We start from the raw sequence: 115343 nt of genomic DNA, 5'->3' as shown, positions 1-115343 counted from the left end.
CGACACAGTCGTCCCACGGGCGACAATGGCCGGGTGACCAGCCGCGACGCCGTGCCCGATCTCGCCGCTCTCCGCCCCCGGCTCCCCTCCCCGCTGCAGGAACTCGCGGACGAGCGGTTCGCGCGGTGTGGTGTGCGGCTGCTGCTCAAGCGCGACGACCTGATCCACCCGGAACTGATCGGCAACAAGTGGCGCAAGCTCGCGCCGAACCTCGCAGCCGCGGCCGGCCGTACGGTCGTCACCTTCGGCGGCGCCTACTCCAACCACCTGCGCGCCACCGCCGCCGCGGGCCGCCTCCTCGGCCTGCCCACGGTCGGCGTGGTGCGGGGTCAGGAGCTGGCCGAGCGGCCCCTCAACGCGTCGCTGGCCCGGTGCGTGGCCGACGGTATGCGGCTGCATTTCGTGGACAGGTCGACGTATCGCCGCAAGGCCGAGCCGGAGACTCTGGCGGCCGTTCTGCGTGCGGCGGGTGCGCAGGGGGCGTTTGTCGTCCCGGAGGGCGGCAGCAATGTCCTCGCCGTACGGGGATGCCGTGCGCTCGGCGAGGAGGTGCGGGGCCGGGCCGATGTCGTTGCGGTTGCCTGTGGGACGGGCGGGACACTGGCGGGGCTGGCCGCCGGGATCGGCCCCGGTCAGCAGGCCCTGGGCATACCTGTCCTCAAGGGTGGCTTCCTGGCCGACGACGTACGGGCGCTGCAGGTGGATGCCTTCGGTGGGCCGCGGGGTGACTGGCGGCTGGACGAGCGGTTCCACTTCGGGGGCTACGGCCGTACCACTCCTGAGCTTCACGCCTTCGCCGAGGACTTCGAGGAGCGGCACGGGGTGGCCGTCGAGCGTCTCTATGTCGCCAAGTTGCTGTATGGGCTTGTCGCCCTGGCCGAGGAGGGCGCCCTTCCGCGCGGGGGCACGGTTGCGGCCGTCGTGACCGGGGCTCCTCTCGCGGACGGATGAGTGCGCGACGCGTGGTCGGCCGTCCCGTTTGCACGACGGTACGGCGACCTCACCCCGCCTCCCTGTAGGCCGCCGCCTCCTCCAGGTCCAGCCGTCGCAGCAGCGTCCGCAGCATCTCGTCGTCGATGTGGCGGGCGTCCCGCAGCTTCACGAACACCGCGCGCTCGACGCCGATCACCTCGCGGGACAGGCGCCGGTAGGTGTCGTCGACGGATTCGCCGGTGACGGGGTTGGCCTGGCCCAGGCGTTCCCAGACGGAGTTGCGGCGGCGCTCCAGGACGGCTCGCAGGCGGTCGGCGAGAGGGGCGGGGAGGGCGTTGCGTTCGTCGGAGAGGAGTTCCTCCAGGCGTCGATCGGCAGCGCGGGAGGCCTGTGCCTGGGCGTTCGCCTCGGCGAGGGTCTCGGCCTGCGGGTCACGACCGGGGAGTTTCAGCAGGCGGATCAGCGGCGGCAGCGTGACGCCCTGGACGACCAGTGTGCCGATGACCGTCGTGAAGGTCAGGAAGAGGATGAGGTTGCGCTCGGGGAACGCCTCGCCGCCGTGCACCGTGAGCGGGATCGAGAAGGCGATCGCCAGCGAGACGACCCCCCTCATCCCGGCCCAGGAGATGACGAACGGCCCCTTCCACGTCGGGTTGTCCTCCCGCTCACGGATCCGTGCCGACATCATCCGCGGCAGGAATGTCGCCGGATACACCCACACGAACCGCGACACGACGACCACGGCGAACACGGCGATCGCGTACCCGGCGGCGCGGCCGCCCTCGTACTCGCCGAGGCCCTTGAGGACCACCGGCAGTTGCAGTCCGATCAGCGCGAACACCGCCGACTCCAGCACGAACGTGACCATCCTCCACACCGCCTCCTCCTGGAGCCGGGTGGCGAAGTCGACCTCCCACGCGCGGTGTCCGAGGAACAGCGCGACGACCACGACCGCCAGCACACCGGAGGCGTGCACCTGCTCGGCGGCGGCGTAGGCGACGAACGGGATCAGCAGGGAGAGCGTGTTCTGCAGCAGCGCCTCCTTGAGGTGCGTGCGCAGCCAGTGGATCGGCACCATCAGGACCAGCCCCATGCCGATGCCGCCGACCGCCGCGAGCAGGAACTCGCCGATGCCGCCGGCCCAGGTGGCGCCCTCACCGACGGCGGCCGCGAGGGCGACCCGGTAGGCGGTGATGGCGGTGGCGTCGTTCACCAGGGACTCGCCCTGCAGGATCGTGGTGATCCGGGACGGCAGGCCCACCCGGCGCGCGACCGCCGTCGCCGCGACCGCGTCCGGCGGCGCCACCACCGCGCCCAGCACCAGCGCCGCGGTCAGCGGCAGGCCCGGGACGACCTGGTACGCGACCCAGCCGACGGCGAAGGTCGCGAAGAGGACGTAGCCGACGGACAACAACATCACAGGGCGCAGCTGAGCCCGCAGATCGAGATACGAGCTGTCCGTCGCCGCGCTGTGCAGCAGCGGAGGCAGCACCAGTGGCAGGACGATGTGCGGGTCGAGCGTGTACTCGGGCACGCCCGGTACGTACGAGACCGCGAGCCCGGCCGCGACCAGCAGCAGCGGCGCCGGCACGGGCGTCCGCCGCGCGGCCGCGGCCACGGCGGCACTCCCCGCCACCAGCAACAGAAGCGGCATCACGTCCATACGCCTCGCCCACCCATCCCCACTCGCCCGAGTCCGCGCCGCCCGGCCGGCGACCCGTTCATGGTCGTCGCCCGTCGTCGATCACCGCCCGCCGCGGCCCGCCCTCGATTTTCCGCGCGGCCCTGCGCGCGGCCGTCGTAACCTGGCAATCATGAAACAGTGCACGCACGCCGACGCGCTGCCGCACCCGGAGCCCGGTCCGCTCAGCGACACGTGTCCGGAGTGCCTGGCGGACGGAGCGCATCCGGTGCAGCTGCGGTTGTGCCTCACCTGCGGTCATGTCGGCTGCTGCGACTCCTCGCCCGGACGGCACGCCACGGAGCACCACAAGCAGTCCGGGCATCCGGTCATGCGGACGTTCGAGCCCGGCGAGCGCTGGCGCTGGTGCTTCGTCGACCACGTACTGGTGTGACGCGGACGTACGCTGGACGACTGGGGATCCGGACGGTTCGACCGTCTGACGCCTGGGTACGTCAAACCGGCGCGCGCTCTTCCCAATTGGGCCCGCAGACCCCCTAGCCACGGAGCGTATCCGTGTGTTTACTATGAGTGACAGCAAGGGGTTGGGGTCCTGGGGACAGGAAAGTTCAGAGCGCGATAGCGTCACCGCTGAACCACACATCGCGTTACCCCGGGGGGCGACCCTCGGCCCCGAGAAGCTTGTACCACCTTGGAGGTGAGGGTGTCCCAGATCGCAGGCGAGCCCGCGACCCAGGACTTCGTGGAAGTCCGGCTGCCGGCTGCGGGTGCCTACCTGTCGGTGCTGCGTACGGCGACTGCCGGCCTCGCCGCCCGTTTGGACTTCACCCTCGACGAGATCGAGGACCTGCGCATCGCGGTCGACGAGGCCTGCGCGATCCTGCTCCAGCAGGCCGTGCCCGGCTCGGTGCTCAGTTGTGTCTTCCGGCTCGTCGACGACTCACTCGAAGTCACCGTCTCGGCCCCGACCACGGACGGCCACGCCCCCTCCAGGGACACCTTCGCCTGGACCGTCCTGTCCGCCCTCGCGGGCAAGGTCTCCTCCGCCGTGGACGAGGACAAAACCGTTTCGATCAGCCTCTACAAACAGCGCGGCGCGGGACCCGGGCCGGCGTGAGGAACGGGGACGGGCCGGTGCGGGACGAAGAGCGCGGCACACGGGAGCTGCCGGAGAGCACTCCCCCCTGCTCGGGCGGAGCCGGGAGCCCGGGGGCGGGCCCGAGCGGTCCGAGCGGATCCCGACGCATGGCAGACGGCATCGACGGCATTCCCGAGCAGGCCCGGCCACACCCGGAGGACGACTCGGTGGAGACCGGCTTCCCGGGCGACGGCAGGGAGGGCGAAGGTGCCGTGCAGGGCGCGCTTCCGGGTGGGCGGACCGGGGTCTCCCCTGTCCGCGTGGGGGCGAGGGCTCGGGAGAGGGCGACGGGCGGGACGATGAGCGAGCACGAGCGAAACGCCGAGGACGAGGCGATGGGCGCGCACAGCGCGCAGGCCACGCAGCACGGACCTCAGGACCGCAGCGGGGCGCGCGCCATGTTCGTCGAGCTGCGCACCCTGAAGGAGGGCAGCGCCGAGTACGCGGAGCTGCGCAACCAGCTGGTCCGCATGCACCTGCCGCTCGTCGAACACCTCGCGCGCCGCTTCCGCAACCGCGGCGAGCCGCTCGACGACCTCACCCAGGTCGCCACCATCGGCCTGATCAAGTCGGTCGACCGCTTCGACCCGGACCGCGGCGTCGAGTTCTCGACGTACGCGACCCCGACGGTCGTCGGTGAGATCAAGCGGCACTTCCGGGACAAGGGCTGGGCGGTGCGGGTGCCCCGGCGCCTCCAGGAGCTGCGCCTCGCCCTGACGACGGCCACGGCCGAGCTGTCCCAGCAGCACGGCCGCTCCCCGACGGTCCACGAGCTCGCCGAGAAGCTCTCCATCTCGGAGGAGGAGGTCCTGGAGGGCCTGGAGTCCGCCAACGCGTACTCCACCCTGTCCCTGGACGTCCCCGACACGGACGACGAGTCCCCGGCGGTCGCGGACACCCTCGGCGCGGAGGACGAGGCGCTGGAGGGCGTCGAGTACCGGGAGTCGCTCAAGCCGCTGCTGGAAGACCTCCCACCGCGCGAGAAGCGGATCCTGCTGCTGAGGTTCTTCGGCAACATGACCCAGTCGCAGATCGCGCAGGAGGTCGGCATCTCCCAGATGCACGTCTCCCGGCTGCTGGCGCGCACGCTGGCACAGCTGCGGGAGAAGCTGCTGGTGGAGGAGTGACGGCGGCCTGAGAGCCGACGACTACTTCTGGTCCTGTGTGCTGCCGGGCCCCCGGATTCCGAGGGCCTGGGTCGTGGCCGGGTTGATCAGAAGCACGAGCGTGGCGATCGCGACCACGGCGATCGCGATCCCCGCCGGAATGGCCATGCTGTCGGCCTGCAACAGGCTGTAGGCCACCGGCAGAGCCATGATCTGCGTGATGACGGACGGCCCCCGGCTCCAGCTGCGCAGAGCGAACAACCCCCGCGCCGCGAGCAAGGGCAGCAGGGCGAGGGCCACGAGCGTCACTCCGAGCGTGACGGCCTGCTGCCGGTCGTCCGGCTCACCGGCAAGCCCCAGCACGAGCACCCAGAGCCCCCCGACAGCGAGCGCCAGACCTTCCAACGCGGTGAGCGCCGCCGCATACGTCAGCCGCCGCGGGCGCGGACCGGCGGTTTCGGGGGTGGTGGGGGTCTGCTCCTTGGTCACCCCTGAAGGGTAGCCCTCCACCCCACAGCCTCCCCCAGCCGAGGCCACCGCAACGGGGCCTCGCCTCGCGACCCCGGCTGGCGCAGTTCAGCCCGTCCGGCGTCTGAGGACGAGGCCCCTTCAGGGCCGAAGCGGGGGTCTGGGGGCGGCAGCCCCCAGCAGAGCCCGCACCGACGCCGGCGACCTCACCGCGGACGGCATCCACAAGAACGGCCCAACCGACGGAGTCGTCCCGTGTCGAGACTCACGCCTGATCTCTTACCTGATCCCCACCTCGACCTGTGCCCGGTACCCCCCAGTAGGTACGCTGCCAGTCATGCGTGCACTTCTCGTGGTCAACCCGGCAGCAACCACCACAAGCGCACGTACGCGCGATGTCCTGATCCACGCGCTCGCCAGCGAGATGAAACTCGAGGCCGTCACCACCGAGTACCGCGGCCACGCGCGCGACCTGGGCCGGCAGGCGGCGGAGAGCGAGGACGTCGACCTGGTGGTCGCCCTCGGCGGCGACGGCACGGTCAACGAGGTCGTCAACGGACTGTTGCACAACGGCCCCGACCCGGAGCACCTCCCCCGCCTCGCGGTGGTCCCCGGCGGCTCCACCAACGTCTTCGCCCGAGCCCTCAACCTGCCGAACGACGCCGTGGAGGCGACCGGCGCCCTGCTGGACGCGCTGCGCGAGGGCAGCGAACGTACGGTCGGCCTCGGCCTGACCTCGGGCACGCCCGGCACGGAGGACGAGGCGGTCCCCTCGCGCTGGTTCACCTTCAACGCGGGCCTCGGCTTCGACGCCGGCGTGGTCGGCAGGGTCGAGCAGCAGCGCGAGCAAGGCAGAAAGTCGACGCACGCCCTCTATGTACGTCAGGCGCTGCGCCAGTTCTTCGGCGAGGCGCACCGGCGCCACGGGACGATCACGCTGGAACGTCCCGACGCGGAGCCGGTGACCGACCTGGTGCTGTCCATAGTCTCGAACACCTCTCCGTGGACCTTCCTGGGCAATCACCCGATGTACGCGTCACCTAAAGCCTCGTTCGATAAAGGCCTCGACGTACTCGGTCTCAGCCGTATGACGACGGCCGCGGTTGCCCGGTATGGCACCCAGTTGCTCACTTCGTCCCCTGAGCGGGGCCCCCATGGCAAGCACGCGACCTCACTCCATGACCTGGACCAGTTCACCTTGCATTCGAAGGTCCCCCTCCCCCTTCAGATGGACGGCGACCACCTCGGACTGCGTACCAGCGTGACGTTCACAGGCGTACGCCGTGCACTGCGTGTGATTGTGTGAGCGGAAAGGGCTAAAGTCCTTTCACTCGAACGTTTAGGCCAGGATCCACCCCATGGAAGTACGGCTGTGACCTAGTCGACACCGAGGAATCAAAAAAAACTTTCCGGAAGGGGTTGTATCCGCCGCTGAGGTTTGCGAGTCTCTACGTGGCGATCGGGACGGCCCGCAACACCGGCCTCCACTGATCACCGGAACCCCTCTTCGACTCACAGGACCCACGCCAGGGAACTGGCGGTAGGCCCTTCACTTGTTGAGGGATTCGTGAAAGCGTTCACATTCACAAGCAACCCAGCAGTAATACAAGGAGAGGTAGCAGCCATGGACTGGCGTCACAACGCCGTTTGCCGCGAGGAAGACCCCGAGCTCTTCTTCCCCATCGGCAACACCGGTCCTGCGCTGCTGCAGATCGAGGAAGCCAAGGCCGTCTGCCGTCGCTGCCCCGTTATGGATCAGTGTCTGCAGTGGGCGCTCGAGTCCGGTCAGGACTCCGGCGTCTGGGGTGGTCTCAGCGAGGACGAGCGCCGCGCCATGAAGCGCCGCGCCGCCCGCAACCGGGCCCGTCAGGCCTCCGCCTGACAACACCCGCCCCGCAAACAGCCTGAGCTTGGCGGCGCGTACAGCGAGTACGCATCTCCCGCCCCCGAGCCGCAGCGCGCAGTACCCCCGATGCGCAGCAAATGCTGGCAACGAGCATGTTGGGCCCCAGCCCCCTGAACGGGCTGGGGCTCTTTGCTGTCCGGGGCCGGGCGCAATGCCCGACCGTCGGTCGTGTGCGGTGCACCACCTGGTCGCCGTGACACACCGCACAGGGTCCTCCGCATGCTTACTTGTGTGCCCGCACCGGGATGTCGAGGATCACCCGAGTCCCCCGCTCCGGCGCCGGCACCATGTCGAACGTGCCGCCCAACTCGCCCTCCACCAGGGTCCGTACGATCTGCAGGCCGAGGTTGCCGGCGGTGTGCGGGTCGAAGCCCTCGGGGAGGCCGACGCCGTCGTCCTGGACGGTGACCAGGAGGCGGGCCTGCTTCGTCGTACCTCCGCGGACCGCGGAGACCTCGACCGTACCGGTGTCGCCCTCGCGGAAGCCGTGCTCCAGGGCGTTCTGCAGTATCTCGGTCAGGACCATCGACAGCGGGGTGGCGACCTCGGCGTCCAGGATGCCGAAGCGGCCGGTGCGCCGACCGGTGACCTTGCCGGGTGAGATCTCGGCGACCATCGCCACGACCCGGTCGGCGATCTCGTCGAACTCCACCCGCTCGTCGAGGTTCTGGGAGAGCGTCTCGTGCACGATCGCGATCGAACCGACCCGGCGGACAGCCTCCTCCAGGGCCTCGCGGCCCCGGTCGGACTCGATGCGCCGGGCCTGGAGGCGGAGCAGGGCGGCCACCGTCTGGAGGTTGTTCTTCACCCGGTGGTGGATCTCCCGGATGGTCGCGTCCTTGGTGATCAACTCGCGCTCACGGCGGCGCAGTTCGGTGACGTCCCGGAGCAGGACGAGTGAACCGATGCGGGTGCCTTTGGGCTTGAGCGGGATCGCCCGGAACTGGATGACTCCGTCGCCGGACTCGATCTCGAACTCGCGGGGTGCCCAGCCGCTGGCGACCTTGGCGAGCGCCTCGTCCACCGGCCCGTGGGTCGGGGCGAGTTCGGCGGTGGTCTTGCCCAGGTGGTGGCCGACGAGGTCGGCGGCGAGACCGAGGCGGTGGTAGGCCGACAGCGCGTTCGGGGAGGCGTACTGCACGATGCCGTCGGCGTCCAGGCGGATCAGACCGTCGCCGACGCGCGGCGAGGCGTCCATGTCGACCTGCTGGTTGGCGAACGGGAACGCGCCGGCCGCGATCATCTGCGCCAGATCCGAGGCGCTTTGGAGGTACGTGAGTTCCAGACGGCTCGGGGTGCGGACGGTCAGCAGGTTGGTGTTGCGGGCGATGACACCCAGGACGCGCCCCTCCCGTCGTACGGGAATCGACTCGACGCGGACCGGCACCTCCTCCCGCCACTCGGGGTCGCCCTCCCGCACGATCCGGCCCTCGTCGAGCGCGGCGTCCAGCATCGGGCGGCGGCCGCGCGGGACGAGGTGGCCGACCATGTCGTCCTGGTAGGAGGTCGGCCCGGTGTTGGGCCGCATCTGCGCCACCGACACGTACCGGGTGCCGTCACTGGTGGGGACCCACAGGACGAGGTCGGCGAAGGAGAGGTCGGAGAGCAGCTGCCACTCCGAGACCAGCAGGTGGAGCCACTCGAGGTCGGAGTCGTCGAGGGCCGTGTGCTGGCGTACGAGTTCGTTCATGGAGGGCACGTGGCCGAGCGTACCTGGGGGTACGGACAGGACTCGAAACCAGCCACTGTGAAGGCGACCCGGCCCTGCGGACGGCCCTGCAAACGGCCCTGAGAACACCCGCGGGCCGCGGCGCCTGAGAGGGACCCTCAACCCTCCCGGCACCGCAGCCCGGAGCAATATCGGCCGTGGGGTGTGCGGTCCCGGTCGGCCGAGGGTGAGGAGCCGGGGCAGTCAGGGCAGAGAGCTCCGGTTCCTCGGTCCGCCTTCCTGTGCGGGGAAGACGGAAGTCGGTGCGTTCTTGTCCTACGCACTCCTTCGCATTGTGGACTAGACCACTCGGGTGTGTCCATGCGTTGGAGCCTGTTTGCTGTTGACGCTTCCTCGCGGGCCCCGGCCAGTCGGAGAACTAGTAGGACGCCCTGGTATCCACCACGCAGCCTAACCCGTGTGGGTTCATGTGCGGGGCCAGATGGCCATGGCAATTTCCGCGAGTGCCTCCAGTTCCTCCCGGCTCGCCCCGTCGCGCGCCTGTTGTGACATGCCGTGGATGACCGCGCCGGCGTGCCGGGCGAGGGTGGCGGCGTCGGTGCCCGGCGGGAGATCACCAGTTGCGACATCCGATTGGATACGGCTCTCGAAGGCGCTGATGGTGGCGTTGCGCCGGTCACGCAGGGACTCGGCGACCTCCGGGGTCGTGCAGTTGATGGCCGCGTGGGCGATGAGGCAGCCGTGCGGATGATCGGGGTCCGTATACATGGCGGCGGCCTCCCGCAGGGTCCGTTCGACCGCGGCGCGGGAGGTGGACTCCTCGGCGAGGGCCCGGTCGGCGAAGGACGCGTACCGGGCGGTGTAGACGCGGACGGCCTCTTCGAAGAGGGAGCGCTTGTCGCCGAAGGCGGCGTAGAGACTGGGGGCGCCGATGTCCATGACCTGGGTGAGGTCGGAGACCGACGTCGCCTCGTAGCCGTGCTCCCAGAAGGCGAGGATCGCCTTCTCCAGAGCGGACTCGCGGTCGAAGGAACGAGGGCGGCCGCGGGGCTTGGGCGTGCGCTTGATCTTCGCCTTCGTCTCGTCACTGCTCACCATGGGATGGATTTTATAGCGGCTGCTAGAGAATTGTCGGCGCCCTGCTGTACGGTCTTTCTGTAGCGACCACTAGGAAATTACGAAGGGGGCGTGGGCATGAGCGTGCTCACTGGCAGGACGGCACTGGTCACGGGAGCGAGCAGGGGAATCGGACGGGCCGTGGCCCAGCGGCTGGCTCGCGACGGGGCGCGGGTCGCCGTGCACTACGGCAGGAATGAGGCGGCGGCCAAGGAGACCGTGACCGCGATCGAGGCAGCGGGCGGCAGCGCCTTCGCGATCCGTACCGAGCTGGGGGTGCCGGGTGACGCGGAGGCCCTTTGGGAGGCTTTCGATCGGCATGCCGAGGGACTGGACATCCTGGTCAACAACGCGGGCATGGCGATCTTCGCGACCGTCGAGGACACGGACGAGGAGCTCTACGACCGGACGCACGCGGTCAACGCCCGGGCGCCGTTCTTCATCGTCAAGCACGGCCTGCGGCGACTGCGCGACCACGGCCGGATCATCAACGTCACGGCTGCCACGGACGCTGCCATCGCCGCGATTGCCGCCACGCACATGGCCAAGGGCGCGGTCACCACGCTGACCCGCTCGCTCGCCGCCGAGCTGGCGCCGCGCGGGATCACCGCCAACTCGGTCGGGCCCGGGTTCATCGACACCGATCTGACGAGCGCGGCACTGGCCGACCCCGGGATACGCGCGCACGCGGAGTCCGTCTCGGTCTTCAAGCGGGTCGGTACGGCCTCCGAGGTGGCCGACGTGGTGGCGTTCCTGGCGTCGCCCGACTCCCGCTGGGTCACCGGCCAGCACATCGATGCCACGGGAGGCTCACTGCTGAGCCTGCACTAGGAGCTGAGCCTTCACCAGCGGCTGTCCGCGGACGTGGCCCTGCTCCTCAGCGCGTCTCCGTCACCTTCGCCAACGCGCGCGGAGCATCGGGGTCCTGGCCCCGCGCGATGGTGACCTCGTAGGCCAGGAGCTGGAGCGGCAGGATCTCCAGGATCGGCTGGACCTCCTCGGCCACGTCCTCGGTGGGCAGGACGAAGCCGGCCGACGCCTGCTCCACCTGGTGGCGGGGGCCGATGACGACCAGGTCGGCACCGCGGCCGCGGAGTCGGTCGAGGACGGGCCGAAGGGCCTCGCCGCCCTTGCCGTCGGTGACGACCGCGATGACCGGGGAGACGTTGTCGACCATGGCGAGCGGGCCGTGCAGGAGATCGGCGCCGGAGTAGGCGAGCGCCGGGATGTAGCTGGTCTCCATCAGCTTCAGCGCGGCTTCCTTGGCCGTGGGGTAGCCGTAGCCCCGGGAGGTGATCACCATGCGCTCGGCGAAGCGGTAACGGGCGGCGAGGGTGCGGACCTCGTCCTGCCGGGCGAGCAGGCGCGCGGCCAGGTCCGGGAGCACCTTGGCGGGGGCGCCGTCGCCGCCGCGCAGACCTTCGACGAAGAGGTAGAGGGCGAGAAGGGAGGCCGTATAGGTCTTGGTCGCGGGGAGGGCCCGCTCCGGCCCGGCCATGATGTCGAGGTGGTACTCGGAGACGCCGGCCAGCGGTGAGTCGGGGTTGTTGGTCACCGCGAGCGTGATCGCGCCGGCCTCGCGGGCGGCCCGGGTCGAGGCGACCAGGTCCGGGGAGCCGCCGGACTGGCTGACGGTGATGACGAGGACGTCGGTGAGATCGGGGCGGGCGCCATAAGCGGTGGTGGTCGACATCGACGACAGGCCGCAGGGCAGGCCGAGGCGGATCTCCAGGAGGTACTTGGCGTAGAGGGCTGCGTTGTCGGAGGTGCCGCGGGCAGTGAGCAGGACGAAGCGCGGGTTGCGGGCGGCGATCTCCTGGGCGACCGTGCGGATGGCAGGGGCGGCCTCGGACAGGATCCGGCGCAGCACGGCGGGCTGCTCGGCCAACTCACGGGCCATGATGCGGCCGGCGACGTCGATGTGGGGGGCGTGCGGGTCGGGAGGGTACGGGGTCGTGGCGGTCATGGGGCCCTTCCTGCGATTGCGCTCGGCGTGGCGGGCGGGGCGCCCGTCGCTGCGGACAGTCTTCATTCCACTTCCCCATGGGGAGTGGCGCCTGTCCGACGGTCTGCCGACATGTCTGCGGGGCTTGCGTTCACATGGGCTCGGAGCCCTGCTCAGTGTGCGCCCGAGGTGCTAGATTGGTCTAAACCACATGCCCCCTTCAGGGTGCCCATCGAGTCCCTCTTCAGATCGGCAGGCCCAGCGTGGAAGTTGTCATCGTTCCGGACGCCAAGGCGGGTGGCGAGCTGATAGCCGAGGCCATGGCCCAGCTGCTCGGGCGCAAGCCCGACGCCCTGCTCGGTGTGGCCACCGGGTCGACGCCGCTGCCCATCTACGCGGCGCTCGCGGCGAAGGTGCGTTCCGGTGCCGCGGACACCTCGCGCGCGCGGATCGCGCAGCTCGACGAGTACGTGGGGCTGCCCGCCGAGCATCCGGAGTCGTACCGGTCGGTGCTGCGGCGCGAGGTGCTGGAGCCGCTCGGGATCGGGATGGACGCGTTCATGGGGCCCGACGGGGCGGCCGAGGACGTGCAGGGCGCGTGCGAGGCGTATGACGCGGCGCTGGCCGCGGCCGGGGGCGTCGATCTGCAGTTGCTCGGGATCGGGACGGACGGGCACATCGGGTTCAATGAGCCGTGTTCGTCGCTGGCGTCGCGGACGCGGATCAAGACGCTGACGGAGCAGACGCGGGTCGACAATGCGCGCTTCTTCGACGGGGACATCGAGCAGGTGCCGCACCACGTGATCACGCAGGGGATCGGCACGATTCTCGAGGCGCGGCATCTGGTGTTGCTGGCCACGGGTGAGGGCAAGGCGGATGCGGTCGCGGCGACTGTGGAGGGGCCGGTGGCTGCGGTGTGTCCGGCCTCGGCGTTGCAGTTGCATCCGCATGCGACGGTTGTGGTGGACGAGGGGGCGGCGTCGAAGCTGAAGCTTGCCGACTATTTCCGGCATACGTATGCCAACAAGCCGGATTGGCAGGGGATTTGAGAAGCGGGTTTCGTCTGCCTGGTTCGAATTGTTGCGGGCTGCGGGCCGTAGGTGGCTGGTCGCGCAGTTCCCCGCGCCCCTAGGGACGCTGAAGGCGCCGGTCCTCTGAAAAGAGACCGGCGCCTTTCTCGTCCTGACGGCTACTCCCCCGCGATGACCTCCGCCGCCGCCCGGCCGCACACGCGTGCCGCGCCATGCGTGGCGATGTGGAGGGCGCCTCGGGGAGGTGCCTGGGGGACGCCCATCTCGACCACGACGGTGTCGGGGCGGGCCGCCAGCAGGGTGTCGAGGGCCGTCGCCATCCAGGGGTGCCGGTGTTCGTCGCGGACCACCGCCACGACCCGCCGGTCCCCCGCCGCGCCCAGCGCTTCGGAACCCGCGTCCTGCCCCGCGAAGCTGCCCGTCTCGGTGCCGGGGAGGAGTCGGGTCAGTTCCGCGGCCACGCCCCAGGGCGTCTCGTCGCCCACGGCGATGTTCGCGACCGGGGTGAAGGCGGCGACGTAGGGCGCCTCGGTGAGGGGGGTGAAGTCCGCGGCGCCGGTCGTCCTCAGCGCGCGGCGGGCGGCCACGAGGCCCACGTCCGTGCGCCCCTCGCCCTCGGTCGCCGGGGCCGCGGTCGCCGTCCAGCGGGCCAGTTCGCGGACGCGTTCCGCTGCCTCCGCCAGGCGCTCCTCGGGGAGTTCGCCGGAGCGGACGGCGGCGATCAGAGCGTCCCGCAGGCGGCGTACCGTTTCGTCGTCCGCCAGGCCGCCGCCGACGCAGATCGCGTCCGCGCCGGCCGCGATGGCGAGGACGCTGCCGCGTTCGATGCCGTACGTCGCCGCGATGGCCTGCATTTCCATGCCGTCGGTGACGATCAGTCCGGAGTAGCCGAGGTCACCGCGGAGGAGCTCCGTCAGGACCGGGCGGGACAGGGTCGCCGGGTGGTCGGGGTCCAGGGCCGGGACCACGATGTGCGCGCTCATCATCGCCCGCGTGCCGGCGGCGATCGCGGCGCGGAACGGGGAGAGTTCACGGTCCGACAGCACGTCCAGGGCCGCGTCGATGCGGGGGAGCGCGTGGTGGGAGTCGACCGCCGTGTCGCCGTGGCCCGGGAAGTGCTTCGTGCAGGCCGCCACGCCCGCCGACTGCAGACCGGTGACGTAGGCCGCGGTGTGGCGGGCGACCAGGGCGGTGTCGGGGCCGAAGGAGCGTACGCCGATCACCGGGTTCGCGGGGTTGGAGTTCACGTCCGCCGACGGGGCCCAGTTGAGGTTCACCCCGCAGGCCGCGAGACGGCGGCCGAGCTCGAACGCCACCTCCCGCGTCAGCTCCACGTCGTCCACCGCGCCCAGGGCGTGGTTGCCGGGGAAGCTGGAGCCGGTCCTCACCTCCAGCCTCGTCACATCACCCCCCTCCTCGTCGATCGCGACCAGCACGTCGTCCCGCTCGGCCCGCAACTGGGCCGTCAGCGCGGCCAGTTGTTCCGGTGAGGCGATGTTGCGGCCGAACAGGCCGACGGAGGCGAGGCCTTCGCCCAGGCGGCGCAGCAGCCAGTCGGGGGCGGTGGTGCCGGTGAAGCCGGGCTGGAGGACGGTCAGGGCATCGCGCGTCAGAGTGTCGGTGCCGCTGGCGATTGTCGTCATCGGGTGGCGTTATCCCTTCACGGCGCCGGCCGTCAGGCCGTTGACAGCCCTGCGCTGCAGGAAGACGAAGAGGATGAGGATCGGGACGGCGAAGAGCGAGGACGCCGCCATCGTCGCGCCCCAGTCGTTGCCGAAGGCGGTCTGGAAGCTGGACAGCCACAGTGGCAGGGTCTGTGCCTCCGCCTCCTTGTTCAGCACCAGGACCAGGGGGAATTCATTCCATGCGGTGATGAATCCGAACAGGGAGGTGGACATCAGGCCCGGTGCCAGCAGCGGCAGGATGACCTTGCGGAAGGCCTGGGCGCGGGTGCAGCCGTCGACCATCGCGGCCTCTTCCAGTTCCCGGGGCACGGCGGCGACGAAGCCGCGCAGGGTCAGGATGGTGAAGGGCAGGATCATCATCATGTAGAAGACCGTCAGCGGCACGAGGCTGTTCAGCATCGACGCGTCCCGCACGATCATGTACATCGCGATGATCATCACCTCCCAGGGCGCCATCTGGGCCAGCATGAAGCCGACGACGAAGCCGCGCCGCCCCCTGAACCGCATCCGGGCCAGGGCGAAGGAGCCCGCGAGCGCGATGACCAGGGCCAGAGCGACCGCGCACAGCGTGACGATCAGTGAGTTGGTGACGTACGTCCAGAAGTGGTCGACGCCGGTCGCCTTCTTGAAGTGCTCGAAGGTGATGTCGGTCGGGAACCAGACCGGGTCCTCCGAGATGATGTCGCCGGTCGGTTTGAAGGCCGTGGCGAACATCCAGTACACGGGGAAGACGAAGCCGATGAACAGGGCGACGGCCGTGACGTTGGGCCACAGACGGCCGAAGGCGGAGCGCTTCACCGCTTAGACCTCCTCTTCCTCTTGCTTGAGCACGATCCTCAGGTAGTAGGCCGTCAGGCCGAGCAGGATCAGAATCGTCAGGACGGCGATCGCGGCACCCATGCCGTAGTGCTGGTTGCCGACGCCCTCGATGTAGGCGTAGACGGGCAGGATCTCGGTGAGCCGGTCGGGGCCGCCGCCGTTGATGGTGAAGACCTGCACGAACGCCTTGAAGACCCAGATGATCTCCAGGAAGGTCGTGGCGTAGAGGAAAGGGCGCAGGAAGGGGAGCGTGACCGTGGTGAAGCTCTTCCACGCCCCCGCGCCGTCCAGTGCCGCGGCCTCGTAGAGCTCGCCCGGGATGGTGGTCGTGGCCGCGTACAGGTTGATCGCGACGAACGGGATCGACTGCCAGACGATCAGCACCGTGACCACGAAGAAGGTCGACATCTGGCTGCTGGTCCAGCTGTAGTCGGCCATGGAGTGCCAACCGAGCTTGTCCAGTACCCAGTTGACGACACCGAAGCGCTGCGCGAACAGCCACTGGTAGACGGTGGTCGCGGCGACCACGGGCATCGCCCAGGCCAGCACGAGCCCGATCATCAGCGTGACCCGCATCCGCTGCCCGAGGCGGGCCAGCAGCAGGCCGACCAGGGCGCCCAGGATCATGATCAGGACGACGTTGACCGTCGTGAACAGGATCGAGCGCAGGGTGACGCGCCAGAAGTCCTCGCCGGTGAGGACCTCCTGGTAGTTGTCGATGCCGTTCCACTCGGTGACGTGCTGGATCAGCTGCGCCATGTTGAGGTTCTGGAACGACAGCAGGACGTCCTTCAGCAGCGGCCAGCCGAGCAGCAGCACGGTGGCCGCGCAGGCCGGCAGCAGCAGGAGGTACGGGGTGAGCGCGCCGAGGCGTGACGCGGCCCGGGGCCCCGGTCCGGCGGCCCCGCTCCGATCCCTTTTGGCTACGTCCACCGGGCCGGAGGGCGGCCGTTCGGTCTGCACGGTCATGCTCGCGATCTCTCTTCTCGACCTACGTACGTGGACCCGCGTACGGTCGCCGGGGCGGGGGGCGTCGTGCGCATCCCCCGCCCCGGCGCGCACACCGGCGCCGTTGCTGCCGCTGGTCCTACTGCTGCTGCGCCAGACGCTTGTTGAACTCGCCCTCGACCTGCTTGGCGGCCTCGGCCGGCGACTTACCGTTCAGCACGGCCGTCATGTACGTCTTGACCGGGTTGGGCGCGTTCTCCACGGCCGCCCACTCCGGGATCAGCGGCGTGGTGCCACCGCCCGCGACGGCCGGTGCGGCGGCCTCGGCGACGGCGTTGCCCTTGAGGTTGGCCTGCAGCGCATCCTTGTTCGGGATGACGCCGTTGATCTTGGCGAGCTCGCCCTCGTACTTGTCGGACAGGGCGATCTTCAGGAACTCCTTGGCCAGCTCCTGCTTCTTGCTGCCCGCGGCGACCGCGAGGTTGGAGCCGCCGAGGAAGACGCCCTCGGGCTTGTCGGCCGTGGCACCCGGGATGGTGAAGTAGCCGATCTCCTTCTCGATCTTCGGGTTGGCCTTGATGGCGATGCCGGCCTCCCAGCCCATGCCGATGAAGGCGCCGACGTTGCCCTTGCCGAAGACCTCGCCCTGCTGCGGAGTGGCCTCGTCCTTGTCCTTGGGCGCCTTGGACAGCGCCTGGAACTTCTTGTACGTCTCCATGGCGGCGGCGACCTTCGGGTCGTCGAGGTTGGAGACGTACTTGTCGCCGTCCTTCTTCACCAGCTCGGCGCCCTCACCGATGGTCAGGCCGACGAAGTGGTACCAGTTCTGGCCGGGCAGGTAGATCGGCTCGGCGTCGGTCTTCTCGCCGATCTGCTTGAGGTCGGCGTAGAACTCGTCGCGGGTCTTGGGGGTGTCCTTGATGCCCGCCTCGGCCCAGATCTTCTTGTTGTAGAGGACGACGCGGTTGGCGAAGTACCACGGCACCGCGTACTGCTTGCTGTCGTAGACCGCGGACTTGTTCAGGGACTCGGTCCAGTCGGCGCCGATCGCGGTCTTGACGTCGGCGAGGTCGGCGAGGCCGCCGGTCTTGGCGTAGGCCGGGGTCTGGGTGTTGCCGATCTCGAAGACGTCCGGCGGGTTCTCCTCCGACAGGGCGGTGGTCAGCTTCTGCTGGATGCCGTTCCACTGCTGGACCTCGAACTTGACCTTGGCCTTGGTCTTCTTCTCGAAGGCCGCCTGGACGTCCTTCTGCCACTGGTCCGGGGAGGAGCCGTCCATCACCCACACCGTGAGCGTCTCGCCCGCGTAGCCGTCGGCGCCCGCCTTGTCGCCGCCGTCACCGTTGTCGCCCCCGCACGCCGCCAGGGAGATCATCATGCCCGCGACACCGATCGCGGTTATCAGCTTGCGCTTCACGCCACCCTCCTCAGGGATGCCCACACCTCCCGCCCATGGGCCGGGACCTGGACCAATGGTGTAGACCAGTACCGGGAGCTTGGACCAGACCAAAAGCGCTGTCAAGGGTGTCGGAAACGCCTCTGACCAGCCGTTATGCGACCTACATATGAAGGAACCTTTAAGTAAGAAGCCAGCGAAAAGAGCGGCGCCGGAGTACTCTCGTCCGCTAGACCACTTGGCTCTATGGACTAGACCAAAAGAGGTGGCGACGGTATACAGAAGGGATCACGATGTGACCCGCATCCGGAGCCGGGAAGGCAGAGCATGAGCACCGACGTCAGCAGTGCGGAGAACGAGAACGGTGCCACCGTCCGTACCGCGCGCGTGCCCAAGTACTACCGCCTGAAGAAGCACCTGCTCGACATGACCGAGACACAGGCGCCGGGCACCCCGGTCCCGCCCGAGCGGACCCTGGCGGCGGAGTTCGACACCTCGCGCACAACCGTGCGCCAGGCCCTGCAGGAGCTGGTCGTCGAGGGGCGCCTGGAGCGCATCCAGGGCAAGGGCACGTTCGTCGCCAAGCCGAAGGTCTCGCAGGCTCTGCAACTCACCTCGTACACCGAGGACATGCGCGCCCAGGGCCTGGAACCGACCTCACAGCTGCTGGACATCGGCTACATCACCGCCGACGACCGCCTCGCCGAGCTGCTCGACATCACGGCGGGCGGCCGGGTGCTGCGCATCGAGCGGCTGCGCATGGCGAACGGCGAGCCGATGGCCATCGAGACGACCCATCTGTCCGCCAAGCGCTTCCCCGCCCTGCGCCGGTCCCTGGTCAAGTACACCTCCCTCTACACCGCCCTCGCCGAGGTCTACGACGTCCATCTCGCCGAGGCCGAGGAGACCATCGAGACCTCCCTGGCCACCCCGCGCGAGGCCGGCCTGCTCGGCACGGACGTGGGCCTGCCGATGCTGATGCTGTCCCGGCACTCGCTGGACCGGGAGGGGCAGCCGGTGGAGTGGGTGCGGTCCGTGTACCGCGGGGACCGCTACAAGTTCGTGGCGCGGCTGAAGCGGCCTGTGGAATAGGCCACTTGCGGTAGTGCACGCGGTGTAGCGCATCCCCCTTTCCTGTTCTACGGTCCTCCCGTCGCCGCACGGACGGGAGGACTCCCCGATGCGTACCGCGAACGCCCGCACCATCACCGTCTGGACCCTGGTCGCGCTCGTCGGTGCCGCCGGATGGACCGTACTGGCGCTCTCGCGGGGCGAGGACGTCTCGGCAGCATGGATGATCGCTGCCGCCCTCGGCTCGTACGCGATCGCCTACCGCTTCTACGCCAAGTTCATCGCGTACAAGGTCCTGAAAGTCGACAGGACCAGGGCCACCCCGGCCGAACGCCTCAACAACGGCATCGACTTCCACCCCACCGACCGCCGCGTCCTGCTCGGCCACCACTTCGCGGCGATCGCCGGCGCCGGCCCGCTCGTCGGCCCGGTGCTGGCCGCACAGATGGGCTATCTGCCGGGCACGATCTGGATCATCGCGGGCGTCGTCTTCGCGGGCGCGGTCCAGGACATGGTGGTGCTGTTCCTCTCCACCCGCCGGGACGGACGGTCGCTGGGGCAGATGGCACGCGAGGAGATCGGCCCGTTCGGCGGCGCGGCCGCCCTGGTCGCCGCCTTCGCCATCATGATCATCCTGCTCGGCGTGCTGGCCTTGGTCGTCGTCAACGCCCTCGCGCAGTCCCCGTGGGGCACCTTCTCCATCGCGATGACGATCCCGATCGCCCTGTTGATGGGCTTCTACCTGCGGGTGCTGCGCCCCGGCCGGGTCACCGAGGTCTCCGTCATCGGCGTCGCACTGCTGCTGTCCGCCCTGGTCGCGGGCCGCTGGGTCGCCGAGTCGTCATGGGCCGGCACCTTCACCCTCGCGCCCTCGACGCTGGTCGTCTGGCTGGTGGCGTACGGCTTCGTCGCCTCGATCCTGCCGGTGTGGACGCTGCTGGCGCCGCGCGACTACCTGTCGACCTTCATGAAGATCGGCACGATCGTGCTGCTCGCCCTCGGTGTCGTCATCGCCCTGCCGACGCTGAAGATGGACGCGGTCACGGACTTCGCCTCGCGCGGCAACGGCCCGGTCTTCGCGGGGTCCCTGTTCCCCTTCGTCTTCATCACCATCGCCTGCGGCGCCCTGTCCGGTTTCCACTCGCTGATCTCGTCCGGTACGACGCCGAAGATGATCCAGAAGGAGACGCAGGTCCGGATGATCGGCTACGGCTCCATGCTGATGGAGTCGTCGGTCGCCGTGATGGCCCTGGTCGCGGCGAGCATCATCGACCCGGGTCTGTACTTCGCGATGAACGCGCCCGCCGGGGTCATCGGCGACACCGTGCAGCACGCCTCCCAGGCCGTGGGGAGCTGGGGGTACCAGATCTCCCCCGAGGCGCTCGCCCGGGCGGCGGAGAACGTCGAGGAGGCGACCCTGCTCTCACGTACCGGCGGCGCGCCCACCCTCGCCATCGGGGTCTCGGAGATCTTCTCCCAGGTCACCGGCGGCGGTCTGCGCGCCTTCTGGTACCACTTCGCGATCATGTTCGAGGCGCTGTTCATCCTGACCGCGCTGGACGCGGGCACGCGCGTGGGCCGTTTCATGCTCCAGGACATGCTGGGCAACGTCCACCGGCCGTTCAGGAACGTCAGCTGGAAGCCCGGCCTGGTCGTCACCAGCGCGCTCGTGTGCGGCCTGTGGGGGTACTTCCTGTGGGTCGGCGTCCATGAGCCCCTCGGCGGCATCAACCAGCTGTTCCCGATCTTCGGCATCTCCAACCAGTTGCTGGCCGCGGTCGCCCTCGCCGTCTGTACGACCCTGCTGGTGAAGTCCGGCCGCCTCAAGTGGGCCTGGATCACCGGGATTCCGCTCGCCTGGGACGCCACGGTGACGCTCACCGCCAGCTGGCAGAAGGTGTTCTCCAGCGACCCGAAGGTCGGCTTCTTCAAGCAGCGTCAGGTGTTCCAGGACGCCATCGACCGCGGCGAGGTGCTGCCGCCCGCCAAGACCATGGACGACATGCACACCGTGGTCACCAACTCCACGGTGGACGGCGTCCTCTCGGCGGTCCTCGCGCTCCTGATCGTCGTCGTGATCGCCGACGCTCTGCGCGTGTGCGTCAGGCACGTGCGCCGCCCGGCACTGTCCACGCTGAGCGAGGCGCCGTACGTCGAGTCGAAGATCACCGCTCCGGCCGGGCTGTTCCCGACGAAGGCGGAGAAGGAGGAGGAGCGCCGTGCGGTCGCTTCGACGGGTGCTTAGCGGCGTGCGCTGGTACGTGCGCGAGCTGACCGACGAGTCGGCTTACGACCGCTATGTCGCGCATGTACGGCGGGAGCACCCGGACGCGCGGGTGCCCTCCCGGCGCGACTTCGAGCGGATGCGCACCGACCGTCAGGAGGCGGACCCGCGCCAGGGGTTCCGCTGCTGCTGAGCACCCCTGTCCTCTCTGTCGTACACACCAACCCTCCACATCCGATATGCGGACGGGGTCTTCCGCTGTCGATGCACCGTCACCTACATTGCCTGCGCGTTTCTACAGGTGATCAGTGAGGGGACGGAGCCGTCAGATGTCAGATGCCCCAGAGGTGAACAGAGGGGTGGTGACACCCGCCCGGGTCGTCATCGCGCTCTGCCTCGTCGCGCCCTTCGTGGCGATGCTGTGGGTCGGTTCGTACGCCAAGACGGATCCGGAGTTCGCCGGGATCCCGTTCTTCTACTGGTACCAGATGCTGTGGGTCCTGCTCTCCACACTGCTGACGATGATCGCGTACAAGCTGTGGCAGCGTGACCAGCGCGCCCGTGCCTCGCAGAAGGGCGGTGCGTCGGAATGAAGAACGACGTGAACGGCGTGGCGCTCGGCGTCTTCGTCGTCTTCTTCCTGGCCGTCACGGTCATGGGCTTCCTGGCCGCGCGCTGGCGCAAGGCCGAGAACGAGCACAGCCTCGACGAATGGGGCCTGGGCGGCCGGTCGTTCGGCACCTGGATCACCTGGTTCCTGCTCGGCGGCGACCTGTACACGGCGTACACCTTCGTGGCCGTCCCGGCGGCGATCTACGCGGCGGGCGCGGCCGGCTTCTTCGCCGTGCCGTACACCATCCTGGTCTATCCCCTGATCTTCACGTTCCTGCCGCGTCTGTGGTCGGTGTCCCACAAGCACGGGTACGTCACCACCTCGGACTTCGTGCGCGGCCGCTTCGGCTCGAAGGGCCTGTCGCTGGCCGTGGCCGTCACCGGCCTCCTGGCGACCATGCCGTACATCGCGCTCCAGCTGGTCGGTATCCAGGCGGTGCTGGACGTGATGGGCGTCGGCGGCGGCGAGAACACCAACTGGTTCGTGAAGGACCTGCCGCTCCTCATCGCCTTCGGTGTGCTGGCGGCGTACACCTACTCCTCGGGTCTGCGCGCCCCCGCTCTGATCGCCTTCGTCAAGGACACGCTGATCTACGTCGTCATCGCGGTGGCGATCATCTACATCCCGATCAAGCTGGGCGGGTTCGACGAGATCTTCACCGCGGCGAGCGAGAAGTACACGAAGGCCGGTGCGGGCGGCCTGGTCCCGCCGGAGGCGGGCCAGTGGACGTATGCCACGCTGGCGCTGGGCTCCGCGCTCGCGCTGTTCATGTACCCGCACTCGATCACCGCGACGCTCTCCTCCAGGAGCCGTGAGGTGATCCGCCGCAACACCACGATCCTGCCGCTGTACTCGCTGATGCTGGGTCTGCTCGCCCTGCTGGGCTTCATGGCGATCGCAGCCGGAGTCGAGGTCACCAACCCGCAGTTGGCGATCCCGCAGCTCTTCGAGGACATGTTCCCCAGCTGGTTCGCGGGCGTGGCCTTCGCGGCGATCGGCATCGGCGCGCTCGTTCCCGCGGCGATCATGTCCATCGCGGCGGCGAACCTCTTCACTCGCAACATCTACAAGGACTTCATCAAGCCGGACGCGACGCCGCAGCAGGAGACGAAGATCTCCAAGCTGGTGTCCCTGCTGGTGAAGGTGGGCGCCCTGATCTTCGTCCTGACGATGGACAAGACGGTCGCCATCAACTTCCAGCTGCTCGGCGGCATCTGGATCCTGCAGACCTTCCCGGCCCTGGTCGGCGGCCTGTTCACCCGCTGGTTCCACCGCTGGGCCCTGCTGGCCGGCTGGGCGGTCGGCATGCTCTACGGCACGATCGCCGCGTACGGCGTCGCCTCCCCGACGCAGGAGCACTTCGGCGGCTCGGCGAAGGAGATCCCGGGCATCGGCGAGATCGGCTACATCGGCCTGACCGCGTTCGTGCTGAACGTGGCGGTGGCCGTGGTCCTGACCTTCGTCCTGAAGGCGGTGAAGGCCCCCGACGGCGTCGACGAGACGAAGCCGGAGGACTACACGGCGGACGCGGGAGACCCGGGCGTGCAGGTGGAACTGCCGCCGGCGACGGCGGGATCGTCCCACTGAGTGCCTGACACCGACGGGCCGCCGGAGACATCCGGCGGCCCGTTTTCTCGAACCCACCAAACACCGGGACGGCCCTAGTTCCTGGTCCGTCTGGCCATCGCGGCCCAGAAGTCGTCCAGTTCGCGGACGCGCATACTCACCCAGTGCGGCGTCTTCCTCCGCACTCCCCTGGGCAGCCAGCGCCGCATGCGCCCCGGCAGCAGCGCCTGCTGCTGCCGGCAGAACGGCTCCCGGATCTCCCCCCGCGGCACACAGCCCCGGGGCGGATACGGGCAGAGCTGGAACGTGCAGTCGGGCAGACACGTGGTGCCCGGCGCGGGCGGGTCCGCGGTGCCGGCCCGCAGGTCCGGCCGCAGCGGCCTGCGGTCGCTGCGGATGCACGGCGGGAGCGGCATCCCGGGCTGCTCCACGCGGGCCATCCGCTCCTCGACCTCGTCCGGGTGCCCGTCCCGGTCGATGAGGTTCAGCATCACCAGCATGTCGGCGACGAGCCGCTGGGCGCGCGCGTCCAGAGTGCTCCAGCCGACCGAGGGCGGAATCCACAGGCTGTGCTTGCGGTACCCCTCCGGGTTGCCGGTGCGCGCGCCGATGTTGTCGGCGGCGCCCTTCTCGTCGATCCACAGGAAGCGCTCGGGCTGCCCGGTCTCCAGCGCGAGCGCCACCAGGTCGCCCGCCTCGGCGACGAACGGATGCAACAGGCGTCGGGGCGAGTCGCCGTTCGCAGCGGGATGGCCGTGCGCTCTGTTCGCCGTACCGGCCATCGAAAGCCAGCGCTCCACGGTCTGTACGGCGGTCGCCCCGCCCACCGCCAGGCCGGGCTCGCTCCCGCCGTTGTGGTCGCCGTCCTTGCCCGCCGCCGGTTCCGCACCCCGCTCATGGCTGCTCACACTGTCCGGGAGCTCCCACAGGCACAGCGCCTGAAGCAGGATGATCTGCGAATACCAGCACCGGGACTGCTGCAGCACCGTCTCAGCCTGGCGGATCAGGTCGGCGCGGCCGCCCGGGTAGGCGTGCGGATGCCGTTTGCGCCGGTTGGCCGCGTACTTGAAGCCCTGGGCCAGTGCGGCTTCCAGCGCGAGCGGCAGGTCGGGGACACCGCCGGTGGCTTTCGGGTCGAGGTGGCGCAGCCACTTGGTGAGGCGTTCGCGGGCCTCCTCTCGATGGGCCTCGTCGACCGAACCCAGCAGCATGGGGACCAGCCAGGCGCGCATCACGAACTCCCGGAACAGATCGACCCGTTTCTGCCGGTAGTCCCGGTTGAGTTCCCGCCGGACCCGCTGCAGCCGGGCGATGCGCTCGGACCTGGACCGTGAGGGAGCGGCGGCCCTTGCCACGCCCATGCGCTCGGCCCATTGCTCGTACTCCTGCCGCTTCCAGGTCTTCAGCTCGCCGAGCCTGTCGTTGTACTCGTTCACGGGGTCGCTGTTCAGCCCGACCCGGGCACGGATGAGGGCGAACGCCGGGTTGCCGCCCGTGCCGAACTCCTGGGCCGCGGCCAGGCGTATGGAGTAGGAGGGTTCCTGCACGCCGATCTCGAAGAGCTGCTCGTAGAGCGGGGTGGTGTCCATCCGGTCGGAGACGGTCCGCAGGGCGGCTCCGAGTTGCCTGAGCAGCCTCAGTTTCGCGTCGTCGAGGGTGCGCTGGTCCCCCTTGAACCCGGCCCAGCCCTCGCGCACCCTGCCCACGATGCCGCTGAGCAGTCTCGGATCGTCCTCCGCGCTCTCGATCTCCACGGCGGCCGCGTACAGATCCAGTGCCTTCGGGTCGTCCGTGCGGCGGTCCGCGGCCCGGCGGAGACGGTGGGCCAGGGTGTGTCCCCCCACGGGTGACTGGCGGACCAGCTCCTCGATCTCCTTCTTCACCTCGACACGGACACCGCCCCCTCGGGCCCTGAGCTTCGCCGCCCGGCGGCGGGACAACAGCACCAGGGCGATGAGCAGTTCGCGACTGGGTCCGGGCGGCTGCAGCGCCTGCTCGACGAGCTCTCCGGCGCCCCGCTCGCCCAGCTCGTTCAGTACGCGGTAGCCGAAGTAGGCCTGGATGATGCTGTGCGGGAAACGGACCTTGCGCTCGAACGCCTCCACCAGGGCGAGCTTGTCCGCGTTGCTCGCGAAGCGGGCGAGGACGGCACGGCACTGGTCCATGTTCCCCTCGCGCAGCCGCCTCCTCTCCTCCTCGCCGAGCCGCTCGCACAGCACGTCCCAGATCTGCTGCCGGTGCCACTCGGAGAAGACGTTCCCGCGTCTGCCGTACCGGTCGAAGCCGCGCCGGCTGGTCCACAGGTGCTCGGCCAGGGCCTGTGCGCGCCGAACCGGGCCGGGGTGGACGTCCGAGTCCAGCAGCTCCCCGAAGCCGACCTCCAGCTTGTCCTGGAGCAGTCCGACGCACGCCAGGGCGGAGACCGCTTCGAGGGTGTCGCGGCGCTGCTGCGGGGTCAGCGCGATGTCCTCGCGCAGCCGCCCCTGGCACAGCGCCTCGTCCCATGTCTCCAGCAGCCACAGCCGCAGCGTGCCGCGGTCCCGGCTGCGGGTGTTCATGTGCTGGGGGTCGTTGTCCGGCCGGTCGTGCTCCAGGGCTCCGTGGCGGTGCAGTTCCCGGGCGATCTGCAGATAGACGGGTGACTCGGTCACCTCCGCCGTCTCCACGATCCAGTCCACGCGTCGCTCGTCCGTCTCGGGGAGGTGCGCCTGGACGAAGCGCAGGGCATCCTCCTCGCTGAGCGGCTCCAGCTCCACGATCGCGGCGGACGTGCTCTCCAGGGGGCTGTGCGGCCGGGAGGCGATGACGAGGGGCAGCTTCTCCTCGTGGGCACGCTCGATGGCCCGCCGGATGATATTGTCCCGGTTCTGCTGGTGGTCGTCGTCGAGGAGCGCCTCTTCCAGTCCGTCGGCGATGACGACCGGCTTGTCGTCGGCGAGCAGCTGCTGCCAGACCCGCTCGGTCTTGCCGCGCGCGAGGATGCCGCGGGGTGCCTCGTCGGCGAAGCGCCGTCTGGCCATGCGTTCGAAGTTCAGGTCGGTGCCGTCGCTCGCGTCACGCAGCCGGATCGGCACGGGTACGGCGTTCTGCCGGGCCAGCAGTTCGGTGAGCCGTACCAGGACCGCGGTCTTGCCGACGCCGACGCCGCCGACCAGCAGATAGGGCCGGCGTGTGTCGCGTTCCCGCAGCCGTTCGGCGATGACCTGGGCGATCTCCTCGCGGCCCACGATCTCGGCGGTGTCCGGCCCGGCGGTGGGGACCAGTCGGTGGGGGTCGACCCGCGCCTTCGCGAGGTAGCGCCGCTTGGTCCACCGGTACCACCAGAACAGGAAGAGCGCGGCGGCGATCGACGCGGTGAGCACCGGGCCGACGAAGCGCATGACCGTCTCGAAGCCCCCCTGGTTCTCTTTCCGCCACTGCTCGAAGCCTGTCGTGTTCTGCGAGATCAGGATGTACAGGCCCTCCCCGACCCAGGCGAGCAGCGCGAGTGTGGCCACCAGCCAGACGGCCCGGGTGACATTGGTGTAGGAGATCCCCCGGCGCCACTTCTTGGGCCGGGTGGTGCCGCGGCGGGCCTCCAGACGGATCGTCAGCGTGTGCCAGTAACCCACGAACCCGCGCCCGGCCCAGCTGCCCGCCCGCCTCGGAGCCAGTGTCGCCATCGGCGCGTTGCGCGGCCGTTCCTTGCCGGGCGGGCGACGGACGAGCCTCGTCATCATGCGTCTCCTTCCGAGGAGGACTCTCGAAACGGAAGGGACCGCGGGCGCCGACACCTACCTCCATGGAAGCACTCGCAGCACGCCCCGCAACCCGGTCGAAAACCCCAGGCCCACAGCCGTCCCCGTCCGGCAGACTCGACGTCATGGACATCGTGATACGGCAGGTGGACAGCGCCGAGTACGAGGACCTCGGTGAGATCACCGCGCAGGCCTACCTCCAGGACGGTCTGCTCGACTTCGGTCACAGCGACGAGTACCTCGGCGAGCTCAGGGACGTGGCCAAGCGTGCGGCCGCCGCCGAGGTGCTGGTCGCCGTGCGGAACGGCCGCGTCGTCGGCGGCGTCACCCTCGTCCCGACCGGCGGCCCCCTGGCCGACATAGCGGGTCCCGGCGAGGCGGAGATCCGCATGCTGGCGGTCTCGCGGGAGGCCCGCGGCCAGGGCGCCGGCGAGGCCCTCGTACGGGCCTGTATCGACCGCGCACGGGCCACGGCGGGCTGCGTACGGATCGTCCTGTCGACCCAGCGCACCATGCACGGCGCGCACCGCATCTACGAACGTCTGGGCTTCGTCCGCACACCCGATCGGGACTGGAATCCGATCCCGCAGCTCTCCGACATCACTCTGCTCACCTATGAGTTGACGCTCTGAAACCACCCCGACACAACATCTGGGGGTGGCGTGGCGGGTGAGCACAAGATGTATGCTCTTGCTCGCTGTCGCCGCAGGGGAATCCGGTGCGAATCCGGAACTGTCCCGCAACGGTGTACTTGTGCATGTCTGTTCCCAGAAACGCCGTGCACAGGAGTCAGTCCGAGGACCTGCCGACAGTGCACCCGGCCGTCCGGCCGGCGTGCCCTGACGTCCGGGCTTCGTGGAGTGGGCCGGTGGACGCGACGCCGCGTGCGCTCGTGTGCTGCCCCCTGCCCTCCTGCGCGAGGCCCCGTGCCGAGCGAGGGAGAGCCCCCACGTGACCATCGCGCCAGCAGACCCGGCCTCAGCCGTCCCGACCGACGAGGACGCTCCGGGAACCGCGCTGCTGCGGATCCTGACCGAGCTGACCGCCGACCTCCCCGACGCCGACCCCGGCCGGGTCGCCGCCGCCGCGCTGCGCGGCCGGTCCGCCCGGGCGGACGAGACGGAGCTGCGCGAGCTGGCCACCGAGGCGGCGGCCGGCCTGATCTCCGAGGACCCCGCCTACTCGCGGCTGGCCGCGCGGCTGCTGACCGTCAGCATCGCCGCGGAGGCCGCCTCGCAGGGTGTCACGTCGTTCACGGAGTCCGTGGCGGTCGGGCACCGCGAGGGCCTCATCGCCGACCGGACCGCCGAGTTCGCGCGGATCCACGCCGCCCGCCTCGACGCGCTCGTCGACCCGGCCGCCGACGACCGCTTCGGCTACTTCGGTCTGCGCACCCTGCACAGCCGCTACCTCCTGCGGCACCCCCTCACCCGCAAGGTCATCGAGACGCCCCAGCACTTCATGCTGCGCGTCGCCGCCGGGCTGGCCGAGGACGACACGACCAGGTCGGTGGACGAAGTCGCCGCGCTCTACGGGCTCATGAGCCGCCTCGACTACCTCCCCTCCTCCCCCACCCTCTTCAACTCCGGCACCCGGCACCCCCAGATGTCGTCCTGCTACCTCCTCGACTCCCCGCTGGACGAGCTGGACTCCATCTACGACCGCTACCACCAGGTCGCCCGCCTCTCGAAGCACGCCGGCGGCATCGGGCTGTCGTACTCCCGTATCCGCAGCCGGGGTTCGCTGATCCGCGGCACCAACGGCCACTCCAACGGCATCGTCCCGTTCCTGAAGACCCTCGACGCCTCCGTCGCCGCCGTGAACCAGGGCGGCCGGCGCAAGGGTGCCGCCGCGGTCTACCTGGAGACCTGGCACTCCGACATCGAGGAGTTCCTGGAGCTGCGCGACAACACCGGCGAGGACGCCCGCCGTACGCACAACCTGAACCTCGCGCACTGGATCCCGGACGAGTTCATGCGACGGGTGGGCGCCGACGAGCAGTGGAGCCTGTTCTCCCCCGCCGACGTGCCCGAGCTGGTCGACCTGTGGGGCGAGGAGTTCGACGCGGCGTACCGGAAGGCGGAGGCGGCGGGGCTCGCGAAGAAGACCATCCCCGCCCGTGACCTGTACGGCCGCATGATGCGTACCCTCGCGCAGACCGGCAACGGGTGGATGACCTTCAAGGACGCCGCCAACCGCACCGCCAACCAGACGGCGCTGCCCGGGCACGTCGTCCACTCCTCGAACCTGTGCACCGAGATCCTGGAGGTCACGGACGACGGGGAGACGGCGGTCTGCAACCTGGGGTCCGTGAACCTCGGCGCGTTTGTGGACACGGCGACCGGTGACATCGACTGGGAGCGCCTCGACGCCACCGTCCGCACCGCCGTCACGTTCCTCGACCGTGTCGTCGACATCAACTTCTACCCGACCGAGCAGGCGGGCCGCTCCAACGCCAAGTGGCGCCCGGTGGGCCTCGGCGCGATGGGCCTGCAGGACGTCTTCTTCAAGCTGCGCCTGCCCTTCGACTCGGCCGAGGCGAAGCAGCTGTCCACCCGTATCGCCGAGCGCATCATGCTCGCCGCGTACGAGGCCTCCGCCGATCTCGCCGAGCGCAGCGGACCCCTTCCGGCCTGGGCGAAGACGCGTACGGCCCGTGGGGTCCTGCACCCCGACCACTACGACGCCGAGCTCACCTGGCCGGAGCGCTGGGCGGCCCTGCGCAGCCGTATCGCCACGACCGGCATGCGCAACAGCCTCCTCCTCGCCATCGCCCCGACCGCCACCATCGCGTCCATCGCCGGTGTCTACGAGTGCATCGAGCCACAGGTCTCCAACCTGTTCAAGCGCGAGACGCTGTCCGGCGAGTTCCTCCAGGTCAACTCCTACCTGGTAAAGGACCTCAAGGAACTCGGTGTCTGGGACGCCCGCACCCGTGAGGCGCTGCGCGATTCCAACGGTTCGGTGCAGGACTTCGCGTGGATCCCGGCGGACGTACGGGCCCTGTACCGCACGGCCTGGGAGATCCCGCAGCGCGGCCTCATCGACATGGCCGCCGCCCGCACCCCGTTCCTCGACCAGTCCCAGTCCCTGAACCTCTTCCTGGAGACGCCGACCATCGGCAAGCTCTCCTCGATGTACGCGTACGCCTGGAAGTCGGGCCTGAAGACGACGTACTACCTGCGCTCGCGCCCGGCGACCCGCATCGCCCGCGCCGCCCAGGCCGCCATCCCCGTACAGCAGCCGGCCCCCGAAGAGGCCGTCGCCTGCTCCCTGGAAAACCCCGAGTCCTGCGAGGCCTGCCAGTAATGTCCACCCGTAACACGAACCTTCTCGACCCGGGCTTCGAGCTGACCCTGCGGCCCATGCGCTACCCGGACTTCTACGAGCGCTACCGGGACGCCATCAAGAACACCTGGACGGTGGAGGAGGTGGACCTCCACTCGGACGTCGCCGACCTCGCGAAGCTGACGCCGGAGGAGCAGCACCTCATCGGCCGCCTGGTCGCCTTCTTCGCGACCGGTGACTCGATCGTCGCGAACAACCTGGTGCTGACCCTGTACAAGCACATCAACTCCCCGGAGGCGCGCCTGTACCTGTCGCGCCAGCTCTTCGAGGAGGCCGTGCACGTCCAGTTCTATCTGACGCTGCTGGACACCTATCTCCCCGACCCGGAGGACAGGGCGGCCGCCTTCGCCGCGGTGGAGAACATCCCGTCCATCCGCGAAAAGGCGCAGTTCTGCTTCAAGTGGATGGACTCGGTCGAGAAGCTCGACCGGCTGGAGTCCCAGGCCGACCGCCGCCGCTTCCTGCTGAACCTCATCTGCTTCGCCGCGTGCATCGAGGGCCTGTTCTTCTACGGCGCCTTCGCGTACGTCTACTGGTTCCGCAGCCGGGGCCTGCTGCACGGTCTGGCGACCGGCACCAACTGGGTGTTCCGCGACGAGACGATGCACATGTCGTTCGCGTTCGACGTGGTCGACACCGTCCGCAAGGAGGAGCCGGAGCTCTTCGACGACCAGCTCCAGCAGCAGGTCACCGACATGCTGAAGGAGGCCGTCGAGGCCGAGCTGCAGTTCGCGCGCGACCTGTGCGGTGACGGCCTCCCCGGCATGAACACCGACTCCATGCGGCAGTACCTGGAGTGTGTCGCCGACCAGCGCCTGACGCGCCTCGGCTTCGCCCCGGTGTACGGCTCCGAGAACCCCTTCTCCTTCATGGAGCTGCAGGGCGTTCAGGAGCTCACCAACTTCTTCGAGCGGCGTCCGTCGGCTTACCAGGTCGCCGTGGAGGGCACGGTCGACCTGGACGAGGACTTCTAGCCCGCGGCTACTTCAACGCCACCGCGTCCCCGGCCGACACGACCCTCGCGGTCGTCGTCGTGCCGGGGAAGTACCAGCGCCAGCTGCCGGCCGAGGTGACGGTCACCTTGGTGCTGAGCTTGCCGGCGTCGCCCGTCTTCACGGTCCTGACGGTGCTGTAGTGGGTGTTCGCGCCGGCCGGCCGGAACTGGAGCTTGACCTCCTGTCCCGTGAACCCGTGGTACTTCAGGTCCTCCCAGTTCGACCGGGACAGCTTGCCGGCGACGGTGAGCGTCGCGCCCTTGGCGACCGGCTCCGGGGTCGCGTCCGTCGTCAGCTTCGAGGCGCGCTTCATCTTGAACTCCGCGATGCGGTCGGAGATCCAGTAGTCGCCGTCGTTGGCCTTGACGGTGGCGTTGACCTGCCAGGTGCCGGCGACCTTGTTGGAGTCGATGTCGTCGCTGCCGGCGATCCACGCGGGGTCGATCTTCATCGTGGCCGTGCACACCGAGGTCGTGGAGCTCGTCCTCTGACACGTGGTGTCGATCCAGTCGCCGAACCCGTAGCCGTTGCTGCTGTTGAAGGTGCTCACCCGCGTGAGCCCCTTCACCCCCGAGTCGTCCTTGATGGTGATGGCGATCGGGTACTCGACGACCTTCGTCGTGCCCACGATGACGTTCTTGCCGTGGTTGACGACCGTCTTGGTGACGCGGATGTCGCCCTCGCCCTCGGCATGGGCGGCGGTGGCCGTGAGCAGGGTCAGGGCTGCCGCCCCGCCTGCCACGGCCCACAGTCTGTGTCTCATGATCCTCCCCTGTTGGTGCAGGAGAGGTTACGCCGCCCGCGCGAAGCGCTGCTGCCGGGTGCGGCGCTCCTGCGCCTCCCTGATCTGGCGGTCGATGCGGCGGTCGCGCACGATCCCGATCACCGACGGGAGGACGAGGAGGACGAACATGCCGAGAACGGTGAGCATCGAGATCAGTCCTTCTGTCTGTTCCGTAGTCATGACACCACTGTCGCGCCGGATACTCCTTACGAACAGTGGCAGGACTGCCGTAGACCCTCGATTTACTGCCACTCGCGAGGCACACTGGCAGCATGCTGAAGAACGTCGCCTGCGTCCTCGTCGATGGTGTGCACCCCTTCGAACTCGGCGTCGTCTGCGAGGTGTTCGGCCTCGACCGGAGCGACGAGGGCCTGCCCCTGTACGACTTCGCCGTGGTGTCGGCGGAGGGGCGGGCACTGAGCACCCACGTCCCCGGCTTCACGGTGTCGACCCCCTACGGGCTCGAACGCCTGGAGGAGGCCGACCTGATCGCCGTGCCGGCCTCGGACACGAACGTCACCCGTGACTATCCGCCGGACCTGCTCGACGCCCTGCGCCGGGCCGTCGACCGAGGCGCCCGGGTGCTCAGTGTCTGCTCCGGTGTCTTCGTGCTGGGCGCGGCCGGACTGCTCGACGGGCGCCGCTGCGCCGCCCACTGGCGCCACGCCGACCTGCTCGCCCGGCGTTTTCCGCGGGCGGTCGTCGAGCCGGACGTGCTGTACGTCGACGCCGACCCGGTGATCACCTCCGCCGGCACCGCGGCCGGCATCGACGCCTGCCTGCACATCGTGCGCAAGGAGCAGGGTCCCGAGGTCGCCAACCGGATCGCCCGGAGGATGGTGGTGCCGCCGCACCGGGACGGCGGGCAGGCCCAGTACATCGAGCGCCCGCTGCCCCGCGCCCAGTGCGACACCGTCGGCGAGGTGCTGGCGTGGATGGAGCGGCACCTCGACGAGGAGGTCACCGTCGAGCAGCTCGCCGAGCGTGCGCACATGTCGCCGCGCACCTTCGCCCGCCGCTTCCAGCAGGAGACCGGCACGACTCCCTACCGCTGGATCCTGCGCCAACGGGTGCTGCTGGCCCAGCAGTTGCTGGAGGCGACGGACGAGACGGTGGATGCGATCGCCGGCCGGACGGGGTTCGGCACGGCGGCCGCACTGCGCCATCAGTTCGTACGGTCGCTGGGAACGACCCCGAACGCCTACCGCAGGACGTTCCAGGGACCGACCGCCGCGTGAGCCGTGACGGCCGGCGCCAGGTCGTGCCCTAGTCCCTCGGCACCGGCTCCCTCGGCACCGGCCGCAGCAGCAGGTCGTGCGGGTGGAGCGTGATGCCCACTCGGGTCGCGTCGTTCGAACCGGGCACCTGCTCGAAGCGGTACCTGGTGGCCAGCGCCGCCGTGATCAGCGTCAGCATCGCCATGGAGAAGTGATCGCTCGGGCACTTGCGGTTGCCGACGCCGAACGGGCTCATGGCGTATTTAGGTACGTCCTTGGCGCGTTCCGGGAGCCAGCGGTCGGGGTCGAAGTCGAGGTTGCGCGCGTACGACTTCGGGTCGCGCTGGACGGCGTAGGGGCTGTAGACGATGTCGGCCCCGGCTGGAATGCAATAGCCACCGAGTGACGTGTCGGCCACCGCCCGTCGCGTCAGAATCCAGATCGCGGGGCGCAAACGCATCGCCTCCACGATGACATTGTTGGTGTGCCGGAGCCCGCGGACGTCCTCGAATGCCACGGGCCGGCCACCGGTGACGGATTCGACCTCCGCGCATATCCTGTCGGCGTGTTCCGGGTGTTCCGCGAGCACATGGAGCAGCCACAAGATCGTGGAGGCCACGGTTTCGATGCCGGCGGTGAATATCGCGACGACCTGGTCGTGGATCTCCTGCTCCCCGATGGGGTCGCCATTCTCGTCCCGCGCCTCCAGCAATACCGTCAGCAAATCGTCCGGCCTTTGACCAGATGCCCGGCGTTCGGCGATGACCTCGTCGACCAGGCGATGAAAATCGGCCAAAGCGCGGTTGAATGTGCGGTTGGCTGGGAGCGGCAGGTTGTAAAGCGGCCCGAGCGGGATCACCATCCGCCGGTACATGCGGCGGAAGAGGGTTTCGAGCGCGGTGCACAGCCGCTCGGCCCGCTTGTCCATGTACGCACCCCGCAGCAGACAGCGGGCGGTCATGCGCACGGCGATCCGGAAGGACTCGGCGCTGCAGTCGACGGTCTCGCCGTGCATCCAGCGCTCGGTCAGCGCATGTGCCTCCTCCTCCATGATCGGCCCGTACCCGGGGATCGCGTCGAGCCGGAAGGCGGGCTGGATGGTACGCCGCTGACGCCGGTGCCGCGGGCCGTTCGCCGTGGCCACGCCCTCCTTGCCGAGCAGGCCTTCCAGGGACTCCCACAGCGGCCCGGCGATCTCGAAGTCGGTGCTCAGCGCCAGCGCGCCGGTCAGGTCCGGCGTGGTCACGGCGTACACCGTCTTCGGCCCGAGCTTGATCCGTACGACGTCGCCGTGGTCCCTGAGCGTGGCCATGAAGGCCAGCGGATCACGGACCAGCTTCCAGCCGTGGCCGAGAAGCGGAACTCCCCCGCCCGCGAGGGGCGGCTCACGCAGCTCCGAGGCCGCACCGGACCGGGACTCGGGCTTCACAGACTCGACGGTCATTTCTCACCTGCCGCTTCGTTGTGGACGTACGGGGGCGTCGACCGGTCGTCCCAGCTGTCGACCATGTACCGGCCGGACTCGTGGTGGAACCAGTAGACCGAGCTGAACCAGTTGCGCATATTGCCGACACAGGTCCGCACGGCGACGGAGAGTTCCTTTCCGCGCAGTGTGCCGTCGGCCAGGGAGTCGGCGAATTCCAAGGCGGCCCGCTCGGCCACGAGGAAACCGGAAATGCAGGACTCGACCCGCCGCCTGACTTCTGTCACCGCCTCCTCCAGAGTCAGCCCCTCGTGCGTGATGAGGCTGATTCCGAGATTGTGGACCTCGTCACCCGCGATTTCCTTGGGCAGCGAACAGAGGTCGTTGTACCAGGCGGCGAATTCCTGGCTCAGTAACGCCGCCCGACGGTATGCCGGGTGTTTCCGTACACGCTCCGGGAGTTCCAACTCCGCACTCGGCTCCAGCAAGTCGTTCCAGATGCGGTGCGCGAAGGTGAGCCGGCGCAGCGCGAGGTATTCCTCGACGGTGGGAATGCGCCCTTCGATACGGTTGCGGAATTCCCGGTCGTACGCCTCGATGACCGCGTGGAAGTGGCGGGCGAACCGGGTGTTCCAGGTGCGGGGCAGGAACGAGTACAGCCGCACCACGCTGTCCGCGAACCCCGCGACCAGCGGGTCCCCGTGGCGCAGCTGCTCCCGCGGGGAGTCGACGGCCGCGTGCAGACGGAACCTCAGCCGCCGCCAGGCGGCCGGGCGGTAGTGGACGATGTCGCGGTCGTGCCGGTCGTCCCAGACGAAGAACCACGCGCTGAAGTCCCCGATCGTCTGGAGCACGTCGTCGGGGGCGCCGAGGTAATACCCCGCCATCAGGTCCGTGTAGCACAGACCGTCGGCATATTCTTCGACCTTGTCGGCCGGCATCAGCCGCTTTTCCAGCAGCCAGGTGCGGGTCTTCTCCTGGAGCCGGGGCCAATACGGATGGAGTTGCCTGGGAAACGCTGCTTCGATCACCGGGAGAGAGAGCGATGGTGGTACCGGGACCGCCGTCGGTGTCGATGCGGTGCCGCGTGAGAAAGCATGCACGAACAAACCCCTCTCAGCCGCCAGTTGTGCAGTTGCGCACGCCCCTCCCTGCCGCTGTGCCGGGTGTGCGCCGTCGCATATCCCCGCGCTTCCATTCAGCACCACAACTGACCGATCCGGGAACGGATTTGCTTCATTCACTACCCCGCCGTGCCGAGATTCTCCCCCTATGTGACTGAATTTGGATCACCGCCTGCGTGGATGCGATCGAACGTGCGACGGACATGCGAACGGCGCCCGGTCAGGACGTGGATCCTGACCGGGCGCCGTGCGGGAGGGGCGTGTGGGGCTTCGAGCGGCCCCTCAGTCGTTCGCGACCACGGGGTACCGGGGCTCGTTCTCGGCCATCTGCCGCAGCGCGTCCTTGCGCTCCCGCTTGGACAGACGGTCGATGTAGAGGTAGCCGTACAGATGGTCCGTCTCGTGCTGCAAACACCGGGCGAAGTACCCGGTGCCGCGCACCTTGATCGGGTTGCCCTTCTCGTCCTGCCCGGTCACCTCGGCGTAGTCCGGGCGCGCGAGCGGCGCGTACGCCGTCGGCACGGACAGGCAGCCCTCGTTGCTGTCGTCCAGGCGGCGCTTGTCGGCGGGCAGGTCGACGAGCTTCGGGTTGCAGACCACGCCGACGTGCCGCACGCCCTGGTCGTCCTGGCAGTCGTAGACGAAGACCTTCAGGTCGACGCCGATCTGGTTGGCGGCCAGGCCCACGCCCTCGGCGGTGCGCTGCGAGGCGAACATGTCCGCCACCAGCTGGTCCAGCTCGGCGCCGAACTCCGTGACGTCCCTGCACTCCTTGTGCAGCACCGGGTTCCCCACGACGGTGATCGGCCGCGAGGTGCCGCGCTCACGCCAGGCGTTCTCGCGCTCCTCCGTGTCCTCGGTGTCGACGACGAACCCCTCGTCGTCCACGGGGAGCACGCCCGCGTGCTGCTGCTCGGTGTCCTGCTGGGCCATGACCGACGTATGCCTTCCTGCACAAACAAATGAACCAAAGGGGGATGTGATGCTGATACAGGGTACGGCGAATCCTCAGCAGACCTCTTCGAGATCCCGCCAGTCCCTGGAGTCCGGGCTGTCCGCGACCCAGCCGTCCAGCAGGCCCCGGACCAGGGAGGCGGGCGCGGCGACGCCACACTCCCGCTCGGGCACCCACAGCTGCCCGTCGGTCCGATGCCCGAGCGGCCCGGGATGACCCGGCTCGCTGTGATCGTGCGGGTCGAGATGCTCCCCGTCGCCCTCGTCCGACGGCATCCGCGACTCGGAGCACATCCGGCACAGCAGCCGCACCGACGACGACCAGTCCTCCGCGGCGAACCCGGCGTCGGCGGCGAGCTGCTCCAGGGCGTCCCGGTCGGCCTCGGTGGCGGCCTCCAGGAGGACCACCCAGGTCGGCACCGGAGAGGGCGCCCACAGCTCGATCTCGTCGAAGACGGGGTAGGCGTGCCCGGACGACGTGGTCCGCTCCCCGTGGGGAACCCCGTCGTGCAGCACGACCTCGCCCCAGCGCCGCCCCGAGGACGGCAGCGGAATCGACAGCACCTCGATGCGGGCGGGGTCGAGGCGGCGCCCCCACACGACCTCGGCCTCCCCTTCGGGGGACAGCCGTACGGCCGCGCTGCCCAGGTCCATGCCGACGGGCTCACCGGACGCGGTCGCCCCGCCGGGGACCCGCAGCCCGTACGCCTGCCAGGCCCGCCGGGCCAGCGGCCAGTCCTGCAGGGCGGTGGCCGCGATGCCGACGTTCCACCAGTCGGGCGCCCCGGTCTCCCGGTCGAGCAGCGCCACGGCACGCAGCCCGGCCGCCCGCGCCTGCTCCCAGTCGTGCCGGAACTTGTGCAGCAGGGCGAGGTTGAACCAGGACTCCGACAGCCAGGGCTCCAGATCGGCGGCCCGCGTCAGCAGCGCGCCCGCGTCCTCGTACCGGCCGTCGCCGATGAGCGTGAACGCCCGGTCGGTGGCCTGCCGCCAGGAGGCGGAGGGCCGGTGCCGTCCCTTGCCGAAGATCCTCACGATTCCCGCCTGCCAGTTCCGTGGAGTGGGCTGGCTAGTGCTCGCCCCCGGACACCCTCTCATTCGCATCCAACCACGTACGGCTGGAAGGGCGCTCATTACCCATGGGTTACCCAGCCACAGGGGGTGTCAGACAGTCTCTGGACAGCACCCGTGCGAGCGATCCCACCACCTCCGGCGCATAGTCCCCGGCGGTCCCGAGCCGCAGCTCCTCCAGCGCCTTCAGCGGCCCCCCGGGCCCGGCATCGCGCGCCTTCTCCTCGTAGGCGTTCACGGCCCGCACGATCCGGGCCGCGACCGGCTGCTCCGGGCAGGGGTCGGCCAGCCGCTCCACGACCGTAGCGACCTGCGGGTTCACCCCGGTCTGCCGTACGACGGCGCCGCCGAGGAGAGCGATCCGCCGCTGCTCCTCGACGGGCAGCGCGGAGGTGGCCCCGGCCGGCACCGGGTCGACCAGGCTGAGCTGCCCGATGTCGTGCATGAGCGCCGCGTACTCCAGCACGGTGAGCTCCGCCTCGGTCAGGCCCAGGTCCCGCCCGACCTCCCGGCTGAGCGCGGCCACCCGCCGGGCGTGTCCGGCCGGCGTGTACCCGGCGATCTCGGTGGCCCGGGCGAGGGAGGCGATGGTCTGCCGGTAGGTGGCACGCACCCCGGCGTACCGGCGGAAGGACATCTGGGTGAGCAGCAGGGGGAGCGAGAAGACGGGCAGCGCCCACAGCCCGGCCACGGCCACCGCGAGCGCCATCACCGCGCCGGTCGCGCAGACGGCCGAGCCGATCCCGAGCGTGGCCCGCAGCTCGTCCCGCAGCAGCGGCCCGAACGGCCACCGGGTGCGGGAGTGCGCCAGCGCGGCGGCGAGCAGGGCGTCGCACAGGGCGGTGAGGACGAGGATCGCGACCAGGAGCAGGGCGTAGGCGGTGCCCCAGCCCTGGAAGGTGCCCTCGTTGTACAGCGGTTGGAAGCAGACCGCGGCGAAGCCGGCGGTGAGCACACGCCGGGCGAGGTGGTCGCAGACGGGGCGGCCGCGGGCGATGTGCGGCACATTGCCGAGGAGCGAGGCGGCGAGGACGACGCCGACGACCTGCGTGACGCCGTGATGGGTGGGCTGTCCGCCGCTCTCCCCCAGCAGGGCGTACGACAGCGCGGCGGCGGCGCCGAGCGGTGCGGCCTCCCGGCCCTCGGCTCCGGTCATGGGGGTCCCCCCGCTCGAGCGGAGCCGAGAGTGGGGGAGGGTGAGCTCGCCCAGGGTGACCAGGGCTCCGAAGGCGACGGCCGTGCCGCGTTCGTCCAGGCCGCTGCCCAGGGTGTCGGTCAGGCTGACGGCGGCGAGGAGGGCGGCACAGGCGTGGACGAGGGTGCGCAGGAGGGGCGGTCTCGGGGCGCTCATCGGTGCGCTCCCCCCGGGACCCGGGCGACCGGCGGGCGGGGAGCGGGCGTACGGGCCTCGTCGGCGGTCACGGCGGGATGCCATCCGTGCTGGTCCACGGCCCGGGCGAGGGCCGTGACCATCCGGGGGTCGAACTGGGAGCCCGCGCATCGCTCCAGCTCGCGCAGGGCGACGGCCACGGGCCGGGCCCGCGAATAGGACCGGGTCGACGTCATCGCGTCGAACGCGTCCGCGACGGCCACCACGCGCGCGGGCTCCGGGATCTGGCTGCCCCTCAGCCCGTAGGGGTAGCCGCTCCCGTCCAGCCGCTCATGGTGGTGCAGGACGGCGGCCCGGGCCTCGCCGAGGAAGGAGATCCCGCGGACCATCTCGTGCCCGTACTCGGGGTGCAGCTCGATGACCCGCCGCTCCTCGGGCGTGAGCGGCCCGTCCTTGCGCAGCAGCCGGGTGGGCACCCCGAGCTTTCCCACGTCGTGCAGGATCCCGGCGAACCGCACCACCTCGACGCGCTCGTCGTCCATGCCCAGCTCACGCGCGATCATCATCGAGGCCTGCCCGACCCGCTCGCTGTGGCCGCGGGTGTAGCCGTCCTTGATGTCGACGGCCTGGACGAGCGCCCGGATCGTCGCCTGGTGCGCCGCGCGTTCCCGGTGGTACTGGGCGAACACCCACCACGACACGCACATGGGCAGCAGCACGAGCAGCGCGGCGACCGGGCCGTACGGGCTGCGCCACAGTACGGCCATCATCAGCCCGGCCAGCCCGTGCACGGTGATGGGGGCCAGGGAGCGCAGGAAGAGGCCCCGCCAGGCGCGCCGCGCCGGAACCCGGTCGGCGAGCGCCCGCATTCCGCCGTCCAGCGCGGTCAGGATCAGACAGAACGTCAGCACGGCGGCACCGGCGGGCGCGAGCGCGTACGGGAAGTCGGCCGCGGCGACGGCGTCCCACCCGCCGAGCGCCCGGTGCACCCGAGCGGCCGCCCACACAGCGACCGCGAGCCTGACCGTCCGCCACACCCGCCGCAGCCGGCGCTGCCTTCCGGCGACCGGGGCGAACAGCGCTCCCGGCGCCGCGGCCAGCGCGGCGGCCGACGGTGACAGCAGGAAGGCTCCGGCGAGGAGCACGGGATAGAAGGAGCCGAAGAACCGCTCGCCGCCGATGCAGAGGACGGCGAGCAGGGCCACGGCCCACCAGGGCGTGCTCGTCCACGTCAGTCCGTGCAGACAGGACAGGGCGCCGAGGACGACGCAGACGACGTAGCCCCGGGCCTTTGCCGGTGTCGTCTCCATACGCCCCTCCCCGGCCACATGCTTCAGGCACGCTTCAGGCACGGGAGCCTAGGGCGGCCAGGGGGAGGTATGCGGTCTCAAGACCGGCGGATTAGCACGTTCGAGTGACGACCGTGCGTTCAGGATTCCTGTGGCGTCGTCGTGATGTCGTGCTCGGGCACGGCCTGCCCGGAGCGGATCAGATCGAGCCGCCCCAGCACCTTGGAGCGCAGGTCGGTCGGCACGTCGTCATGTCCGCAGCACCGCTTGACCAGCTTCTTCACGGCCTGCTCGAGCCCGTACTTCTCCAGGCACGGCGAGCACTCCTCGAAGTGCTGCTCGAACTTGGTGCAGTCGGCGTCAGGCATCTCACGATCGAGGAACTCATACAGATGGTCGAGTACCTCACTGCAGTCCGTCTCGTGCGGCTCTCCGCAGCTCATGAGCCCGAACCTTTCACTTCGTTCGACTCTCCGGCGCCGGCCGGGACCAGCCCGCGCTCACGGGCGTAGTCCTCGAGCATGCCGCGCAGTTGACGGCGGCCCCGGTGCAGCCGGGACATCACCGTACCGATGGGTGTCCCCATGATGTCCGCGATCTCCTTGTACGCAAAGCCCTCGACATCGGCGAGGTACACGGCGATGCGGAATTCCTCGGGGATCGCCTGGAGGGCTTCCTTCACGTCCGAGTCGGGCAGGTGGTCGAGCGCCTGCGACTCCGCGGAGCGCAAGCCCGTCGACATGTGCGACTCGGCGCGGGCGAGCTGCCAGTCCTCGATCTCCTCGGCCGCGGAGCGCTGGGGTTCGCGCTGCTTCTTGCGGTACGAGTTGATGAAGGTGTTGGTCAGGATCCGGTACAGCCACGCCTTCAGGTTGGTGCCCTCGCGGAACTGGTGGAAGGACGCGTACGCCTTGGCGTACGTCTCCTGCACCAGGTCCTCGGCATCGGCCGGGTTGCGCGTCATGCGCAGCGCGGCCGAGTACATCTGGTCGAGGAATTCGAGCGCGTCCCGCTCGAAGCGCGTGTTGCGCTCGGCGGTCGACTCCGTGGACGTGCCCACGCTCGTGCCCAGGCCCTCGGGCTGCTCCGCCTGGCCGTTGTCGGTCCCTGCGTCGGTACCGGGAACCGGACCCACCTCCTCAAGATTCCGGGCAGGACCGAAGCCGGTCCCACCTGAATCGGAGGATAGACGACCTGCCGTACCTGCCGCCCCTCGAATAGGAGCGGTCCTGGCCGCGTGCAGCACCGTCCACTCCAGGTCGCTGCGGCTGCTGCGGGCCGGGCAGAAGGTCGAACCCATGCGGCGGACTTCCTCTCCTACGACGTCTGCGCTGCTGGTTCAGCACCGCTGTCCGCCACAACAGAGGTCCGGTCCGCAACATTCCCGAACCTTTACCGAGTGACCCGGCCCACTCGCTACCCGCGTGATCCAAGTGATCCGACCCACTTGACCACCGCGTCCGTGATGACCGCCACGGCCTCGTCCTGACCGAGCGGCGCCCGCTTGGGCACGGCGAACCCGTGATCGCCGTACGGCACCTCGATCAGCTCGTAGTCCCCGTCCGGGAACTCCTCGGGCTTTCCGAACGGATCGTTCCCGCCCTGTACGACGAGGGTGGGCACCCCGGCCCCGAGCAGTTCCCCGGCGCGGGACTTCTCGGGCTTGCCCGGCGGGTGGAGGGGGAAGCTGAGGGCGAGGACGGCACGGGCGCCCAGCTCGACGGCCGTACGGCAGGCGACGCGGGCGCCCGCGCTCCGCCCGCCGGAGATCACCGGCAGCCCGGGCGCGGCGAGCGCGGGCCAGACGCCCCGCCACCCGATGTCCAGGGTCTTCGGCGCGGGCGCCACCTTCTTCCCGGCCACCCGCCAGGGCTGCTCGACGAGGGCGACGGTCACTCCGTGCCCGGGCAGGACCTCGGCCAGCGCCCGCAGGTCCCGGGCCTCGATGCCACCGCCGGCGCCGTGGCTCACCGCCAGCAGGAGCCGGGGCCGCTTCGCCGGGTGCCAGGTGATGCGGGCGTCCCCCGCATCCGTACCGATGGTCTCGGTGGTCACAGCGCTCTGTGTCGTCACGTCAGAAAAGTGTGCCCTCTTCGGGCCCGTCCAGCTCCTTCAGCAGCTCCGGGCCGTTGTTGCGGACGTTGCTGACCAGCGTGGAGACGGGATAGGCGCGCATCAGACCGGCCGGCGGCGGGTCGAGCAGGCTCCGCAGCTCCTCGGGGTCGCTGCGGGACGGGTCGAGCCAGGCGTCCCAGCGGTCCGGGGTCAGCATCAGCGGCATACGGGGGTGGATGTCGGCGAGGGAGTGCGGGCCTTCCGCGGGCGCGACCGCCAGCGGAGTGGTCTCCGCCTCCGTGGTGATGACGGAGCAGGTCACCCACCAGGCCCCCGGGTGCTCGTCGGGCAGCGTCCGGTCCCGCCAGAACTCGTACAGCCCCGCCATCGCGAACACCGACCCGTCGGCGGGCAGCACGAAGTAGGGCTGCTTGCGCGGCCGCTTCTTCTTCCCCTCGACCTCCAGGTCCCGCTCCTGCTTGCCGGTGACCCACTCGTAGTAGCCGTCCGCCGGGATGATGCAGCGCCGGGAGGTGAAGGCCCGGCGGTACGACGGCTTCTCGTGCACCGTCTCGGCCCGCGCGTTGATCATCTTGAAGGCGCTCTCGGGGGTCTTGGACCAGCTGGGCACCAGCCCCCACTTCAGCTTGCGCAGCTGCCGAACCGGCCGCGGGTCGTCGGCGTCTTTCAGAGGACGGTCGAGGACGACGTGGACTTCCTTCGTCGGTGCCACGTTGTAGTCCGGTTCCAGGGTCTCCTCGGGCTCCCACTTCTCGATCTCAAAGATTCCTGCGAGATCCTCGGGCCCACGACTTGCCGCATACCGTCCGCACATACGTGCCACACTGCCAGATTCCATCCGACCACAGGGAGCCATCGCCTTACATGGACAGCACCGCATCCGCCTCGCTCGCCTCCCTCTGGGACGAGGTCGCCGGTACCCAGCCCGACCCCGACGTCTGGGTCGTGATCGCCACCCTGGCCGCCGCGCTCGCCGTCGTCGTCCCGCACGGTCTGTGGCGCATCTCGCGCAACGCCATCACCATCGCCCACGAAGGCGGCCACGGCCTGGTCGCGCTGCTGACCGGCCGGACCCTGACCGGCATACGCCTGCACTCCGACACCAGCGGCCTCACCGTCAGCCGCGGCAAGCCGCACGGCCTCGGCATGATCCTCACGGCGGCCGCGGGGTACACGGCTCCGCCGCTGCTGGGCCTGGGCGGCGCCGCCCTGCTCGCCTCCGGCCGGATCACGCTGCTGCTGTGGGTGTCCACCGCCCTGCTGGTGGCGATGCTGGTGATGATCCGTAACGCGTACGGCGCACTGACGGTGTTCGTCACGGGCGGCACGTTCGTGCTGGTGAGCTGGCTGACGGGGCCGCAGGTGCAGGCGGCGTTCGCGTATGCGGTGGTGTGGTTCCTGTTGGTGGGAGGAGTCAGGCCGGCCTTCGAACTGCAGGCGAAGAGGTCGAGGGGTGGGGCGGGGGACTCGGACGCGGACCAGTTGTCGCGCTTGACGCACGTACCGGCAGGCCTGTGGCTCTTCCTGTTCCACGCGGTGTCGTTGTGCTCGCTGATAGGTGGGGGCCGCTGGCTGCTGGCGGTATGACCGCCAGCCTTCAGGGGCGCGGGGCTGTATCGATGTGCGGCTCCGCCGCGTGGGCGCGGCCGGCCCGCACGGCGCCGCACCCGAAGAACGGCCTGCACAACCCCCTCCTTATAAAGTGAACCCATGGCCCAAAACCCCGCCGCACCCACCGCCCTCTGGCCCGCCCCGCACGCGAGCGGAGCCGTCGACGCGACGGTCCACGTGCCGGGGTCCAAGTCCGTCACCAACCGCGCCCTGGTCCTGGCGGCCCTCGCGAGCGAACCCGGCTGGCTGCGCCGCCCCCTCCGCTCCCGCGACACCCTGCTGATGGCCGGCGCCCTGCGCGCGATGGGCGTCGGCATCGAGGAGGGCGTGGGCCCCGAGGGCACCGGCGAGGCGTGGCGCGTGCTCCCCGCCGGCCTGCGCGGCCCGGCCACGGTCGACGTCGGCAACGCCGGTACGGTGATGCGCTTCCTGCCGCCGGTCGCCGCGCTCGCCGACGGCCCCATCCGCTTCGACGGCGACCCGCGGTCGTACGAGCGTCCCCTGCACGGCGTGATCGACGCCCTGCGCGTGCTCGGCGCCCGGATCGACGACGACGGCCGGGGCGCGCTGCCGCTGACGGTGCACGGCGGGGGTGCCCTGGAGGGCGGCCCGGTGGAGATCGACGCCTCGTCGTCGTCCCAGTTCGTGTCGGCGCTGCTGCTGTCCGGCCCGCGCTTCAACCAGGGCGTCGAGGTCCGTCACATCGGTTCCTCGCTCCCCTCGATGCCGCACATCCGCATGACCGTCGACATGCTGCGCGCGGTCGGCGCCCAGGTGGACACCCCGGAGTCGGGCGGCGAGCCGAACGTCTGGCGGGTCACGCCGGGCGCCCTGCTCGGCCGCGACCTCACCGTCGAGCCGGACCTGTCGAACGCCCAGCCGTTCCTGGCGGCGGCGCTGGTGACCGGCGGCAAGGTCCTCATCCCGGACTGGCCGGCCCGCACCACCCAGCCCGGTGACCGGCTGCGCGAGATCTTCACCGAGATGGGCGGTTCCTGCGAACTCACCGAGTACGGGCTCGTGTTCACCGGTTCGGGTGCGATCCACGGCATCGACGTGGACCTGAGCGAGGTCGGCGAACTGACTCCCGGCGTCGCGGCGGTCGCCGCCCTCGCGGACTCCCCCTCCACGCTCCGCGGTGTCGCGCACCTGCGCCTGCACGAGACCGACCGTCTGGCCGCGCTCACCAAGGAGATCAACGAACTCGGCGGCGACGTCACCGAGACCGCCGACGGCCTGCACATCCGCCCGCGCCGCCTGCACGGCGGCGTCTTCCACACCTACGAGGACCACCGCATGGCGACGGCCGGCGCGATCATCGGCCTCGCGGTCGAGGGCGTGCGCATCGAGAACGTGGCGACGACGGCGAAGACCCTGCCGGACTTCCCCGAACTGTGGACCGGGATGCTCGGGGCGTAGGGACGCGGGGACACAGTCATGCGCCGCTACGGCAAGCACACCGACGAGGACGACATCCGCACCCGCCCCGGCCGTCGCAACACCCGGCCGCGTACGAACATCCGGCCCAAGCACGAGGACGCCGCCGAGGGCATGGTCCTCACCGTCGACCGGGGACGTCTGACCTGCCTGGTCGAGGACCGGGTCGTGATGGCGATGAAGGCCCGCGAGCTCGGTCGCAAGGCCGCGGTCGTCGGGGACCGGGTCGCGCTGGTCGGCGATCTGTCCGGCAAGAAGGACACCCTGGCGCGGATCGTGCGGATCGAGGAGCGGACGTCGCTGCTGCGCCGTACCGCCGACGACGACGATCCGTTCGAGCGCGTGGTGGTGGCGAACGCCGACCAACTCGCCATCGTCACCGCCCTCGCCGACCCCGAGCCGCGGCCCCGGCTGATCGACCGCTGTCTCGTGGCGGCGTTCGACGGGGGCCTGGAGCCGCTGCTGGTGATGACGAAGTCGGACCTGGCACCGCCGGACAAACTCCTGGAGCTGTACGGCGCGTTGGACATCCCGTACGTCGTCACCAGCCGTGAGGAGCTGGAGAACGGGGGCGCGGCGGACCGCGTACGGGAGCAACTGGACGGCAAGGTCACGGCGTTCGTCGGTCACTCGGGCGTGGGCAAGACGACGTTGGTGAACGCGCTGGTGCCGGAGGAACGCCGGCGTTCGACCGGGCATGTGAACGCGGTGACGGGGCGGGGCCGGCACACGACGACGTCGGCGCTCGCGCTGCCCCTGACGGACGTGGACGGCTGGGTGATCGACACCCCGGGAGTCCGCTCGTTCGGGCTGGCGCACATCGATCCGTCCCGGGTGATCCACGCGTTCCCCGACCTGGAGCCGGGAACCGAGGGCTGCCCCCGTGCGTGCAGCCATGACGAACCGGACTGCGCGCTGGACGACTGGGTGACGGAGGGTCATGCCGACCCTGCCCGCCTGTACTCACTGCGGCGGCTGCTGGCGACGCGGGAACGCAAGGAAGGCGACTGAGAGGACCGGGAACGGCGACCGGGGAAGCCGGTTGACCTCCGCGTTGTTTGTCCCCCCGTGAGTCCGGTAAGGGCATAATCGCACCGAGCCGGATCCAAGCCCGACCAAAGCCAGACGAACCGGTTGAACCGGATGAAGCGGTCACAGAACGTGGGGATACGGGAGGACAGCACATGGCGTGGCTGCTGGTCATCGTGGCGGGCCTGCTCGAAACCGGCTTCGCCGTCTGCCTGAAGCTGTCGCACGGCTTCTCCCGGCTCTGGCCGACCGTCGCCTTCTGCATCTTCGCGCTCGGCAGTTTCGGGTTGCTGACGCTGTCCCTGAAGAAGCTGGACGTGGGACCGGCGTACGCGGTGTGGACGGGGATCGGGGCGGCGGGTACGGCGATCTACGGGATGATCTTCCTCGGGGACATCGTGTCGACGCTGAAGATCATGTCGATCAGCTTCGTGATCGTGGGGATCATCGGCCTGCAGCTGTCGGGATCGGCACACTAGGAGCAGGCCGGGGTCAGCCTGCCAACTGCCGGTGCAGCGCGCTGCGTACGAGATCGGAGACGCCGCCTTCACCGGGTGGGGCGGCGACGCAGGACAGGGCCAGTCTGACGACCAGTTCGCAGGAGCGGGCCAGGTCGGCGGTGTCGGACTTGTTGACGCCGGGGCCGGAGAGGACGGCCACGGCGCGGTCGCGCACGATGGCCACGAAGTCGCCGGGTGACGGGAGCGGCCCGTCGGCCCGCCGCTGTGCCGGTACGGCCGAGGAGGACGGCACGGCGGACAGCGTCGGCGAGGGCAGGCGCTCGCTCCAGCAGCCGGTGAGCATGGCGCGCACGAGCGCGTTGTCCCGGGCGAGTGCGGCGGTCCACTCGGCGGTGGCGGTGAGGCGGTCACGAGCATCGCTATGGGTGGCGAGAGCACGATCGATGCCGGCGAGATAACCGTCGGCCTCTCTGCGCACGAGCGCGCGGGCGAGCCCCTCCTTGCTCCCGAACTCGTTGTACAGCGTCTGCCGGGACACTCCGGCCGCCGCGGCGACATCCACCATCCGCACGGCGGACCACGGCCGGCGCGCCAGCGCCGTGTAAGCGGCGTCCAGCAGGGATTCCCGCGCTGCAGGCATCATCGCCTCCCTGGGCGAGCGGCTCTGCGCCCAGATTTGACGCGCGCAGAAGCACTGTCAAGGGTTCGCGAGGGCATGCGGGGGCGCCCGACGGCCACGATGCGCGGGCCTCCGGCGGTTGGGCCGTGAATACCGACGGTCAGCCCACCCGCCCGGCATTTCGAGGACGAGCACAGCCACCCCGATCCCCCACCCAACGGGCTCCACATCTCCACGCCGGCCCGCGTCATTCAGCCCGTCCGGCGTTTGAGGACAAGGCCCCTTCAGGGCCGAAGCGGGGGTCTGGGGGCCGCAGGCCCCCAGGGACCGGGGTCGAAGGGGCAGCGCCCCTGGAGGACGGGACGGGTAGGGGCGGCGGGGGCGAGACACCCTGGCGGCCCACCCACCGCACGGACACTTGACCCCCAAGGCCCAGTAGCCCCACCCCAACCACGACAGATACCGTTCGTCCCATGCCGGACTACCTCGACGATCTCCGCCTCGCCCACGTCCTCGCGGACGCCGCCGACGCCGCCACCATGGCCCGCTTCAAGGCCCTCGACCTCAAGGTCGAGACCAAGCCGGACATGACCCCGGTCAGCGAGGCCGACAAGGCCGCCGAGGAGCTGATCCGCGGGCAGCTGCAGCGGGCCCGGCCGAGAGACGCGATCCTCGGCGAGGAGTACGGCATCGAGGGCACCGGCCCCCGCCGCTGGGTGATCGACCCGATCGACGGCACCAAGAACTACGTACGCGGCGTCCCGGTATGGGCCACACTCATCGCCCTGATGGAGGCCGGCGAGGGCGGCTTCCAGCCGGTCGTGGGCGTCGTGTCGGCCCCCGCTCTCGGACGCCGCTGGTGGGCCGCGAAGGGCCACGGCGCCTTCACCGGCCGCAGCCTCTCCTCCGCCACCCGCCTGCAGGTCTCCGGCGTCTCGAAGCTGGCGGACGCCTCGTTCGCGTACTCCTCACTCAGCGGCTGGGAGGAGCAGGGGCGGCTCAGCGGTTTCCTGGACCTCACGCGCGAGGTGTGGCGCACGCGCGCGTACGGCGACTTCTGGCCGTACATGATGGTCGCCGAGGGCTCGGTCGACCTCTGCGCCGAGCCCGAGCTCTCCCTCTGGGACATGGCCGCCACCGCGATCGTCGTCACGGAGGCCGGCGGCACCTTCACCGGCCTGGACGGCCGCCCGGGCCCGCACAGCGGCAACGCGGCCGCCTCGAACGGCCTGCTGCACGACGAGTTGCTGGGGTATCTCAACGAGCGCTACTGAGAGGCACGAGGCGACACCACACGCCGGTAACCGTCCACGCGCGCCCCCTTGTTGACCCGCTCTTTGCCTGCCACTCTGAAAGTCCCCCCACTTGTGAATTTGTGAAACCGCGAACAAACGGCGTGGGGGCACCATCAGGAGGTGGCTCCATCCATGCTCGTACGTGACGCCATGAGCACCGTGGTCCTCACCATCGGCCCCACTCACACCCTTCGTCAGGCCGCCGCGCTGATGTCCGCCCGTCGGGTCGGCGCGGCCGTGGTCCACGACCCCGACGCCGGCGGTATCGGCATCCTCACCGAACGCGACATCCTCAATGCCGTCGGCATGGGACAGAACCCTGACACCGAACGCACCCACGACCACACCACGACCGACGTCGTATTCGCCGCCCCGTCGTGGACCCTCGAGGAAGCGGCCCGCGCCATGGCGCACGGCGGCTTCCGCCATCTGATCGTCCTGGACCACGAGGAGCCCGTCGGCATCGTCTCGGTCCGCGACATCATCCGCTGCTGGGCGCCGGTACGGCAGCACGTCCCCGCCTGATCACGCGGCGGCGCCCGCACGAGCAAGGGCCACGCAGGCACCACTGAAACAGCCAGCTGGACTTTGTCCAATTCAAGCCAAGCTCCAAAGTCACATCCATTCGGAACCTGGTCCCGCTGCTGTTAAGGTGGTCCCATGAGTGACCTTCTGGAACGGCTGCGCGGACGCGGATGGCGGATGACCGCGCAGCGGCGCGTCGTGGCCGAGGTACTCGCCGGCGATCACGTCCACCTGACGGCCGACGAGGTCCACGCCCGGGCCGTCGCCAAGCTGCCCGAGATCTCCCGGGCGACCGTCTACAACACGCTGGGCGAGCTCGTCTCCCTCGGCGAGGTGCTCGAGGTCTCCACCGACAAGCGGGCGAAGCGGTACGACCCGAACGCCCACCGGCCCCACCACCACCTGGTCTGCGCCCAGTGCGGCGCGATCCGGGACGTCCACCCGACGGGCAACCCGATGGCCGACCTCCCCGACTCCGAGCGCTTCGGCTTCGCGGTCTCGGACGTCGAGGTGACGTACCGCGGCATCTGCCCGAACTGCGCGAAGGCCTAGCCCCGCGGCTCCCGCAAGCCCCGGCACCGATGAGGCGCCGGGGCTTCGCGCTGCGTGCTTCGCGCTGCGTGCTGCGTGCGAGCCGTAGGGCCCTCGGATACGACCCCTGCGGGCGACCTTCCCGTATCTGACGGCCCGTCATATCGTCGACGGCACCCACCAGTCCGTACCGCACTCCGCGAGGAGCCCCCGTGGGAGAGCCGTATCAGAACCGCGAAGCGAGTGATCCGAAACTCAAAGCCACCGACCTGACCCGCGCCTTCGGCCGAACCCCCCACACCGTCGACGCCCTCGGCCCCCTCGATCTGACCGTCGCCCCCGGCGAGTTCGTCTGCGTCGTCGGCCCCTCGGGCTGCGGCAAGTCCACGCTGCTGCGCATCGCCGCGGGCCTGCTCCGCCCGAGCACCGGCACGCTGGAGATCCGCGCCTCCGGCCAGGCACCCGCGGCCATGATCTTCCAGGACTACGGCATCTACGACTGGAAGACCGTCCGCGCCAACGTCCGCTTCGGCCTGGACATCCGACGCGTCCCCCGCCGAGCGGCGAACGCCCGCGCCGACGACTGGCTGGCCCGCATGGGCCTGTCGGACTTCGCGCACGCCTACCCCGCCACCCTCTCCGGCGGCATGCGCCAGCGCGTGGCGATCGCCCGGGCGCTGGCGGTGGAGCCCGAACTCCTGCTGATGGACGAGCCGTTCGCGGCGCTCGACGCGCAGCTCCGCACGATCCTCCAGGACGAACTCCTGGACCTCACCCAGTCGCTGCGGACGACCACGCTGTTCATCACCCACAGCCTGGAGGAGGCGATCGTCCTCGGCGACCGTGTGCTCGTGATGTCCGCCCGCCCGGGCCGGATCATCGCCGAGCGCCGCCCGCCCTTCCCCCGCCCGCGCACGGGCGGCATCCGCGCCACACCCGAGTTCACCGCGCTGCGAAGCGAGCTGTGGGACCTGCTGCGGAAGGAGGCGGTACCGGCATGACGACCCTCACGAAGCCACCCGCCGACGCGGTCCTCGTCCGCCGCCCCGGCCCGCAGGAGCTCCACCCGACCCGCACCCACCGCCGCAGGCGCGCACTGGAGCTGTCCCTGGCGTTCGCCGTACCCCTTGCCCTGATCCTTCTCTGGCAACTGGCCGCCGACCAGGCCTGGATCGACGACCGCGTCTACCCGGCCCCGTCCACGATCCTCGCCGACGGCTGGGACCGGGCCGCGGCCGGCGACCTCTGGCCGGACGTGTGGGCGACCCTGAAGCGCGTCCTGGCGGGATACGCGGCCGGCACGGCGGCGGGCTACGCCCTGGGCCTCCTGATGGGTTCCCTCTCCCTGGTCCGAGCGGCCCTGGAACCGCTCCTGGATGCCCTGTACGTCGTACCGAAACTGGCCCTCCTGCCCGTCTTCCTGAACATGTTCGGCCTGGGCGAGGGCCCGCAGGTGGCGCTGGTGGCGGCGACGGTGTTCTTCTTCGTCTGGATCTCGACGATGTCCGCGGTCATGTCCATCCCCTCCGGCCACCGGGACGCGGGCCGCGTCTTCGGTGCCTCGCGATGGCAGATGTTCCGCCATGTGCTCCTCCCCGCGTCACTGCCGTCGGTCCTGGTGGGCGCGCGGATCGCGGCGGGCGTGGCGGTCCTGGTCATCGTCGCCTCGGAGCAGATCGCCGCGACGAACGGCTTGGGCCATCTGATCTTCGACTCGCGCGCGCTGTTCCAGAACGACGTGATGTTCGTCGGCATCGTGTGTGTCGCGGTCCTGGGGGTCCTCTTCTCCGAACTGATCCGCTTCGCGGGCCGCCTGCTCACCCCCTGGGCGCCGAGGGACCGAGGAAGGGGCCAGTCATGAGAAGGAAGGGGCCACTCACGAGAAGGAGCAAGAGGCACGCGTACGGCGCCGTCCTCACCTTGGCGGCACTGCTGGCATCGGCGGCGTGCTCGTCGCCACGGGACTCGGACTCCTCGTCGAAGGCGGCGGCAGGCGACCGTACGATCCGCCCGGTCGACGGCTGCGGCGCGAAGTCCTGGACGGATCCGAAGGACCTCTCCCCGACCCGCACACCGGCCCGCTGCGTCCCGGGCTCCCCTCGCCCGCAGCCGCTGCCCGAGCCCCGCGAGCTGACGATCGCGACGGGAACGCTGAGCGCCGAGTACGTGGCACCGCTGCAAGTCGCTCTGGACAAGGGTGAGTTCGAGAAGGAGGGCCTGAACGTCGAGCTGAAGGTCCTCCCGACCCCGGACGCCCTGCCCCTCCTGGCCAAGGGCGACATCGACGCCCTGTGGGCGGCTCCGGAGGCCGCGGTCATGAACGGCATCAAGGGCGGCTTCGACATCAAGTGGGTGGCGGGCAACTTCTCGCCCGCCCCGGACTCGAAGAGCGGCCTGTGGGTGCGCCTGAAGGAGGGCGACACCGCGCACCGCGTCACCATGGCCGGCCGCAAGCTGGGCACGATGATCGGCAAGGGCTCGGTCATCGCGTACCCCATGGAGAAGGCCCTGGAGAAACACGGTGGCGGCCTGGCCGACATCCAGTACCAGCAACTGGGCTCGGCCGACGTCCTCACGGCCCTGCAGAACGGCGGCGTCGACTCGGCATGGCTCCTGGACCCCGTCTGGCGCAAGGTGGACGGCGAGCAGGGCTACGCCTTCCTCGGCGGCCAGCCCGCGGGCGAGCCGCTGGGCGGCATGCTCTACGGCCGCACGCTGCTGCAGGACGACGTGGAGGCGGGGGTGGCCCTCCTGCGGGCCTACATCCGCACCGTGAACACCTACTTCGCCTCCGACTACAAGCAGAATGCGAGGTTCGTCACATACCTGGCCAAGCTCCTCAAGGCAGAGGAACCGATCCTCAAGTCCACCCCGTCCCTCCGCATGGACTGGGAGATCCGCGCCGGCACGACCACCCGCCTCCAGTCGGCCTACGAGGCCCAGGGCGTGGCAGAGGGAGACCCCCTCCCCGAATCCCGCACGGTGAACCGCGCCCTCTACGAGGAGGCGGTGGGCCACACTCCCTGAACACACCTAGGGCCGGGACCCTCACGGATCCCGGCCCTAGGCCTTCAGTAGCGGGGACAGGATTTGAACCTGCGACCTCTGGGTTATGAGCCCAGCGAGCTACCGAGCTGCTCCACCCCGCGTCGGTGAACGCAACATTACGTCAACACCGAGGACAGAAGCAAATTGCTTAACCTGCCCAGCACCGGCACGCCCCATCCAGCCCGTCCAACGTTCACTCCCTGACACCGACCAGGCATTCCAGCCCGTCCGGCGCCCGAGGACGAGCGGCCACCTCTCGACACCGGCCGCGTCATCCAGCCCGTCCGGCGTTTGAGGACGAGCCCCCGCCATCCCGAACCCCCACCCACCCGCAAGGGGCGGCCCCCTTTCGGCGCCGGGCGGCATTTTTCAGCCCGTCCGGCGTTTGAGGACGAGGCCCCTTAAGGGCCGAAGCGGGGGTCTGGGGGCCGCAGGCCCCCGGGGACCGGGGTCGAAGGGGCAGAGCCCCTGGAGGACGGGACGGGTAGGGGCGGCGGGGGCGAGCAAACCCGACGTCGGCTACAACCCCGCGCACCGGACAGCCCACCCCGCCCCAGGCACCCGGCCCTGCCCAGCCCAGCGCAGCCCAGCGCAGCGTCACGCCGACAATTCCTCCCGCAAGGCGTCCCCCAACCGAGCCGCCCGCTCCGCAACCTCCGCCGGCCCCAGCGCCACCGCCCGATCAGCCCACCGCTGCCCCTCCGCCAGCTCCCCGCGACGCGCGTAGACCAGAGCAAGCCGCAACGCCGACCGCCCATGCCCGGCATCAGCCGCCCGCGTCCACCACACCGCGGCCTCCGGCTCACTCCCCTCCCGGGCAAGCAGCAGCCCGAGATTGAAGGCCCCGTTCCGAGACCCGGCCTCGGCGGCCTCCCGGTACCACCGAGCCGCCTCCACCACGTCCCCCCGAGCGGCGGCCAGCATCCCCACCCGCACCTGTGCCCGCCGATGCCCCTGAGACGCCGCCCGCTCGTACCACTCCTCGCACTCGGTCTTCTCGTGGACCGACTCCCCGAGCTCATGCGCAGGCTCCGGCGGCCGCCGGGCGTCCAACAGCGTCGCCAGCCGGTACGCGGCCTCCGCACTGCCACCCCCGGCCGCACACCGCAGATGCCGCTCCGCCCCGGTCTCGTCCCCGTCCCGCAGCCGAGCGATGCCCACCTGCAGCGCCGCCTCCGTGTGCCCGGCGGCAGCGGCACGCTCGTACCACCGCAGCGCGGCCCGCTCCTCACCCCGCCCGGCGTACAAGATCCCGAGGTTGAAGGCCGCGTCGACGCTCCCCGCCTCCGCCGCCTTGGAGAACCACGGCTCGGCACCGGTCGCGTCCCCACCCTGCAGCAGCAGGATCGCCAGCGCGTTCGCCGCCTCACGGTGCCCGGCGTACGCCGCACGCCGGTACCACTGCTCGGCCTGGGCGATCCGCTCCTGCTCGGCGCAGAGCAGCCCCAGGTTGTACGCGCCGTTCACATCACCGGCGTCCATCGCGGCCCGGTACCACCGCTCCGCGGTCTGCGTCTCCCCACGCTCGGCATGCAGCGCACCCAGCGCGTTCGCCGCGTTGCCGTCGCCGTCCTGCGCGGCCCGCAGCCACCACATGGCGGCGCTCTCGGTGTCCCCCGCGTCCCGCAGCAGGAACCCGAGCGCACAGGCGGCCCGTGCCTCCCCGTCCTTGGCGGACGTCAGGTACCAGCGCCCGGCCTCCTTGAGCTCCCCGCGCTTTTCGAGGATGGCCCCGAGGTGCAGCGCGGCCCTGCGATGCCCGCGCGCGGCGGCCTGCCGGTACCACTGCTCGGCCTCGTCCAGCAGTTCCTCACTCGGCCCGACACCGTTGTCGGCCCCGTCCTCGCCCGCGCGCACCGCCTGCCGGTCGAGCGCACGCGCCAGCCGGTACGCCGCCTCCCGGTGCCCGCGCTCCGCCGCGGCCCGCATCCACTGCTCGGCCGCGCCGTCGCTGCGGTGCTCCAGCAGATCGGCGAGCGCGTACGCGCCCAGCGTGTGTCCCTGCTCGGCCGACTGCCGCAGCCAGTACTCGGCGGCGGGCTCGTCGCCCCGCTCGCGATGATGGCGGCCCAGCGCGTGCGCGGCCGCGGCCGAACCCGCGACGGCGGCGATCCGCCACCAGCCGGCGGCCTCGTCGGCGTAGCCGCGCTGGTGAAGAAGGACTCCCAGGTTGTTGGCGGCGGCCCGGTCCCCGGCGGCGGTGGCGGCACGCAGGTGGGGCTCGGCTCCGTCGAGGTCACCGCGGCGCAGCAGCATGGCCCCGAGGACACTCATCGCCTCGACGTCCCCGGCCTCGGCGGCGAGCCGCTGCCGCGCCTCCTCGACCGCTTCCCCTGCCTCGTCCCGGTCCACGGGCCGGTCGAAGACGAAGTCACCCTCCGGCTGCGCAAGATCACCCACCGGCTGCGAGGCACTGTCCGTGGGCTGCGCGACATCGCCCGTCGGCTGCACAAAGTCGGCAGGCTGCACAAACCGCCCTGTCTCCAACAGAGTTGCCTTGTCCCCCATAACGTCCATCGTCGCACCACCTGCAACCTGGGTACACCTGGTATACCGCAGCCAGTGAGGTCACTTCAGCGTTTTGTCGACATGCCCACAGAGAGACAAGTCAAACACAGTTCTCCCAACTCCCCCCGGCGGCGTGGCCGTCCCGCCCTGCGGCACATGCGTTCGCACACCACGAAGGCCCGGATCCTTGTCAGGATCCGGGCCTTCGCCGTCGTACGACATGGTCGTCGACTTCAGTAGCGGGGACAGGATTTGAACCTGCGACCTCTGGGTTATGAGCCCAGCGAGCTACCGAGCTGCTCCACCCCGCGCCGTTGTGCTGCAACCGTATCACGGCGCGGGGGGAGCTTTTTGATCAGCCGCTGTCGCTAACCGCCGGTGGGACTGCTCGACGGACTCGGACTCCCACTCGCACTGGGACTCGCACTCGGCTTCGCACTGCCGCCGCTGTTGCCACTGCCGCCCTTGCCGGCCTGCGCCTGGGCGTCCTCGGCCCGCTTCAGCGCGTCCTCGAGGTCCTTCTGCGCCTTGCCGTACGCCTCCCAGTCGCCCTTCTTCAGGGCTTCCTGGCCGGCCTCGAATGCCTTCTGGGCGTCGTTGAGCGCTTCTTGGACCGTCGGGTTGGCCGACGTCGGCGGAGGCTTCGTGCCGCCTTCCTCCTCGCCCTCGTCCGGTGGCTGGGTGGTCGGGCCCTCCGCTCCGAAGACCTTGTTGAGGGCCTCGCCGAGCGTGTCCTCGAAGGCGGTGGTGCCGCCGTAGGACACCAACACCTTCCGCAGCAGCGGGTACTTCAGTCCACCACCGCGTACGTAGACCGGCTCCACATAGAGCAGTCCGCCGTCCAGCGGGACCGCCAGCAGATTGCCGTACTCGACCTCCGAGTCGCCGCCTCTGAGCAGCCTGATCGTCTCGGCGATGTTCTGCTCGGAGTTGAACTGGCTCTGGACCTGACTGGGGCCGTTGACGGTGGTGTTGGTCGGCAGTTTCAGGATTCTGATCTTGCCGTAGTCACTGGTGCCCGCCTCCGCGTCGACGGCCATGAAGGCACTGAGGTTGTCCCGGCCGTTCGGTGTGAACGTCGTCGTCAGCGAGAACGCCTGCGCCGCCTGGTCGGGCATCTTCATGCTCAGGTAGTACGGCGGCACCGCGCTGCCCGACTTGTTGGTCGGGTCGTCCGGCACCTGCCAGACCTCGCTGCCGCTGAGGAACGTCGTCGCGTCCTTCACGTGGTAGCGGGTGAGCAGCTCGCGCTGGACCTTGAACAGGTCCTGCGGGTAGCGCAGATGGGCCATCAGATCCGTGGAGATCTTGCTCTTGGGCTCCACCGTGTCCGGGAAGGCCTTCATCCAGGTCTTCAGGACCGGGTCCTGGGTGTCCCACTGGTAGAGCTTGACCTCACCGGTGTAGGCGTCGACCGTCGCCTTCACCGAGTTGCGGATGTAGTTGACCTGGTTCTGCTGGGCCACGACCGCCCGCTGGTTGTTGCTCGCGGTCAGCGAGTCGGCCGTCGTGTCGCCCAGGGTCGTACGCGAGGAGTACGGGTAGCCGTTGGTCGTCGTGTACGCGTCGACGATCCACTGGATGCGGTGGTTGACCACCGCCGGGTAGGCGTCACCGTCGATGGTCAGCCACGGGGCGACGGCCTCGACGCGATCCTTGGGCGTGCGGTTGTACAGGATGCGCGAACCGTCGCCGATCGCACCGGAGTACAGGATCTGCGGCTCGCCGAACGCCACCGCGTACGCTGCCCGGTTGACCGGGTTGGACAGGCTGACACCGCTGTCCGCCTGGTAGCTGTAGGTCTTCTCACCGCTGTCGTCGGAGTAGTCGATCTCCTTCTGGGGACCGCCGACGATCGAGTACATGGTGGTCTTCTCGCCGTAGTAGACCCGCTGCTCGTACGTCCCGAGGTCGCCCTTGGACGGCAGGTCGGACTCGGTGAACTCCGGTCGGCCCTGGGAGTCGGCGTTGGTGCCCTCGGCGGCGACCACGCCGTAGCCGTGGGTGTAGCGGAAGTGGTCGTTGATCCAGTTCCGCTTCGGAATGCCGTTGAGGTTGATCTCACGCAGACCGATGACCGTGTCCTGGTCCTTGCCGTCCTTGGCGTACCGGTCGACGTCCAGGTTGGTCGGGAACGCGTAGTAGTTCCTGATCTGCTGGAGCTGCTGGAACGTCGGCGAGACGATGTTCGGGTCCATGATCCGGATGCTCGCCGTGGAGTCCACGTCGTCCCGCAGCTGGGTCTTGTCCTCGGTCTTGCTCGTGCCCGGGTACTCGGTGACCTTGGCGCCGTCGATGCCGTACGCCTCACGCGTCGCCTTGAGGTTCTTCTCGACGTACGGCGCTTCCTTGGCCTGCTCGTTGGGCTGGACCTGGAACTTCTGGACGATCGCGGGGTACAGGCCGCCGATGAGGATCGCCGAGAGCACCATCAGGCCGAAGCCGATGACGGGCAGCTGCCAGGTGCGCCGCCACAGGGTGGCGAAGAACAGCAGCGCGCAGATGACGGCGATGCAGAACAGGATCGTCTTGGCCGGCAGATAGGCGTTGGCGTCGACGTACCTGAGGCCGGTCCAGTTGTCGGTCGCCTTGAAGTCGCTGGACTTCACGGCGAGTCCGTACCGGTCCAGCCAGTACGCGACCGCCTTCAGGGCGACGAAGATGCCGAGGAGGACCGACAGGTGGCCGGTGGCAGCGGCCGTGGCGCGCGCGCCCGGGCTGGTGATGCGCAGCCCGCCGTACAGGTAGTGGGTGAGCGCGGCGGCGATGACGGAGAGGATCGCGGCGGCGAAGCCGAACCCGAGCAGGAACCGGTACCAGGGCAGGTCGAAGGCGTAGAAGGAGACGTCGAGGTCGAACTGCGGGTCCTTCTCGCCGAAGGACACGCCGTTGACCCACATCAGCCAGGTGCGCCACTGGCTGGAGGCGGAGGCACCGGCGATCAGGCCGACGAGCGCGGTGATCGCGAAGAGCAGCCACTTCTTGTACGGCGCGATGCCCATGCGGTAGCGGTCGAGGCTCTGCTGCTCCATCGACATCGCGCTCAGCGGCGGGCGCAGCCGGTGGGCCAGCCAGATGTTGAAGCCGACCGCGAGGGCCATCAGCAGACCGAAGACGAAGAACAGCCCGATCTTCGTCCACAGCGTCGTCGTGAAGACCGACGAGTAGTGCACCGACCGGTACCAGAGCCAGTCCGTCCAGAATCCCGCGAACATGGTGAAGGCCATGCCGAGGACGGCGAGGACGCCCAGTGTCATGAGCAGGGTCCGGACACGCCGGGACGGGCGGCCCACTCTCATCCGTGGCCCGGTCGGGCCTCCGCCGCGGTCCGGCATCTGGAAAGCCAAGGTTCGCACCCCGAAGTTCGCTGTTGATCCGTCAGGCCCGCGTCTTCGTGGACCCTCCGTGGCCCCCCGTGATCGCGGGCCCACACCTATGCAACTTACTCACCGTTTACTCGGTTCCCGATTCCGGTCAGGAACGAGGCAGGATTGTGACCATGTCCAACACTCCCATGGCGGCGAGCCCGCTCACCCGGGCCGTTCTCGAGATCGACGAGTACGCCTCCGGCCTCGGCTGGGACCAGCCCGCCCGCCTCTTCGCCCTCGTAGACACCGCACGGCTGCGGGCCCAGGAACCCGGCCTCGCCGCCCAGCTCGGCCTGGGGGACGAGCAGGAGTCCTCCGGCCTGACCCCGATCGAGCAGGACGAACTTCCAACGGGCAAGGCGCTCGACGAGTTCCTCGGCACGATCGCCTGGCCCGACGCGGTGGCCGGCTGCGCGCTCACCGTCGAGCGCCTGATGCTGCCCCCGTCCGCCGAGGCCCAGGTGCCTCAGGGCCTGAGCGAGGCCAAGCTCTCGAAGTGGGTGGCCGATCACCCCGAGCGCCAGGAGGTCCGTATGACGGTCGCCGTGCTGCGCGACGGCGCCCGCGAGTCGGCCCTGCGCCTGCGTGAGAAGGACTCCCCGACGGAGGTCCTCACCGGCCCGGACCTGGTCCCGGGCCTGGCGGAGGCACTGGCGGCGACATTCGAGGACTGAGGTATTCCGGTACGGCGGTGGGGGCGCCCCTTGAGATAAGGGGCGCCCCCACCGCCGTACTCAGGTCTGCCGCTCAGTCCTTGGTCGTGCACTTCGGCAGGTCGGCGGTGTCGCCGGAGCGGATGTCCTTGAGGGCGTCGAGGGCGTCGGAGATGGTGCCGACCTTGACGAGGGTCAGCCCGTCGGGAACGTCCCTGGCAGCGGTCGCGCAGTTGTCGGCGGGGGTGAGGAAGTACTGGGCGCCCTTGTCGCGCGCGCCGACGGTCTTCATCTCGATGCCACCGATCGGTCCGACCTTGCCGTCGTCGTCGATGGTGCCGGTGCCGGCGACGAACTTGCCGCCGGTGAGGCTGCCCGGAGTGAGCTTGTCGTAGAGCCCGAGCGCGAACATGAGGCCCGCACTGGGGCCGCCGACGTCGGCGAGCTTGATGTCGATGGAGAACGGGAAGGTGTGGTCGGTCCCGGCGGAGATCCCGACGATGGCGCGCTTCTCGCCGCTGTCGTCGGACTCGGCGGTCCTGATCGTGATCTTCTCGGTCTTCGTCGGCGTCCTGCGCTCCTTCTCCGCGGCCGCCTGCTCCTTGGCCGGCACGATCGTGAAGACGACGTCCTCGCCGGGCTTGTGCTTGGTGACCAGCTCGGCGACGTCGCCGGGTTCCTTCACCGCCGTACCGTCGACGGCCTTGATCACATCACCGGCGTGCAGCTTGCCCTCGGCCGGTGTGCCCTGCACCACGGTCGAGACGATGACCCAGCTCTGCACCGGGATGTCCAGCTCCTTCAGGGCGGCGACCTTGGCGCTCTCCTGGGACTGGCTGAACTCCTCGGCGTTCTCCTGGGTGGACTGCTCCTCGGTCTTGCCGTCCGGGTAGAGGGTGTCGTGCGGCACGACCTTGTTGTCATGTGCGAGCCAGCCGTAGACGGCCTCGACGAGGTTCATCTTGTAGTCGGCGCTGGTGACCCGGACGGTGGTCATGTTGAGATGCCCGGTCGTCGGGTAGGTCTTGTGCCCGGAGACCTGCAGCACCGGCTCGCCGTCGTGCTCGCCGAGGGTGTTCACCGTCGGCCCCGGGGACATCTCCGAGTACGGCACGGGGATGAAGACTCCCGCGCACAGGAGCGCGATCAGCATCAGGGTGGAGGCGAGCATCGTCGCGGTGCGGCGTGGCATGCCAAGACAGTACGTGACACTCCTGTCAGCGCCCCGTCAGGGCTATCTGACCGTGACCTGTCAGCGCTGCCCCGTCCGCCGCGCGGTCACGTGCGGGAGGAAGGCCGCTCCATGGCCTCGCGGAACCGGGCATAGCCGTCGAGCTCCGGACCGTCGCCCCGAGCCTTCCGGGTCCGGTTGGCCCAACTGCCCCACAGACCGGCGCCGATCGCAGCCATGAGCGGAATCAGCAACCAGGTGAGCGCCGCCATGCCGTCCTCCCATCCCCAATGAGTGACCGCAAACTGACTGATCAGCAGATTAACCACTGGCACTGACAACGCTCACGCCAGGGGTGCGGTTACGCAACCGGAGTGGGGTGGAAAGGGTTCGGACGGCCCTGTCCTGCGGGCAAACGGGTTCGGGCGGACCTGCTCAGCAGGAGCCGACCCACTCCTCGGTGCCGTCCGAGAACTTCTGGTGCTTCCAGATGGGCACCTCGTGCTTGAGATCGTCGATCAGCTTCCGGCAGGCCTCGAAGGCCTCGCCGCGATGGGGGCAGGAGACGGCGACGACCACGGCAAGATCCCCCACTCTGAGATCCCCGACACGATGGACGGCCGCAAGGGCCCGCACCGGATACTCGGCGACGACCTTCTCCGCGATGCGCCGCATCTCCGCCTCGGCGCTGGGATGGCACGAGTAGCCGAGCTCGTCGACATCGGCACCCCCGTCGTGGTTCCGCACGGTCCCCACGAAGAGCGCGATGCCACCGGCGGCGTCGTCCCCCACGGCCCGGAAGACCTCGTCCACGGAGAGCGGCGTCTCGCGGATGCCGATCAGCTTGATGGGGTCCTGTGCGGCCTGCTCACCGGGGTGGTCGTTCGTGGTAGCCATGCGCCCATCGTGCCTCACGCGCGGAACCAGGGGGAATAGCGCTATCGCCCGGCACGCGCGCGTGGTGTTTTGGATCCTTCTACAGGATCGGCCCATCCCCACCCGCAGGGGGCGGCCACCTCTCGGCGCCGGCCCGCGTCATCCAGCCCGTCTGGGGGTGTCCCCTCTGGGGGAGTTTGAGGACGAGGCCCCTTCAGGGCCGAAGCGGGGGTCTGGGGGCGGCAGCCCCCAGACACCGGGGTCGAAGGGGCAGCGCCCCTGGGATGGGACGGGTAGGGGCGGCGGGGGGCGAGAACCCCCGACCCCCGACCCGGCACACGGCACCCTCAGATCCGCCGCCGAGCCTTCCGAGCCCTCCGCACCACAGCGGCCGCGCCCAGCAGAGCCACCGTGGCGCCCGCGGCACCCGCCGCCGTCGCGTCCTTCCTGCCCAGCCGACGCCCCGCGACCGTATGCCTCCCGGAGACCTCTTCCAGCAGCTCAGCGAGCACTTCCTCGTTGGTCCACTGCGGCCGCCACCCCGCGTCATGGAGCCGGCTCCCGCTCACCACCCAGGGGTACATCGTGTACGCCAGGTCCCCGGCCGGAGAGGGCGTCAGCCCGATCCGGTGCAGCCGGGCCGCCGCGCCCAGCGCCACGGCCGACGGCAGCTCCATGCGCCGGATCCCGCTGAGCTCCTCGACCTCCTCCTGCTCCAGCCATCCGTCGCATCCGACGGCGAGCTCCCCGTCGACCTTCTCCAGGACGGCGTACTCCAGGGCACTGCACAGATCCTCGACATGACAGAACTGCCAGGCAGGTCGCGACCCGGCGACGACAAGCAGCCGGGGTGACTCGAAGTACCTGGTCAGCGCGGTGTCCGTGCCTCCCACCAGCACGGCCGGCCGGACAACGGTGACATTGAGTCCCGGGTGAGCCCGCGGCGCCCTGCGCGCGAGGCGCTCGATCTCCAGCAGGTCCCCGACGCCGGTGGCCTCCGCGGTCGCCCGCAGCTCCGCGTCCTCGGACAGCGGCAACTCGTTGTCCGGCAGCGCCCCGTACACCATCGCGGAGGTGCAGAGCACGACCCGGTGGATCCCGGCCGCCGCTGCGGCCGTCAGCACGGTCTGCGTCCCCCGAACGTTGTACGCCGTCCGCGCGGCCGGATCCGTCTCCAGATCCAGGTCCAGTGCCAGGTGCACGACCACGTCGGCGCCCCGGAGCTTGTCCGCGATGGCCGGGTCCCGCACGTCCAGGATGTGCCACTGCGCCGCGGCACACTCACCGCGCCGCTCGTCGATGGCGATGACCTGCTTGACCTCGTCCGACACGGCAAGCCGCTCGGTGAGCAGCGCGCCGACACCGGACGCGGCACCGGTCACCGCGACGACGGGCCCGCGGGCGGCGGGAGGGGTTGACCGGTTTCGCGCTGCGCGAACCTGCGGATCAGGGGAACTCACCGGGCGTCTCCAGCGGTTGTCTTCAGTACGAACGCGAGTGACGCGTCCGTACCAGGTGGCATCCATCCTGCCGCAGGCCAAGAGTCGGCGAAGCACCGAGGCCCGAACGGCTCGCGGTGTCTACGCTGGGTGGTGTTATCGGGCAGCCGCGCCGCCGGTGCCAGCCGGTGGCCTTACCAGCCGAGGAATCCCGTGAGTGACACCCCATTCGGATTCGGCCTTCCGCCGGAGGAGCCGGAAGACGGCGACGAGGGCAAGAAGAAGGACCAGCAGAGCGGCGGTGGTCAGGGGCCGGCCAACCCGTTCGGTTTCGGGCTGCCCGGTGCCGGGGGCTTGGGGGGCGGTGCCGACAATCCGTTCGCAGCCATGTTCGGTTCGCTGAACCCCACCGACCTGGGCGCCGCGTTCCAGCAACTGGGGCAGATGCTCTCGTACGAGGGCGGCCCGGTGAACTGGGACATGGCCAAGCAGATCGCCCGCCAGACGGTCTCCCAGGGCACCTCCGACGGCACGAAGGACGCGAGCGTCGGCCCGGCCGAGCGCAGAGCGGTCGAGGAGGCCATCCGTCTGGCCGATCTGTGGCTGGACGACGCGACGTCCCTGCCGTCCGGCGCGGGGTCCGCCGTGGCGTGGAGCCGCGCGGAGTGGGTCGAGGCGACCCTGCCCGCGTGGCAGGAGCTCGTCGACCCGGTCGCCGAGCGTGTCGGCACCGCGATGGGCGACGTCCTGCCGGAGGAGATGCAGGCCATGGCGGGCCCGCTCATCGGCATGATGCGCTCGATGGGCGGCGCCATGTTCGGCACCCAGATCGGGCAGGCCGTCGGCGTGCTCGCGGGCGAGGTCATCGGCTCGACCGACATCGGCCTGCCGCTCGGCCCGGCCGGCAAGGCGGCGCTGCTGCCGGTGAACGTCGAGGCGTTCGGCAAGGACCTGGGCGTCCCGAAGGACGAGGTGCGGCTGTATCTCGCCCTGCGCGAGGCCGCCCACCAGCGCCTCTTCGCGCACGTGCCGTGGCTGCGCTCGCACCTGTTCGGTGCGGTCGACGGCTATGCGCGCGGGATCAAGGTCGACACCGCCAAGCTGGAGGACGTCGTCGGCCAGTTCGACCCGCAGAACCCGGAGCAGCTGCAGGACGCCCTGCAGCAGGGCATGTTCCAGCCCGAGGACACACCGGAGCAGAAGGCGGCCCTGGCCCGTCTGGAGACGGCTCTGGCGCTCGTCGAGGGCTGGGTGGACGCTGTGGTGCACGCGGCCGCGAAGCCCCGCCTGTCGTCCGCGGACGCGCTGCGCGAGACGCTGCGCCGCCGCCGCGCCTCGGGCGGCCCGGCGGAGCAGACGTTCGCCACCCTGATCGGCCTGGAACTGCGCCCGCGCCGCCTGCGTGACGCCTCCCGCCTGTGGGCCTCGCTCACCGACGCGCGCGGTGTCGACGGCCGTGACGCCCTGTGGCACCACCCGGACATGCTGCCGACGGCCACCGACCTCGACGACCCCGACGGGTTCGTGCACCGCGAGCAGATCGACTTCTCCGAGCTGGACAAGATGCTCGGCGAGGCGGCGAGCGGCTCCGCCGGCAAGCCGGACCTGAAGAAGGACGACTCCAAGGACGACGACAGCAAGGGCGACGGCACAGAGTGAGCCTGTACGACGACGCGGTCCTCGTCCTGAAGGGGTACGAGGGCCAGCAAGAGCTGCGCCAGGCCTATCTGGACCATCTCGAGGCTCATCCGGACGGCATGTGGAAGGCGTGCGGGGCCGGGCACATCACGGCGAGTGCCCTGGTGATCGACCCGTCCAGGGAGCGCGTGCTGTTGACCTTGCACAGGAAGCTGCGCATGTGGCTCCAGATGGGCGGCCACTGCGAACCGGGCGACACCACACTGGAGGCGGCGGCGCTCCGTGAGGCCACCGAGGAGTCGGGCATCGCGGGCCTGACTCTTCTCCCGGGCGGCCCGGTACGGCTGGACCGGCACCCGATCCCAGCGCCGTGCCACTGGCACTTCGACGTCCAGTACGCGGTCGTGGCACCGCAGGACGCCGAGCACGCCATCAGCGACGAGTCACTCGACGTGCGCTGGTTCCCTTACGCCGAGGTGGCCGCCGTAGCGGACGAGTCAGTCGTACGGCTTCTGGAGGCAACGCGCGCTCGACTGTGACGGTGTAAGGGGTGACCGCCATGGCCGTCACCCCTTACCTGTGCTCAGCTCCAGACGTTGCCCTGGTTCTGCCCCCGGGCCCCCTGCTGCCCCATGCCGTACTGCGCGGCGAGGCCCGAGCCGATCTGGGCGTTCTGCGGCGGCAGCAGTTCGCTGGGCTGGACGAGCGCGAAGCCGCTGCCCATGAAGCTGAGCTCCCAGCCCTCGCCGGTGTTGCCGCGGCGCCGCCACACCCCGGAGGAGTGCGTCTGGGCCTGCATCTGGACGCGCAGGGCAGTCGACCAGGCGACGATCGCGTCGGCGTCGCAGTTGACGTACTTGTCGGGCGTCACCTGCATCATCAGCGGCATGCCGGAGGTCATGAGGGCGACCTTGCCGCGGCCGGTGATGTTGAGCTGGTACTTCCCGGAGCCGGAGATGCCGTAGAGGCTGTCGACGGCGATGACCTCGTGGTGCAGCGAGGAGTCCATGGCCAGCACATAACTGCTGTCGACGGTCAGCCCGTCCTGCTCGACGTCCACGACGTGGACGTGCTGCTTGAGGTTGGCGAGGTAGACCGTGCCCTGCCCGTGGCAGCGCATGAGGTCGAGGCCCTCGCCGGTGTGCGCACGCGCGCGTCCCTGCTGGTTGCTCTGGTACTCGGCGTCGAACTCGACCAGGCCCTGGTAGGCGACCATGGTCCCCTTGCGGGCGAGGATGTCGTCGTGCCCTTCCAGGACGACGCGGAGCATCTGCTTGTTCTGCAGGCTCCAGCGCTCCTGGCTCTGCTGGTCGTTGTAGGCGAAAAGCGGGCTTTGCATGGCTTTCTGGCTCCCCCTCAGCCCCGGATCCGGAGGCGGTCGGTGCTGTCCTCGCTGGGCTGGACGACGACGATGCCCTGGCCGGAGAAGGCCATCTGGTAGGCCTCGCCGCTGCCCCGGCCGATGAGCGACTGCGCCTTGAAGCTGCGCTTGCCCTTCACCTTGAGGTTCGGGGACCAGGCGACGAGCGCGTCCGGGTCGACGTACGTCTCGTCCTCGCCGCCGCCGCAGTCGACGACGATCGGCTTGCCCCGGGAGGTCAGCGCGACCCAGCCCTGCCCGGAGATCTTGGTGTTCCACAGCCCCTGCCCGGCGAACTTCGCCAGTCCCTTCACCCGCTCGACACCCCACGTGAGGTGGGCGTCGAACGCGAGCAGGTTGGTGGCGTTGACGGAGATGCCGTCACCGTTGAGGTTGATGACGACGACGTTGGCGCCGTAGTCGGCGAGGTAGAGCAGGCCGTCGCCGGAACACTTCATCAGGGGCGCGCCCTCGCCGGTCATCCAGTCCTTGGCGATCTGGCGCACGGCGGGCGGGTTGGGCTCGTACTGGACGAAACCTTCGTAAGCGATCATCGACCCCACGCGCGCGAAGAGGTCGTTTCCGGTCTGCATGGCGACCTTCAGCATGTGGTTGCCGTGGTTCTCCATGCGGGCGCCGACGGGTGCGGGGGCGTAGCCCGCGAGCGGCTGGTTCATGACGGGCTCTCCCTCAGATCTCGTACGGCTGGACGACGATGAAGTTGCCTGGCGCGCCCCGGAACTGGAGGTTGACACTCTCGCCGGTGGCGCCGGGGTAGGCGTTGCGGCGCATCCGGACCTGGCTGGAGACGACCACCTGGGCGGCGGACGACCAGGCGACCACGGCGTTGGCGTCGGCGAACGTCGTGGGCGTGACCGGGAGCACCACGGGCGTGCCGTGCGTCTTGACGACGAGCGTGCCGGTGCCGGTGAACTGCATCGTGAACAGCGCGCCGCCGGGGATGCCGTGGCCCTCGATGCGGCGGACCTCGTACTGGAGGCCCTCGTCGAAGGCGAGGACGTTCTCGGCGGAGACGCAGACGCCGTCACCCTGGAGCTCGATGGGGTGCAGCATCGTGGAGTTCTCGGCGAGGAACACCTGGCCCTGGCCGGTGCAGCGCATCAGCTGCATCTCCTGGCCGGTCGCGTTGCCCACGATCCGGCCGGCGAAGCCTGCGCCCTTGTGGCTGAAGTCGACCTTGCCCTGGTACAGCACCATGCTGCCCTGCCGGGCCAGCACGGGCTGGCCGCCGATGCCGAGGTCGACACGGATCAGCTTCTTGTTCTGCTGCGTCCAGCGCTGCCCGGTGGGGGTCTCCTTGAACTGCTGGAGTGCGGCGGCCACACCGGGACCCTGGGGCGCGCCTTGGGGAGCGCCCTGAGGGGCACCGTAGGGGGCCTGCTGGCCCGGGGCCTGGCCGTACGGGGGCTGCTGGCCGTAGCCCGGCGGCGGGGTCGGCTGGCCGTAACCGGGCGGCGGGGCAGGGGCCTGCGGGGCCTGGGGCTGGGCGTAACCGGGGGGCGGCGGGGCGCTCGGAGCGGGAGCCTGACCGTACGGCGCCTGCTGGCCGGGCTGGCCGTAGGGCGCCTGGGGGCCGGGCTGACCGTACGGCTGCTGCTGACCCGGCTGGCCGTAGGGCGCGGGCGCCGGGGCCGGGGGCGGCGGGGTACCGCCGGGCGGCGTCATGGGCGCGACGATGGTGGGCTGGGCGTGGACCGACGGCGCCGGGGCCGGGGGCGGCGGGGTGGCGCCGGGCGGGGGTGCGAAACCCTGGGCGGCCGGCTGCGGGGCCGGGGCGGGCGCGGGAGTCGGTGCCGAGGCGGCCGGAGCGCCGAACGCGGGCGGCGCGGCGGCCTGGGCGGGCGGGGCGAAGCCGGGAGCGGCGCCGGTCTGGGGCTGCTGCGGGGCGGCGGGTGCCTCTTCCTCGGCGACCTCGCCGCCGAAGTTCTTCAGCAGCGCCTCGAGGCCGCCGTCGAAGCCCTGTCCGACCGCCGCGAACCGCCAGACGTCCTTCAGGTAGAAGTCGCCCAGCATAACGGCGCGTTCGGTGGAGAACTCCGAGCCGTCGAAGGCGTACCGGGCCACCTCCTCGCCGCCGGCGACGATACGGAGGTACCCGGGGTTGATCTGCGACATCTGTCCGGCGCCGTCGATCGTCGCCGTGAAGGACAGCTTATGGATCTGCGGGGGGATCTTGTCGAGCGTGACCCGGAAGGACTCCGTGTCACCGGCCTGGGTACCGAGGAGCTGGATGGCCTCCTCGGGGGACTTCGGCTGATTGAAGAAGACGAAGTAGCGGTCGTCCGAGAGCCGTTCGTCGGCGTCGAGACCGAAGCAGCTGATGTCGAAGGTCAGCCCTGGGGCGGAGATCTGTACCCCTACGTACAGATCCGTGCCCGCGGTGAGGTCACTGATCCTGGCCTTGTGGCCGCGTTGGAATTCCCTGGCCATGCGTAACGACCGTCCCCCATCCCGAATGTGAGTGCGTCGCGCCAGGCTAACGGCAAACTCGGACATCGGACGAAGCCGGTACAGACCCGGTACACAACGCCGGCCCGCCCGGGCCGGAAGCACTGCCTCCGGGGAGGACCCGGCACCCCTTCAGGGCGCGGTCACTCGCCCCGCGCGCCGGGTACATGGGGCAGTCGCTCGGCGGCGACGACCCCTTCGAGGTAGCCCTTGGCCCGCTCGGTACGGGGATACGCCTCCAGCAGTCGCCAGAAGCGGGGCCCATGACCGGGCACCAGCAGATGGGCGAGTTCATGGAGCAGGACGTAGTCGATGACGTACTCGGGCATGCCCTGCAGGCGGTGGGAAAGACGGATGCTGCCCTCGGCCGGAGTGCACGAGCCCCAGCGCGTGTTCTGGTTGGTGACCCAGCGGACCGAGTTGGGCCGGGCGCGGCCCTCGAAGTACTGGGCCGACAACTGCTCGGCACGCTCGGCGAGTTCGGCGTCGCCGAGGACCTGCTTGCTCTCCTGGGCGGCCAGCTTGTCGAGCATGACGTTCACCCAGCGCTGCTCCTCGGCCTCGGACATCCGGGCGGGGATGAGCACGACGGTGCGATCGCCCTCGCGGTACGCCGAGACCGTCCGGCGGCGCCGGGCGCTCCTGCGGACCTCGATCGCGCTCGCCCCCGAGCCGCTCGGCGGCTGGCTCTTCGTACTGCGCTGTGGCGTTCCGGCGCGGTGCAGTGGGTCGGCGGACACGCCCCGACGTTACCCGCTGCGCATGGGGGAAGTCCCGACTCCGGGACGGTTCGATCCCGATCCCCCACCATGCGTTTGATTTGTACGACGAATATCCACCGCCTGTGGACAACTTTCGACGCCGGATGCCGCGGCTTGGCATGCTGACAGTCACCGGCGGAGCTGCGACCGAGCTCCATCGGCGCACGGGGACGTTCCACGACGGCTACGGGGGCCAGTTCATGCAAGCGACGCTTTCGGCGATTTCCGCAGATTCGACAAAGTCGGCAGACTCTTCACATTCAGCCGACTCTTCGCATTCGGCGAACTCCTCACATTCACCTGAGTCATCGCATTCGGCGATTCCGCTCGCTCCCTTGGTGAAGCCCGCCCTCAGGCGTGGGTGGCGCGATCTCAACACCGTGCAGTTCGGGATGACCCCGGCGCACGCGATGACGCTGGGCCCGATGGACACGGCGACGGGCAGCTTCCTCGACCTGCTCAACGGCACCCGCGGGCCGGATCTGCTGCGCGAAGAGGGCCGCCGTATGGATCTGCCGGACGGTCATGTCGACGAGCTGGTGCGGCGGCTTGCGGGGGCAGGACTGCTCGACGACGCGAAGGGAGGCGGCCCGGCCGCCGACGCCCTGCGCGGCAGGAAGGATGTCCTGGACCGGCTGCGCCCCGATCTGGCCACCCTGTCGCTGACCACGTCCGAGCCGGGCGGGGCGATCGGCCGCCTGGCCGCCCGCCGCTCCCTGCGCGTGCAGGTGAGGGGCGCCGGCCGGGTGGGCGCGGTAGTGGCCTCGCTGCTCGCGGGCGCGGGCGTCGGCGAGGTCGACGTACGCGACGTCGGCCGTGTCGAGCCGTGGGACGTGGCACCGGGCGGGCTGCCCGCCGAGGCGGTCGGAGACCGCAGGGACGAGGCCGCGCGGCGGGCCGCACGCCACGCGGCACCGGACCGCCCAGCGCGCCGCGGCCCTCGCTCCTCTCCCGGGGAGCAGAGCACGGGCCACTCCCTGGTGATCATCGCCCCGCGCGACGACGTCGCCGTGCACGCACCCTCCCCGTCCGCAGCCGAACCCCTGATCTCCTCCGGTACGCCCCATCTGTACGCCGGGGTCGTGGAGGGGACCGGCGTCGTCGGCCCCCTCGTCCTTCCCGGCGAGACCGGCTGCGCCGGCTGCCTCAACGAGGGGCGCATCGACCGGGACCCGGCCTGGCCCCGCCTGATCGCCCAGTGGCGCTCGGGCTCGGGAAGGACGCGCCAGGTGCCGCCCTGTGATCTCGCGCTGGCCACCATGGTCGCCGGGCTCGCGGCCGCACACGCCCTCGCCTTCCTGGACGGCCGGCTTCCGTCCAGCGCGGGTGCACGCTGGGAGGTGTCCCTGCCCGGTCTGAGCTGGCATGCCCGGCCGGTGTGGGCGCACCCGGCATGCCCGTGCGGCGCCACGGAGAAAGGTGAGGGAGAACACCCCTCCGCGGACGAGGAGTCACACGCGACAATGGAGGAGCATCGGCCGTCGAAGGAGTCGAGCCGTAAGGCGGACGCGGAGCGGCCGACTGGGACCTGGAGGGCGCATGTCTGATCTTCCCCGCAAGGCGGTCACGCGTACCGCCAAGCTCGCCGCGCTCCCGCTCGGCTTCGCCGGGCGGGCGACCTGGGGGCTGGGCAAGCGGATCGTCGGCGAGTCGGCGGAGATCGTCGGCCGTGAGCTGCAGCAGCGCACCGCCGAGCAGATGTTCAAGGTGCTCGGCGAGCTCAAGGGCGGCGCGATGAAGTTCGGCCAGGCCCTGTCCGTGTTCGAGTCGGCTCTGCCCGAGGAGATCGCCGGCCCCTACCGGGCGGCGCTCACGAAACTGCAGGAGGCGGCGCCGCCCATGCCGACGCGCACCGTGCACACGGTGCTGGCGGAGCGGCTCGGCGCGGACTGGCACGAGCTGTTCCTGGAGTTCGAGGACAAGCCCGCCGCGGCGGCCTCGATCGGCCAGGTGCACCGGGGGGTGTGGCACGACGGCCGTGAGGTGGCGGTCAAGGTGCAGTACCCGGGAGCCGGCGAGGCCCTGCTGTCCGATCTGAACCAACTGAGCCGCTTCGCCCGGCTGTTGGGTCCGCTGATTCCAGGCATGGACATCAAGCCGCTGATCGCCGAGCTCAAGGACCGGGTCTCCGAGGAACTGGACTACGGCCTGGAGGCACAGGCCCAGCAGGTGCACGCGGAGGAGTTCGCCGACGACCCGGACGTCGTCGTGCCTGCGGTGGTCCATCACTGTGACCAGGTCCTGATCACGGAGTGGATGGACGGCGTGCCGCTCTCGGAAGTGATCTCCGACGGCACCCAGGAGCAGCGTGACCGAGCCGGCCAGCTCCTGGCCCGCTTCCTCTTCTCCGGCCCGGCCCGTACCGGCCTCCTGCACGCCGACCCGCACCCCGGCAACTTCCGCCTCCTGCCGGGCGGCCCGGACGGCGAGGACGACTGGCGGCTGGGCGTCCTCGACTTCGGCACCGTCGACCGCCTTCCGGGCGGCCTGCCGACGCCTATCGGCGACTCCCTGCGCCTTACCCTGGACGGCGAGGCGGAGACCGTCTACGAACTCCTCTGCGCCGAGGGTTTCGTCAAGGACTCAATAGACCTGGACCCCGACGCCGTCCTCGACTACCTGCTGCCGATCATCGAACCGGCCCAGGTGGACGAGTTCACCTTCACCCGCGGCTGGATGCGCAGCCAGGCCGCCCGCGTCGCCGACCCCCGCTCCCCCGCCTACCAACTTGGCAAGCGGCTCAACCTGCCCCCGGCGTACCTCCTCATCCACCGCGTGACCTTGAGCACCATCGGCGTGCTGTGCCAGCTGGGCGCGACGGTACGGCTGCGCGAGGAACTGGAGGAGTGGCTGCCGGGGTTCGCACCGGAGGAGGAGACCGGCGAGGAGGAGTCGGCGGCGGAGGCGTGAGCCGGGGCTACCACCAGGCCGAGTCCAGGCGCCCCTCGATCGCCCTGAGGTTGTCCCGGGAACAGGCGTCACAGAAGTAGTGGCGGAGGCCGTTCTCCACGGAGCAGGTCCAGGTGGGCTGCGGTGACTGCGCCTGGGTGCCGCAGCGGGCGCACACGAGGGGTCCAGGCTCCTTGGCGGAACCGCCGTTGTCGCTGTCTCCGGGAAGACTCGTCACTCGGCGACGATATCGCCGCCACTGACCGATCGGCCGACACAACGCACCGCGGGGGCCGGTCCGTTCGCACGGACCGGCCCCCGCGGGGAGCCATCGCCTCCCCGGGCGGGGAGGCCACCGTCTGGCGGTGGGGTCGGTTACTGCATGACCGCCCTGGCGAGCGCACGGCGGGCACGCATCGAGGCGCGCTCGGCCCGGCGCTGCATGCGGCGAGCGGTCGCCAGCTGCACGGCCCGGCGTTCCTGCTCGGCCTCGTGCTGTCGCTCGTGCATATGCGCACGTGCCAGGGCTTCTTGGATGAGTTGCATCTCTCGGTTCCTGTTCTGACGCGAGTCGTTCGCGCCACTCGTGGTGAAGTCTTCAGGCGCGGAGCCTGCGAGTTCGTGGGTGGACGGCTTCATCGGGGCCTGCTTCTGGGGGTCGTGCGTGAAGGGACGGTCGATCGTTCCTGCGGTGTTCATGCCGTGACCGGGTTCTTGCGCGGGCGACCACGCGGCCGCTTCCGGGCGACGACGACACCCTGGACGAACAGCTCGCCACCCCAGACGCCCCAGGGCTCACGCCGCTCCTTGGCGCCGGCGAGGCAGGCCTCGATCAGCGGGCAGGTGCGGCAGAGGGACTTGGCGTACTCGACGTCCGCCGGCGACTCGGCGAAGAAGACCTCCGGGTCGTAGGAACGGCAGGGGACGGGTACGCCGAGGTTCTCGATGGCGTCGTCGAGCGCGGTGAGCGCAGTGAGCGGGGTCAAGGTGGAGTCCTCCGTGAGGCCGGGCTTGGGGATCGCGTCTGAGGGCGGTACGGACGGGGCGTGCGCTTCGAGTTGCACGGTTCGTCTTCCTCGTCTGTTCGTTCCGGTCCTGTGGGACCGGGTGGCGGCTGGTACCGGGTTCTTTTCTTGTCCCGAGGCCCCTTCGGCTCCGTCATCCCCGTTGGGGGACAAACAGAAGGGCCGCGGATCCCGGATGGGGTTCCGCGGCCCTGAAGGCGCCGGCCTGATCGGCGATCAGGCTGGATCACTCCAGGGTTCTGGCCCACGGAAGGCCCACATCAGGTGGTGCTGCGTCGTCTGCTTCCGGAATCCGGCACCGGTCGCCGTAAAGGCATAGGCCTGCGCCTGTGCCGCTACTGCCGCTTCCAGTGCCTTGGTCGGTCGCTCATTGCGCTCACGGACGGGAAGGCCCGCGGGAGCAACGGAGGACGCCGGACGCGCGGCACGAATGCCGGACAGACCGGTGCCCTGGTTCGAGGCGCCGAGCATGCACAGGGAGGCGACGACCGAGCGATCGGTCATTTTCACGGTGCTGATGGAGCTGGTGTTGATGCTGATCACTGGACTCGCCTCCTCTCGGCGTCTCGGGGGACTGGGGTGAGCCAGTCCGACGGGTATGCAAGTAGAACACGGAATTGGGGCCTCCGAGAAGGCCTCCGTTCCCGTGGCTAAGAACCTATGGGGATTGCTGGGGCATGCGCAAACTATTTTTTCGACGAGTTCGTGTCATTCCCCGTCGGCGCCCTCCCCAACCTCCTGGCCTGCGCAGATGGCCAGCACATCGGCTCCGTAGCGGTCGAGCTTGCGCTTGAGGACACCGGGGATGCGGGACAGCTCGACCGGATTGCTCGGCTCCGTTTCAGCGATGGCCATCAGGGTCCTGTCCGTGAAGATGCAGAAGTCCGGCTGCCCGCTGAGCTGCGCTTGGACCGCACGCCACTCACGCAGGCGTTCGTAGAGACCCTCGTCCATGTCGGAGGGGCAGTCCTCGCAGCGCATCAGCTTCATCTCACCGGCATCGGTGAGGGTGCGCCCGCAGACGCGGCAGCGGGCCGGGGTGCGCTGGGTTCTTCTCGGGGCGACATCCGGTCTGCTCGTGAAGCCGCGTTCGACGCCTCCCGGGCCGCCGGCGGCGGCGCGTCCGGCGGTGGCGGCCGAGCCGGGGCGCAGGCCGTCGAGGAAGCGGCTCGGGCGGCGGTTGGGCCGGCCGCCGGGCGCGCGGGTGAGCGCCCAGGAGACATGGAGATGCTGCCGGGCCCGGGTGACGCCGACGTAGAGGAGGCGGCGCTCCTCCTCGATCTGCTCGTCGGTCTTTGCGTAGGTGATCGGCATCATGCCCTCGGCGACGCCGACCAGGAACACGACGTCCCACTCCAGGCCCTTGGCCGAGTGCAGGGAGGCGAGAGTGACGCCCTGCACGGTCGGGGCGTGCTGGGCGTTCGCCCGCTCGTCGAGTTCGGCGACGAGGTCGGCGAGGGTCGCGCCGGGTTTGGCGGCGGCGAAGTCCTGGGCGAGGTTCACCAGGGCGGCCAGCGACTCCCAGCGCTCTCTGACGGCGCCGGACCCGGCCGGAGGCTCGGTCGTCCAGCCCTCTCCCGACAGCACGGCACGCACCTGCGAGGGCAGGTCGACGACGTCGTCGAGGAGCGAGTCGTTGCCGCCGAAGCGGGCCGCGCCGCGCAGGGCGATACCCGCCTTGCGCACCTCGGGACGGTCGAAGAACCGCTCGGCGCCCCGCAGCTGGTAGGGGATGCCCGCGTCGGCGAGCGCCTGCTCGTAGCTCTCGGACTGGGAGTTCGTACGGAACAGGATGGCGATCTCGCTCGCCGGGACGCCCGCGTCCATGAGGTCCCGGATACGGCGGGCGGCGCCCTCGGCCTCGGCGGGCTCGTCCGTGTACTCGGTGTAGACGGGCTCGGGGCCGGGGTCGCGTTGGGAGACCAGTTCCAGGCGGTGGTCGGCGGCGCGGCCCCGGGCCTGGGCGAGCAGGCCGTTGGCGAGGTGGACGACCTGGGGGGTGGAGCGGTAGTCGCGGACCAGCTTGACGACGGTGGCACCGGGGTGGCGGGTGCGGAAGTCGAGCAGATGGTCGGGAGTTGCTCCTGTGAACGAGTAGATCGTCTGGCTGGCGTCGCCGACCACACACAGGTTGTCGCGGTCGCCGAGCCACAGCTCCAGCAGACGCTGCTGGAGCGGGCTGACGTCCTGGTACTCGTCGACGACGAAGTGCTGGTACTGGGAGCGGACCTGGTCGGCGATGTCGTGCCGGTCCTGGAGGATGCCCACGGTGAGCAGCAGGACGTCCTCGAAGTCGATGACCGAGCGGTCCCGCTTGAGGTCCTCGTAGACGTTGTAGAGCTGGGCGACCTCGGCCGGGTCCCGGGGGGCATCGCGGCCGGCCTTGGCGGCGGCGAGTGCGTAGTCGGCGGGGACGGTCTGGGTGACCTTGGACCACTCGATCTCCGCGGTGACGTCCCGCAGCTCGTTCCGGTCGAGGCGGATGCGGCAGGCGGCGGCCGCGTCGGCGACGAGCTGGATCTTGCGGTCGACGAGACGGGGCATGGAGCCACCGATGGCTTTCGGCCAGAAGTACTGGAGCTGACGCAGGGCGGCCGAGTGGAACGTACGGGCCTGGACTCCGGCGGCGCCGAGCTGGCGCAGCCGGCCGCGCATCTCTCCGGCGGCGCGGTTGGTGAAGGTGACGGCGAGCACGCTGGAGGGCTGGAGGATGCCGGCGCGCACGCCGTAGGCGATGCGGTGGGTGATCGCCCGGGTCTTGCCCGTGCCGGCGCCCGCGAGCACGCACACCGGTCCGTGCAGGGCGGTGGCCACCTCGCGCTGCTCGGGGTCGAGCCCGTCGAGCACCGCGTCGGCAGAGTCCGGTGCCTGCGGGAAGAGGGTGGAGTGCGTTGCTGCTGTCACACGGCCATGCTGCCAGGTCGCCGGAGACGGCTGTGCCGGTTGTCCACAGGCAGGCACCGATAGTCGTACTAATGCGGCAGGCGTCACGTCACCGGGCATACCCCGGGTGGGAATGGCGTCCCGGTCGCGTACGTTCCCTCTCTGGACGATCCGTTCCCCGGAGCCATTTAAGGAGCGCGCGAGACATGCAGGGCACTGTGACGATGTACAGCACGACGTGGTGCGGTTACTGCCAGCGGCTGAAGAAGCAGCTGGACCGCGAGGGCATCGCGTACACCGAGATCAACATCGAGCAGGACCCCGCGTCCGCGGCGTTCGTCGAGAAGGCGAATGGCGGAAATCAGACGGTCCCGACCGTGCTCTTCGCGGACGGTTCGACGCTGACGAACCCGTCGCTGGCTCAGGTGAAGCAGAAGATCGGCGTGTGACCGACGCGCTCGGAGAGGGTGGCCGTCCCGATCAGGGGCGGCCACCCTTCCGTTTGGTGCCCAGGCGGCTCCGTTCGGTGCTCGGGCGCCGTTCGGTGCTCAGACGCTGCGCGTAGGCAGCGGCTTGCCGTACCAGAGCTCGATCAGGCGGGCCGCGATCGAGATGCCGTACGGCGGCATGACCTCGCCGGAGTCGAAGGCGGCGCGCAGTTCGTCGCGGGAGAACCAGCGGGCCTCGTGGATCTCGTCGCCGTCGACGTCGACCTCGGTGGAGGTGGCGCGGGCCATGAAGCCGAGCATGAGGCTGGACGGGAAGGGCCAGGGCTGGCTGGCGACGTACTCGACGCGCCCGACGGTGACACCGGCCTCCTCGTAGACCTCGCGGCGCACCGCCTGCTCGATGGACTCGCCGGGCTCGACGAAGCCGGCGAGCGTCGAGAAGCGGCCTTCTGGCCAGTGGACCTGGCGGCCGAGGAGGATGCGGTCGTCCTCGTCGATGACGGCCATGATCACGGCGGGGTCGGTGCGCGGGTAGTGCTCGGCGCCACAGGCGGGGCAGCGGCGGATGTGGCCGGCCGCGGCGATCGCGGTGCGCTCGCCGCAGCGGGAGCAGAAGCGGTGGGTGCGCTGCCAGTTCTCCAGACCCACGGCGTGCACCATCAGGCCCGCGTCGCGCGGCGACAGCAGCAGGCCCGCCTCGCGCAGGCCTGCCGGGCGCGCGGACTGGTCGATGCGACCGGGCAGGGCGTCCTTCTGGAGTGCGAAGTAGCTGACGCCGTCCTCGTCGATGCCGAGGAAGTAGCGGTGCGCCTCGGTGAGGGGGGCTTCGAAGGAGGGGGTCATGACGAGTTCCGTGCGCCCGTCAGCCGTCTCGTCGATGAGGACCTGGCCGCCGGAGACCACGAAGCAGCGGGTCGTGGGGTGGCTCCACGCCGCCGCGAGCCAGGCCTCGTCGAGCCGGTGGTGGGCGGCGCGGTCGATGCCGCTCGGGGCGGTGAGCGAGATGGGGCGGTCGGCGGTGTGGTCGGTCCAGGTGGTCACGGGTGCTTCCAACTCCCCCAGTGGAACGGTGTGCTTCGGCGGGCGGATCGACGGGACGTGGGACGGGAGACGACCGGGGGCGGCAGGGCTCGGCGGTGCGGGGCGGCCTTTTCAGTGTGCCCCGCGCGCGACACCGCTCTGGACGGCTCCGGTGACTCAGGGCGCATGGCGCCAGTTCGCGGCGAGGTCGCTCCATAGGTATGCGGTGGTTTCGACGCCTTTGAGGAGCAGGTCCAGCTCGACCTTCTCATTCGGGGCATGCCAGCCGTCGGAGGGGACGGAGATGCCCAGGAAGAGCACGGGAGCGCCGAGGACGTCCTGGAGGTCGGCGGCGGGGCCCGAGCCGCCTTCGCGTGTGAAACGAACGGGCTTCTCGAAGGCGCGGCCCATGGCCCGTACGACGGACTGCAGCGCCGGGTGGTCCAGCGGCGTCAGGCACGGGCGCGTACCCGCCGAGAACGTGATCTCGGAGCGGATACCGGCGGGAATGTGCTCGGCGGCCCAGGCGCGGACGGCCTTCTCGACGTGGTCGAGGTCCTGTCCCGCGACCAGCCGGAAGGAGAGCTTCACCATGGCCGAGGACGGGATGATCGTCTTGCTGCCGGGGCCCTGGTAGCCGCCGCCGATGCCGTTGACCTCGGCGGTGGGGCGGGCCCAGATGCGCTCCAGGGTGGTGTGGCCGGCCTCGCCCTGGGTGGCGTACGACTTGGCGGTGCGCAGCCACTGCCGATCGTCGAAGGGCAGCTCGGCGAAGAGCTCGCGCTCGCGGTCGGTCAGTTCGACGATGCCGTCGTAGAAGCCCGGGATGGCCACGCGTGCGTGCTCGTCGTGCAGGGCGGCGACGAGGCGGGCCACGGTGGTCGCCGGGTTGGGGACGGCACCGCCGAAGGAACCGGAGTGGATGTCCTGGTCGGGGCCGTACAGCCGGATCTCGCACTCGGCGAGGCCCCGCATGCCGGTGCACACGGTGGGGGTGTCCTCGGACCACATGCCGGTGTCGGACACGATCACGGCGTCCGCCGCGAGCCGGTCCGCGTGTTCCTCGACGAGCGCGCGGAAGTGCGGGGAGCCGGACTCCTCCTCGCCCTCGATCAGCAGCTTCAGGTTGACGGCCGGGGCGACGCGGCCGGTGGTGGCGAGGTGGGCGCGGACGCCGAGTGTGTGGAAGAACACCTGCCCCTTGTCGTCGGCCGCCCCGCGCGCGTAGAGGCGCCCCTCGCGGACGACGGGCTCGAAGGGTTCGCTGTCCCAGCCGTCCTCGCGGGCGGCCGGCTGCACGTCGTGATGGCCGTAGACGAGGACGGTCGGTGCATCGGGGTCCCCGGAGGGCCACTCGGCGAAGACGGCGGGCGCGCCCGGGGTCAGCCAGACCTCGGCGGTCGCGAAGCCGGTCTCCTTGAGCTTGGCGGCGAGCCAGTCGGCGCTGCGGTGTACGTCGGGCGCGTGATCGGGCCGGGCCGACACGGACGGGATGCGCAGCCACTCGGCGAGGTCGTCGAGGAAGGCGGCACGGTGCTGCTCTATGTACGTGCGGACGGCGCTGACGGCACTGTCAACGGGCTGGCTCATGGTCACGAGCCTATCGGCCCGCACCGACATCCTCGGTGGGCGGTTCCTCACAGTCCGCCTCCGCGACCGGCTCCTCGGTCAGCAGCCGCTCCAGTGCGGCCCGGCCGGGCAGGGCGTCCGGGCGCACGACCTCACCACTGCGGACATAGAGGAACGCGGCGTTGACCGACTCCAGGGGCACGCCCTGCTGCTCGGCCCAGGCGAGCCGGTAAAGGGCCAGCTGGAGCGGGTCGGCGGTACGAGTGCGGTTGGTCTTCCAGTCGACGATCTCGTACGTCGCCGTGTCACCGTCGCCGTACTTGTAGACGGCGTCGATACGGCCCCGTACGACGCGGCCGGCGATCGCGAGCTGGAAGGGGGCCTCGACCCGGTACGGCGTGCGGTGCGCGTACTCGGTGCGCTCGAAGGCTTCCTTGAGGGCCTCCAGGTCGCGCTCGTCGGCGATCTCGGCCTCGCCGCCGGGCAGGTCCTCCGGCTCCAGCATGGGCAGCGTCAGCTCTTCGAAGCGTGCCTCGACCCAGGCGTGGAACCGGGTGCCCCGGCGTGCGGCCGGTTGTGGGGGGCGCGGCATGGGGCGCGCGAGTTCCTGCGCGAACCCGTCCGGGTCGGCCGCCAGTCGCAGCAGCTGGGACGCGGTCAGCGAGGCGGGCAGGGGGACGTCCGTGACGCTCGCGCGGGAGCGCAGGAGCTCCCCGGTGAGGGCGTCGAGGTCGCGGTCCCAGGAAGCGATGGTGCGGGCCTCCTCGGGGGGGATGCGAGTCCCTTGGGGGATGAGGGGGTCCGGTTCCGTCGGGTGCGGGCGTGCGCTCGGGGGCTCGGCAGGGGTTTCCGGGGATGTCGCCTGGTGCGGCACCGTCACCTGGTGCGCGGCCGAGGGGCGGTGCGTGGTCCAGGAGTCCCAGTCGGCCGGATCCTCTCCGAAGACGAGGCCCTCTCCGGAGACCGGGCCCTCTCCGGAGACCGGGTCTGCCGGGTCTTCGGGGAAGTCCTCCTCGTACTCGTCGTAGAGCGCTTCGTCGTCCTCCGGGGGCGGAGGCCAGTCGGGGTCGTCGTAGGTGTCCGGGTCGTGCGCCGCGGCGGGGTGGCCGTCCTCGTGCGAGGTGAGGCTCTCCAGGTGGGCCAGGACCGTCTCGGCGGCCGCGCGGCGCCGGGCCAGGGCAGCCTCGTCCAGGGGCAGGGGCCACACCTGGTCGGTGTTCGCCCGGTGCAGGGCCGGGTTCTCCTCGTCCTCGGCAGGTTCGTCGGCCCAGGCCTCGATCTCGCCGTGTCCGGCCGCGCAGTGGTCGTACAGGGCCAGCAGGAAGTCGGAAGGGCCGCGGGGCTTCTTCTGAGTGGGGCCCCACCAGTGGCCGGAGCCGAGGAGCAGGGAGCGCGGGCGGGTGAAGGTGACGTAGCCGAGACGGAGCTCCTCGGTGTGCTGGTGGTCCTTCATGGCCTCGTGGAAGGCCTTCAGGCCTCGGGCGTCCCAGGCGGCGACGTCGGGGAGTGTGTCGGCGTCGCCGCGCAGCTCGTGCGGCAGCACCTTGCCCTGGGCGGTCCACTTCTCCCGCCCCTTGGTGCTGGGGAAGGCGCCGGTGACCAGGCCGGGGACGGCCACGACGTCCCACTCCAGGCCCTTGGACTTGTGCGCGGTGAGCACCTTGACGGTGTTCTCGCCGCCGGGGAGTGCGTTGTCGAGGCCCTTCTCGTACTGGGCTGCGGTGCGCAGGAAGCCGAGGAAGGCGAGCAGGGTGGCCTCGTTGTCGCCGGCCGCGAAGGAGGCGGCGATGTCGAGGAAGTTGGACAGGGTCTCGCGGCGGCGGGCGGCCAGGGCGTGCGGGGACGCCGACAGTTCCACTTCCAGGCCGGTGACGGCGAGGACGCGGTGCAGGACGTCCATCAGCGGGTCGGACAGGGAGCGGCGCAGGTCGCGCAGTTCGGCGGCCAGGCGCGCGAACCGCACGCGCGCGTCGGGCGAGAAGGGCAGCCCGTCGTCGTCCCCGTCACCGTCCAGCGGCGTCTCCAGGAACGTGTCGAGGGCGTCCGCCAGCGAGATCACCTCGGCGGGGTCGACTCCCTCGACGGCCTCGGCGAGCCGGCGGTCCGGGTCGTCGTCGCCGTCCACGCGCGCGTGGGACACCAGTAGCCGTGCGCGGCGTCCCAGGAGGGCGAGGTCGCGCGGGCCGATGCGCCAGCGCGGGCCGGTGAGGAGCCGGACCAGGGAGGCGTTGGCGCCGGGGTCCTGGAGGACCTCGCAGACGGCGACCAGGTCGGCGATCTCGGGCAGGTGGAGCAGCCCGGACAGGCCGACCACCTCGACGGGGATGTCGCGGGCGACGAGCGCGCCCTGGATCTCGGCGAAGTCGGTCGCCGTGCGGCACAGCACGGCGATCTCCCCGGGTGGTGTCCCTGTGTGCACGAGGTGGGCGATGGAGTCGGCGATCCAGTCCATCTCCTCGGCATGGGTCGGCAGCAGCGCGCAGCGGACCGTGCCGTCGCGCTCGGCCCCGGGTGCCGGGCGGAGGGCCTCCACGCCCGCGTGCATGGCGCGCAGGGGCTCCGCGAGGCCGTTGGCGAGGTCGAGGAGGCGGCCGCCGCTGCGGCGGTTCTCGCTGAGCGCCTGGCGGCCGGCGGGGCGGCCGTCGGCGTGGGCGAAGTGTTCGGGGAAGTCGTCGAGGTTGGCGACGGAGGCGCCGCGCCAGCCGTAGATGGCCTGGCAGGGGTCGCCCACGGCGGTCACGGGGTGGCCGGTGCCGCCGCCGAACAGGCCCGCCAGGAGGACGCGTTGGGCGACGGACGTGTCCTGGTACTCGTCCAGGAGGACCACGCGGAACTCGTCGCGCAGGACGCGGCCCACTTCGGGAATGCCCGCGAGCTGTGCCGACAGGGCGATCTGGTCGCCGAAGTCGAGGAGGTCGCGCTCGCGCTTGGCGGCCCGGTAGCGGACCACGAGCTCGGCGAGTTCGCGGCGGGCCGCGGCCGTCTCGGGGACCTTGCGCAGATCGGCGTTGCTGAGCTTGGTGCCCTGGAGGGTGAGCAGCAGCTCGGCGTCGTACGCGCGCAGGGCTTCCGGCCGGACGAGGTGCTCGGCGAGTTCGGCGTCGAGGGTGAGGAGGTCGCTGACCAGGTCCGCGAAGGAGCGGGTGAGGGCCGGGTACGGGCCCGGCGCCTCGCGCAGCACGCGCGCGGCGAGCTGGTAGCGGGTGGCGTCCGCGAGCAGGCGGGAGGTCGGTTCGAGGCCGATGCGCAGGCCGTGGTCGGTCAGCAGACGGCCCGCGAAGGCGTGGTACGTCGAGATCACCGGCTCGCCCGGAGGGTTGTCCGGGTCGATGGCGTCCGGGTCGGTGACGCCGGCCTTGATCAGCGCCTTGCGGACGCGCTCGGCGAGTTCACCGGCGGCCTTGTTGGTGAAGGTGAGCCCCAGGACCTGCTCCGGGGCGACCTGGCCGGTGCCGACCAGCCACACCACGCGTGCCGCCATCACCGTCGTCTTGCCCGAACCGGCTCCGGCCACGATCACCTGCGGGGCGGGCGGCGCGGTGATGCAGGCCGTCTGCTCCGGAGTGAACGGGATGCCGAGGAGCTCCTTGAGCTGCTCGGGATCGGTGATACGGGCGGACACCTCAGAGAGGCTAGCGGCGGACACTGACAGCCGATGCCGGATCGCCTTGCGGGCTGGAAGAAGCGCAGGTCAGCACCCGTGGTGCGATCCATCACTCCGGTTGCTCGAGCTCAGGCTGCCCGTCCTGGCCGGCCCCATGTGGTCCGGCTTACTCGACCACGTGCCGCCCCTCGGGCCGCGCGCTGCACGAAGCCCGGAATGCGCAGTGGGTGCAGTGCTGGCCCGCGGTGGGCGTGAACCGCTCGTCGAGGACCTTCCCCGCCGCCGTGGCGAGGAGGTCGCCGACCCACTCCCCCTCGGCGCCTTCCAGGGGCTCCTGCCCCTGCACCTTGGGCAGCGTCTCGCCGCCGTCCCGCTTGGCGGCACCCTGGCGCAGCTGGACGAGTTCGGCGCCGCCGGGCTCGGGGCGTACGCCGTCGAAGGCCTCGTCGACCGCGCCTTCGCGGACGGCGAGCTGGTAGACGGCGAGCTGCGGGTGGCGGGCCACCTCGGCCGCGCTGGGTGCCTGCTTTCCCGTCTTGAAGTCGACGACGTAGGCGCGGCCGTCGCCGTCGGCCTCGACGCGGTCCATCTGGCCGCGGATGCGCACCTCGAAATCGCCGGCCTCCAGGGTCACGTCGAAGTCGTGCTCGCTCGCCACCGGTGTACGGCCCGCACGGTCCATCACGTGCCACTTCAGGAAGCGTTCGAGCGCCACGCGCGCGTTGTCCTTCTCCTGCGCGGACTTCCACGGTGCGTCGAAGGCGAGCGCGTTCCACACGGAGTCGAGCCGCTCCATGAGGACGGCGAGGTCGGCCGGGGTGTGTCCGGAGGCGACCTCGTCGGCGAGGACGTGCACCACATTGCCGAATCCCTGGGCGGCGGTCGCGGGCGCGTCGGCCTTCACCTCGCGGCCCAGGAACCACTGCAGGGCACAGGTGTTGGCGAGCTGGTCGAGGGCGCTTCCGGAGAGCACGACGGGCTGGTCACGGTTGCGCAGCGGCACCTTGGACTCGGTCGGCTCGAACATGCCCCACCAGCGGTAGGGGTGCGCGGAGGGGACCAGGGGGCGGCCTTCCTCGTCGGCGAGAGCGGCGAGGCGGGCCAGCCGGCGGGCGGCGGCCTCCCTCAGCGTGGCCGACGCGCGCGGGTCGACGGTCGTCGCCCGGAGTTCGGCGACGAGTGCGGCGACGGACAGCGGGCGGCGCGGGCGGCCCGTCACGTCCTTCGGTTCGACGCCGAGTTCGGTGAGGAAGCGGGAGGGCTGGTCGCCGTCGTCGGCCGGGGCCTTCACGGCCGTGACGACGAGGCGTTCACGCGCGCGTGTGGCGGCGACGTAGAACAGGCGGCGTTCCTCCGCCAGCAGCGCGCCCGGGGTGAGCGGTTCGGCGAGCCCGTCACGGCCGATGCGGTCGGCCTCCAGGAGGGAGCCGCGGCGGCGCAGGTCCGGCCACAGGCCCTCCTGGACGCCCGCGACGACGACCAGCCGCCATTCGAGGCCCTTGGAGCGGTGCGCGGTCATCAGATGTACGGCGTCGGGGCGTACGGCACGCCGCGTGAGGGTGTCGGCGGCGATGTCCTCGGCCTCGATCTCCTCCAGGAAGTTCAGCGCGCCCCGGCCGCCGCTGCGCTCCTCCGCGCGGGCCGCGGTCGCGAAGAGCGCGCACACGGCGTCCAGGTCGCGGTCGGCGTTGCGGCCGGCCGCGCCGCCGCGACGGGCGGTCCGCTCCAGGCGCGCGGGCCACGGAGTGCCCTCCCACAGGTCCCACAGCGCCTCCTCGGCCGTACCGCCGCCCGCGAGGCGCTCACGGGCCTTGCGGAGCAGCGCGCCGAGGCGCTGGGCGCCACGCGCGTACGTGGGGTCGTGGACGGCCAGTCGCTCCGGCTCGGCCAGTGCCCGCGCGAGCAGTTCGTCGGAGGGCGGCGGCAAGGGGTTGCCCGCCGCCCGCTCCTCGTCGCGCAGGGCACGTCCGAGGCGCCGCAGGTCGGCGGCGTCCATGCCGGCGAGGGGGGACGCGAGCAGGGTGAGGGCGGTCTCCGTGTCGAGCCAGGAGGCGGCGGGCTCGTCCGTGGAGTCGCCGTCGGCAGGGTCGCCCTGCTGCGGTCGTACGTCGGCCTCCTGCGGGCGGACGAGGTCACCGTCGCGCTCACGCCGTACGCCCCCGTCGGCCGCCTCCGCCGCAGCCACCGCCCGCAGCGCCGTCAGCAGGGGCGCCACCGCCGGCTCGTGTCTGAGCGGCAGGTCGTCGCCGTCGATGTCGAGGGGCACCCCGGCGGCTGTGAGCGCCCGGCGCACCGTCGGGATCGTGCGCGCCCCGGCACGCACCAGGACGGCCATGTCGCCCCAGGGCACGCCGTCCTCCAGGTGTGCCCGGCGCAGGATGTCGGCGATGTTGTCCAGCTCGGTGCCGGGCGTCGGGTACGTGAACACCTCGACGTGGCCGCCCTCGCGGACCGGTGCGAGCTCTCGGTGGGCGCGTACCTTCTCCGCCGGGAGCCGGGTCAGCGGCATGCGCTGCGTCAGCAGCCGGGTCGCGGCCAGCAGGGCGGCGCCGGAGCGGCGGGAGGTGCGCAGGACCTCGACGGGCGCGGGGCGGCCGTCCGCGCGCGGGAAGGCCCGCGGGAACTCCAGGATGCCGTTCACGTCGGCGCCCCGGAACGCGTAGATCGACTGGTCGGGGTCCCCGAAGGCGACCAGGGTGCGACCACCGCCGGCCAGGGCGTGCAGCAGCCGTACCTGCGCCGGGTCGGTGTCCTGGTACTCGTCGACATACACGGCGTCGTACTGCGCGGCGAGCCGCTCGGCGGCCTCGGGGCGGCGAGCGAGGAGCACCGCGCGGTGGACCAGTTCGGCGTAGTCGAGCACGCCCTGCATGTCGAGCACGTCGAGGTACTCGGCGAGGAAGGCGGCCGCGGCGCGCCAGTCGGGGCGGCCGATGCCGCGCGCGAAGGCGTCCAGGGCGTCGGGGCCGAGGCCCAGTTCGCGGCTGCGCGCGAGGACCGCGCGGACCTCGTCGGCGAAGCCGCGCGTGGTCAGGCAGGCACGCAGTTCGTCCGGCCAGCGCACGTGCGCGAGGCCGAGCCGCTCAAGCTCCGGCTCGCCCGCGAGCAGGTCACGGACGGTCACGTCCTGCTCGGGGCCGGACAGCAGCCGCAGCGGCTCCACGAACAGGTCGCTGTCCTGATGGGCACGGACCAGGGCGTAGCAGAACGAGTGGAAGGTGGTCGCCTGGGGCGCGCGCGCCGCCCCTATGCGCAGCGCCAACCGGTCGCGCAGCTCCACTGCGGCCTTGCGGCTGAACGTCAGCACCAGGATGCGCTCGGGGTCCCCGCCGCGGGCGATGCGGGCCGCCACCGACTCGACGAGCGTGGTGGTCTTGCCGGTGCCCGGACCTGCGAGGACGAGCAACGGGCCGGCCCCGTGGTCAACCACGATGCGCTGAGCGGCGTCCAGACGAGGGGGATCCACCTGCACGACAGGGGTACGCACCAACCGGTAAGCGCCACGGGTCCCCTGTCGCACCGGGGGGTGCGACAGGCGCCTGGTGGAGGAAGAGGAGCTCACGTGGTTCGCCGGTCCTGGTGGGTGTGCAAGTGGTCACAGCCGGCGCGGAGCGCCGTCGTTGAGGGGTGGTGGACGGGTGACGGGTCGGCCGCCCCTCGCGCGCGGAGGGCGGTGGCCGCGGGATGAGAGAGGCACGTGCAGCCGACGCTACGCCGACGGATGGCACGGAAGCAGGGCTTCCGATTCATCCCTCTAGCCGCTCCTGCCCCACCGGTCCCTCACCTCACGAACGTACGTCATGCCACGGACGTGCCCCGTTTCCCCCGTACGGATCACAGGTCACACCGAGGGCCGTCCGATGGCGGAAGCTGTCAGGTGTGACCCTGTGCGCGTTCACCGCCGTCCCACCGCGCCCGCTTCATGTCGAGGCGCGGCACGTGGCCCGCGGCGGCCCTGCTCGCCTCCTTCAGGGGCGTGCCCTCTGCGCGGTAGTGCTCCAGCGCTCTCAGCTCGTGACCGGGCAGCAGCGCGCCGTCCGCGCGGACCACCCGCCACCACGGAACGGCACCCCCGTAGAGGGCCATCGCACGGCCGACCTGACGGGGCCCGCCCTCCTCCAGCCACTCCGCGACGTCCCCGTACGTCATGACACGACCCGGCGGGATCAGTTCCGCGACCTCAAGGACCCGTTCGGCGTATTCCGGCAGCGCATCCGCGTCCACCGGACGGGCGTCGTCGTACTCCGGGCGGGCGTCATCCGGAAGGCTCTCCTCGCTCATCCGGCCCATCCTGCCGCACACCACCGACAATGTGAGGCGCTCGCCACCGTGCGTATCCCTCGCCCCGTGGCGGCGCTTCGGGCAGACTGTGCGCCCCCGCATTTGCACCCTGATGCCCCCGTGTGTCGGTGGGGCATGCCACCATCGTGCGGGCGGTGACTGGTGATACGAGATCAAGAAGAGACGATGAAGCAACAGGGTGTGCACCCGGAGGACGCGGAGAGCACCTCTGACGCTTCGTCGCGCCCCGGCACCGCGAACGCCGGCGAGAAGGACCACGGCGAGAGCGACGGCGGCAAGAAGGACGAGGCCAGAAAGGGCGCCGACCCGAACGACGCCGGCCGCAAGGCCGTCGAGGGCAAGGCCGCGTACGACCTCGAAGAGGCGCACGTCGACGAGGTGGAGGGCGACGAACCGCTGCTCCCCGCGCGCGTGCACCGTCCGTCCGACCTGATGCGGCTCCTGGTGGGCGTGCTGGGCATGGCCCTGCTGCTCGCGATCGCCGCGTTCGCGCACGGGACCACCTCGGGTCTCGAACAGGACATCAACAAGGGCACCGGGCAGGCGCCCGACGTGTTCAGCAAGATGGCCGGACTGGTGTCCAGCATCGCGATCCTCCTGGTGCCCGTCGCCTTCGCCATCGAGCGGCTGATCAAGCGGGACGGACTGCGCATCGCCGACGGCGTCCTCGCGGCCGTCCTCGCGCACGGTGTGACACTCGCCACAGACCTCTGGGTCGCGCGGGCCGCCCCGGAGTCCATCCGGGACGCGCTGACCCAGCCCTCGCCCGGCGATGTCGGCTCCCTCACCGACCCGGTGCACGGCTATCTCGCCCCGGTCATCGCGTACATGACCGCTGTGGGCATGTCCCGCCGGCCACGCTGGCGTGCGGTCCTGTGGGCGGTCCTGGTCCTCTACGCCTTCTCCATGCTGGTCACCGGCTACACGACGCCGTTCTCGATCCTCCTGACGCTGCTGATCGGCTGGACCGTCGCCTACGGCACGCTGTACGCGGTCGGCTCGCCCAACGTCCGTCCCACCGGACGGACCCTGATGGCGGGCCTGCGGCACGTCGGCTTCCGCCCGGTGAGCGCGGCCCGCGAGGAGGTCTCCGACGCCCAGGAGACCACCACCGACCGCGGCCGCCGCTACTTCGTCACCCTGGAGGACGGCCCGCCGCTGGATGTGACGGTGGTCGACCGCGAGCAGCAGGCGCAGGGCTTCTTCTATCGCGCGTGGCGCAATCTCACGCTGCGCGGCTTCGCCACCCGCAGCAGCCTCCAGTCGCTGCGGCAGGCCCTGGAGCAGGAGGCGCTCCTCGCCTACGCGGCCATCGCGGCCGGGGCCAACGCGCCCAAGCTGATCGCCACCTCCGAGCTGGGCCCGGACGCCGTGATGCTCGTCTACGAGCACTCCGGCGGACGCACCCTGGACTCGCTCCCGGACGAGGAGATCACGGACGATCTGCTGCACGGCGCGTGGCGCCAGGTCAAGGCGCTGCAGTCCCGGCGCATCGCACACCGCCGGCTGGTCGGTGACGCGATCCTGGTGGATCGTTCCGGCAAGGTGATCATCACCGACCTGCGCATCGGCGAGATCGCGGCGAACAGTCTGCTGCTGCGGATGGACATCTCCCAGCTGCTGGTGACCCTCGGGCTGCGGGTGGGCGCCGAGCGGGCGGTGGCCGCGGCGGTGAGCGTGCTCGGCCCCGACGCCGTGGCCGACTGTCTGCCGATGCTGCAACCCATCGCGCTGAGCCGCTCCACGCGCGCGACGCTGCGCAGACTCGCCCGGGAGCGCGCCCAGCGCGAACGCGAGGCGGTGCTGGAGGCGTCCCGGCACGCCAAGCAGGTTCGCAGCGAAGAGGCGGAGGGCGACGCCGGGCCCGCGTTCGACAAGCAGGACAAGCCAGGCAAGCCGGACAAGAAGACCGTACGGGCGCAGGCGCGGGCCGAGAAGCGGGCCATCGACGAAGCCCTGGAGGAGGCACGCGAGGAGGACCTGCTCACGCAGATCCGCCACGAGGTGCTGAGGATCAGGCCACAGGCGCCGGTAGAGCCCGCCCGGCTGGAACGCGTACGGCCGCGCACGCTGATCAGCTTCATCGCCGGCGCCATCGCCGCGTACTTCCTGCTGACGCAGCTCACCCACATCGAGTTCGGACCGTTGATCGCCAACGCCCAGTGGGGCTGGGTGGCCGCGGCCGTGCTGTTCTCGGCGGCCAGCTACCTGGCGGCCGCGATGGCGCTGCTGGGGTTCGTGCCCGAGCGGGTGTCGTTCCGGAAGACGGTGGCGGCGCAGGTCGCCGGGTCGTTCGTGAAGATCGTCGCTCCGGCGGCCGTCGGCGGTGTCGCCCTCAACACGCGCTTCCTGCAGCGCGCGGGAGTGCGGCCGGGGCTCGCGGTGGCGAGCGTCGGCGCATCGCAGTTGTTCGGGCTGGGCTGCCACATCCTGATGCTGCTGGCCTTCGGCTATCTGACCGGCACCGAGAAGACGCCGTCGCTGTCGCCGTCCCGGACGGTCATCGCGGGTCTGCTGACGGTGGCGGTCCTGGTGCTCGTGGTGACGTCGGTGCCGTTCCTGCGGAAATTCGTCGTCACGCGCGTGAGGTCGCTGTTCGCGGGTGTCGTACCGCGCATGCTGGACGTGCTGCAGCGGCCGCAGAAGCTGGTCACCGGCATCGGCGGCATGCTGCTGCTGACCGCCTGCTTCGTGATGTGCCTGGACGCGTCGATCCGGGCCTTCGGCAGCCAGGGGACGTCCATCAGCCTCGCCAGCGTGGCCGTCGTCTTCCTCGCGGGCAATGCCCTCGGCTCGGCGGCCCCCACGCCGGGCGGCGTGGGCGCCGTGGACGTGACCCTGACCGTCGGCCTGATCGCCGTGGGCCTGCCCAGCGAGGTCGCCGCCCCCTCGGTACTGCTCTTCCGCATGCTGACGCTGTGGCTGCCGGTGCTGCCGGGCTGGCTGGCCTTCAACCAGCTGACACGCAAGGGCGCGCTGTAGCGGGACTGCCGTACGGAGGACCGCGACGTCTCGTCGTGCGCGCGGACTTTCCGACCCGGCGCCTTGCCGTACGAGGAGCAGGGCGCCGTACGTCGGAGGGCACCGAACAGGTGAGGCGCCGCGGTACCTCGTACGGCCCGCGCCCCGAGCGCCCCACCTCGTACGACCGCAGGATGGGACCATGCCGAACCCTCCCCGGCTGCGTGCCGCTGCCCTGACCGTCACCGCTCTGCTGCTGTCCTCCCTGCTGGCGGGCTGCAGCAGCGACGACGACTCCGGGGACGAGGACCTGACGGCCCAGAAGCTGAGCTGGAAGGACTGCCCGGCCCCCTCCCAGGCGCAGGGCGGCAAGGGCAGCCCGTCGCCTCTGCCGGACGGCGGCACATGGCAGTGCGCCACGATGAAGGCGCCCCGGGACTGGGACGAACCCAAGGGCGACACGATCGGCATCGAGCTGATCCGGGTGAAGTCCGACGGCCCCGCGAACCGGCGCATCGGCTCGCTGATCTTCAACTTCGGCGGGCCCGGCGGCTCCGGCGTCACCACGCTGCCCGGCTTCGGGGACACCTACGCGAAGCTGCGCACCCGTTACGACCTGGTGAGCTTCGACCCACGCGGGGTGGGCGGCAGCGAGCCCGTGCGGTGCGAGAACGACCAGCAGCTCGACGCCTACTTCCAGCAGGACGCATCGCCGGACGACGCCGCCGAGCGGACGGAACTGGTGGACAGCACGAAGGAATTCAACGAGGCGTGCGAGAAGAACTCCAACGGGATGCTGCCGCATGTGGCCACCACCGACGCGGCCCGCGATCTGGACCTGATGCGCCAGGTCCTGGGCGACGCCAAGCTGCACTACTTCGGTATCTCGTACGGCACCGAACTCGGTGGCGTCTACGCTCACTTGTTCCCCAAGAATGTGGGCCGTGCCGTCTTCGACGCGGTGGTCGACCCGACGCAGGACGCGGAGCAGGGGGCGCTCGAGCAGGTCAAGGGCTTTCAGCTCGCCCTGGACAACTTCGCCAAGGACTGCATGTCCAAGCCCGAGGGCTGCCCGATCGGCGACACCCCCCAGGACGTCGAGGACCGCATCGCCAAGCTGCTGAAGGACCTCGACAGCAGGCCGATCGAGGGCATCTTCCCGCGGGAGCTGACCCAGAGCGCCGCGACCGGCGGCATCGTGCAGGCGATGTACACGCAGGAGTACTGGCCGTTCCTCACCCAGGGTCTTCAGGAGGCGTACGGCGGTCACGGCCAGATCCTGATGCGGCTGTCCGACTCGTTGAACGGGCGCAGCGAGAACGGCGAATACAGCAACATCACCGCCGCCAACATCTCGATCAACTGCGCCGACGACAAACCCCGGTACACCCCCGCATACGTGGAGCAGAAGCTGCCCGAGTTCCGGTCCGCCTCGAACCTGTTCGGCGACTCCTTCGCCTGGGCCCTGCTCAGCTGCACCGACTGGCCCGTGGCGGGTGCCGCAGACCACCCCGACGTCAGCGCGCCCGGCTCGGCGCCCATCCTCGTCGTCGGCAACACGGGCGACCCTGCCACGCCGTACGAGGGCGCACGGAGAATGGTGGAGGCGCTGGGCAAAGGGGTGGGCGTCGAGCTGACGTACAAGGGGCAGGGCCACGGGGCCTACAACAGCAAGAACCGGTGTGTGCAGGACGCAGTGAACGCCTTTCTGCTGGACGGGAAGCTTCCGGCGGCCGGCACCGTCTGCACCTGAGACCGCCTCATAGCCATGCAAACCAGCAGGTCAGAGAGTTATCCACAGGCCGTCACGGCCTTTTCGTGATCTGCCTACTATGGCCTGACCGCCATCCGCGGCACAGCGCGGACGGCTTGCGAGGGGGGAAGTGACATGGCGCGTTTCGTACGGTGGACGGCCCTGACGGCCGCCGCCGCGCTGCTGGCCGCGGGCTGCAGCGGCGGCTCGTCCGACGGCGACAAGGCCGGTGGGGAGACGGGCGGGCCGAGTTCACCGACCGCGTCCGCAGACTCGGCGAGCCCGCTGCCGTCCTCGCTGACCTCGCAGAAGCTCGACTGGGGGCGCTGCAAGGCCACCGGGGACTCCTCCGCGCCGGGTGACGAGTGGCAGTGCGCGACCCTCAAGGCGCCGCTGGACTGGACGAAACCGGGGGGCAAGACGATCGACCTCGCGCTGATCCGGACCAAGTCCCGCGGCGACGACCGCATCGGCTCTCTCCTGTTCAACTTCGGCGGGCCCGGCAGCTCGGGTCTGTCCACCCTGCCGTGGTACGCCTCGAACGCGTCCGAGCTGGGCGAGCGGTACGACCTGGTGAGCTGGGACCCGCGCGGGGTCGGCGCCAGTGAAGGCGTCCGCTGCCGCAGCGACAAGGAGATCGAAGCCTCCGAGTCCTTGGACATCACGCCGGACACCCCTGCCGAGGAGAAGGCGTACTTCCGGGACGCCGCCGCCTTCGGCAAGGGCTGCCAGGAGTCCGCGGGCACGCTGATGGCGCATGTGTCGACCACGGACACCGCCCGCGACATGGATCTGATGCGCCAGGTCCTCGGCGACACGCGGATGCACTACTTCGGCATCTCCTACGGCACTGAACTCGGCGGCGTCTACGCCCACTTGTACCCCAAGAACGTGGAGCAGCTGGTCCTGGACGCGGTGGTCGACCCGAGCGCAGACTCGGCGGGGCACGCCGAGAACCAGGCGAGGGGTTTTCAGCGCGCGCTGAACAACTACCTCAAGTCCACCGGCCAGGGCGCCGAAGAGGGCTCGCGGAAGATCGTGGACCTGCTGAAGCGGATCGACGCGAGCCCGCTGCCGACCTCCTCCGGGCGCAAGCTCACGGAGGCACTCGCGCTCACCGGACTGATCCTGCCGCTCTACAGCGAGGCGAGCTGGCCGACGCTGACCAGCGCCCTGGCGGCGGCGCAGGAGGGAGACGGGTCTCAACTCCTGGCCCTCGCCGACCAGTACAACGACCGGGACTCCGCGGGGCACTACGCCACGGGAAACCACTCTCAACGGGTCATATCGTGCCTGGACGACAAGCAGCGGCCGACCGCCGAGGAGGCGAGGAAGCTGCTGCCGCGGTTCGAGAAGGTCTCGTCCGTGTTCGGCCCCATGCTGGGCTGGGACACGGCCGGCTGGTGCCACGACTGGCCGGTGTCCGGGCAGTACGACACCCCGGAGGTAAGCGCGCCCGGTGCGGCACCGATCCTGCTGGTCGGCAACACCGGCGACCCGGCGACACCCTACGAGGGCACCCGCAGGATGGCGGACGAACTCGGCAAGGACGTCGGTGTGATGCTCACCTGGAAGGGCGAGGGCCACACCGCGTACGGGAAGGGGAGCGACTGCGTCGACTCCGCGGTGAACGCGTATCTGCTGCAGGGCACGGTGCCGAAGGACGGCAAGGTCTGCTCATGACGACGGCGGGGGCTTCGGGCACCCGTGGCGCTCGAAGCCCCCGCCGCGCGGAGCAGGTCCGGTCAGTAGACCGGCTTGTGCGGCTCGATCTGGTTGACCCAGCCGATCACACCGCCACCGACGTGCACGGCGTCGGCGAAGCCCGCGGACTTCAGTACCGCGAGGACTTCCGCACTGCGGACACCCGTCTTGCAGTGCAAGACGATCTTCTTGTCCTGCGGGAGGGTCTCCAGGGCCGTGCCCATGAGGAACTCGTTCTTCGGGATCAGCTTGGCGCCGGGGATCGAGACGATCTCGTACTCGTTGATCTCGCGGACGTCGATGATCTCGATGTTCTCGCCGTCGTCGATCCACTCCTTGAGCTGCTTGGGAGTGATCGTCGAGCCGGCGGCCGCCTCCTGGGCCTCCTCGGAGACGACGCCGCAGAAGGCCTCGTAGTCGATGAGCTCGGTGACGGTCGGGTTCTCGCCGCAGACCGCGCAGTTCGGGTCCTTGCGGACCTTGACCTGGCGGTACTGCATCTCCAGGGCGTCGTAGATCATCAGGCGGCCGACCAGCGGCTCACCGATGCCCGCGAGGAGCTTGATGGCCTCGTTGACCTGGATGGAGCCGATGGACGCGCACAGCACGCCGAGCACGCCGCCCTCGGCGCAGGAGGGGACCATGCCGGGGGGCGGGGGCTCCGGGTAGAGGCAGCGGTAGCAGGGGCCGTGCTCGGACCAGAAGACGGAGGCCTGACCGTCGAAGCGGTAGATCGAGCCCCACACGTACGGCTTGTTCAGCAGCACACAGGCGTCGTTGACCAGGTAGCGGGTCGCGAAGTTGTCCGTGCCGTCGACGATCAGGTCGTACTGGCTGAAGATGTCCATCACGTTGTCGGCCTCGAGCCGCTCCTCGTGAAGGATCACGTTCACGTACGGGTTGATGCCCTTGACACTGTCACGGGCGGACTCGGCCTTGGAGCGGCCGATGTCCGACTGGCTGTGGATGATCTGGCGCTGCAGGTTCGACTCGTCGACCTCGTCGAACTCCACGATGCCGAGCGTGCCGACGCCCGCGGCGGCCAGGTACATCAGCGCGGGCGAGCCCAGGCCACCGGCGCCCACACACAGCACCTTGGCGTTCTTCAGCCGCTTCTGCCCGTCCATCCCGACATCGGGGATGATCAGGTGGCGGGAGTACCTGCGAACCTCGTCTACGGTGAGCTCGGGGGCCGGCTCGACCAGGGGTGGCAACGACACGGGGACTCCGTTGGTCGGTCGATCACTACAGTTGTTCTCCCCGTAACACTGCCACGGGCTTTTTCATTCCGAGACACCTGTTCCGATCCGCGAGACGATTTCGTCCCAGTAGCCGGGCATGGTCTCCCAGGGGTCGGTGCGGCCGTGGTCCGTGCGGTCGGTGAACCAGATCGTCGCGGCGCCCTGCCAGCGGGCGATGCGCAGTGCTTCGTCGAGGTGTCCGAGGGGCACTCCGTGGACGAAGTGGCAGAAGCGGTCGGGCGGATAGTCGGCCGTCCACTCGGCCACCTGCGACCAGCGGTAGTCGCTCCACGAGCCCCGGAAGGTGACCAGCTGGTCGCCGCACTCGGCGTAACCGGGGTGCGGATGGGTGCCGTGGCCGAGGACGATGTGGGCCTTGTCACGCAGCGCGCGCAGGGTGCCGGCCGTGCGGCGGATCTCGGACAGCGCGGCCCGGTCGGTCGGGCACCTGTCCAGGAGGAAGCCGTCGACCCGGTACCAGTCGAGGTACCGGTGCGCCTCGGAGATCACCTCGCCGAAGGCGCGCGCGCCGTGGGCCGTGCCGAGATGGGCTGTGCCCAGGCGGGCGGTGTCGAGGCGGCCGAGGATGCGGACTCCCGCAGCGCGGAGTCGTTCGGCGGTCTGCAGGCAGTGCGGATCGGGTCGCGTCCCGGGGCCGTTGGCGATGTTCAGAGCGACCCAGTGCACGGGGGTGCCCGGGCGGGTGAGTTCGCCCCATTCGGTGGGGGCGAGGAGGGGGTGGGCGTAGCCGGGGATGCCGAGGCCGGTGCGGAGGCTCGTGCTCGATGTGGTGGGTGTGGTGCCGGTCAGATACGGCATGCGGCCTCCATCCAGATGTCACCGAGGGACTCTTCGAGGTTGATCCGGGGGCGCCAGCCGAGCCGGTCGCGTGCGGTGCGCACGTCGGCCTGCTGCCAGCTGCCGCAGCCGTCCGGGTACGGGTACGCGACCGGGGCACCGTGTCCCGGATGGGCCATGTGGTCCGAGTCGGTGCGGGGATGGCCGATGGAGGGCCGCAACGGGCCGGGCGGGCCGTCCAGTTCATGGAGGGCGCCGCCGTATCCGGCCACGCGGGCGAGGACCGCGGCGGCGTCACGGAGGCGGACGGCGCGGCCGGAGCCGATGTTGATGACGCCCTGCGCCGCGGAGAGGGAGGCGGCGTGGACGGCGCGGGCCACGTCGCGGACGTCGACGAAGTCGCGCTGGGCGCCGAGGCCGGTGAGTTTGAGTTCGCCGTCGCCGGACTGCATGGCGCGGCGCATGGCTTCGGCGAGGCGGCCGAGGGGCGAGCCGGCGGGGGTGCCGGGGCCCGCGGGTGAGAAGACCCTCAGGACCACGGCGTCCAGGCCGGAGCCCAGGACCAGTTCGGTGGCCGCCAGTTTGCTGACGCCGTACGGACCCCCGGGGCGGGGGACGGCGTCCTCGGCCGTGGAGGAGCCGGGCTGGCTCGGGCCGTACTCGGCGCCGCAGCCGATCTGGACGAGGCGGGCGCCGCAACCGCTGCGGCGCAGGGCCTCGCAGACCGTGGCGACGGCGACGGTGTTGTGGCGGGTGAGTTCGCGCGCGCCGCCTCGGGTGGCACCGGCGCAGTTGATGACGACCCCGGGATGGACCGCGTCGAGGAAGCGGGTGAGGGCGCCGGGGCTGCCGGACGCGAGGTCGAAGCGGACGTCGGCGTCGTCGCCGCGGCCGAGTGCGGTGAGTTGGACTGCGGGGTCGGCGAGGAGGCGGTCGGCCACGAAGCGGCCGAGGTAGCCGTTGGCTCCGATCAGCAGGACTCTCATCGGGCGGCTCCCGGGGCCGAGGGGTGGTCGGGTCGGGAGGTGATCATTTGGGGGTCTCCTTCAAAGGCTTCAGGGGAGAGGGGGATTCGGACAGGGCTTCATCGGTTGGTGGGGGCGTATGCCTGCGGCGGCCTGTGCCGGTGAGCAGGAGTGCGCGTGGCGCCTCCGGAGGCGTTGGGGGTCGGGGCGGCGTCGCGCGGGTTGCTGTCGCGTCACCACGGCTGGTCCTGCCTTGCGTGTGCCGACGCCCGCGTGAGGGTGCGCGTCGCGTGGAGCAGGAGGGTCAACGCGCCCGCGCCGCAGGCGGCCGTCGGGACGGCGGCGGGGCCCCACGTGTCGATCAGGGCCTGGACAGGGGTTGCAAGCCCGGCGCAGTCGGGGAGGCGGGCCGCGAAGAGGCTGGTCAGGGCCGATGCCTCGGCTGAGGCTGTGGCCGTGAGGACGAGTGCGGGGGCGTGGAAAGAGCCGTGGGTGGTGAGGATGCGGGAGAGGAAGAGGAGGGCGCCCAGGGTGAGGGTCTGGGGATAGGCGGCGGGCTCGCCCAGGACCGTGGTGGTCAGGGTCAGGAGGACCGTCAGGGTGCCGAGGTAGAGCGTGAAGGTGCCCAGGAGCAGGGGCTTCGCGGAGGTGGCGAACTCGTCCAGGGCCCGGCTGGCCGACAGTTTGCGGCGGGCCCGCACGGCGAGGAGATGGGCGCACCAGGCCGCGGGGGCGCAGGAGAGGGCTAGGGCCAGGACGGGGGCGGTGGTCAGGGGCCAGGGGCCGTCGGCGGTGCCGGTGGGGAGGGCGTCGGGTCCTCCGGTGGCGGCTGCGCGGAGGAGTCCGTCGCCGAGGAGGGCGTAGGCGATGAGCCAGCAGGTACGGGTGGCCGTCGGGTTCGTGTGGTCCGTCGCGGCGAGCGGGCCTCGGGCCAGGGCCGCGCGCGTGGCGAGGGCGACGGCGAGGGCTCCTGCGGCGGCCGCGATCAGGCGGGACTGGCCGTGGGTGAGGTGCAGGGCGGTCACGGCCCCCGCGCAGAGCGCTCCGGGGAGGAGGGTGAGGAAGATCCAGTCGGCTCGTGCCCGGGGCACGGTGAGGGGCGGGGAGTCGGGGGGCGTTTCTCCGTCGCGGGGCACTCGGGCGTACATCTCCTCCGCGAGGGAGAAGACATCCCGGTGGAGGAAGCGTGCCGCGGTGCGGTCGGTGACGCCGTGGGCTTCCAGGCCGGCGGCGATCTCCAGGGGGTCCACCGCACGTTCGCAGAGCTCGCGGTGACGGTGCATCAGCGCCTTCACGGGGTCCGCGCCGGTACGGCGGGTGGGCGTCAGCCTGGGGGCGGTGGTGCGGGCGGCGGATGATCCTCCGGTGCTCGTGACCGAGGCGTCGGCTGAGGTGTCCGCTGAGGCGTCGGCTGCGTTTTCGCTGGTGTGCGCTCCGTCTTCGCGGGCGGCGGCGCCGTCCTCGCGTGCATGGGCCTCTGCCACGAGCCCCACGAGCCACTCCTGCGAACGCTCGTCCCAGGCCCCCGGGCTGCTGGGAGCGCCGGGGAGGTCCAGCCCTCCTGGGCCGCTCATCGCGCCCCCTCCGCCATGGGCAGAGTGGTGGCGCGTACGGGGGCTCCCGTCGGGCGGACCGGGCCGCCGCGGGCCACCAGGCGTGCGCTGCGCTCGGTCCAGCGGCCCGGCACATGGGCCTCGGCGGGGACGGCGAAGGGCAGGGGGGCTCCGGCCTCGTCGAGGACGACGCGGCGGACCGGGGTGCGCGAGACGATCTCCAGGTAAATGCCGTGAAATGCTGCGACGTTCTGCTCGACGGTGAACAGTTCGAGCGCACGCGCGCGTGCGGCCGCGCCCAGGCGGTCACGGCGCTCGGGGTCGCGCAACAGCGCCACGCAGGCCTCAGCGAGCGCCCGTGGATTGCGCGGCGGTACGACGAGACCGGTGCCGCCGATGACCTCCACCACCGCGCCGACGTCCGTGGACACCGTCGCGCGACCGCACAGCATGGCCTCCACGAGGCCGGTCGGAAAGCCTTCCACGACGCTGGACAGGACGGTCACGGCGCCCGAGGCGTACGCGTCGGCGAGGCTCGGGATCTCCGGGCCGCCGATTTCCTCGAAGGAGACCGGGTTGTCCCCGACCGTGTGCGGGCCCTCGGCCTCGTCGGGAAAGAGCTGTGCGGCCAGCACCTTGCAGTGGCCCAGGTAGGCGGCGCCCTCGGCGCCCGAGGGGGTGCCGACGATCCGCAGGCGCGTCTTCGGCTCCTCCTTGCGGACCTCGGCGAAGGCGTGCAGCAACGACACCAGGTCCTTGGCCGGTTCGACGCGGCCGACCCAGACGAGCGTGTCCGGGTCCGCGCCCTCCGGGGACTCGCCGACCTCCGCGAAGGGAGATGCGTCCATGCCGGGGTGGACGGTGCGGAGTTTCCCGCGTTCGGCGCCGCAGCGCTCCTGCCAGCGGCGGGCGTGGCCGTTGCCGGGGGTGATGAGGGCGGCCCGGGTGTAGGTCTCGGTGGCGAGCCGGCCGTGGAAGGCGGCGAGCAGGGAGCGGACGGCGGGCGAGGAGTCGGGAGCGGCGAGGTAGTGCGAGCGCAGCCGGACCCCGTACTCGGTCAGCAGCAGCGGCACACCGCAGAAGTGGTGGGCGAGCAGGCCGGTCAGGGCCGCGGGGCCGCCGGAGGCGGCGTGGCACAGGTCGACGGAGCCCAGGCCGGCGTCCTCGTACCAGTCGAGCGAGAGGGGGCGCAGGGCGCGTTCCAGATGCGCGGCGACGACCAGCAGATCGGTTACGCGCGCCTCCCGCGCCGGGGCCGGCGCGCCCCGCGTCCGGCAGGCGCGCTCGAGGGCGCGTACGGCCGCCTCGGAGCGGAGCGCTCCCACCAGCCCGCCCTCGTCGCGGGCGAGTTCCGCGAGTCCGTACAACGCGTTGCCGAAACGGTCCGCCTCAGTGGCGGACACCTCCACGGGAGCCCGAGGTCCGCCCAGGGCGCCGCCCGCACACAACACGGCCGCCAGTTCGCCGTAGCACTCGGCGAACCGCCGGCGTGCGCGGCGCCCGTAGCCGTCCCCGTCGTCGTCCGCCGTCCACAACGGCGCCGTGCGCACCCTGCTCACCTGTGCCGGCAGCGGGACCCAGCCCTCGTCCTCCTGGCGCCGGCTGCGGCTGAGCGCATAGATGTCGAACTCGTGCTGTCCGAGCCCGCGCACGAGCCGGTCGCACCAGAGCCCGGCGTCACCGCTCACATACGGATAGCCGCCCTCCGCAATCAGTCCGATGCGCACGAGTACACCCCCGATCTCCTTGAGGGGAGCCGCCGTTCCCCCGGCGGCTCGCAGCGGGACGAACGTATGCGGACAAGGCGGTGGCGCGACGGACGGTTGTCCATCGCGCCACCAAAAGGGGTGAACGGTCGTAACTTTCCCGTGCAGGTCGCGTTCCGTCGCGCTAAGAGATCAAACGCACACGGATCGTCACACCGGAACGGTTCGGACGGTCACACCACGGCCGGCTCCCGTCGCGCGGCCCGCCGCCGGGCCGCGATGCGCGGGTCGAGTGCGGGCACGGCGGCCAGGAGCTGCTTGGTGTACGGGTCCTGCGGGTTGTCGTACACCTCGTCGGCGGGGCCCTGTTCGACGATCCGTCCGCGCCGCATCACCGCGACCCGGTCGCTGACCTGGCGCATGACGGCGAGGTCGTGGGCGACGAAGACGAGTGCGAGTCCGAGTTCGCGCTGCAGTTCGGCGAGCAGGGCGACCACCTGGGCCTGGGTGGTGACGTCGAGGGCGGAGACGGGCTCGTCGCAGACGATGACGCGCGGATCGGCCGCGAGCGCCCGCGCGATGCCGACGCGCTGGCGCTGACCGCCGCTGAACTCGTGCGGGTAGCGGTCGTAGTGCGCCGCTTCGAGCCCCACGCGCTCCAGCAGTTCCCGTACACGCCCCCGGATGCGGCCCTCGTCGCGCTCCCCACGCGCGCGGAGCGGGTCGGCGATCGACTCGCCCACGCTGCGGCGGGGGTTGAGGGAGGAGACGGGGTCCTGGAAGACCATCTGCACGGCCGGATCGAGGCCCACGCGCGCGTGGCCGTCGTAACGGATCTCGCCCGCCGTCGGCTCCAGGAGGCCGACGAGCATGCGCCCGAGCGTCGTCTTGCCGCTGCCGCTCTCCCCCACGATCCCGAGGGCCTCGCCACGGTGGATCGTCAGCGACACGTCGTCCACCGCCGTGAACGCCCGCTTCCCCCGCCCGAACTCGCGCCGGACGCCGATCGCCTCCAGGACGGCCTCCGTCGGGGCGTGAGACGGCCCCTTTGCCGCCGCGAGCCCGGAGCGCGGAGCGTCCACGCGCGGGACCGCGCCGAGCAGTTCGCGCGTGTACGGCTGTGCGGGCGAGCCGAGAACGCTGGCGACCGGACCATGTTCGACGGCCCGTCCGTGCCGCATGACGAGCACCTCGTCGACGCTCTCGGCGGCGACGCCCACATCGTGCGTGACCAGGAGGAGGCCCATGCGTGTCTCCTCGCGGAGCGTGTGCAGGAGGTCGAGGATCTGGGCCTGGACGGTCACGTCGAGCGCGGTCGTCGGCTCGTCGGCGATCAGCAGGTCGGGCTCGCAGGCCAGCGCCATGGCGATGAGGGCGCGCTGGCGCATGCCGCCGCTGAACTCGTGCGGGCGCGCACGGGATCTGCGTACCGCGTCCGGGATGCCCACCCGGTCCAGCACCTCCACGGCACGCGCGCGTGCCGCTCGTCGCGAGGCACGCGTGTGCACGCGGTACACCTCGGCTATCTGGTCTCCGATGGCGTAGTAGGGATCCAGCGACGACAGCGGGTCCTGGAACACCATCGCGGCCTTGCCGCCGCGCAGCCGCCGCAGTGCCTCCTCCGGCGCCGTCCGTACGTCGACTCCGGCCACCTCGATGCCGCCGCCGACCCGCGCGCCCGTGCCGCGGTGCAGGCCGAGCAGGGCGGCGGCGACGGTCGACTTGCCGGAGCCGGACTCGCCGACGAGGGCGAGGGCGGCGCCCTGCTCCAGCCTGAAGGACAGCCCGTCCACGGCGCGCAGGGACCCGAACTCGACCGTCAGGTCCGTGATCTCCACCAGACTCATGCGAGCACCACCCGTCGGTCGGCCACCGCGTACAGGACGTCGGCGACGGCGCCCGCAAGGACCACGAAGAACCCGGTCACCAGGACCATGCCGACGACCACCGGCAGGTCGACGACCTTCACCGCCTGGACCATTTCCTGGCCGATGCCGGGCAGCCCGAACAGCGTCTCGGTGAGCACCGCACCGCCGAACAGGACGCCGAGGTTGTTGGCGTTCACGGCGATGAGCGGGGCGACCGCGCCGCGCAGGGCGTGCCGCCAGATGATCGCCCGCTCCGCGACGCCGTAAGCCCGGAAGGTGCGCACGTGGTCCTCGGCGAGCGTCTCCAGCATCGAGGCCCGGGTCAGCCGGGCGTACGTGGCGGACTCGATCAGCGCGAGCGACAGCCAGGGCAGCAGCAGGTTCCAGGCCCACTGTTCGGGGTCGTCGGTGAAGGCGACGTACTGCGGGAAGGGCAGCAGCTCCAGTTGTCCGCAGACGACGATCATCAGGACGAGACCGATGACGAAGACGGGCGTGGACATGCCCGCGAGGGTGAGCGCGGTCAGCAGCCGCTCGGTGAGCCGGCCGCGCCGCCACACCGACAGCACGCCGGTGCCGACGCCGATGACCAGCCACAGCAGCATCGCGCCGAGCGCGAGCGAGGCCGTGACCGGCAGCTTCGTCAGGATCAGCTCCGTGACCTGCTGGTCGCTCTGGTACGACAGCCCGAGGCAGGGCGCCGAGCAGTGCTGGACCGAGGTGCCGGTGGAGTAGTCCTGGCCGGCGAAGAGGCCCTGCAGGAAGTGCCAGTAGCGCGTGTACAGGGGGTCGTCGAGGTGCAGTTGCCCGGCGACCTGCTGCACCTGGGCGGGCGAGCAGCGGGGGCCGCAGGTGATCTGGGCGACGTTGCCGGGGGTGACGTAGAAGACGACGTAGATGATCACCGAGAGGGCGAACAGGGTGACCAGGGCGCCGGCGGCCCGGCGCAGCACGAAACCACCGAACCCGTTCATGACGCCTCCCTCTTCGTCCCGACACGGAGCCGCGAGGCCGCGCGCGGGTCGAGGGCCGTGCGCACGCCGTCGCCGAGGACGGTGAGGGCGAGGACGGTCACGAAGAGGGAGCCCGCGGGCAGCAGCAGGTATTGCGGTGCCGCCTGGTACCAGACGTCCGCGGAGGTCAGCATCTGCCCCCAGGAGGGCGTCGGCGGCTTCACGCCCACGCCGAGGAAGGACAGGGCGGCCTCGACGGTGATGTTCGTCGGGACGAGAATCGCCGCGTAGGTGATGACGGGGGCCGCGAGGCCGGGGAGCAGCTCGCGGCGGGCGACCCGGGCGGTGCCCCAGCCGCTGAGCCGGGCGGCGGCGACGTAGTCCAGCTCCTTGAGGGTGAGCGTCTGCGCGCGCACCATCTTGGCGAGCGTGCCCCAGCCGGAGACGAGTCCGACGACCAGCGCCACCAGGACGGGACGCGGGAAGCTCGTGGGCACGACGGCCAGCAGGGCGAGCGCCACGACCATCAGCGGCATGGCCACGAAGATGTCGGCGATCCGGGTCAGCAGCAGGTCCACCCAGCGGCTGCCGAATCCGGCCGCGACGCCGATGACGACGCCCAGCACGAGCTGGACGACCGTCGCCGCCAGAGCGACCCCCAGCGACACGCGTGCCCCGTGCACCAGCCGCGCGAACAGGTCCCGGCCGGTCTGCGGTTCGACGCCGAGCCAGTGGTCGGCGCTCGCTCCCCCGAACGACCCGATGGGCACGCCTCCGCGCGCGGAGTCCACCAGGGACGGGTGGTAGGTGGTGGGGTCCTGGCCCTCGATCGCGGCGAGCAGCGGCGCGGCGAGGGCGACCAGGACGAGCAGCGCGACGACGACCGCCGCGACGAGGGCGGCACGCTGCGTCCGCAGCCGCCGCCAGAACTGACGGGCCCCCGAGGCCCCCGGGACGGCGGTGTCCGTCCCGGGGGCCGGGGAGGTCAACAAGGCCTCGCTCATGATGACTTGACCAGATCCATTGACTACTTGATCCACTTGATCCGGTCGACCTACTTGGCCGCGGCCTGGGAGATGTCCAGTACGCCGGTCCAGTCACTGATCACGATGTTCTTGACGTCCTTGCCGTACAGCCGCTTGTAGACCGGGTGGAACAGCGGCACGGTCAGTGCCTGCTCGCCGATCTTCTTGTCGAGTGCGCCCCAGCGCTTGGCGGCGGCGTCAAGATCGGTCAACTTGTTGATCGCGTCAATCTCGGCATTGACCGACTTGTCGTCGAGCAGGCCCGTGTTGAAGTTCGCGCCGTCCTTGACGATCTGCCGGCCGTCGAAGATCGGGGCGAGGAACGGACCGCCGGAGGGCCAGTCGGCACCCCAGTGGGCGAGGAAGAAGCCGGGCTCGCTCTTCACGTTGTGGATCTTGTCGGAGTAGTCGTTCTCCTCCAGGCCCTGGAGCTTGACCGTGATGCCGGCCTTCTTGAGGGCGTCCTGGATCGCGGTCGCGATCTCGGGGCTGGTCTCGAAGTCCTTGGCGTTGGAGTGGGTCAGGGTGACGGTCAGCCCGTTCGCGTAGCCGGCCTCCTTCAGCAGTTCCCTGGCCTTGGCCGGGTCACCGGCCTTGCCCGCGGGGAAGTGGTCGTACGGCGCGTAGCCGAAGGACTTCTGGTCCGGCAGGAAGGTGGTGGCGGGCTCGGCCAGCGCCGAACCGCCCGCCGCATTGACCACGGACGACCGGTCGATGGCGTACGAGATCGCCTGCCGCACCTTGACGTTGTTGAACGGCTTGATCGTCGGGTTGAACGCGATGTAGTTGGTGTAGCCGAAGTGGCCGGTACCGACGCGCGAGGCGAGTTCCTCGTCGCCGGCCACCTTGGCGAGTTCCGCCGGGCCGAGGTTGGTGTCCGTGGTGACCGCGGCGGCGTCCGCGCCCTGGGACGACGACAGCCGCTGGTTGATCACCGACGAGTCCAGCCCGGACCGTACGTCGATCTTGTCGGGGTACGCCTTGCGCTCGGCGTCCGTCGAGGCGGACCAGTGCGGGTTGCGCTCCAGGACGAGCCGCTCACCGTCGTTCTCGTTCTCGACGACCTTGTACGGCCCGGAGGAGATCGGGTGCTCCTCGTATTTCGTGCCGGTGTCCTTGCCCTGCGGCACGGGCGTGAACTGCGTCTGCGTGGCCAGGTACGGGAACTCGCCCTCGGGCTTGTCGAGGTGGAAGACGATGGTCCGCTTGTCCGGCGTCTCGATGGAGTCGAGCCCGTCCTTGTCCTTGTACGGCCCCTCGTAGTCGGCGCCGCCGATCAGCCAGTCCCTCAAGTAGGGCGCGCCACCCGACAGTTCGGGGGCGAAGGAGCGCTCGATGCCGTACTTGATGTCGGCCGAGGTGATCGGGGTGCCGTCCTCGTACTTGAGGCCCTCCTTGAGGGTGTACGTCCACACGGTGGCGTCCTTGTTCGGGCGCCCGGTGTCGGTGGCGAGGTCGGGGACGACCTCGGCGCCGGCTTCCCCGTTCTCGCGGTTGCGGGTGGTGAGGGTACGGAAGACGAGGGACGGGACGTTTCCGCCACCGGAGGTGTACAGGCGGGCGGGGTCGAAGTCCTGCTGCGGATTGGAGTTCAGGACGGTGAGCGTGCCGCCCTTGTGGGGCGTGGAGTCGCCGCCGGCGCCCTTGGCATCGTTGTCCTCAGGCCCGCAGGCGGCGGCGCCCGCTGCCACGACCAGGCTGACGGATGCCGCGGCCACGCGGCGCGCTATGACGGACGGTTGACGCATCGGAGACGACCTCTCGGATTGATGGATCTCGCAGGGACGGTCGAGATTCGACTCGGCTCGACCTGTCTCATATGGCGAGACGAATTGACGCGGAGTGAGACAGAAATACGCAGACGTCCGCCCCGGCGCCGGGTCGTCGGAAACCCGTGAACGAGCCGCGGGGTCAGACCCCGTCAGCGACTCGGCTACTCACAGGAGAGGGAAGAAGATCGCGACGCGAACGCCAAGGGGCGAGCGTCAGCGACAGTCGATGTCGGCCACGCACAGAGCGGTCACGCCGATGAGCGCCAGCTCGATGGCGGCGCGAGAAGAGGCGTGACGGGTCGACATGTGCAGAAATATGGATCAACACGCTGCACATGTCAATGTGACGTGTGAGTCACCCGTCAACTCCCGGGATATGCCCAGGGGTTCGGCCGGCAGTGGATCCCGTCATGGTCGAGGAACTTGGTCTGCTGCTGCATGACCGGCGCGAGATCGCCGTCCTTGTCACATGTGACGTGACTGAAGCCGAGCCGGTGGCCGACCTCGTGGTTGATCAGCATCTGCCGGTACGCGTGAATCCGGTCACCGTAGGTCTTCGACCCCTGCGCCCATCTGTACGCGTTGATCATCACGCGCTCGGTGGCGGCCGAGTCGCACGACACGTTGTCCTCGGTGGTGTCGAGTCCGGACTTGGCGCACCAGACGGCGGTGGTGCCGGGGCTGGCCAGCGTGATGACGAAGTCGGGTTTGCCGGAGTAGATGCGCTCGAAGGTGCGGGCGCCGTTGTGGGCCCAGCTACGGTCGTCGTTGAGCGTCTTCTGCACGGCCTCGGCGAAGAGTTCGCCGTCCAGCCCGAGCCCCTGCTCCACGTCCACGCGATAGGTGAACTTCTGCCCCGTGCCGGGCGCCTTGTCGATCCCCGGGATCGCGTCGAACTTCCCCGAGCCCTTGAGCGTGGCGCTGAGCGCGTACTTCTCGCCCATCTTCTGCTCGTACGTCACAGGCGCCACGCCGGGCGCGCCGGACGGCAGCGGCCGCCCGTCCCCCCGCGAGGCCGTGTCACGGGCGTCCCGCGCCTGATCGGTGGCGGACTGCGACTGTACGCCGCTGTCGTCCCGCCCCTTCGCGACCTGCCCGGCGACCACGACGGCCAGCGCAGTCACGACGGCGGCGGCAGCGATGCCGGTGAAGGCCCGGCCCTTGGCACCCTTCGCCGGCACGGGCTCGCCGGTCGGCGGGGCGTCGTCGTCGAGCTCGGCGTCGTTCACGACGCCGTTGCCGGTCCCGGGGTCCCAGTCGGTGACGGAGGCATACGGGTCGGCAGGATGCCCGGCACCGGACGTACGGGGCGCGAATACGTCGTCGCCGCCGTCCTCGCCGAAGGCGTCGAGGTACTCCTGCCGGGGCCCCTCGGACGGCGGCGCCTGCCGGGGCCGCGGCAGGGGCACGCCGGTCACCGGCGGAGCGCCGGCCGCCGCGGAAGCGCCGCGAGCTCCCCCGGCCCGCCCCCTCAAGTCACCCCAGCCACCACCGGGCTCACGCTGTTCGGGGTGGCCGCCGCGGATCCGGGGAGTGCCGTGGGCAGGAGTCCCGTCCGGCAGGCGGGGAACGCCGTGGGCTGGGGTGCCGTCGGGCAACCTCGGAAAGCCGTGCGCGGGCGTGCCGTCGGGAAACCGCGGGATGCCCTGCGCGGGCGTGCCGTCAGGAAACCGCGGGAAGCCATGCGCGGGCGTGCCGTCAGGCAGCCTCGGCACCTCCCGCGCGGGCGTGCCGTCCTGGACCCCACGCCCTCCGTACGCCGGCCCCCCACCCGTCGGCATCCCCTGCCGACCCGGCGGCGGCCCCTGCACTCGACGACCACCGGGACCACCAGGCCCGCCAAGACCGCCAGAACCACCTGGGCCGCCAGGACCACCCGGGCCGCCGGCCCCGCCAGGACCACCGGACTGCGGCCGGAAACCCTGCCCCGCCCCGGGCGCCGTACCCGGCCGCGAAGCCGGAACCCTTCCGGGCCCCGTGCCCGGTACGGACGGCCCCCGCCGGTCGGCGCCCGCCTCCGGCTGAGCTCCCCGGGAGCCCTGTCGTGCAGTTGTGTCCGCGGTGTCGCGCTTGGCGGCGGATCCGCGGCGGCTGTGGCGTCCCACGTCGCGCCTCAGCTCCCCGCGCTCTCGGACACGACGCCGTCCCCGGCCGCGGACGCACTCTCGACCGCGGCCACACTCTCGACCGCCGACTCACTCCCGACCACAGGACCCCCTGAGGCCGCCCTCGACTCCCCCGTCTCCGCGAGGAGTTCGCGGAACGCCCGGGCGACCACCTCGGGGTACTCCATCATCGCCACGTGCCCGGCCTCCGGCAGGCTCAGCAGACGGGAGTCGCGGAAGGTGCGTGCGGCCCTGCGGCACATGCGGTAGCCCACGAGCTGGTCGCGGCCGCCGTAGACGAGCAGCGTCGGCGCCAGCACCCGCTCGGCCTGGCGCCACAGCGCGTGCTGGCCGCCCAGCGTGTAGGCGTTGACCAGCCCGCGCGCGGAACGCGTCATCGCGTCCCAGAAGTACGGAAGTTGCAGCCGCCGCTCCATCTCCTCGACGGCGTTGCGGAATCCTTCCGGCGTCACCCGCCCCGGGTCGCCGTAGCACAGGTGCAGCACGCCACGGACCCGCTGCTCCGCCGTCCACTCCCTGGTGAGCCGGGTGAAGAGCGCGGTGACACCGGGCATCGCGAGCAGCGCCGTGGGCACGGCGCTGCGCTGGACGCGGACCTCCGGCAGCGCGGGCGACACGAGGGTGAGCGTACGAACCAGGTCGGGGCGCACCGCGGCGACGCGCGTGGTGACCGCGCCGCCGAGCGAGTTGCCGAAAAGGTGTACGGGGCCGCGGTCGGAGGCGTCGAGATAGCGGATCACCGCGCGTGCGTGCGCGGTGATCGAGTAGTCGCCGTCGTCCGGTGGCGGCGAGTCGCCGAAGCCCGGCAGGTCGACGGCCTCGCAGTCGACGTCGCCCTCGAGCTGCTCCATCAGCGCCGACCAGTTCTGCGAGGAACCACCGAGTCCGTGCACATACAGCGCGGGGGGCAGCCCCTCGCGCGCGGGCGGCCTGGAGCGCACCGTGAGCGTGATGCCCGGCAGTCCGACCGACCGCAGCCGCTCGCCCTCCCCGACTCGGACGGCCGCCACCTTGGGGAGGACATTGGCGGCCGGCGCGGACGGGAGCTCGGTCGAAGACATGCGGCAATGTTACGAGACGATCACGCCCTGGTTCATGTGTTCGCCGTCACAACTCGACACGTACATGGCAGACCCCTGATCGGTGCACCCGGTGGAGCACGCCCGAATTGCCCGCAGATCCCCCGCAGATCGCATAGCGTCCGGAACCGGTGTCTCCTAGGCTCGTACGCAGGGCACCCGTATGTGGACCCCTGCTTCACCCAGGGACGTTGTGCCCCAGCCACGGGGACGTTCTAGGAAGGGAGCCCACCATGGCCGTCGACCCCACCGACCCCGAGACCTTCGTGGACGACGACATCGAGGAAGCCCAGGAGTTCGACGTCGAGGCCCCCACGGCCGACGCGGCCGAGCAGCACGCCGACGTCAGGCCGGACCGCGACGATCCGATGACCGGCGTGGACCCCGACCGGGCCAACGAGGCCGATCTGGTCGAGCAGGCGCGCGTCGTGTCCATCGACGAGGACGACTACCGGTGACACAGGCGCACGCACGGCGTCGGTGAGTACGAACGAACGCGCACGAGCCCGAGCGAACCCGAACGCGCCCGAGCACGAAAGAGGGCGAACGAGCGCGAACGAAGGCGCAGTCGGGCGCGAAAGAGAGAGCCGCTGAGCAGGAAAGAGACCGCTTGCTGCCCGTAACGCCCCGGTTTCAAACCTTCTGCGCGACTTTCGTCACCGTCCGGTCCGTGAAATTCTGCGCTCGCACCGCGCACACCCGGGTTACCGAAAAGTACGATGGCGGCGCGGCGCACACCGCATGTGGACGACTTTGGGAGGCGGCGTGACAGCCATCGAGCAGACAGAGGCGGCACGCCCGCGGGGCACTCGCCTGCCGCGCCGTGCCCGACGGAACCAGCTTCTGGGCGCGGCCCAGGAGGTCTTCGTCGCGCAGGGCTACCACGCTGCCGCGATGGACGACATCGCCGAGCGCGCCGGCGTCAGCAAGCCGGTGCTCTACCAGCACTTCCCGGGCAAGCTCGACCTCTACCTCGCCCTGCTGGACCAGCACTGCGAGTCACTGATCCAGGCCGTACGGAACGCGCTTGCCTCGACGACCGACAACAAGCAGCGCGTACGGGCGACGATGGACGCGTACTTCGCGTACGTCGAGGACGACGGCGGCGCCTTCCGCCTGGTCTTCGAGTCGGACCTGACGAACGAGCCGGCCGTGCGCGAGCGCGTCGACAAGGTCACCAACGAGTGCGCCGAGGCGATCTGCGAGGTCATCGCCGAGGACACCGGCCTCTCGCGCGCCGAGTCGATGCTGCTCGCCTCCGGCCTCGGCGGTCTCGCCCAGGTGGTGGCCCGCTCCTGGCTGCACAGCGACCGCAGTGTTCCGCGCGACCAGGCGGTGCAACTGCTGACGTCCCTGGCGTGGCGCGGCATCGCGGGCTTCCCGCTGCACGGCACGGAGCACCACTGACACGCACGCGCGTGTGCGGGGCGTTTGTTCCCGTCCGCTGTTCGCTCCTGGCGTTCTTGGGCGGAGGGTGTACGTCCCCTCACCGGGCTAATGTGTGCTGGGTACGGCGCGGAAGGTCGCGCACTTCACTGACCGTCGGAGGGACATAGCCGTGGAGGTCAAGATCGGCGTGCAGCACGCGCCCCGCGAGATCGTTCTGGAGAGCGGTCAGAGTGCCGAGGAGGTCGAGCGGGCGGTGTCCGAGGCGCTGGCCGGGAAGTCGCAGCTGCTGAGCCTCGTGGACGAGCACGGCCGCAAGGTCCTGGTCCCGGCCGACCGTCTCGCCTATGTGGAGCTCGGTGAGCCGGCCCCGCGCAAGGTGGGCTTCGGCGCACTGTAGAAAGCGTCGGCAGACAGGCGTTGACGGGAAGGGCCCGGTGACTGAGGTCGCCGGGCCCTTCCCCGTTCCACTCCCGATTCCACTCCCGGTTCCACCCCGTTCCACACTCCCCGTCCCGCCTCCACAGACGGAGCACAAGTCGATCACAGAAGAGGATTGGATTCCGCAGGTCAGGGGTATGACGGGCTACGACCGTTTCGAGCAGGTCGGCCATGCGGGAGGGACCCCAACATGCTCTTGGAAGCGCTCAGCTCCGCGATCCTCGGCCTGGCCCTGGCCTGGGCTGCCGCCCACCGCCTGCCGCACCGCCTGCCCGCCCGCTCCCTCGTCCTGCCGACGGGTGTCGCCGGCGGACTCTTCGGCGCCTTCCTCACGCACACCGCGCTCGGCTTCGGCAACCTCTTCGTGGTCCTCATCGGCGCGGCCGTCGTCTCCGCCGCCTCACTCTCCCTGCTGGTACGCCCCGCGGGAAGACTCCGCCGCCACTCGGCGACCGCGTGACCCCGGAGGACCGGCCGCCGGACAACTGACGCGCTGAGGCTTCGCAGCACAGCGCCGACGGCCACTCCCCAGCGCCGACGGCGCCCCACAGCACCGGCCCGCATCTCTCAGCCCGTCCCGCGTTTGGTGCCGAGACGCCACCGTCCCGATCCCCCACCCACCCGCAGGGGGCTCTGCCTCTCGACGCCGGTCCAGGCACTCCAGCCCGTCCGGCGTTTGAGGACGAGGCCCCTTCAGGGCCGACGGGGGTCCAGGGGGCGGAGCCCCCTGGACGGGTCGAAGGGGCAGAGCCCCTGGCGGACGGGACGGGTAGGGGCGGCGGGGGCGAAACCCCCTACGCCGCCAGCCCCAGCGCAGCCATCCGCTTGGTGTGGGCCTCAGTGATCCGCGAGAACATCCGCCCCACCTCCGCAAGATCGAACCCGTCCGCGACGCCACCCACGAGCATCGTGGACAGCGCATCCCGATCCGCCACCACCCGCTGCGACTGCGACAGCGCCTCCCCCATCAACCGCCGGGCCCACAGCGCAAGCCGCCCACCCACCCGCGGATCGGCATCGATCGCGGCCCGCACCTTCTCCACGGCGAACGAGGCGTGCCCGGTGTCATCGAGCACGGCCAGCACCAGCCCCCGTGTGTCCGAGTCGAGCCGAGCCGCGACCTCCCGGTAGAAGTCACTGGCGATCGAGTCACCGACGTACGCCTTGACGAGCCCTTCCAGCCAGTCGGACGGCGCCGTCTGCTTGTGGAACCCGTCCAGCGCGGCGACGAACGGCTCCATCGCCTCCGTCGGCTCGGCCCCGATCTCGGTGAGCCGGTCGCGCAGCTTCTCGTAGTGGTGGAACTCGGCCGACGCCATCTTGGCCAGCTCCGCCTTGTCCGCCAGCGTCGGCGCCAGCTTGGCGTCCTCCGCCAGCCGCTCGAACGCCGCCAGCTCCCCGTAGGCCAGCGCGCCGAGCAGGTCCACGACAGCGGCCCGGTACTGCGGATCGGCGGAGGCCTGCGCCCAGTCCTGGGCGGCGACCCCGGTGTGTTCGGCGGAGGAGTCTGCGGTGTCGGAGGCGTCAGGGATGTTGTCGGACGTCGTCATGAAGCGCACAATAGCCCGCTCAACGCGTCACGGAAGTCCCTGGTCAATCAGTGTGACGCCGACTACGTGACCAATTCGGCCATCGCATGTGCGCGTTTCCGGGGTATGGTGGTAATGCGCCCGCTGAGTACTCAGACGTATCTCGACGGGCCGCACGTTATGAGGATGCCCGGTCGGTGGCCCGATCGGCTCCGACCCGACAGCCCTCCACGGCCGTACGGCACTCTGCGTACGAAGCCCGGAGGGGGACACCCTCAGCGGTACGAGCGCTAGAGCGTCGGCAGTGGTCCCGTGCCTTACGGCCCGACCGTACGGCAGCCGACGTCCCCGGCACGGTCCGTCAAAGACCCCCGCGCTCGCCTCGCACCGCGCACACAGAAGAGGCAGCACCCTGACTACGACTTTTCGAGAGCTCGGAATCCTTCCCGAGACCGCCGAGGCCCTGGAAGCCGTCGGCATCACCACTCCCTTCCCCATCCAGGAGATGACCCTCCCCGTCGCCCTCTCCGGCACGGACGTCATCGGCCAGGCGAAGACCGGCACCGGCAAGACGCTGGGCTTCGGCCTCCCGCTCCTGGAGCGCGTCACCGTCCCCGCCGACGTGGAGGCCGGCCGCGCCAAGCCCGAAGCCCTCACCGACGCCCCGCAGGCGCTCGTCGTCGTCCCCACGCGCGAGCTGTGCACCCAGGTGACCAACGACCTGCTGACCGCGGGCAAGGTGCGCAACGTGCGCGTCCTCGCGATCTACGGCGGACGGGCCTACGAGCCCCAGGTGGAGGCCCTCAAGAAGGGCGTCGACGTGATCGTCGGCACCCCGGGCCGACTGCTCGACCTCGCCGGCCAGAAGAAGCTCAACCTCAAGCACATCAAGGCGCTCGTCCTCGACGAGGCCGACGAGATGCTCGACCTGGGCTTCCTGCCCGACGTCGAGAAGATCATCGACATGCTCCCGGCCAAGCGCCAGACCATGCTGTTCTCGGCGACCATGCCGGGCGCGGTCATCGGTCTCGCGCGCCGTTACATGTCCCAGCCCACCCACATCCGCGCCACCGCGCCGGACGACGAGGGCGTGACGGTCGCGAACATCGCGCAGCACGTCTACCGGGCGCACAACATGGACAAGCCGGAGATGGTCGCGCGCATACTGCAGGCCGAAGGCCGTGGTCTCGCCATGATCTTCTGCCGCACGAAGCGCACCGCGGCAGACCTCGCCGACCAGCTCCAGCAGCGCGGTTTCGCCTCCGGCGCGGTCCACGGCGACCTCGGCCAGGGCGCCCGTGAGCAGGCGCTGCGCGCCTTCCGCAACGGCAAGGTGGACGTCCTCGTCTGCACCGACGTCGCCGCGCGCGGCATCGACGTCGAGGGCGTGACCCACGTCATCAACTACCAGTCGCCGGAAGAGGAGAAGACGTACCTGCACCGCATCGGCCGTACGGGCCGCGCGGGCAACACGGGTACGGCGATCACCCTCGTCGACTGGGACGACATCCCGCGCTGGCAGCTGATCAACAAGGCGCTGGAGCTCGACTTCAACGACCCGCCGGAGACGTACTCCACGTCCCCGCACCTCTTCGAGGAACTGAAGATCCCCGCGGGCACCAAGGGTGTCCTGCCCCGCTCGGAGCGCACGCGTGCCGGGCTGGCGGCGGAGGAGGTCGAGGACCTCGGTGAGACCGGCGGGCGCGGTGGGCGCGGTCGCGGTGGCCGGGGCGGCCGGGACGACTCCCGTACGTCCTCGTCCGAGCGCGAGCGCCCGTCTCGTACGCCGCGTCGCCGCCGCCGTACGCGCGGCGGAGCACCCCTGGACGCGACGCAGGCTCCCGCCACCGGTGCCGACACCATGGAGGGGACGGCCGAGTCGGTCACGGCCGAGTCCGTCACCGCGCCGCGCACCCCGCGCCGCCGTCGCCGCACCCGCAACGGGGCGTCGGCCGAGCCGGCCCCGGCCGTGACGGCCACGTCCGCGGACGCCGCGGAGGCAGCGGTCACGACGGCGGAGGGCCCGTCCCTGGACGCCTCCGAGGAGGCCCCGGCCAAGCCGCGTCGCCGCAGGACGCGCAAGTCGGCGGAGCCGCAGGCCACTTCGGCCGAGGCGAAGACCGCCTCGGAGCCCACGCAGGCACCCGAAACCGCGCAGGCATCCGAAGCCGTGAGGGCATCCGAGCCCGCCACGGCTGCTCCGCAGGCGCCGGCAGCCGAGGAGGCCCCCGCCACCAAGCCGCGCCGCCGCACCCGCAAGGCCGCCACCGCCGCGGAGACCGCCGTCGACACGGCCGAGGCCACCGCTGAGGCCACCACCGAGGCCGTACAGCAGGCCCCGGAGACCACGGAGGCACCGGAGTCCAAGCCGCGCCGCCGCACCCGCAAGGCGGCCACCGCCGCGGAGACCGCCGTGGACACGGCCGAGGCCGCCGAGGCCGAGCCGAAGACGCGCCGCACCCGCAAGACCGCGGCGTCCGTCGAAGCGGCCGCGGACATCCCGGCCCAGACGGGCCAGGAGCCGGAGTCCACCGAGGCCAAGCCCAAGGCACGCCGTACGCGCAAGGCGACCGCCGCCGCAGAGGCTGCCGTCGACACGGCCGAGGCCGCCGAGGCCAAGCCGAAGACGACCCGTACGCGCAAGGCGACCGCTCCGGCAGAGGCTGCTGTCGACACGGCCGAGGCCGCGGAGGCGAAGCCCAAGACGCGGCGTACGCGCAAGGCCGCCGCAACCGCCGAAGCAGCCGTCGACACGGCCGAGGGCACGGAGGCGAAGCCGCGCCGTACCCGCAAGGCCGCCGCGACCGTTGCGGAGCCGGAGGCAGCCGAGGCCAAGCCCCGGCGCACCCGCAAGGCGGCGGTCACCGCTGAGGCCGCCGTCGACACGGCCGAGGCCGCCGAGGCCAAGCCCAAGGTGCGCCGCACCCGCAAGACCGCAGCGTCCGCCGCCCCGGTCGCGGACATCCCGGCCCAGGCCACCCAGGAGCCGACGGACGCCGAGGCGCCCGCACCGCGCCGCCGCACCCGCAAGGCCGCGGCGACCGTGGAGGCCGCCGACGGCTCGGCCGAGGTGAAGCCCAAGGTGCGCCGCACGCGTAAGGCGACGGCCGCCGCGGAGCCTGTGGAGAGCTGATCTCCCGTACGACGGCCCGGTCCCGCATCAAGTGGGACCGGGCCGTCGTCGTTGCCCGCCCCAGCCCGTCCGGCGTACGGGCGGAGAGGGAGAACACCCCGAGGGCCACACCAGCGCCGGCCACCACCGCCGTCCCGCTCGCCGTCCCACCCACCGACCCACTCGCCGTCCCGCTCTCCGCCCCCA

General features: G+C 70.7%; 97 protein-coding genes, 2 tRNA genes and 1 riboswitch. Of the genes, 41 read left to right on the top strand and 58 right to left on the bottom strand.

The window, feature by feature from the left end; all coding sequences use genetic code 11:
- Positions 1–33 precede the first annotated feature (33 nt).
- A complete protein-coding gene (locus ACIBU0_RS10970) occupies positions 34–951 on the top strand; it encodes a 1-aminocyclopropane-1-carboxylate deaminase/D-cysteine desulfhydrase (RefSeq protein WP_398814970.1) in 918 nt (305 codons plus the stop codon).
- 49 nt (positions 952–1000) lie between these two features.
- Here ACIBU0_RS10970 and ACIBU0_RS10965 read toward each other — a convergent pair whose 3' ends face one another.
- Positions 1001–2596: a Na+/H+ antiporter gene (locus tag ACIBU0_RS10965; protein ID WP_398814967.1), complete on the bottom strand. Its 1596-nt coding sequence runs from the start codon at positions 2594–2596 to the stop codon at positions 1001–1003.
- Positions 2597–2747: 151 nt separating this feature from the next.
- Here ACIBU0_RS10965 and ACIBU0_RS10960 point away from each other — a divergent pair, with 151 nt between their 5' ends.
- From ACIBU0_RS10960 to ACIBU0_RS10950, 3 genes are all read left to right on the top strand, one after another.
- On the top strand, positions 2748–3008 hold the full coding sequence (locus ACIBU0_RS10960; protein WP_398814964.1) for a UBP-type zinc finger domain-containing protein: 261 nt from the start codon (positions 2748–2750) through the stop codon (positions 3006–3008).
- A gap of 270 nt (positions 3009–3278) precedes the next feature.
- Positions 3279–3692 (top strand): anti-sigma regulatory factor, encoded by a 414-nt coding sequence (locus tag ACIBU0_RS10955; protein WP_004925829.1) that lies wholly within the window; start codon positions 3279–3281, stop codon positions 3690–3692.
- Between the two features lie 17 nt (positions 3693–3709).
- A complete protein-coding gene (locus ACIBU0_RS10950) occupies positions 3710–4840 on the top strand; it encodes an RNA polymerase sigma factor SigF (RefSeq protein ID WP_398814961.1) in 1131 nt (376 codons plus the stop codon).
- A gap of 21 nt (positions 4841–4861) precedes the next feature.
- On the opposite strand, the gene ACIBU0_RS10945 is transcribed toward ACIBU0_RS10950, so the two are convergent.
- Entirely contained in the window at positions 4862–5308 is a 447-nt protein-coding gene (locus tag ACIBU0_RS10945; protein WP_398814958.1) for a hypothetical protein, read from the bottom strand.
- Between the two features lie 316 nt (positions 5309–5624).
- On the opposite strand from ACIBU0_RS10945, the gene ACIBU0_RS10940 reads away from it, so the two are divergent.
- Positions 5625–6593 carry a diacylglycerol/lipid kinase family protein gene (locus tag ACIBU0_RS10940; protein WP_398814956.1) on the top strand — a complete coding sequence of 323 codons (969 nt, stop codon included), beginning with the start codon at positions 5625–5627 and terminating at the stop codon, positions 6591–6593.
- A 318-nt stretch (positions 6594–6911) separates the two neighbouring features.
- Entirely contained in the window at positions 6912–7169 is a 258-nt protein-coding gene (locus ACIBU0_RS10935; protein WP_006142322.1) for a WhiB family transcriptional regulator, read from the top strand.
- A gap of 247 nt (positions 7170–7416) precedes the next feature.
- On the opposite strand, the gene ACIBU0_RS10930 is transcribed toward ACIBU0_RS10935, so the two are convergent.
- Entirely contained in the window at positions 7417–8883 is a 1467-nt protein-coding gene (locus ACIBU0_RS10930; RefSeq protein WP_398815555.1) for a sensor histidine kinase, read from the bottom strand.
- Positions 8884–9327: 444 nt separating this feature from the next.
- The gene (locus ACIBU0_RS10925) at positions 9328–9960 is read right to left on the bottom strand and encodes a TetR/AcrR family transcriptional regulator (RefSeq protein ID WP_398814952.1); all 633 of its coding nucleotides are present in this window, start codon (positions 9958–9960) and stop codon (positions 9328–9330) included.
- A 96-nt stretch (positions 9961–10056) separates the two neighbouring features.
- Between ACIBU0_RS10925 and ACIBU0_RS10920 the strand changes: the two genes are divergently transcribed.
- A complete protein-coding gene (locus tag ACIBU0_RS10920) occupies positions 10057–10809 on the top strand; it encodes an SDR family oxidoreductase (RefSeq protein ID WP_398814949.1) in 753 nt (250 codons plus the stop codon).
- 46 nt (positions 10810–10855) lie between these two features.
- Here the strand turns inward: ACIBU0_RS10920 and ACIBU0_RS10915 are convergent, their stop codons facing one another.
- Positions 10856–11944 (bottom strand): SIS domain-containing protein, encoded by a 1089-nt coding sequence (locus tag ACIBU0_RS10915; RefSeq protein WP_398814946.1) that lies wholly within the window; start codon positions 11942–11944, stop codon positions 10856–10858.
- Positions 11945–12186: 242 nt separating this feature from the next.
- Here ACIBU0_RS10915 and nagB point away from each other — a divergent pair, with 242 nt between their 5' ends.
- A complete protein-coding gene (nagB, locus tag ACIBU0_RS10910; protein WP_398814943.1) occupies positions 12187–12972 on the top strand; it encodes a glucosamine-6-phosphate deaminase in 786 nt (261 codons plus the stop codon).
- A gap of 140 nt (positions 12973–13112) precedes the next feature.
- On the opposite strand, the gene ACIBU0_RS10905 is transcribed toward nagB, so the two are convergent.
- The 4 genes from ACIBU0_RS10905 to ACIBU0_RS10890 all read right to left on the bottom strand — a co-directional run bounded on the left by ACIBU0_RS10905 (position 13113) and on the right by ACIBU0_RS10890 (position 17823).
- A complete protein-coding gene (locus tag ACIBU0_RS10905) occupies positions 13113–14597 on the bottom strand; it encodes a glycoside hydrolase family 3 protein (protein WP_398814941.1) in 1485 nt (494 codons plus the stop codon).
- Between the two features lie 9 nt (positions 14598–14606).
- Complete coding sequence (locus tag ACIBU0_RS10900) at positions 14607–15437, bottom strand: carbohydrate ABC transporter permease (protein ID WP_398814938.1); 831 nt, start codon at positions 15435–15437, stop codon at positions 14607–14609.
- 3 nt (positions 15438–15440) lie between these two features.
- Entirely contained in the window at positions 15441–16427 is a 987-nt protein-coding gene (locus tag ACIBU0_RS10895; RefSeq protein WP_398814935.1) for a carbohydrate ABC transporter permease, read from the bottom strand.
- Positions 16428–16545: 118 nt separating this feature from the next.
- The gene (locus ACIBU0_RS10890) at positions 16546–17823 is read right to left on the bottom strand and encodes an extracellular solute-binding protein (RefSeq protein ID WP_398814933.1); all 1278 of its coding nucleotides are present in this window, start codon (positions 17821–17823) and stop codon (positions 16546–16548) included.
- Between the two features lie 306 nt (positions 17824–18129).
- Here ACIBU0_RS10890 and ACIBU0_RS10885 point away from each other — a divergent pair, with 306 nt between their 5' ends.
- The 5 genes from ACIBU0_RS10885 (at position 18130) to mctP (ending at position 23297) form a co-directional block, all read left to right on the top strand.
- Positions 18130–18894, top strand: coding sequence for a GntR family transcriptional regulator (locus ACIBU0_RS10885; RefSeq protein WP_398814930.1), 765 nt, complete (start codon positions 18130–18132; stop codon positions 18892–18894).
- 88 nt (positions 18895–18982) lie between these two features.
- Positions 18983–21118, top strand: a complete 2136-nt coding sequence (locus ACIBU0_RS10880) for a carbon starvation CstA family protein (RefSeq protein ID WP_398814927.1) — start codon at positions 18983–18985, stop codon at positions 21116–21118.
- A complete protein-coding gene (locus ACIBU0_RS10875; RefSeq protein WP_398814924.1) occupies positions 21093–21290 on the top strand; it encodes a YbdD/YjiX family protein in 198 nt (65 codons plus the stop codon). Before ACIBU0_RS10880 ends, ACIBU0_RS10875 begins: the two co-directional genes overlap by 26 nt.
- A 136-nt stretch (positions 21291–21426) precedes the next feature.
- Positions 21427–21690: a DUF3311 domain-containing protein gene (locus ACIBU0_RS10870; protein WP_398814921.1), complete on the top strand. Its 264-nt coding sequence runs from the start codon at positions 21427–21429 to the stop codon at positions 21688–21690.
- On the top strand, positions 21687–23297 hold the full coding sequence (gene mctP / locus ACIBU0_RS10865) for a monocarboxylate uptake permease MctP (RefSeq protein WP_398814918.1): 1611 nt from the start codon (positions 21687–21689) through the stop codon (positions 23295–23297). The genes ACIBU0_RS10870 and mctP overlap by 4 nt, the downstream gene beginning before the upstream one ends.
- A 74-nt stretch (positions 23298–23371) precedes the next feature.
- Here mctP and ACIBU0_RS10860 read toward each other — a convergent pair whose 3' ends face one another.
- Positions 23372–26995, bottom strand: a complete 3624-nt coding sequence (locus ACIBU0_RS10860; RefSeq protein WP_398814916.1) for an NACHT domain-containing protein — start codon at positions 26993–26995, stop codon at positions 23372–23374.
- 143 nt (positions 26996–27138) lie between these two features.
- On the opposite strand from ACIBU0_RS10860, the gene ACIBU0_RS10855 reads away from it, so the two are divergent.
- The 3 genes from ACIBU0_RS10855 (at position 27139) to ACIBU0_RS10845 (ending at position 31335) form a co-directional block, all read left to right on the top strand.
- Positions 27139–27645, top strand: coding sequence for a GNAT family N-acetyltransferase (locus tag ACIBU0_RS10855; RefSeq protein ID WP_398814913.1), 507 nt, complete (start codon positions 27139–27141; stop codon positions 27643–27645).
- Positions 27646–27687: 42 nt separating this feature from the next.
- Positions 27688–27838, top strand: a riboswitch (cobalamin riboswitch).
- Positions 27839–27964: 126 nt separating this feature from the next.
- On the top strand, positions 27965–30322 hold the full coding sequence (locus tag ACIBU0_RS10850) for a ribonucleoside-diphosphate reductase subunit alpha (RefSeq protein WP_398814910.1): 2358 nt from the start codon (positions 27965–27967) through the stop codon (positions 30320–30322).
- Positions 30322–31335, top strand: a complete 1014-nt coding sequence (locus ACIBU0_RS10845; RefSeq protein WP_398814907.1) for a ribonucleotide-diphosphate reductase subunit beta — start codon at positions 30322–30324, stop codon at positions 31333–31335. The genes ACIBU0_RS10850 and ACIBU0_RS10845 overlap by 1 nt, the downstream gene beginning before the upstream one ends.
- Before the next feature lie 7 nt (positions 31336–31342).
- Here the strand turns inward: ACIBU0_RS10845 and ACIBU0_RS10840 are convergent, their stop codons facing one another.
- Both ACIBU0_RS10840 and ACIBU0_RS10835 read right to left on the bottom strand, forming a co-directional pair.
- A complete protein-coding gene (locus tag ACIBU0_RS10840) occupies positions 31343–32119 on the bottom strand; it encodes a hypothetical protein (protein ID WP_398814904.1) in 777 nt (258 codons plus the stop codon).
- A 27-nt stretch (positions 32120–32146) separates the two neighbouring features.
- Positions 32147–32320 (bottom strand): hypothetical protein, encoded by a 174-nt coding sequence (locus ACIBU0_RS10835; protein ID WP_398814901.1) that lies wholly within the window; start codon positions 32318–32320, stop codon positions 32147–32149.
- A 92-nt stretch (positions 32321–32412) separates the two neighbouring features.
- On the opposite strand from ACIBU0_RS10835, the gene ACIBU0_RS10830 reads away from it, so the two are divergent.
- Positions 32413–33378, top strand: coding sequence for a GlxA family transcriptional regulator (locus ACIBU0_RS10830; RefSeq protein ID WP_398814898.1), 966 nt, complete (start codon positions 32413–32415; stop codon positions 33376–33378).
- Between the two features lie 28 nt (positions 33379–33406).
- Here ACIBU0_RS10830 and ACIBU0_RS10825 read toward each other — a convergent pair whose 3' ends face one another.
- The 10 genes from ACIBU0_RS10825 to ACIBU0_RS10780 all read right to left on the bottom strand — a co-directional run bounded on the left by ACIBU0_RS10825 (position 33407) and on the right by ACIBU0_RS10780 (position 43438).
- The gene (locus ACIBU0_RS10825; RefSeq protein ID WP_398814895.1) at positions 33407–34801 is read right to left on the bottom strand and encodes a cytochrome P450; all 1395 of its coding nucleotides are present in this window, start codon (positions 34799–34801) and stop codon (positions 33407–33409) included.
- Positions 34798–35883: an epi-isozizaene synthase gene (gene cyc1 / locus ACIBU0_RS10820; RefSeq protein WP_398814892.1), complete on the bottom strand. Its 1086-nt coding sequence runs from the start codon at positions 35881–35883 to the stop codon at positions 34798–34800. Before cyc1 ends, ACIBU0_RS10825 begins: the two co-directional genes overlap by 4 nt.
- Before the next feature lie 303 nt (positions 35884–36186).
- Complete coding sequence (def, locus tag ACIBU0_RS10815) at positions 36187–36837, bottom strand: peptide deformylase (protein ID WP_398814890.1); 651 nt, start codon at positions 36835–36837, stop codon at positions 36187–36189.
- 75 nt (positions 36838–36912) lie between these two features.
- Positions 36913–37893 carry a tetratricopeptide repeat protein gene (locus ACIBU0_RS10810; protein ID WP_398814888.1) on the bottom strand — a complete coding sequence of 327 codons (981 nt, stop codon included), beginning with the start codon at positions 37891–37893 and terminating at the stop codon, positions 36913–36915.
- A gap of 109 nt (positions 37894–38002) precedes the next feature.
- Positions 38003–39280, bottom strand: coding sequence for an HD-GYP domain-containing protein (locus ACIBU0_RS10805; protein ID WP_398814885.1), 1278 nt, complete (start codon positions 39278–39280; stop codon positions 38003–38005).
- Positions 39277–40569 carry an HD-GYP domain-containing protein gene (locus ACIBU0_RS10800; RefSeq protein ID WP_398814883.1) on the bottom strand — a complete coding sequence of 431 codons (1293 nt, stop codon included), beginning with the start codon at positions 40567–40569 and terminating at the stop codon, positions 39277–39279. Before ACIBU0_RS10800 ends, ACIBU0_RS10805 begins: the two co-directional genes overlap by 4 nt.
- A 119-nt stretch (positions 40570–40688) precedes the next feature.
- Positions 40689–40991: a mycothiol system anti-sigma-R factor gene (rsrA, locus tag ACIBU0_RS10795; RefSeq protein ID WP_398814880.1), complete on the bottom strand. Its 303-nt coding sequence runs from the start codon at positions 40989–40991 to the stop codon at positions 40689–40691.
- Positions 40988–41683, bottom strand: coding sequence for a sigma-70 family RNA polymerase sigma factor (locus tag ACIBU0_RS10790; protein ID WP_398814877.1), 696 nt, complete (start codon positions 41681–41683; stop codon positions 40988–40990). Before ACIBU0_RS10790 ends, rsrA begins: the two co-directional genes overlap by 4 nt.
- 281 nt (positions 41684–41964) lie before the next feature.
- Positions 41965–42603, bottom strand: a complete 639-nt coding sequence (locus ACIBU0_RS10785; RefSeq protein WP_398815552.1) for an alpha/beta family hydrolase — start codon at positions 42601–42603, stop codon at positions 41965–41967.
- Positions 42604–42622: 19 nt separating this feature from the next.
- A complete protein-coding gene (locus tag ACIBU0_RS10780; RefSeq protein WP_398814874.1) occupies positions 42623–43438 on the bottom strand; it encodes an SOS response-associated peptidase in 816 nt (271 codons plus the stop codon).
- A 50-nt stretch (positions 43439–43488) separates the two neighbouring features.
- Here ACIBU0_RS10780 and ACIBU0_RS10775 point away from each other — a divergent pair, with 50 nt between their 5' ends.
- The 4 genes from ACIBU0_RS10775 (at position 43489) to ACIBU0_RS10760 (ending at position 47180) form a co-directional block, all read left to right on the top strand.
- Positions 43489–44211, top strand: coding sequence for a M50 family metallopeptidase (locus ACIBU0_RS10775; protein WP_398814872.1), 723 nt, complete (start codon positions 43489–43491; stop codon positions 44209–44211).
- A 123-nt stretch (positions 44212–44334) separates the two neighbouring features.
- Positions 44335–45654 (top strand): 3-phosphoshikimate 1-carboxyvinyltransferase, encoded by a 1320-nt coding sequence (aroA, locus tag ACIBU0_RS10770; protein WP_398814869.1) that lies wholly within the window; start codon positions 44335–44337, stop codon positions 45652–45654.
- A gap of 18 nt (positions 45655–45672) precedes the next feature.
- Entirely contained in the window at positions 45673–46683 is a 1011-nt protein-coding gene (rsgA, locus tag ACIBU0_RS10765) for a ribosome small subunit-dependent GTPase A (protein ID WP_398814866.1), read from the top strand.
- Between the two features lie 173 nt (positions 46684–46856).
- Positions 46857–47180, top strand: a complete 324-nt coding sequence (locus tag ACIBU0_RS10760) for a DMT family transporter (protein WP_398814863.1) — start codon at positions 46857–46859, stop codon at positions 47178–47180.
- Positions 47181–47193: 13 nt separating this feature from the next.
- On the opposite strand, the gene ACIBU0_RS10755 is transcribed toward ACIBU0_RS10760, so the two are convergent.
- Positions 47194–47805, bottom strand: coding sequence for a TetR/AcrR family transcriptional regulator (locus tag ACIBU0_RS10755; RefSeq protein WP_398814860.1), 612 nt, complete (start codon positions 47803–47805; stop codon positions 47194–47196).
- Positions 47806–48254: 449 nt separating this feature from the next.
- On the opposite strand from ACIBU0_RS10755, the gene hisN reads away from it, so the two are divergent.
- The 6 genes from hisN (at position 48255) to ACIBU0_RS10725 (ending at position 53159) form a co-directional block, all read left to right on the top strand.
- Entirely contained in the window at positions 48255–49055 is an 801-nt protein-coding gene (hisN, locus tag ACIBU0_RS10750) for a histidinol-phosphatase (RefSeq protein ID WP_398814857.1), read from the top strand.
- A gap of 153 nt (positions 49056–49208) precedes the next feature.
- Positions 49209–49601 (top strand): cyclic nucleotide-binding/CBS domain-containing protein, encoded by a 393-nt coding sequence (locus ACIBU0_RS10745; protein ID WP_398814854.1) that lies wholly within the window; start codon positions 49209–49211, stop codon positions 49599–49601.
- A 135-nt stretch (positions 49602–49736) separates the two neighbouring features.
- The gene (locus ACIBU0_RS10740; protein WP_398814850.1) at positions 49737–50153 is read left to right on the top strand and encodes a Fur family transcriptional regulator; all 417 of its coding nucleotides are present in this window, start codon (positions 49737–49739) and stop codon (positions 50151–50153) included.
- Between the two features lie 191 nt (positions 50154–50344).
- Entirely contained in the window at positions 50345–51133 is a 789-nt protein-coding gene (locus tag ACIBU0_RS10735) for an ABC transporter ATP-binding protein (protein WP_398814847.1), read from the top strand.
- Positions 51130–51993: an ABC transporter permease gene (locus ACIBU0_RS10730; RefSeq protein WP_398814844.1), complete on the top strand. Its 864-nt coding sequence runs from the start codon at positions 51130–51132 to the stop codon at positions 51991–51993. The genes ACIBU0_RS10735 and ACIBU0_RS10730 overlap by 4 nt, the downstream gene beginning before the upstream one ends.
- A complete protein-coding gene (locus tag ACIBU0_RS10725; protein ID WP_398814841.1) occupies positions 51990–53159 on the top strand; it encodes an ABC transporter substrate-binding protein in 1170 nt (389 codons plus the stop codon). The genes ACIBU0_RS10730 and ACIBU0_RS10725 overlap by 4 nt, the downstream gene beginning before the upstream one ends.
- A gap of 48 nt (positions 53160–53207) precedes the next feature.
- On the opposite strand, the gene ACIBU0_RS10720 is transcribed toward ACIBU0_RS10725, so the two are convergent.
- The 4 genes from ACIBU0_RS10720 to ACIBU0_RS10705 all read right to left on the bottom strand — a co-directional run bounded on the left by ACIBU0_RS10720 (position 53208) and on the right by ACIBU0_RS10705 (position 59023).
- A tRNA-Met gene (locus ACIBU0_RS10720) sits at positions 53208–53281 on the bottom strand.
- A gap of 496 nt (positions 53282–53777) precedes the next feature.
- A complete protein-coding gene (locus ACIBU0_RS10715; RefSeq protein ID WP_398814839.1) occupies positions 53778–55697 on the bottom strand; it encodes a sel1 repeat family protein in 1920 nt (639 codons plus the stop codon).
- A 228-nt stretch (positions 55698–55925) separates the two neighbouring features.
- Positions 55926–55999 (bottom strand) — tRNA-Met (locus tag ACIBU0_RS10710).
- Positions 56000–56056: 57 nt separating this feature from the next.
- Positions 56057–59023 carry a UPF0182 family protein gene (locus ACIBU0_RS10705; protein WP_398815549.1) on the bottom strand — a complete coding sequence of 989 codons (2967 nt, stop codon included), beginning with the start codon at positions 59021–59023 and terminating at the stop codon, positions 56057–56059.
- Between the two features lie 164 nt (positions 59024–59187).
- Here ACIBU0_RS10705 and ACIBU0_RS10700 point away from each other — a divergent pair, with 164 nt between their 5' ends.
- Positions 59188–59730 (top strand): PPA1309 family protein, encoded by a 543-nt coding sequence (locus ACIBU0_RS10700; protein ID WP_398814836.1) that lies wholly within the window; start codon positions 59188–59190, stop codon positions 59728–59730.
- A 73-nt stretch (positions 59731–59803) separates the two neighbouring features.
- Here the strand turns inward: ACIBU0_RS10700 and ACIBU0_RS10695 are convergent, their stop codons facing one another.
- From ACIBU0_RS10695 to ACIBU0_RS10680, 4 genes are all read right to left on the bottom strand, one after another.
- Complete coding sequence (locus ACIBU0_RS10695) at positions 59804–60901, bottom strand: PDZ domain-containing protein (RefSeq protein ID WP_398814834.1); 1098 nt, start codon at positions 60899–60901, stop codon at positions 59804–59806.
- A gap of 86 nt (positions 60902–60987) precedes the next feature.
- Positions 60988–61152 (bottom strand): hypothetical protein, encoded by a 165-nt coding sequence (locus ACIBU0_RS10690; protein WP_398814831.1) that lies wholly within the window; start codon positions 61150–61152, stop codon positions 60988–60990.
- Positions 61153–61315: 163 nt separating this feature from the next.
- Positions 61316–61777 carry a molybdenum cofactor biosynthesis protein MoaE gene (locus ACIBU0_RS10685; protein ID WP_398814829.1) on the bottom strand — a complete coding sequence of 154 codons (462 nt, stop codon included), beginning with the start codon at positions 61775–61777 and terminating at the stop codon, positions 61316–61318.
- A gap of 326 nt (positions 61778–62103) precedes the next feature.
- Positions 62104–63216, bottom strand: a complete 1113-nt coding sequence (locus tag ACIBU0_RS10680; protein WP_398814827.1) for an SDR family oxidoreductase — start codon at positions 63214–63216, stop codon at positions 62104–62106.
- A gap of 192 nt (positions 63217–63408) precedes the next feature.
- Here ACIBU0_RS10680 and ACIBU0_RS10675 point away from each other — a divergent pair, with 192 nt between their 5' ends.
- Together ACIBU0_RS10675 and ACIBU0_RS10670 are read left to right on the top strand one after the other, a co-directional pair.
- On the top strand, positions 63409–64854 hold the full coding sequence (locus tag ACIBU0_RS10675; RefSeq protein ID WP_398814824.1) for a zinc-dependent metalloprotease: 1446 nt from the start codon (positions 63409–63411) through the stop codon (positions 64852–64854).
- The gene (locus tag ACIBU0_RS10670) at positions 64851–65372 is read left to right on the top strand and encodes an NUDIX hydrolase (RefSeq protein WP_398814821.1); all 522 of its coding nucleotides are present in this window, start codon (positions 64851–64853) and stop codon (positions 65370–65372) included. Before ACIBU0_RS10675 ends, ACIBU0_RS10670 begins: the two co-directional genes overlap by 4 nt.
- 44 nt (positions 65373–65416) lie before the next feature.
- Here ACIBU0_RS10670 and ACIBU0_RS10665 read toward each other — a convergent pair whose 3' ends face one another.
- The 4 genes from ACIBU0_RS10665 to ACIBU0_RS10650 all read right to left on the bottom strand — a co-directional run bounded on the left by ACIBU0_RS10665 (position 65417) and on the right by ACIBU0_RS10650 (position 69402).
- On the bottom strand, positions 65417–66172 hold the full coding sequence (locus ACIBU0_RS10665) for an AIM24 family protein (RefSeq protein WP_398814819.1): 756 nt from the start codon (positions 66170–66172) through the stop codon (positions 65417–65419).
- Between the two features lie 17 nt (positions 66173–66189).
- Positions 66190–66870 carry an AIM24 family protein gene (locus ACIBU0_RS10660; RefSeq protein WP_398814816.1) on the bottom strand — a complete coding sequence of 227 codons (681 nt, stop codon included), beginning with the start codon at positions 66868–66870 and terminating at the stop codon, positions 66190–66192.
- Between the two features lie 13 nt (positions 66871–66883).
- The gene (locus tag ACIBU0_RS10655) at positions 66884–68644 is read right to left on the bottom strand and encodes a TerD family protein (protein ID WP_398814813.1); all 1761 of its coding nucleotides are present in this window, start codon (positions 68642–68644) and stop codon (positions 66884–66886) included.
- 161 nt (positions 68645–68805) lie between these two features.
- Entirely contained in the window at positions 68806–69402 is a 597-nt protein-coding gene (locus tag ACIBU0_RS10650; protein ID WP_398814810.1) for a M48 family metallopeptidase, read from the bottom strand.
- A 413-nt stretch (positions 69403–69815) separates the two neighbouring features.
- On the opposite strand from ACIBU0_RS10650, the gene ACIBU0_RS10645 reads away from it, so the two are divergent.
- Both ACIBU0_RS10645 and ACIBU0_RS10640 read left to right on the top strand, forming a co-directional pair.
- The gene (locus tag ACIBU0_RS10645) at positions 69816–70970 is read left to right on the top strand and encodes a TOMM precursor leader peptide-binding protein (protein WP_398815546.1); all 1155 of its coding nucleotides are present in this window, start codon (positions 69816–69818) and stop codon (positions 70968–70970) included.
- Positions 70963–72333 (top strand): ABC1 kinase family protein, encoded by a 1371-nt coding sequence (locus ACIBU0_RS10640; protein WP_398814807.1) that lies wholly within the window; start codon positions 70963–70965, stop codon positions 72331–72333. Before ACIBU0_RS10645 ends, ACIBU0_RS10640 begins: the two co-directional genes overlap by 8 nt.
- Positions 72334–72340: 7 nt before the next feature.
- Here ACIBU0_RS10640 and ACIBU0_RS10635 read toward each other — a convergent pair whose 3' ends face one another.
- The 5 genes from ACIBU0_RS10635 to ACIBU0_RS10615 all read right to left on the bottom strand — a co-directional run bounded on the left by ACIBU0_RS10635 (position 72341) and on the right by ACIBU0_RS10615 (position 76241).
- Positions 72341–72550 (bottom strand): hypothetical protein, encoded by a 210-nt coding sequence (locus ACIBU0_RS10635; protein WP_398814804.1) that lies wholly within the window; start codon positions 72548–72550, stop codon positions 72341–72343.
- A 137-nt stretch (positions 72551–72687) separates the two neighbouring features.
- The gene (locus ACIBU0_RS10630; protein WP_398814801.1) at positions 72688–73011 is read right to left on the bottom strand and encodes a hypothetical protein; all 324 of its coding nucleotides are present in this window, start codon (positions 73009–73011) and stop codon (positions 72688–72690) included.
- Positions 73008–73376: a WhiB family transcriptional regulator gene (locus ACIBU0_RS10625; protein ID WP_109496206.1), complete on the bottom strand. Its 369-nt coding sequence runs from the start codon at positions 73374–73376 to the stop codon at positions 73008–73010. The genes ACIBU0_RS10630 and ACIBU0_RS10625 overlap by 4 nt, the downstream gene beginning before the upstream one ends.
- 177 nt (positions 73377–73553) lie before the next feature.
- The gene (locus ACIBU0_RS10620; protein ID WP_398814798.1) at positions 73554–73880 is read right to left on the bottom strand and encodes a hypothetical protein; all 327 of its coding nucleotides are present in this window, start codon (positions 73878–73880) and stop codon (positions 73554–73556) included.
- 165 nt (positions 73881–74045) lie between these two features.
- A complete protein-coding gene (locus ACIBU0_RS10615; RefSeq protein ID WP_398814795.1) occupies positions 74046–76241 on the bottom strand; it encodes an ATP-dependent DNA helicase UvrD2 in 2196 nt (731 codons plus the stop codon).
- A gap of 185 nt (positions 76242–76426) precedes the next feature.
- On the opposite strand from ACIBU0_RS10615, the gene ACIBU0_RS10610 reads away from it, so the two are divergent.
- Positions 76427–76669 carry a mycoredoxin gene (locus tag ACIBU0_RS10610; protein ID WP_031479355.1) on the top strand — a complete coding sequence of 81 codons (243 nt, stop codon included), beginning with the start codon at positions 76427–76429 and terminating at the stop codon, positions 76667–76669.
- A 99-nt stretch (positions 76670–76768) separates the two neighbouring features.
- On the opposite strand, the gene nudC is transcribed toward ACIBU0_RS10610, so the two are convergent.
- From nudC to ACIBU0_RS10585, 5 genes are all read right to left on the bottom strand, one after another.
- Entirely contained in the window at positions 76769–77710 is a 942-nt protein-coding gene (gene nudC, locus ACIBU0_RS10605; protein WP_398814792.1) for an NAD(+) diphosphatase, read from the bottom strand.
- 156 nt (positions 77711–77866) lie between these two features.
- Positions 77867–79279 carry a dipeptidase gene (locus tag ACIBU0_RS10600; protein WP_398814789.1) on the bottom strand — a complete coding sequence of 471 codons (1413 nt, stop codon included), beginning with the start codon at positions 79277–79279 and terminating at the stop codon, positions 77867–77869.
- A gap of 10 nt (positions 79280–79289) precedes the next feature.
- On the bottom strand, positions 79290–82880 hold the full coding sequence (locus ACIBU0_RS10595; RefSeq protein WP_398814786.1) for a UvrD-helicase domain-containing protein: 3591 nt from the start codon (positions 82878–82880) through the stop codon (positions 79290–79292).
- 148 nt (positions 82881–83028) lie between these two features.
- Positions 83029–86424 (bottom strand): ATP-dependent helicase, encoded by a 3396-nt coding sequence (locus ACIBU0_RS10590; RefSeq protein ID WP_398814783.1) that lies wholly within the window; start codon positions 86422–86424, stop codon positions 83029–83031.
- A gap of 311 nt (positions 86425–86735) precedes the next feature.
- Positions 86736–87143: an MGMT family protein gene (locus ACIBU0_RS10585; protein WP_398814780.1), complete on the bottom strand. Its 408-nt coding sequence runs from the start codon at positions 87141–87143 to the stop codon at positions 86736–86738.
- A 186-nt stretch (positions 87144–87329) separates the two neighbouring features.
- Here ACIBU0_RS10585 and ACIBU0_RS10580 point away from each other — a divergent pair, with 186 nt between their 5' ends.
- The 3 genes from ACIBU0_RS10580 (at position 87330) to ACIBU0_RS10570 (ending at position 93561) form a co-directional block, all read left to right on the top strand.
- Entirely contained in the window at positions 87330–90146 is a 2817-nt protein-coding gene (locus ACIBU0_RS10580) for a lysylphosphatidylglycerol synthase domain-containing protein (RefSeq protein ID WP_398814777.1), read from the top strand.
- A 181-nt stretch (positions 90147–90327) separates the two neighbouring features.
- Positions 90328–91878, top strand: a complete 1551-nt coding sequence (locus tag ACIBU0_RS10575) for an alpha/beta hydrolase (RefSeq protein WP_398814774.1) — start codon at positions 90328–90330, stop codon at positions 91876–91878.
- A gap of 135 nt (positions 91879–92013) precedes the next feature.
- Entirely contained in the window at positions 92014–93561 is a 1548-nt protein-coding gene (locus ACIBU0_RS10570) for an alpha/beta hydrolase (RefSeq protein WP_398814771.1), read from the top strand.
- Between the two features lie 62 nt (positions 93562–93623).
- Here ACIBU0_RS10570 and moeZ read toward each other — a convergent pair whose 3' ends face one another.
- From moeZ to ACIBU0_RS10510, 12 genes are all read right to left on the bottom strand, one after another.
- A complete protein-coding gene (moeZ, locus tag ACIBU0_RS10565) occupies positions 93624–94802 on the bottom strand; it encodes an adenylyltransferase/sulfurtransferase MoeZ (RefSeq protein ID WP_398814768.1) in 1179 nt (392 codons plus the stop codon).
- A 63-nt stretch (positions 94803–94865) separates the two neighbouring features.
- Positions 94866–95642, bottom strand: coding sequence for a spherulation-specific family 4 protein (locus ACIBU0_RS10560; protein ID WP_398814765.1), 777 nt, complete (start codon positions 95640–95642; stop codon positions 94866–94868).
- Positions 95630–96607, bottom strand: coding sequence for an NAD-dependent epimerase/dehydratase family protein (locus ACIBU0_RS10555; RefSeq protein WP_398814762.1), 978 nt, complete (start codon positions 96605–96607; stop codon positions 95630–95632). Before ACIBU0_RS10555 ends, ACIBU0_RS10560 begins: the two co-directional genes overlap by 13 nt.
- A 212-nt stretch (positions 96608–96819) precedes the next feature.
- Positions 96820–98160 carry a hypothetical protein gene (locus ACIBU0_RS10550; RefSeq protein ID WP_398814759.1) on the bottom strand — a complete coding sequence of 447 codons (1341 nt, stop codon included), beginning with the start codon at positions 98158–98160 and terminating at the stop codon, positions 96820–96822.
- The gene (locus tag ACIBU0_RS10545) at positions 98157–99866 is read right to left on the bottom strand and encodes a DUF3492 domain-containing protein (RefSeq protein WP_398814757.1); all 1710 of its coding nucleotides are present in this window, start codon (positions 99864–99866) and stop codon (positions 98157–98159) included. Before ACIBU0_RS10545 ends, ACIBU0_RS10550 begins: the two co-directional genes overlap by 4 nt.
- Before the next feature lie 212 nt (positions 99867–100078).
- Positions 100079–101692, bottom strand: a complete 1614-nt coding sequence (locus ACIBU0_RS10540) for a dipeptide ABC transporter ATP-binding protein (protein WP_398814755.1) — start codon at positions 101690–101692, stop codon at positions 100079–100081.
- Complete coding sequence (locus ACIBU0_RS10535; protein ID WP_398814752.1) at positions 101689–102687, bottom strand: ABC transporter permease; 999 nt, start codon at positions 102685–102687, stop codon at positions 101689–101691. The genes ACIBU0_RS10540 and ACIBU0_RS10535 overlap by 4 nt, the downstream gene beginning before the upstream one ends.
- Positions 102684–103670, bottom strand: coding sequence for an ABC transporter permease (locus ACIBU0_RS10530; RefSeq protein ID WP_398814749.1), 987 nt, complete (start codon positions 103668–103670; stop codon positions 102684–102686). Before ACIBU0_RS10530 ends, ACIBU0_RS10535 begins: the two co-directional genes overlap by 4 nt.
- Before the next feature lie 50 nt (positions 103671–103720).
- Positions 103721–105439 (bottom strand): ABC transporter substrate-binding protein, encoded by a 1719-nt coding sequence (locus ACIBU0_RS10525; RefSeq protein ID WP_398814746.1) that lies wholly within the window; start codon positions 105437–105439, stop codon positions 103721–103723.
- A gap of 237 nt (positions 105440–105676) precedes the next feature.
- Positions 105677–105769 carry an Ms4533A family Cys-rich leader peptide gene (locus tag ACIBU0_RS10520; RefSeq protein WP_334313676.1) on the bottom strand — a complete coding sequence of 31 codons (93 nt, stop codon included), beginning with the start codon at positions 105767–105769 and terminating at the stop codon, positions 105677–105679.
- A gap of 56 nt (positions 105770–105825) precedes the next feature.
- Complete coding sequence (locus ACIBU0_RS10515) at positions 105826–107568, bottom strand: DUF3152 domain-containing protein (RefSeq protein WP_398814741.1); 1743 nt, start codon at positions 107566–107568, stop codon at positions 105826–105828.
- An 8-nt stretch (positions 107569–107576) separates the two neighbouring features.
- Complete coding sequence (locus tag ACIBU0_RS10510) at positions 107577–108650, bottom strand: alpha/beta fold hydrolase (RefSeq protein WP_398814739.1); 1074 nt, start codon at positions 108648–108650, stop codon at positions 107577–107579.
- Positions 108651–108901: 251 nt separating this feature from the next.
- On the opposite strand from ACIBU0_RS10510, the gene ACIBU0_RS10505 reads away from it, so the two are divergent.
- From ACIBU0_RS10505 to ACIBU0_RS10490, 4 genes are all read left to right on the top strand, one after another.
- Positions 108902–109126, top strand: coding sequence for a hypothetical protein (locus ACIBU0_RS10505; protein WP_398814736.1), 225 nt, complete (start codon positions 108902–108904; stop codon positions 109124–109126).
- Between the two features lie 307 nt (positions 109127–109433).
- Positions 109434–110075 (top strand): TetR/AcrR family transcriptional regulator, encoded by a 642-nt coding sequence (locus ACIBU0_RS10500; RefSeq protein WP_393448381.1) that lies wholly within the window; start codon positions 109434–109436, stop codon positions 110073–110075.
- 151 nt (positions 110076–110226) lie between these two features.
- Positions 110227–110454, top strand: a complete 228-nt coding sequence (locus tag ACIBU0_RS10495; RefSeq protein ID WP_019754243.1) for a DUF3107 domain-containing protein — start codon at positions 110227–110229, stop codon at positions 110452–110454.
- A 231-nt stretch (positions 110455–110685) separates the two neighbouring features.
- Positions 110686–110955 carry a hypothetical protein gene (locus tag ACIBU0_RS10490; protein ID WP_398814732.1) on the top strand — a complete coding sequence of 90 codons (270 nt, stop codon included), beginning with the start codon at positions 110686–110688 and terminating at the stop codon, positions 110953–110955.
- A gap of 334 nt (positions 110956–111289) precedes the next feature.
- On the opposite strand, the gene ACIBU0_RS10485 is transcribed toward ACIBU0_RS10490, so the two are convergent.
- Positions 111290–112054, bottom strand: a complete 765-nt coding sequence (locus ACIBU0_RS10485; RefSeq protein ID WP_398814729.1) for a ferritin-like fold-containing protein — start codon at positions 112052–112054, stop codon at positions 111290–111292.
- Between the two features lie 475 nt (positions 112055–112529).
- Between ACIBU0_RS10485 and ACIBU0_RS10480 the strand changes: the two genes are divergently transcribed.
- The gene (locus ACIBU0_RS10480; RefSeq protein WP_398814726.1) at positions 112530–115157 is read left to right on the top strand and encodes a DEAD/DEAH box helicase; all 2628 of its coding nucleotides are present in this window, start codon (positions 112530–112532) and stop codon (positions 115155–115157) included.
- The last annotated feature ends 186 nt before the right edge of the window (positions 115158–115343 follow it).

It is taken from the genome of Streptomyces sp. NPDC049627, from assembly GCF_044465645.1.
Lineage (GTDB): Bacteria > Actinomycetota > Actinomycetes > Streptomycetales > Streptomycetaceae > Streptomyces.
Note: the sequence above shows the minus strand (reverse complement) of the source record. Positions and strands in the feature narration are given on the sequence as shown.

What these genes read in the sequence shown, in the direction of transcription:
- ACIBU0_RS10965 (WP_398814967.1), bottom strand. Translation starts at nt 2,596, where the DNA reads ATGGACGTGATGCCGCTTCTGTTGCTGGTGGCGGGGAGTGCCGCCGTG.
- ACIBU0_RS10960 (WP_398814964.1), top strand. Translation starts at nt 2,748, where the DNA reads ATGAAACAGTGCACGCACGCCGACGCGCTGCCGCACCCGGAGCCCGGT.
- ACIBU0_RS10940 (WP_398814956.1), top strand. Translation starts at nt 5,625, where the DNA reads ATGCGTGCACTTCTCGTGGTCAACCCGGCAGCAACCACCACAAGCGCA.
- ACIBU0_RS10935 (WP_006142322.1), top strand. Translation starts at nt 6,912, where the DNA reads ATGGACTGGCGTCACAACGCCGTTTGCCGCGAGGAAGACCCCGAGCTC.
- ACIBU0_RS10930 (WP_398815555.1), bottom strand. Translation starts at nt 8,883, where the DNA reads ATGAACGAACTCGTACGCCAGCACACGGCCCTCGACGACTCCGACCTC.
- ACIBU0_RS10925 (WP_398814952.1), bottom strand. Translation starts at nt 9,960, where the DNA reads ATGGTGAGCAGTGACGAGACGAAGGCGAAGATCAAGCGCACGCCCAAG.
- ACIBU0_RS10920 (WP_398814949.1), top strand. Translation starts at nt 10,057, where the DNA reads ATGAGCGTGCTCACTGGCAGGACGGCACTGGTCACGGGAGCGAGCAGG.
- ACIBU0_RS10915 (WP_398814946.1), bottom strand. Translation starts at nt 11,944, where the DNA reads ATGACCGCCACGACCCCGTACCCTCCCGACCCGCACGCCCCCCACATC.
- ACIBU0_RS10905 (WP_398814941.1), bottom strand. Translation starts at nt 14,597, where the DNA reads ATGACGACAATCGCCAGCGGCACCGACACTCTGACGCGCGATGCCCTG.
- ACIBU0_RS10895 (WP_398814935.1), bottom strand. Translation starts at nt 16,427, where the DNA reads ATGACCGTGCAGACCGAACGGCCGCCCTCCGGCCCGGTGGACGTAGCC.
- ACIBU0_RS10885 (WP_398814930.1), top strand. Translation starts at nt 18,130, where the DNA reads ATGAGCACCGACGTCAGCAGTGCGGAGAACGAGAACGGTGCCACCGTC.
- ACIBU0_RS10880 (WP_398814927.1), top strand. Translation starts at nt 18,983, where the DNA reads ATGCGTACCGCGAACGCCCGCACCATCACCGTCTGGACCCTGGTCGCG.
- ACIBU0_RS10870 (WP_398814921.1), top strand. Translation starts at nt 21,427, where the DNA reads ATGTCAGATGCCCCAGAGGTGAACAGAGGGGTGGTGACACCCGCCCGG.
- mctP (WP_398814918.1), top strand. Translation starts at nt 21,687, where the DNA reads ATGAAGAACGACGTGAACGGCGTGGCGCTCGGCGTCTTCGTCGTCTTC.
- ACIBU0_RS10860 (WP_398814916.1), bottom strand. Translation starts at nt 26,995, where the DNA reads ATGATGACGAGGCTCGTCCGTCGCCCGCCCGGCAAGGAACGGCCGCGC.
- ACIBU0_RS10855 (WP_398814913.1), top strand. Translation starts at nt 27,139, where the DNA reads ATGGACATCGTGATACGGCAGGTGGACAGCGCCGAGTACGAGGACCTC.
- ACIBU0_RS10845 (WP_398814907.1), top strand. Translation starts at nt 30,322, where the DNA reads ATGTCCACCCGTAACACGAACCTTCTCGACCCGGGCTTCGAGCTGACC.
- ACIBU0_RS10840 (WP_398814904.1), bottom strand. Translation starts at nt 32,119, where the DNA reads ATGAGACACAGACTGTGGGCCGTGGCAGGCGGGGCGGCAGCCCTGACC.
- ACIBU0_RS10835 (WP_398814901.1), bottom strand. Translation starts at nt 32,320, where the DNA reads ATGACTACGGAACAGACAGAAGGACTGATCTCGATGCTCACCGTTCTC.
- ACIBU0_RS10830 (WP_398814898.1), top strand. Translation starts at nt 32,413, where the DNA reads ATGCTGAAGAACGTCGCCTGCGTCCTCGTCGATGGTGTGCACCCCTTC.
- ACIBU0_RS10825 (WP_398814895.1), bottom strand. Translation starts at nt 34,801, where the DNA reads ATGACCGTCGAGTCTGTGAAGCCCGAGTCCCGGTCCGGTGCGGCCTCG.
- def (WP_398814890.1), bottom strand. Translation starts at nt 36,837, where the DNA reads ATGGCCCAGCAGGACACCGAGCAGCAGCACGCGGGCGTGCTCCCCGTG.
- ACIBU0_RS10805 (WP_398814885.1), bottom strand. Translation starts at nt 39,280, where the DNA reads ATGAGCGCCCCGAGACCGCCCCTCCTGCGCACCCTCGTCCACGCCTGT.
- ACIBU0_RS10800 (WP_398814883.1), bottom strand. Translation starts at nt 40,569, where the DNA reads ATGGAGACGACACCGGCAAAGGCCCGGGGCTACGTCGTCTGCGTCGTC.
- rsrA (WP_398814880.1), bottom strand. Translation starts at nt 40,991, where the DNA reads ATGAGCTGCGGAGAGCCGCACGAGACGGACTGCAGTGAGGTACTCGAC.
- ACIBU0_RS10780 (WP_398814874.1), bottom strand. Translation starts at nt 43,438, where the DNA reads ATGTGCGGACGGTATGCGGCAAGTCGTGGGCCCGAGGATCTCGCAGGA.
- ACIBU0_RS10775 (WP_398814872.1), top strand. Translation starts at nt 43,489, where the DNA reads ATGGACAGCACCGCATCCGCCTCGCTCGCCTCCCTCTGGGACGAGGTC.
- aroA (WP_398814869.1), top strand. Translation starts at nt 44,335, where the DNA reads ATGGCCCAAAACCCCGCCGCACCCACCGCCCTCTGGCCCGCCCCGCAC.
- rsgA (WP_398814866.1), top strand. Translation starts at nt 45,673, where the DNA reads ATGCGCCGCTACGGCAAGCACACCGACGAGGACGACATCCGCACCCGC.
- ACIBU0_RS10760 (WP_398814863.1), top strand. Translation starts at nt 46,857, where the DNA reads ATGGCGTGGCTGCTGGTCATCGTGGCGGGCCTGCTCGAAACCGGCTTC.
- ACIBU0_RS10755 (WP_398814860.1), bottom strand. Translation starts at nt 47,805, where the DNA reads ATGATGCCTGCAGCGCGGGAATCCCTGCTGGACGCCGCTTACACGGCG.
- hisN (WP_398814857.1), top strand. Translation starts at nt 48,255, where the DNA reads ATGCCGGACTACCTCGACGATCTCCGCCTCGCCCACGTCCTCGCGGAC.
- ACIBU0_RS10745 (WP_398814854.1), top strand. Translation starts at nt 49,209, where the DNA reads ATGCTCGTACGTGACGCCATGAGCACCGTGGTCCTCACCATCGGCCCC.
- ACIBU0_RS10740 (WP_398814850.1), top strand. Translation starts at nt 49,737, where the DNA reads ATGAGTGACCTTCTGGAACGGCTGCGCGGACGCGGATGGCGGATGACC.
- ACIBU0_RS10730 (WP_398814844.1), top strand. Translation starts at nt 51,130, where the DNA reads ATGACGACCCTCACGAAGCCACCCGCCGACGCGGTCCTCGTCCGCCGC.
- ACIBU0_RS10725 (WP_398814841.1), top strand. Translation starts at nt 51,990, where the DNA reads ATGAGAAGGAAGGGGCCACTCACGAGAAGGAGCAAGAGGCACGCGTAC.
- ACIBU0_RS10715 (WP_398814839.1), bottom strand. Translation starts at nt 55,697, where the DNA reads ATGGACGTTATGGGGGACAAGGCAACTCTGTTGGAGACAGGGCGGTTT.
- ACIBU0_RS10705 (WP_398815549.1), bottom strand. Translation starts at nt 59,023, where the DNA reads ATGCCGGACCGCGGCGGAGGCCCGACCGGGCCACGGATGAGAGTGGGC.
- ACIBU0_RS10700 (WP_398814836.1), top strand. Translation starts at nt 59,188, where the DNA reads ATGTCCAACACTCCCATGGCGGCGAGCCCGCTCACCCGGGCCGTTCTC.
- ACIBU0_RS10695 (WP_398814834.1), bottom strand. Translation starts at nt 60,901, where the DNA reads ATGCCACGCCGCACCGCGACGATGCTCGCCTCCACCCTGATGCTGATC.
- ACIBU0_RS10690 (WP_398814831.1), bottom strand. Translation starts at nt 61,152, where the DNA reads ATGGCGGCGCTCACCTGGTTGCTGATTCCGCTCATGGCTGCGATCGGC.
- ACIBU0_RS10685 (WP_398814829.1), bottom strand. Translation starts at nt 61,777, where the DNA reads ATGGCTACCACGAACGACCACCCCGGTGAGCAGGCCGCACAGGACCCC.
- ACIBU0_RS10665 (WP_398814819.1), bottom strand. Translation starts at nt 66,172, where the DNA reads ATGCAAAGCCCGCTTTTCGCCTACAACGACCAGCAGAGCCAGGAGCGC.
- ACIBU0_RS10660 (WP_398814816.1), bottom strand. Translation starts at nt 66,870, where the DNA reads ATGAACCAGCCGCTCGCGGGCTACGCCCCCGCACCCGTCGGCGCCCGC.
- ACIBU0_RS10655 (WP_398814813.1), bottom strand. Translation starts at nt 68,644, where the DNA reads ATGGCCAGGGAATTCCAACGCGGCCACAAGGCCAGGATCAGTGACCTC.
- ACIBU0_RS10645 (WP_398815546.1), top strand. Translation starts at nt 69,816, where the DNA reads ATGACCCCGGCGCACGCGATGACGCTGGGCCCGATGGACACGGCGACG.
- ACIBU0_RS10640 (WP_398814807.1), top strand. Translation starts at nt 70,963, where the DNA reads ATGTCTGATCTTCCCCGCAAGGCGGTCACGCGTACCGCCAAGCTCGCC.
- ACIBU0_RS10630 (WP_398814801.1), bottom strand. Translation starts at nt 73,011, where the DNA reads ATGAACACCGCAGGAACGATCGACCGTCCCTTCACGCACGACCCCCAG.
- ACIBU0_RS10610 (WP_031479355.1), top strand. Translation starts at nt 76,427, where the DNA reads ATGCAGGGCACTGTGACGATGTACAGCACGACGTGGTGCGGTTACTGC.
- ACIBU0_RS10600 (WP_398814789.1), bottom strand. Translation starts at nt 79,279, where the DNA reads ATGAGCCAGCCCGTTGACAGTGCCGTCAGCGCCGTCCGCACGTACATA.
- ACIBU0_RS10585 (WP_398814780.1), bottom strand. Translation starts at nt 87,143, where the DNA reads ATGAGCGAGGAGAGCCTTCCGGATGACGCCCGCCCGGAGTACGACGAC.
- ACIBU0_RS10580 (WP_398814777.1), top strand. Translation starts at nt 87,330, where the DNA reads ATGAAGCAACAGGGTGTGCACCCGGAGGACGCGGAGAGCACCTCTGAC.
- ACIBU0_RS10575 (WP_398814774.1), top strand. Translation starts at nt 90,328, where the DNA reads ATGCCGAACCCTCCCCGGCTGCGTGCCGCTGCCCTGACCGTCACCGCT.
- ACIBU0_RS10570 (WP_398814771.1), top strand. Translation starts at nt 92,014, where the DNA reads ATGGCGCGTTTCGTACGGTGGACGGCCCTGACGGCCGCCGCCGCGCTG.
- ACIBU0_RS10560 (WP_398814765.1), bottom strand. Translation starts at nt 95,642, where the DNA reads ATGCCGTATCTGACCGGCACCACACCCACCACATCGAGCACGAGCCTC.
- ACIBU0_RS10555 (WP_398814762.1), bottom strand. Translation starts at nt 96,607, where the DNA reads ATGAGAGTCCTGCTGATCGGAGCCAACGGCTACCTCGGCCGCTTCGTG.
- ACIBU0_RS10550 (WP_398814759.1), bottom strand. Translation starts at nt 98,160, where the DNA reads ATGAGCGGCCCAGGAGGGCTGGACCTCCCCGGCGCTCCCAGCAGCCCG.
- ACIBU0_RS10540 (WP_398814755.1), bottom strand. Translation starts at nt 101,692, where the DNA reads ATGAGTCTGGTGGAGATCACGGACCTGACGGTCGAGTTCGGGTCCCTG.
- ACIBU0_RS10535 (WP_398814752.1), bottom strand. Translation starts at nt 102,687, where the DNA reads ATGAACGGGTTCGGTGGTTTCGTGCTGCGCCGGGCCGCCGGCGCCCTG.
- ACIBU0_RS10530 (WP_398814749.1), bottom strand. Translation starts at nt 103,670, where the DNA reads ATGAGCGAGGCCTTGTTGACCTCCCCGGCCCCCGGGACGGACACCGCC.
- ACIBU0_RS10525 (WP_398814746.1), bottom strand. Translation starts at nt 105,439, where the DNA reads ATGCGTCAACCGTCCGTCATAGCGCGCCGCGTGGCCGCGGCATCCGTC.
- ACIBU0_RS10520 (WP_334313676.1), bottom strand. Translation starts at nt 105,769, where the DNA reads ATGTCGACCCGTCACGCCTCTTCTCGCGCCGCCATCGAGCTGGCGCTC.
- ACIBU0_RS10510 (WP_398814739.1), bottom strand. Translation starts at nt 108,650, where the DNA reads ATGTCTTCGACCGAGCTCCCGTCCGCGCCGGCCGCCAATGTCCTCCCC.
- ACIBU0_RS10505 (WP_398814736.1), top strand. Translation starts at nt 108,902, where the DNA reads ATGGCCGTCGACCCCACCGACCCCGAGACCTTCGTGGACGACGACATC.
- ACIBU0_RS10490 (WP_398814732.1), top strand. Translation starts at nt 110,686, where the DNA reads ATGCTCTTGGAAGCGCTCAGCTCCGCGATCCTCGGCCTGGCCCTGGCC.
- ACIBU0_RS10480 (WP_398814726.1), top strand. Translation starts at nt 112,530, where the DNA reads ATGACCCTCCCCGTCGCCCTCTCCGGCACGGACGTCATCGGCCAGGCG.